Below are 85131 nucleotides of genomic sequence, written 5' to 3' on the forward strand. Positions count from 1 at the left end.
GGTTCAGGCCCTGACAGGTGAGTTGACCAAGCCCGTCGGCCGGTTTTTCGGCGTGGCGCATGAATACCAGGGTTTGCACGCCATCGGCAGGTTGCGCAAAAGCGTCCTCAACATGGGAGGACAGGCTGACGGCGCCTGCGATCAGTAACAGCGGGATCGCGGCCAGTGCGAGGCGAGGTTTCTTCCAGGTGAGTGGGATCATGGGGGGCTTCTGTGTGAATCCGGGCGAGTGCGCTCCTTGCCGTACAAACACCGAAGTGCCCGTCATCCCTGAACAAAGTGTTTATTAGACGCCTGTTTTGAGATTGGTTCGTTTGCCCTTTAGTCGCACACGTAACTGAATGCGTCCATTGGTTTGATCTGTGCACTGGTCAGACTGTACTCAATTGGCCATCATTCAAGTGTATTCACCTTCATGAGGTTCTCCCGATGCTGCCTGTTGCGCGTAGACGTCCGATCAATCCGCTGCATGTGCGCGTGCGTGCCTGGCGCGGGCGGGTAGGGTTGGGGCTGGTCGGGAGCCTGTCGGTGCTGGCGGGCATGACTGATGCCATCGGATTCTTGGCCACTGGCGATTTTGTCTCGTTCATGAGTGGTAACACCACGCGGCTGGCGGTGGCCATCAGTCAGGGCGATCTCAGTTTGATCGTGCGACTGGCCTTTGCGGTACTGGCCTTTATCGTGGGCAATACGTTGGGTATTTTACTGGGACGCTGGGGCAGACGCCGTGCCTTGCCTTTGATGCTGGGCATCGCCGGATTGCTCTGTGGTGCCGCGTTATTGCCCTTTGAGTCGCAAGTACCTGCCTTATTGGCTGCGATATTGGCGATGGGCATGCTTAATGCGGCGGTGGAGCAAGTCAACGGGCTGCCGGTCGGGCTGACCTACGTGACGGGCGCGTTGTCGCGTTTCGGCCGTGGCCTGGGGCGTTGGCTGCTGGGTGAGCGGCGCAGCGGTTGGCGCGTGCAGTTGGTGCCCTGGAGCGGCATGTTGATGGGGGCGGTGATCGGCGCAGTGCTCGAAGCGCATTTCGGGGTCAAAGCCTTGCTGTTCAGTGCAGGTTTTGCCGCGTTGCTCGGCGTTGTCTCGCTGAAAATCCCACGGCGCTGGCAGCGCGATTACATGCCGCGGTAAGGGGTTATCTGTCTTCATCGCTGATGGCGACGCGCATTTCTTGACGCAGAACTTGAGTGGTAATCGTCTGAGCTTAGATCTGTAGCGTGCGCCCGCAAGTAAATGCTTAAGCCTTGTACGGTCGACGATTAACAAGAGTAAATATCCCGCGGAAATAATCTGAGGAATAAACAAGTTGATCAGTCAATTCCTACAAAGGATTTGAGCGCAGTTTGTTAAAGTTCAAAACCCTTAAAGGGGGGGCAGTAAATTCATGCGTGAGGTGTGTCTATCGGTCAGTGGATAGATCAGAGTGAGATCAATATGAATTATGTGTTGGGCTTGTTGGTGGTGTTGTTCTCTCATGCAGTTATTGCGGGGCAGTGTCGAGTTAATGGCGGGCCGTGGTTACATGTTGATAAAAGTAGTATTTCTATAAATGTTCCCATCAAGGCAACACCTGGAGCGGATTCGATCCGGCTGGATGGTTACCACCTTGAATGCCGATATACCCCAGACGGTAATTCGTCCGGGAATGCCACGGACTATTGGCACACCGTCGATAATGCCCTTGTGCCGGGTCATAAGTTTGTGGCGTACAAACCGGGCCTAAGCATTAATGGCAACCGCTACTCTGTGCCCGTCAAACGCGGTATTCACATCGTTTCCCTGAAAAACAATGGCGTGGGTATCGACCTTAAAACGTTTATGTATTTGTCTACTCAAGGGGGGCCAGGCAATCCCATTAGCATCCATAAAGGTGACCTTTTGGGAACCGTGTATTTAAAACAGACCAATAATACCGGTGCACCGTTGCCACCTACATTTAGGGTTTATCTGTATGCCGCGAACAGTTTGATCATCGAACCTTCCACCTGCACAATTAATGCGAACAAAGCGATTGATGTAAATTTCGATAATGTTGATCCGGCGCTCTTGGGGGAAAGCGCAAGCAGTAGCCCTGTGGTTAAAGGGCTGAGATTGAATTACTCGTGCCCGGATTCGGGCGTGAGCATGCCTGTTACCATCACGTTAAAAGGAGCAGGGGCAGTATTCAATTCTGGGCTGCTTGCCATGAGTCATATGCAACTGGGCACGGGGTTATTGCGGGGAGGGGTTTTAATAGGGCCGGGCAGTTCTTTTTTGACTCGCATTACCAATAGTGCAGGCAGCGATGATGTGACATTTGTTTTGGTACGACAGCCGCGCAGCTTCCCGGCGCCGGGGCCATTTACGGGCAGTGGTACTTTGGTGATGGGGGTGCCTTGACGGGCAGAAGATACGTTGGCTCGCCTACGCTTTCATGGATCGGCAGGTTTTTATCAACAACACCAACGCTGGATGTTGGCGAGTTGCTTCTGGATCACCGCCCAAGACTGCAAGGCAAGGGCGGTGAACATATCAAAGAAACGGTTTGCAGCAGAACGCACAAGCAATATTAGCTGTAGCGGTCCACTTTCACGATGTCAGCGTTTGTCTGTGCCTTTTCCCAGTTAAGGGTCAGGGTTTGCAAAACTTCTGTTATGAACGTTTTATCAGCGGCTGCTTTTTTACCCACATAACCTTGACCGCGACGGTACATTTTCAGGTGGGTTCGCAGTGCCGGACGATGCTCTTCAAATGGGGTGTTTTCATGGCAGGCGGTAACAGGTTCAATACGCACTTCACCGGTATCGCTCACCCACAAGATGTGGTCGCTCAGGGTGTCTTTTTGGGCAGCGAACAGTCGAGCCAGCTCATTAATAGTCGGTTGATTATTCAGGTTCATAGCTAACTCCTTGACCACTCGTTGATCTGTCTAATTGATTCGCGCAACTGCGTTTGCAGCGCTACGCAGTGTCCATCTAAAGCAGATCCAGCCTTGAGTACGTCCCATGTAGTAGTTGACGCTGTCTACTACATAAGCGTTTTTAACGATGAAGCTTAGCGTGAACCCCTATGCCTGGGATGCTTACTGCATCAGCCACAAGCCTATTGAGGACGTTTCGCTAGCCTCTGTCGCCTAAAACGCGGACGATCAAGCCAGGTCAGCTTCATCAATTCTGCCTTGTGGGCAGTACCTGTCCCGGAACAGCCCGACGGTTCGTCGAGCGTGCTTACAACGACTTTTTCCAACGCTTCCGGTGGGGAAGACGTCTGCATCATGCAAGGGCGAAAAGCTGTCGTCAATAAATATGTAGTGATTATTTTGAGGCACTACATGCGTGACTTATGAGTCTCTTTTGAGCATGCCGGTCATCCCTCTGGAACCGTTCTTGCTGCGGGTGTGATCGTGCTTTGTATGGCCCGCGGCAAGGTCTAATGCCTGCGGGCTGGCCCGCTCTGCTAGTATCCGGCGCTTTGATATCTATTAAAGGTGCCCTATGAGCGAGCCGATTCGCCTGACGCAGTACAGCCACGGAGCGGGATGTGGCTGTAAAATTTCGCCTCAGGTGCTTGAAGTCATCCTCGCCGGCAGCGGCGCGCAACACCTTGATCCGAATTTGTGGGTCGGTAATGCGTCGCGTGACGATGCGGCGGTGTATGCCCTGGATGACGAACGCGGTGTGGTCTCGACCACCGATTTCTTTATGCCTATCGTCGATGATCCCTATGATTTCGGCCGAATTGCGGCCACCAACGCCATTAGCGACATTTACGCGATGGGGGGCGATCCGCTGATGGCCATTGCCATTTTGGGTTGGCCGGTGAATGTGCTGGCGCCCGAAGTGGCCCGCGAAGTGATACGCGGCGGTCGTGCCGTGTGTGATGAGGCGGGCATCCCGCTGGCCGGTGGGCACTCGATTGACACCCCCGAACCGATTTTTGGTCTGGCAGTGACGGGTGTCGTCAATAAGCGCCAAATGAAGCGCAATGACACGGCAACCGCCGGATGCTTGTTGTACCTGACCAAACCCTTGGGCATCGGCATCCTCACCACCGCCGAAAAGAAAGGCAAATTACGCCCCGAGGATGTTGGCGTAGCGCGTGACTGGATGTGCACGCTGAACAAAGTCGGCAGTCAGTTTGCCAAACTGGAGGGCGTCACCGCGATGACGGATGTCACCGGTTTTGGCCTGCTTGGGCACTTGGTGGAGATGGCCGATGGCAGTGGCCTGAGCGCGAAAATTGAATACGCCAAGGTGCCGCGCCTTGACTCGGTGGAGTACTACCTGGAACAAGGTTGTGTGCCGGGTGGCACGTTGCGCAATTTTGATAGCTACGCGAGCAAGATTTCGCCGGTGCAAGAGCTGCACAAGCGCGTGCTGTGCGACCCGCAAACCAGTGGCGGCCTGTTGGTAGCTGTCAGCGCGGACGGCAACGAAGCCTTCCTGCAAATGGCACGTGACAATGGTTTGAACCTTCAGCCTATCGGCCAGTTGGTTGAGCGACAGACGTACGCGGTTGAGGTTTCATGATGGCTCATGACATAACCGACTTGCGCGATCTGTTCATCAACGATCGGCCGATGATGGACACCCGCGCGCCGATTGAATTTCACAAGGGTGCATTCCCCGGCGTGGTCAATTTGCCGCTCATGACTGACCATGAACGCGAACGCGTGGGTACGTGTTACAAGCAACAAGGCCAGCAAGCGGCGGTGGTACTGGGGCATCAACTGGTTTCGGGTGCGACCAAGGCCGAGCGATTGCAGGCGTGGGCAGATTTTGCGCGGGCCAACCCTGAAGGGTGCCTGTATTGTTTTCGCGGTGGCATGCGTTCGCAAATCGTCCAACAGTGGCTCAAGGACGAGGCCGGGATCAATTACCCGCGCATCACCGGCGGCTATAAAGCGCTGCGTACCTTCTTGATTCAAACCCTCGACGATGCCGTTGCACAGTGCGATCTGCTGGTGTTGGGCGGCATGACTGGCACGGGTAAAACCGATGTGCTGGTGCAACTGGACAATGCGTTGGACCTTGAAGGGCATGCCAACCATCGTGGCTCCAGTTTTGGCAAGCGCGCAACCGGACAACCGTCCAACATTGATTTCGAAAACCGCTTGGCCATTGACGTGCTGAAAAAACGAGACAAAGGACTCGAACGCTTCGTGCTCGAAGACGAAAGCCGAACGGTGGGCAGTTGTGCCTTGCCGCTGGCGCTGTACCAAACCATGCAGACCGCGCCCATGGTGTGGCTGGAAGACAGCGTTCACAGTCGGGTTGAGCGCATCCTGCGCGATTACGTGATTGAGTTGTGTGCCGAATTTACCGCCAAAAATGGCGATCACGGCTTCACATTGTTTTCTCAGCGGTTGCTGGAAAGCCTGGCAAACATTCAAAAACGCCTGGGTGGCGAGCGTTATCAGCGCTTGCACGATGTGATGAACAGTGCGCTGCAAGAGCAGGCGCGTTGCGGATCGGTAGATTTACATCGGGTGTGGATCGAAGGCTTGCTGCGTGAATATTACGATCCGATGTACGCCTTTCAGCGTGAGAAAAAGGCCGGACGCATCGTATTTGCCGGGGATCAAACCGCCGTGCTTGAGTACTTGCGTCAACAAAAAACCAGTTAATACCCCCACGTCTCAGACATATTGCAGTGGTCGGCTTCACGGCCACTTCACCCCGCAGCGCAGCCTGGTGCCCGGGCGGCGCCCATCAGGATTGCGTCAGTCTATTGGCCAAACCAGTCAATCAGCTTGAGCGGTTTGACCATTGTTGCAGAGCCTTGGCAGGGCGATTATCAGCAGGATTTTCGACGGTTCCCATTCCTATAAAAAGACCGAGGGATTGTGCTGATGCGCGACTATCTGACCGCGATGAGTGACTTTGACTATCAACATACGGTAAGCCACGCCCTGGATGGCGATTTGACGGCACTCAATGCCTGTGTCGAATGCTGTGACCGGCACGCGCTACCGGGACGTATTGCGCTGTTCTGGGAGGGACGTAACGCCAGCAGCGCGGCTTACACCTTCACCCAGCTTCAGGATCACGCGGCCCGCTTTGCCAATTTCCTGCTGGCCCAAGGGGTTAAGCGAGGCGACAAAGTCGCCGGTTTACTGCCGCGTAACGTTGAGTTGCTGGTGGTCGTGCTTGCGGCGTGGCGTATTGGCGCGATCTATCAACCACTGTTCACCGCATTTGGACCCAAGGCCATCGAGCATCGGCTTAACAGCTCTGGCGCGGCGCTGGTGGTCACCGATGCAGCCAATCGCGCCAAGCTCAATGACGTCAACCAATGCCCGACGATTGTGACGGTGTCTGGCGCCAAGGGGCAGGGGCTGGTGCGCGGCGATTTCAGTTTTTGGGCCGAGCTGGAGAACCATTCTGCACAGTGTGAGCCGGTGATGTTGAGCGGCGAAGACCCCTTTCTGCTGATGTTCACCTCCGGAACAACCGGCCCGGCCAAACCCTTGTTGGTACCGCTCAAAGCCATTGTGGCGTTTCAGAGTTACACCCGCGACGCCGTAGACCTTCGTCCTGAAGATGCGTTCTGGAACCTGGCCGATCCGGGTTGGGCGTATGGCATTTACTTTGGCATCACCGGGCCATTGTCGCTGGGGCATCCGATCACGCTGTATGACGGGCCGTTCACGGTCGAAAGCACCTGTCGCGTGATCAAGAAATACGGCATCACCAACCTCACGGGTTCACCCACCGCCTATCGCATGCTGATTGCTGCGGGCAAAACGTTCGCCGAGCCGATCAAGGGCCAACTGCGGGCGGTGAGCAGTGCAGGCGAGCCGCTGAACCCGGAGGTCATCCGCTGGTTCGCCGAGCACCTGGACGTCACCATTCATGACCATTACGGTCAAACCGAAGTCGGCATGGTGTTGTGTAATCACCACGGCCTGGATCACCCGGTGCACATGGGCGCGGCTGGCTTTGCCTCACCGGGGCACCGAATTGTGGTGCTGGACGACAACCATCAGGAACTGCCCGTGGGTCAGCCGGGAATTTTGGCGGTCGATCGCAGCCAGTCACCCATGTGCTGGTTTGGCGGCTATCACGGGTTCACCACCAAAGCCTTTGTCGGCGACTATTACTTGAGCGGTGACACAGTTGAGCTGAACCCCGATGGCAGTATCAGTTTCGTCGGGCGCAGTGATGATGTGATTACCACCTCGGGTTATCGCGTGGGGCCATTCGACGTGGAAAGTGCCCTGATCGAACACCCGGCCGTGGTTGAAGCCGCCGTAGTCGGCAAGCCCGATCCCGAGCGCACTGAACTGGTCAAAGCCTTTGTGGTGCTCAGTCCGCACTTTCTGGGCGATGCGCAGTTGGCTGAGACCCTGCGCCTGCATGTGCGACAACGCCTTGCTGCGCATGCCTACCCCCGTGAAATCGAATTTGTCAGCGAGTTGCCAAAAACCCCCAGCGGCAAGTTGCAGCGCTTTATTTTGCGCAATCAGGAAATCGCCAAAGCCGACCTGGCCGCCAACGCCAACGTCAGCGCTTAACCTCAGGAATCATCATGCAGATCGCAGACAACGTTTTTATCGTCACAGGCGCAGCGTCGGGACTCGGCGCAGCCACGGCCCACATGTTGGTCAAGGCGGGTGCCAAAGTGATGTTGGTGGACTTGAACGCCGATGCAGTGGCAGCACAAGCACTCAAGCTGGGCGATCAGGCCCGCAGCGCGGTGGCTGATATCAGCCAGGCTGATGCAGCGCAGGCGGCGGTCGAGGCCGCCGTCGCAACGTTTGGTGGCCTCAATGGCTTGGTCAATTGCGCGGGCATTGTGCGCGGCGAAAAGATCCTCGGCAAAAATGGCCCGCACGCGCTGGAAAGCTTCAGCCAAGTCATTAATGTCAATTTGATTGGCAGTTTCAACATGCTGCGTCTGGCGGCTGCGGCCATCGCTCAAACCACTGCAGATGCTGAAGGTGAGCGCGGTGTGATCATCAATACGGCGTCGGTGGCCGCCTTTGAGGGTCAGATCGGTCAGGCCGCGTATGCCGCATCCAAGGGGGCGATTGCCAGCCTCACATTACCGGCGGCCCGTGAGTTGGCGCGGTTCGGCATTCGTGTGATGACCATCGCCCCCGGTATTTTTGAAACACCGATGATGGTGGGCATGACGCCGCAAGTGCGCGAGTCCCTGGCCGCTGGCGTGCCTTTTCCTGCGCGTTTGGGCAAGCCTGACGAGTATGCGTCGCTGGTTCGGCACATCATTGAAAACAGCATGCTCAACGGCGAAGTGATCCGTCTTGATGGTGCTCTGCGCATGGCTGTGAAATAAGGAGAACGAAATGACGTTAGTGAATGATCCGGTGGTAATTGTCAGCGTTGCCCGCACGCCCATGGGTGGCTTTCAAGGCGACTTCAAGGGCCTCACGGCCCCGCAACTGGGTGCAGCCGCGATTCGTGCAGCCGTGGAGCGGGCGGGTATTGCCAGCGATAGCGTCGAAGAGGTGTTGTTTGGTTGTGTGCTGTCGGCAGGCCTGGGGCAGGCGCCTGCCCGTCAGGCCGCGCTGGGTGCCGGGCTGGACAAAGGCACGCGTTGTACCACGCTGAACAAGATGTGTGGCTCGGGCATGGAAGCAACCATTCTGGCGCACGATCGTTTGCTAGCTGGCGGCGTCGATGTGGTGGTGGCAGGCGGTATGGAAAGCATGTCGAATGCCCCTTATTTGCTGGACCGTGCGCGCAGTGGTTATCGCATGGGGCATGGCCGGGTACTGGATCACATGTTCCTCGATGGCCTGGAAGACGCCTACGAACGAGGTCGTTTGATGGGCACGTTCGCTGAAGACTGCGCGCACGCCCATGGCTTCAGTCGTGAAGCGCAAGATGCGTTTGCCGTAGCGTCATTGACCCGCGCTCAGCAGGCGATCAGTGACGGTAGCTTCAGCGCTGAAATCGTGCCGGTGCAGGTCACAGTGGGTAAAGAACAGCGCCTGATCAGCCATGACGAACAACCGCCAAAAGCCAATTTGGCGAAAATTGCGACGTTGAAGCCTGCCTTTCGCGACGGTGGCACTGTCACGGCGGCCAATTCCAGCTCCATTTCTGACGGGGCGGCTGCATTGGTGCTGATGCGCCGTTCACACGCGCAACAACGTGGCCTCACGCCACTGGCCGTGATCCACGGGCATGCGGCGTTTGCCGATGAGCCAAGTTTGTTCCCGACCGCACCGGTGGGCGCGATCAAGCGTCTGATGAGCAAGACCGGCTGGAGCCTGAATGAAGTCGACCTGTTCGAAATCAACGAGGCCTTTGCGGTGGTGAGTCTGGTGACCATGAGCGAACTGGATCTGCCACACAGCAACGTCAATATTCATGGTGGCGCCTGCGCGCTGGGTCACCCGATCGGGGCCTCGGGTGCGCGGATTCTGGTCACGCTACTCTCGGCGTTGCGCCAACAAAAACTCAAACACGGCGTGGCCGCAATTTGCATCGGCGGCGGCGAAGCCACGGCGATTGCTGTGGAATGCCTGTACTAAGGAATTTTTATGCTCCCCACATCCGAACAGTTACACATTCGTGAAGCGGCCCGCCAGTTCGCCCAAGAGCGTTTGAAGCCCTTTGCAGCTGAGTGGGACAAGCAGCATCGTTTTCCTCGCGAAGCCATCACGCAAATGGCCGAGCTGGGGTTCTTCGGCATGTTGGTCCCTGAACAATGGGGTGGTTGTGATACCGGTTATCAGGCTTACGCGATGGCCCTGGAGGAAATCGCCGCCGGGGACGGTGCATGCTCCACCATCATGAGCGTGCACAACTCGGTGGGTTGTGTGCCAATCCTGAAGTACGGTACCGAGCAGCAAAAAAGCGACTTTCTGATGCCTTTGGCCAGCGGCGCCATGCTCGGGGCGTTTGCACTGACCGAGCCTCAGGCCGGTTCTGACGCCAGTGACCTGAAAACCCGTGCTCGGCGTGAAGTTGACGGCTACGTGCTCAATGGCTGTAAGCAATTTATTACCTCGGGGCAAAACGCAGGGGTGGTGATTGTGTTTGCGGTCACGGACCCCGCCGCCGGCAAGCGCGGCATCAGTGCCTTTATCGTGCCCACCGATACGGTGGGTTACAGCGTGGCCCGCGTCGAAGACAAGCTGGGGCAGCACGCCTCCGACACCTGCCAGATCCTGTTTACGGAGATGAAAATCCCGCTGGGCAATCTTTTGGGTGAAGAAGGGCAGGGCTACAAAATCGCGCTGGGCAACCTCGAAGGCGGTCGCATCGGCATTGCCTCACAAGCGGTGGGGATGGCGCGCGCGGCCTTTGAGGCGGCTCGTGATTACGCTCGCGAGCGTGTCACGTTTGGTCAGCCTTTGGTCCAGCATCAAGCCGTGGCCTTTCGTTTGGCAGACATGTCGACTGAAATTGCGGTGGCCCGCCAGATGGTGCAATACGCCGCCGCGTTACGTGACAGCGGGCAATCGGCCTTGGTCGAGGCTTCGCAGGCGAAGCTGTTTGCGTCGGAAATGGCTGAGCGGGTGTGTTCCAAGGCGTTGCAAACCTTGGGGGGGTATGGCTATTTGAGCGACTTCCCGCTGGAGCGCATCTATCGCGATGTGCGGGTGTGTCAGATTTATGAAGGCACCAGCGATATTCAGCGCATGGTCATTTCGCGCAATCTTTGAATTGAGGACCTTATCCATGAGTTACGAAACCTTGCTGTTGGACATTCACGGGCATGTTGGCCTGATTACCCTGAACCGGCCACAGGCGCTCAATGCCTTGAATGCGCAGCTGGTGAGCGAAGTCAATCAAGCGCTGGATCAGTTGGAGGCGAATAACGAGATCGGTTGCATCGTGCTTACGGGGTCTAAAAAAGCCTTTGCGGCCGGGGCCGATATCAAGGAAATGGCCGATCTGACCTACCCGCAAATTTATCTGGACGACCTGTTTTCAGACAGCGAGCGCGTATCGACCCGCCGCAAACCAATTATTGCGGCAGTGGCCGGGTTTGCCTTGGGCGGTGGTTGTGAGCTGGCCATGATGTGCGACTTCATTTTGGCCGGTGATAACGCCAAATTTGGCCAGCCTGAAATCAACCTCGGCGTGTTGCCGGGTATGGGCGGCACGCAGCGCTTGACCCGCGCTGTGGGCAAGGCGAAAGCCATGGAGATGTGCTTGAGCGGGCGCTTGATCGACGCGGCTGAAGCTGAGCGCTCGGGGCTGGTGTCGCGCGTGGTGCCGGTTGACGAATTGGTTGAAGAGGCGTTGAAAGTGGCGGCTTTGATCGCCAAGAAATCCTTGCCGGTATTGATGTTGACCAAAGAATGCGTCAACCGCGCCTTTGAAGTGACCCTGGCAGAAGGCGTGCGCTTTGAACGTCGGGTGTTCCACTCCCTGTTTGCCACTCACGACCAGAAAGAAGGCATGGCGGCTTTCGTGGGCAAGCGTGAAGCGCAGTTCAAGCATCAGTGACGGGTTGTGCCTGAACACCGCGGGGTCTGGATGGCGTGCAAGCGTGCGTCAGCTAAAAGGCCTTAACCCCTCCAGAACCGCATTTGTGCGCTCCTGGAGGGGGCAGGTTCAGATCAGGTAGTTTTTCAGCTCTCGTGCAATCACCATCCGCTGAATCTCGCTAGAACCTTCGTAGATCTGGGTAATGCGCGCATCGCGGTAGTAACGCTCGACCGGGTAATCCTCCAGGTAGCCATACCCGCCGTGAATCTGAATGGCTTTGGAGCACACGTACTCGGCGATCTCCGAAGCAAACAGTTTGGCTTGCGACGCCTCTGACAGACATGGCTTGCCGGCGCTGCGCAGGCGCGCAGCGTGCAGGATCAGCAGGCGCGCAGCATTGAGGCGGGTTTGCATGTCGGCCAGCATGTTGGCAACGCTTTGGTGCTCGATGATCGCTTTATCAAACTGCACGCGATCACGGGCGTAGGCCAATGCGGCTTCAAATGCTGCACGGGCGATCCCCAGCGCTTGCGCGGCAATACCGATGCGACCGCCTTCAAGATTGGACAGGGCAATCGCCAGGCCCTTGCCGCGTTCACCCAGCAAATTGGCTTGCGGCACGGTGCAGTTGCTCAGCGTGACAGCGCAGGTGTCCGAGGCGCGGATGCCCATTTTGTGTTCTGTGCGATCGACGATAAAGCCCGGCGTATCAGTTGGCACCAAGAACGCAGAAAGGCCCTTTTTACCCAGCTCAGGATCAGTGACGGCAAACACGATGGCGAGTTTGGCGCGCTTGCCGTTGCTGACAAACTGTTTGGCGCCGTTGATCACCCAGTGGCCGTCATGCAGTTCTGCGCGGGTACGCAGGTTGTGGGCTTCGGAGCCGGCCTGCGGTTCAGTCAGGCAAAAACAGCCAATGGTTTGACCGCTGGCAAGTTCTGCCAGCCAGGTTTGCTTTTGCGCTTCGTTGCCGTATTTGAGGATCGGGCCACAGCCTACCGAGTTATGAATGCTCATCAGCGCGCCGGTGGCACCATCGCCGGCCGAAATCTCTTCGACCGCCAGGGCGTAGGCTACGTAATCAACATAGGTGCCACCCCATTCTTCTGGTACTACCATGCCGAGCAAACCCAGCTCGCCCATTTTCGCGACCAGAGCGTCGTCAATCCAGCCTGCTTTTTCCCACGCCTGGGCATGTGGCGCGATTTCGCTACGGGCAAAATCACGGGCCATGTCGCGAATCATTACGTGTTCTTCGCTCAGTTCGATGTCCTGCATGGCTCAGACTCCCGCAGGTTTAAAGTTAATGAAAAAACTCGCGACTTTATCCGCATCCAGGGCGTCTAGCGTCGGTGGATTCCAGTGCGGTGTTTTGTCTTTGTCGATAATCAGCGCGCGTATCCCTTCAATCAAATCGCCACGGTCGAACCATTGACGATCCAGGTGCAGCTCCAGCGCGAAACATTGTTCAAGCGGTAGCGCAAGGCCACGGCGCAGCATTTCGAGGGTGACGGCCATGGCCAGAGGCGAGCGGGTGTGCAGCAGGTCAGCCGTTTCATTAGCCCAGGCTTGGTGCGCCGGGTCAGAGGTCGCACGCAGCCGGGCGACGATGTCAGGGACGGTCTGGGCATTGAAGGTGTTATCAATCAGTGTGCGCAGTTTTTTTAGCGGCGGGTCGGGCAGGGTATCGACGGTCAGCCGCTCAAGCTGGGCCTTGAGATCGTCCAGAGGCGCGGAGCGCCATTTCATCGAGTCGAGTGCACGGTCAAGATCGGGCAAGACGCTGCTGACGATGTACCGGTCTGCAAGCCCGCAATACAGCGCGTCACTGGCGCGAATCTGTACACCGCTGACACCCAGATAGGTGCCCAATTGGCCAGGCGTACGGGTCAAAAAATAGCTGCCGCCCACATCCGGGAAATACCCGATGCCGACTTCCGGCATTGCCAGCTTGCTACGCTCAGTGACGACACGCAGATCAGCGCCCTGAACCAGTCCCATGCCGCCGCCCAAGACTAAACCGTCCATCAGCGCCAGAACGGGTTTGGGGTAGTGGTGCAGGGCCAGATCGAGGGCGTATTCCTCTTCGAAGAACGCGGTATGCAGGGAGTTTTTATGGCGGTAGCTGTCGTACAGCGAGCGGATATCACCGCCTGCGCAGAAGGCTTTGTCACCCGCACCGCGCAGAACCACCGCTTTGACGTTGACGTCTTTGGCCCACGTGTCGAGGTGACGCTGAAGTTCGCGCACCATGTTCAGATTGATGGCATTGAGGCCGCTTGGGCGGTTCAGGGTCAGGTGGCCAATATGGTTGCGCACGTGAGCCAGAATTTCGGATTGAACGACCTCAACATACGGTGCCGGTGTGGAAGAAACCTGAGCAGTCATCACTAACTCCCTGCTTTGTCTTGTTTTTAGGGCTGTCCGCAGGCGAACGATGCTCGATGCTAACAGTGCAAATTTGCCCATTACAACCGGAATAAGTGCAGGGCAAACGTGCATATTTGCATGTTGGGGGGGCGTAAATATGTGCTGTTACTGCGCGAGCCAACCCCCATCGACATTCCAGGCGGCGCCGCGCACTTGGCTGGCTGCTTCGCTGCACAGAAATAACACCAACTCTCCCAGTTGAGGCGGCGTCACAAACTCCAGAGAGGGCTGCTTCTCGGCCAGCAGGTCATGTTGGGCCTGATAGGGGTCGATGCCCTGGCTGATGCGTTGATCAATTTGATTTTGCACCAGTGGGGTGAGCACCCAGCCGGGGCAGATGGCGTTGCAGGTGATGTTGCTGGTGGCGGTTTCCAGTCCTACGACTTTGGTCAGACCGATCACGCCATGTTTGGCAGCTACATAGGCCGATTTGCCCGCCGAGCCAACCAGCCCGTGAACCGATGCGATATTGACGATGCGTCCCCAATTGCGCTTGTGCATGCCGGGCAGGGCGAGGCGGGTGCTATGAAACACCGCTGACAGGTTGATGGCGATGATCGCGTCCCAGCGCTCAACCGGGAATTGTTCGACGCTGGCCACATGCTGGATGCCTGCGTTGTTGACCAGAATATCAATGCCGCCGAATTCACGTTCGCCATAGCTGATCATGTCGGCAATCTGGGTGGGGTCGCTGACGTCGGCAGCATGATGGCCAACCCGACCACCGAATTGTTCAACGTCTGCGATGACTTTGCTGGCATCGCCGAACCCGTTGAGTACTACGTCAGCCCCCGCTTTGGCCAGGCTCATCGCAATGCCCAGACCAATGCCACTGGTGGAGCCGGTTACCAATGCAGTTTTACCCTTAAGGCTCATGATCAATTCCCCCAAGTGAGACACGATTCATTCATGAATGAGGAAACGTAGCACGAGGTTAAGGCTGCGGATACGAAACGGCCCACCAAAGGGCGGGCCGTTATCACACAAAACCGCAGAGTTAGTCCTGACGGCTGGTGACTTCTAGCAGGTGGTAGCCGAACTGGGTTTTAACCGGGCCTTGAACCACGTTAATCGGTGCGCTGAACACTACAGTGTCGAATTCTTTAACCATTTGGCCTGGACCAAAAGAACCCAGATCGCCACCTTGACGGCTTGAAGGGCAAGTAGAGTTGGCTTTGGCGACTTCAGCGAAATCAGCGCCGCCTTCGATTTGTGTTTTCAGTTCATTGCACTTGGCTTCGCTGGCAACAAGGATGTGACGGGCGGTGGCTTTAGCCATGAGAGAGTGCTCCTTTCAATAAAGTGGTGAGACTACCGGATTCAGTCCGTTTTTTCTCGGCAAAAGTTCCTGAGATGAATCGCTCTTGGTGCGTCACAGGCCTTTGGCCTTCAGACGCTGGGCATGCTCGACATATAGCTTCACGGGGTCTACGGCTTTTGGGGGGCGCCTGCCTGCCAAGTGATTAATCGTGTCCATGTGGTCCAGCGCGTAATCCGAACGAATGACATGGCCTAAATGCGAGCTGAAACGCCCCACCATTCCGTCGTTTTGTTTGGTTTCATGGGTGAAGAAACGTGCGAAGACCCGGCAGGCATTGTGCAAGGGGTCCAGGATGTTGATCGACTCGGACAGGAGTGACCCTTTAATGATCCCGCTCCAGGAATAATAGAAAACGCCATTGGCCTGTTCCGGGCCCATGCCGCCCCAGACGCCGGGTAAACCTTGCGGGTATTTGCGGTTGAATTGCGCTACGCCTTTTGTCGTCAGCGCATTTAACGCACTGAGTGCATCCTGCGGATTGTTCGGTTGGCCGCTGATGGCGGACATGAACGAGCCAAATGCTGTGGTCAAGGCCGCGACGACCAGCTCTGGACGTTTGCCCGGGGTAAACGCCTGACGCAAACGGTCGGCCAGTTCTGAGCCGTGGTTGGGGCCGCTGACAGAGGTGACGGACGCCACGGCCTGCGGGGCGATAGCGCCTGCATAACGGGAGGTCAGGGCGCCCTGGCTGTGGCCGATCAGGTTGACCTTGGGTGAACCGTAATGACGACAAATGGCGTGTACTTGCTCAAGTAATTGCTCACCGCGTAACTCATTGCTGTTGGCGGCTGATACTTGCGCTACGTAAACAGTGGCACCAGCGTTATTGAGTGCCTGCTTGATGCCTTTGAAATAGTTGAACGGGCCGATGTGGTCGAAGCCAAAAAGCCCGTGCACCAAAACAATCGGGTACTGCGTATGGGCTGACGTATCCATGTCTATGCGCATCCTCGCAAGATGGTTGATCCATAGACAACACCCTAGATGACAACCTGAGCGTTGTTGTGCTGGGGAGTTGGATAGCCTTAGCGGCTCATAAGCCTGGATTAGAGCCTCATTAGCAGCAATCCTGCCGAGGGGGAGCGCATATCTGGCTGGTTGTGCTGAATTGTCAGACCGCTTGAATTGGCCTGCCTGACAGGTACGCTCCTGTTCTTGCGCAACCGCAGGCATGGCAATGCCGGGTTGCGCAGGGGAGCAAGGCTAGCCGATGACGTTGGTCTTTATCCGTTGTTGGCGCAGTTGGGTAGCGGCATTTCGCAATAAGTGCTCGGTCGCCTCCCAGCCAAGGCAGCCGTCGGTCACAGACACGCCGTAGCGCATGTCGTCACTCAGGGGTTGGCAACCTTCGAAGAGATGGCTTTCGAGCATCATGCCGATCACTGAGTCATCCCCCGCGAGCCGTTGCGCAAGCACATCGTTGAAGACGTCGGGTTGGCGCAGCGGGTCTTTGCCGCTGTTGGCATGGCTGCAATCCACCATCAGGCGTACGGAGATGCCATTTTTCTCAAGCCCGGCACGTGCTTTGGCTACATGTGCGCAGTCGTAGTTCGGGCCGCTGTGACCGCCGCGTAATACCAAGTGGGTATCAGGGTTGCCTGGGGTCAAGACTATGGCCGGATGGCCTCGATCATCCACGCCGAAGTGTCGATGGCTATGTGCCGCGGAACGCATGGCATCGCAGGCAATGGAAACCCCGCCATCGGTGCCGTTTTTGAAGCCTACGGGCAGGTCAAGGCCACTGGCCATTTCCCGGTGTATCTGTGATTCGGTTGTGCGTGCGCCAATCGCCACCCAGCCCAGCAAGTCGTCGAAGTATCCAGCAGCAATGGGTTGCAACAGTTCGGTGGCAACAGGCAGCCCCATGCGCAACATTTCGATCATCAATTCTCGCGACAGTGTGAGGCCGTGGGCCATATCATCGCTGCCGTCCAGATGGGGGTCGTAGGCCAGACCTTTCCATCCCACCGTGGTGCGCGGTTTTTCGATGTAGGCACGCATCACCAACAGCACGTCCTTGCTGATATCGCGGGACAGAGCCGCCAGATGGCTGGCGTATTCAAGGGCTGATTGAGGGTCGTGGATAGAGCAGGGGCCGACCACAATCAACAGTCGGGCGTCTTCACCGTTGAGGATGGCGCGGATGGCTTGGCGTTGTTCGCTGACCTGATTGCACAACAGTGTGCTCAGCGGCAATTGCTGCTTGAGTTGCGCTGCGCTGGGCAGGCGTTGGGTCAAGACGTTTTTGCTTTCTGGGGTAGCGGTGGGTAGTGCGCAGGCGGTTGCGTTCATGATGTGAGCTTCCTGGGCAGGCGGCGGGATTTCCCGCGCGCTCGGCCCTAGTGGGGTGTTCGACGATTGACCGGACAGGTCGTGAGTTCATGCTTGCCACCAATGTGGGTCCGTTCGGAGGCGGCAGACTGTCCCGAACGACGGCTGATAAATCGCCATGCAGTGCAAAGGTCGAAGCGGTAATAAGTGGCGTAGTTCATGGGTTAAATCCTCAAATTAATAAATTGTTAGGGCCTGAAAAAACAAAACCCCCGGTCGGGGAGCCGACCGGGGGTGAGAATTCTCTGGTAGGCGACCCCTGAAACATGGGCGCCGGTTGGGTATCAGGCGCGCCAGTGGCTAAACCAATACCCAAAATAAAATCGTGCAGCGCAGAGCGTGTTGTTCGCGCACACAGCGCCAACCGAGCGCGAAACGCTGGCGATCTGGCAAATGTCTGAGTGGGCGTGGTGCAACATGGCTGCTCTCCGATGAATGGCTCGAAGCTTACTCGAGACAAGTCAACCGATTCAATCAAAAAATGCTATGAGCCGTTGTAGCGGGGGCTATGAGTGGCGAATTCATGAATAGTCAGATCAAGGATTTAGCGTTGAACAGTCCCTGGATCGTGTGCAGCTGACGGCTTTGTCCGCATGGCTCAATTCTAAAGCGGGTGGTATTTGCATTAAGGCGCATACTCAACTGAGGGAATCACTTTTCGCCATAGCCTCTGCTGGAGCAGGAATGATTCCATCCTTCATGCCCAACAGTACCGCCACTTTGTGGGCTTCTCCGCGCTTTCCTTTTTTGCGCCCGGCGAGCACTTGATACGTGGTTGCCGGGTCAACGCCGTGTTCTCGAGCAAACTCTTGAACCGACTTTCCTTGATGCTCCAGCCATGCCTTGGCTTGTGCGGCAGTACGAATTCCGGTCATAGTTCAAAACCGTTCAAAGTTGTTTAATATTTTTTGATTATACCATCCGGGCGGGTGTTTAAAATGGGAACTTACATCCAAATGAGTGGAATTGGTTCGCGGTTGAGGCAAGAGAGAGAGCGACTGGGTATGTCGCAGAAAGCTTTTGGCATAATCGGTGGCGTTGAAGCAAATGCACAGGGCAAATATGAAAATGGCGATCGCGCACCCAAGGCAGATTATTTATCGCGGGTGGCTGAGCGCGGTGTAGATGTACTTTTTGTGTTGACGGGCAGTCCAACGCCGACATTGGTCGATAATCTGAGTCAGGTAGAAGAGAAGGTGCTGGTCAGTTACCGCGTGCTGCAAAAGGAGGATCAGGATGCTATTCGCCGCTTGACGACTACATTGGCCGACTTGACGGTGATCCATTCAGTTAAAAATCGTCATGAGCCGAGTGACGCTTAAACCCATGAACACGGGCGGCTTATAGGCTCATCTTGTTTTTGCGGGGGGTGACGTTGCAGGTAAATAGGTTGGTTCAATTGTTTTTTGCTAAGGTGTCGGCAACCAACGAAGACCAATTTACGAGGTGTCGACTTGATTCGGGTTCTAGTGGTCGATGACCATGATCTTGTGCGTACAGGCATCACACGAATGCTGGCTGATATCGATGGCTTGCAGGTAGTAGGTCAGGCCGAGTCCGGCGAAGAGTCATTGATCAAGGCTCGTGAACTGAAACCGGATGTCGTCCTGATGGATGTCAAAATGCCTGGCATTGGGGGTCTGGAGGCGACACGCAAAATGATGCGTAGCCATCCCGATATCAAAGTAGTTGCGGTGACCGTCTGTGAAGAAGACCCGTTTCCTACGCGCTTGCTGCAAGCAGGCGCTGCTGGCTATATGACCAAAGGTGCTGGCCTGGCTGAGATGGTTCAGGCCATACGCCTGGTGTTCGCGGGCCAGCGCTACATAAGTCCGCAGGTGGCTCAGCAGTTGGCGCTCAAGTCATTTCAGCCTGCCAGCGACTCTCCCTTTGACGCCTTGTCCGAACGTGAAATCCAGATTGCCCTGATGATCGTCGGCTGCCAAAAAGTGCAGGTCATCTCCGATAAGTTATGCCTGTCCCCCAAAACGGTGAATACCTACCGTTATCGGATCTTTGAAAAACTTTCGGTTAAAAGTGATGTTGAACTGGCCTTGTTGGCTGTTCGCCACGGCATGGTAGATGCTGGTTGACGATGACTGACGTGTTTGATTCAAGTGCCTTTCTTTCGACGTGCAGCGGTCGTCCTGGCGTATATCGCATGTTCGATCGCGACGCTCGCCTGCTTTACGTGGGCAAGGCCAAGAACCTGAAAAAGCGTTTGGCCAGCTATTTTCGAAAAGCCGGGCTGGCCCCCAAAACAGCTGCGCTGGTCTCGCGCATCGCTCAGATCGAAACCACGATCACCGCCAACGAAACCGAAGCCTTGTTGCTTGAACAGACGCTGATCAAAGAATGGCGTCCGCCGTACAACATTCTGCTTCGTGACGATAAATCGTATCCCTATGTATTTCTGTCTGATGGTCAATACCCGCGCCTGAGCATTCACCGTGGCGCCAAGAAACCCAAGGGTAAGTATTTTGGGCCATATCCCAGTGCGGGTGCGATTCGAGAAAGTTTGAGCCTTTTGCAAAAGACTTTCCTGGTGCGTCAATGCGATGACAGCTACTTCAAAAATCGAACCCGGCCTTGTCTGCAATATCAGATCAAGCGCTGCAAGGGACCGTGCGTCGGCCTGGTTGAACCGCAGGAATACGCTGAGGACGTGCGTCACTCGGTGATGTTCCTTGAGGGGCGCAGCAGCGCACTGACCGACGAATTGAACAGTGCCATGGAGCAGGCCGCCAGCACTTTGGACTTTGAGCGTGCCGCCCAAATACGCGATCAGATCTCATTGTTGCGCCGTGTCCAGGACCAGCAAAGTATGGAAGGCGGCAATGGCGATGTGGATGTGATCGCCGCATTTGTGAACCCCGGTGGTGCCTGCGTGCACTTGATCAATGTGCGGGGCGGGCGGGTGTTGGGTAGCAAGAACTTCTTTCCACAAGTGGGCATTGAGGAGGAGGTGGCCGAAGTCATGGCGGCCTTTCTTGGGCAGTACTACATCAGCAGCCCTGAGCGTGACTTGCCAGGCGAATTGATCGTGAACGTCGAGCACGAGAGCTTTGAAGCCATCAGCGCGGCCATAGAGGAGCTGCGCGGGCGGGAAATGGCAATCAGCTATCGAGTACGCGGTACGCGTGCGCGCTGGCAACAATTGGCCGTGACCAACGCCGAGCAGGCGTTGAGTGCTCGCTTGGCTAATCGCCAGCATGTAGCGGCGCGTTTTGAAGCGCTGGCCAAGGTGCTCAAGCTGGATGAAATTCCGCAGCGGCTGGAATGCTATGACATCAGCCACTCAAGCGGGGAGGCCACTGTTGCCTCTTGCGTCGTTTTCGGGCCTGAAGGCCCAATCAAGTCAGACTACAGGCGTTTTAACATTGAGGGCGTCACCGCAGGTGATGACTACGCCGCCATGCGTCAGGCCCTGATGCGCCGCTTTAGTCGACTCAAAGAGGGTGAGGGCAAGTTGCCGGATATTCTGCTGGTCGACGGTGGTAAAGGGCAGATGTCCATGGCCCGGGAAGTGCTGAATGAATTGGCGGTTCCCGACCTCATCTTGCTGGGTGTTGCCAAAGGGACAACGCGTAAGGCCGGTTTCGAAACCTTGTACCTGAATGATTCAGCTCACGATTTCACCCTGAAGGGGGATTCTCCGGCTTTGCATTTGATTCAGCAAATACGCGACGAAGCTCACCGTTTTGCCATTACCGGGCACCGCGCTCGTCGCGGAAAAACCCGTAGAACCTCCACGCTGGAAGGCATTGCAGGGGTAGGCCCGACGCGCCGCCGAGATTTATTGAAACATTTTGGTGGATTACAAGAGCTGTCTCGTGCAAGCATCGAGGAGATCGCCAAAGCACCCGGGATCAGTAAAAAGCTCGCTGAGTTGATTTATGCAAATCTGCACAGCGAGTAGAATGCCACCTCACCTCGTAGCCAGTTGTGCCGATGAATATCCCTAATTTGATCACCGTACTACGCGTTCTTCTGATTCCTATCTTCATCCTGTTGTTCTACCTCCCCTACAGCTGGAGCTATGTTGCCTCCAGTTCTGTCTTTGCATTTGCGGCGGCAACGGATTGGCTGGACGGGTATCTGGCCCGGCGATTGGAGCAAAGTACCCCCTTTGGTGCCTTCCTCGACCCGGTGGCAGACAAATTGATGGTGGCTGTTGCCCTGGTGTTGTTGGTGCAAGAGCACCATAACGTCTGGCTGACCTTGCCGGCCGCCGTAATCATTGGTCGTGAGATCGTGATTTCTGCTCTGCGCGAGTGGATGGCCGAGTTGGGCGCGCGAGCACAAGTTGCCGTATCCAACATGGGCAAATGGAAAACCGCCGCACAGATGCTGGCACTCGTGATTTTGCTCGCTAACCCCTCAGATTTCAGCTTTTGGGTGGTTGTCGGATATGGCCTGTTGTTGGTCGCTGCCGGGTTGACGTTGTGGTCGATGCTCCAATATTTGCGGGCTGCCTGGCCACATTTGAAAACCACTTCAGGAAAATAAAATAAAACTTATTGAATCAAGGGGTTGACGCATTCTTTTAAAACTATAGAATGCGCACCACCAAGACGCGGGAATAGCTCAGTTGGTAGAGCACGACCTTGCCAAGGTCGGGGTCGCGAGTTCGAGTCTCGTTTCCCGCTCCATATATCGATCTACAGAGTTCCACGGAAGTCTGTAAGTCATTGAAAATAGACGCTTCGGCGTCTTTTTTCGTTCCAGTGCAATCCATCGAAAACCAGCGTATCCGGACTTTTTTAGTCCAGAAATTAGTCCATGAAATCCGAGTGGTCGCGGTGCGGTTTGTTTCTGGAGAGGAGCGTTTGAGGTAACGAGCATCTATCCCTGAATCCTCTATTCAGGAGCTCGTACTATGGCGTTCTCAGATGCAACGGTTCGCTGGTCACTGTCGTCGAACACCAGTTGGTTATGGCCATTGCCGTCAAAGCCCTGGGTTTTGAACCCGGACAACGCCGCCGCATTGCGATGCAAATTGTCGCCTGCACCGCCACCGTGCCAGGCCGGGCTGTTGCCACCGGCGAGATTGGCTTCGGCGCTGGGGCGCTGGGGCGCTGATCGCTGGCATTTTCATACACTGACAGTTTGCTCTCGCTAGGGGCGCCACCCGGCGTCGGGGGAACACCGCCTTCGCCGCGGCCATTGTATAGCGCCTTGGAAATGATCGGCCGGTCGATGCCGCTGTTGACGAAATGCACCAGGACTTCCTGGCCACTGCGCGGCAGAAATTGAGCGCCGAAGCCTTTGCCAGCGAAGGCTTGGCCGACACGGATCCAGCAAGCACCGCTGTCGTTTTCGGCCTGCCAATGAAAGCGCACCCTGACGCGACCCAATGCATCGCAGTGCACAGGCCCGCTGCTGCCTGGCGTGGTTTCACCTTCGGGGCCAACGACCAAGGCTGTCTGCGGCCCATGAGCGGTCGGGCGTGGATTCAGGCGTTGGCCTGTGCCGTCCACGAGGGTAGGGCGCCAACGTTGGGTGTGCAGTACCGCGCGAAATTGCTGTGCGAAGCCACTGCGGTCTGCTTCACGGAGCACTTCTGCGTCGAACGTTTCCAGGCGCAGCAATGCCGCAGTATCAGCATCCAGCTCAGGAACTCCAAACTCCAGATTATTGATACCGTAGCTGCGTACCTCGGTGAACAGAAAATCCTGCATATCACGCATATGTTCGGCAGCGGCCCAGGGCGTCTCACCGAGATGGAACCGTGTGCCGGTCCGGGCGCTGCGCACGGTACCTCGGCCCTGCCAAGACGCTTGTTCAGTGTGCATCGCTTCGATATGCAATCGGGTGTAATGCTCGGCTTCGCTGAGATTGGCGAAGGCGTAGTTGCCCACCGGGTCATAGCTTTCCAGGTCTTCGCGTTCGGGGCCGATGGGGCGCGAGGCGCTGATGGCCTGGCGACTTTTATAGTCGCAGCTCAATAGCGTGACGCGGTGGTTGCCCAATTGATGGATGCGGCCCATGAACTGAATGGTGTCCTGTTCTTCTGTCGCATCGGCGCGGTGAAAGCGTAAGCCGGTGGCGCCGGAGGAAGTAGGGTCTTCAGGTAGCATGGGGCTGTCACCGAAGATGACCAGGCGGTGTCCGGATGGGCTCAGTTCATCTTCGACGAAGCAGTAGCCCAAGCCTTCCTCGGCCAGCAGGCGCTGCACGAAATCAAAGTCACTTTCGCGGTACTGCACGCAATAGCTGCGGGGGCGCACCGCGCTGAGCAGTTGCACGGCGTCGCTGGTAAAGCGCCAGCTGGCGTAGTCCGTATACGCTGTGAATACCTGGTCGATGATCTCCTGCACGGTCTTGTCTTGAAACACCCTTGAGCGGAAGCTCTGGGTCAGAACCCACAGCCAAGGCACCAGTTGCACATGATAGCGGGTCAGCGCGCCGTCGCTGCCGGTGCGCCGCACCACATTGACCAGCCCGCTGCGCCGGCACTGATGGCCATCCGCCAGGGTGGTCAGCAGTGTGAGCTTTTGGCCGAGGAGGGTGTTGAGCGGCAACATGTGGTCGCTGGTCAAGGCCAGTACATCCCAACGGTAAAGGTCGGACAGCAGTTCATAACCGGACCAACGCTCTACATGAAGTTGGTCTAGTGTTGATTCAAGCGAGTGCAGGCGTGTGTGACTGATAATGATCGGTGCAGTTGTGCTCATCGGCATTGAAATCCATGTCGTACGCTTTCCCCTGCTGCTAAACGAAAGTTTTAGGCGCAGGCTTGTCTGGCGGAAAAAACACAGTGATGATTATCTGGCTTAGTTTCTGACTGGGCGTAGTGTAATCATTTACATCAGAATATTGCATCACTGGCAGGGGGTTTTAGTGTCTGATCTTGAAATTTTGTTGCGCTCTATAAATGGCTTACACGGAAAGGGAAAAGATCTTACATATTCGTCTGAGTTTGATGAAATACAAAAACTCCGGGAGTTTGATGATCCAACATTAGAGCAAGGTGAGTGGGTTGCCGATCTTAAAGTCGCCAATTGGCCGGAAGTAGTTAAACGGTGTTCGAAACTGTTACGAGAGGACAGTAAAGACCTGCGTGTTGCAGGATGGCTGACGGAGGGTTGGGTCTACACCCAGGGATTCTCAGGGTTGGCCCAAGGCTACAGCTTGATTGCAGGGTTGGTTGAGCAGTACTGGGACGACTTGTTTCCCGCCATTGAGGACGGAGACGATGTTGAGCAGCGGGTTGGTTGTTTGGCGTGGGTGCTCAAGCAGAGCTTGCGCTGGGTGTCCTCAATTTCTGTGGTGGATGATGGCGTGCGGCCGTACACGCTCTCTGACTATGCCGTGGCGCATCAGCGATCTGGCGGTGCTCGTCTTGGGGATGCCGAGCATGTAACGCTGGAGCAATTGGAGCGTGCCAGGGCTGCAACGCCGGTAGAGTTTTATCAGCACCAGTGGCTTGCGGTTCAGGAGGCAGTCGTTGCGCTAAGTCGTCTGGAGCATCAGGCAGAGGTGCGTCTAGGCGATCGGACGCCCAGGTTTGCTGCAATCCGAGAGACGTTGGACTCCGCTTGCAGCAGTATTCAGCGGTTTGCCAAAGAAGCGGGTGTGGATGTGCGTGGAGGGGAAGAGTCGAAAGTTCCAGTGCTTGAGCAGCACTCCAGTCACTTGCCTCCTCCTCCCGCTGCGCCGTCAGTAACTGATGCTCAGGTTGTGGTGTCAGGCATTTCTTCGCGCGTGGAGGCGCTGAATCGGCTGCGCGAGGTGGCAAATTACTTTCGTCAGGCTGAGCCCCACAGTCCGGTGGCTTACATGGCAAACCAAGCGGCCGAATGGGGGGAGATGCCCTTGCATGAGTGGCTCAAGGTGGTGCTGAAGGATGACGCCGCACTGGCTCGTCTGGAGCATGTACTGGGTGTGGCCAAGGCTGTCGAAAGTGGCGGCTGACCTCTGGGTTTACTGGTGGTCAAGGCGAGGGGCACAAGCTCACCGAGCCCGAAAGGTCGGCGCAAATACGCTGACGACAGTCAATGCCCGCTTCGGTGTTGGCTGCCGGGCAGGCTTTGATACGTTCTTGCAAGGCTTTGCGAGTAGGTGGGGGGAGCTCGTTGTCCGGGCTTTCGATATAGCTCATCAGAGCAATCAGCACGTCTACATCGCTGGCGCGAGGTGAGGATGCTGTGCTGTTTGCTGAGCGTGAGGCAGGGGTTGTGTAGTAAGGTTTTGCGGCTTGGGTAGGTGGTGTTTTGTTGGGGGGTGGGCTGGCGCGGGTGGTGCTGATGAGGTTCGTGGGCTGCTCCGTAGGGGCTTCGTTAAAAATCTGGGCGGACTCACTGATCATTGGCGGTGGCGTTTGCTCACTCATGGACGGCGAATGGTCGGGGGCATCTGTGCTGCTGACGGTGTAAGCCTCTGCGGGGTTTTCAGCCACTTGAGGCGCCGAATCGAACACCCAGGCCACGCCGGTTGCGAGTGTCAGCGCGATGATGCTCAGCCAAATGTACAGAGTCTTTCTTGAGCGGGTGCTGGACTGGCCTGCATTGTTAATCGGGCGAATATTGGGAGTGCTGCCTTCTTGAGCATCCGCTAGCAAGCTGGGCGCTTTTGAATGTGCGTTACTTGATGTCACGGCGTCGATTCCGGTATTTGGCGGCTGTTTCGCCAGTGAGGTGGTGTGCGCTTATTTGCGGGCTGGCAAGTTTGAGTGGCGCAAAATGTTGCCAGGGATTTAGGCGCAGCTCTATTTAATTTTCAATACTGTCATTTTGATAGTTCGTCATATTGGCGTCGCCGTTTGACGCTGGCTCTATATTTTTATTCGAGGCGGGTTGTATACTTCATGCTATTGCTCGTAGTTTTTTGTTCGACCGCAAGTGCGATTGGCTACTTGTGGTTTTTGTTGTTTCCTGAAAGCGTATCGGCATATTTAAACTCGATAGGTCGACTCCTGAAGTGCTGTAGGAAGTTTCTATTTGCTAGGTTGGAAAGTTCTGCTTCTGTTTCGGGTAGTAGTGTTGTTCGCCTTGGATTTAATTGTAGGCGCTGGTTATTGCCAATAGTTCATTACCAACGGCTCCTTTGGCTAATGCTTCTCTTGCTGCTGTTGCCGCCCGCATTGGTTTTCAACTTGCGTGGGACGGTGGAGCTCGAAGGGTATGGCAGCGATGTTCATCGTGGAGAGGCGCCAAGCTTGATTGCAGAGCTGTTGCGTGGTGAGCGTTTGGTGCCGCCTCGCGCGTTGCCGCCGCAGGTGTTCACCTCCCGAGAGGTAGAGCGAATTCGACCCCGTACCGGCGCGGCAGACAGGTCATGGGACAAGATGGATGCCGACTTCGTCCAGCGACTACTGGTGGTTTACAAGGTGATGTTGGAGCGCCATGGGTACGAAATGGTGTTGCTAGAGGGCTATCGCAGCCCGGAACGGCAAGACGTTCTTGGCCTCTTGCCAGGAACGACCAATGCCAAGGCCTGGCAGAGCTACCACCAATACGGTCTGGCGGCGGACAGTGCGTTTTTGCGAGAGGGGACGTTGGTGATTACCGAGAAAGACCCTTGGGCAATGCGCGGATACGAGTTGTACGGGCAGGTGGCTGAAGAGCTGGGTTTAACCTGGGGAGGCCGCTGGAAACTGATGGATTTCGGGCATGTGGAACTGCGCACTGCCGGCCGTGGGCCGTCGGCCAGATCCACGCCTTAACCCTGAGCTGATGCAGTGCTTGGGCCTACATGGAGAGCCAAGATGACGCGACCTTTGATTGTAAAAGGGGATACGACCAGCCACGGCGGGATGGTGATGGAGGCCAGTGACGATTCGACGATCAACGACAAGGGCATTGCCCGCGTAGGTGATCTGGTGGCTTGTCCTGTCCATGGCCCCACAGTGATTACGACTGGCGACGGCGACTATGAGGTGGATGACAAAGCGTCGGCCCGCGACGGTGATCTCACCACATGTGGCGCCGTCTTGATTGCAGGCCAATCCACGACGTACAGGCCGTAAGTGTATGGCGAGCAGGAATGGAATCTGATGTTTAAACGAGTCCTTGGCTACAAAACGCTGTGGGTAGTATTGGTCTTTGCCGCTAGTTGGGGCTTTACCCTGTGGTCCTGGCGTGACCATTACCGTCTGCCGACGGCGGAAGACATTATCGCCCACTTTTTGGTGATACCCACGGCGCTTTGCCTGGGGTATTGGGGGGTGTACCTGGGAGTTGAGTGGCTGAAGCGCCGCCGACAGCCGGGGCCGGCAGAGTATCTGGCTGATGTTGAGCCGATGCTGGCCGCTGAACACGTCATGCCAGTTCAGATACAGGATTGGAGTCTGTATTTGCCGCTTGGCGATGAGCCTGCCGGGGTTATCGAAGCCTTGAAGGCGCGTGACCGACCGGCTCTTCACCCCACACTGAAAGACACAAACGGGTTCCCACGTCGTATTGCCTGGATTGATGCCTTGAGCACTGAGGATTTCATCGAATCAGGGCAAGACGATCCGTTACCCATCGATGTCCGACGCGCACTACTGTTGGCTTCGGAGGTTCTCGAACCTTTGCTGATGCGCCACCTGGAGCGCGACAGTATCGATGGGAGCGAGCTTCGAAGTCCCTTGCCTGTGCATGTCCTTGTCCCCACTCGCTGGTCGATCAATACTCAAACAACAGCACGCCAATGGTTGGTATCAGCCTTTACGCCGTTCTCTGAGCATGGCCTGGAATGCCCCGTGTTTATTCACGGTGCGAGCGACACTCGCCAGGTGCTGAGTTTTATCGAGCAGTTGCGCCATACCGAGGGTTTGGACGCGAAGTCCCATCTACAGGTCGTGGTCGCCATTGTTTCGTTTACCCAAGACGATGCGCTACTTGAGGCGCTGCCGGAGGTGTCCGGAGAGGGGGCGTGCGCGCTTTTGCTCGCGTGTGGGCTTCCCGCGACCACTGGGCCCGTCTCGGCGATTGTTCATCCTTTTCGCAGCGAGCAACGGGCGCAATCGGCCGACCTGCCCGGAAAGGTGCGAGCCGCGACGCTCCAGCACCTGCTCGAGCAATACAGCATGGACCTTCCACTGGTCAGTGTGGTGATTGCCGATGCGGATCAGCGTACCTCTCGGCAGACCGAACTCTTGGCTGCTTTGCATACAAAGCTTCCCGAGTTGGACCCTATCGATGAATGCCTGAGTTTGCCGGTGTGCTGTGGGGAGATGGGTGCAGTGACAACGCTGGCCTCATTGGCATTAGCCGCGTCAAACAGCCTCGAGACGCAGCAGGAAACCCTGCTGGTGTCGGTTCAGGATCCCTTTTGGCGAGCGGTCTGCCGCATCCAGCCCTCGCCGCCACGGGCTCCAAAGCCTCTTCAAGACTTCGCATGAATTTGCGTATCACGTTAGCCCCGGGAATTGTTCACCATGATTAACCGCCTCTCCGCTTTTTTCTCCAACTCTCGTGTGCTCGCTGTTCTCGGGCTCTTGATCGTTGCAGGCTTGCTCCTTCTTAATGCTGCCACGTTGAAAAAAGTGCTCCTTGCGCTCTTGGTATTGACGCTTGTCGCATTGGCGGCCGCTTGGTTGTGGCGGCGAATAGTGGCCAAGAAGTCGGCTGCGGCGTTGCATCAGATGGTTGCCGGTGGAGAAGGAGAGACTCCAGAGTTGCGCCAACGGCTTGAAGAGGCACTCCGCGCGATCAAATCCTCGCGACTTGGTCGGCGCAGCGGGTCAGAGGCACTGTACGAATTGCCGTGGCTGATGGTGATCGGCAACCCGGCAGCGGGTAAAAGCACAGCGGTCTTGAACTCCGGGTTGACCTTTCCCTTCAATGATCAAAAAGGCTCTGCGCTGCAGGGGATCGGCGGTACGCGCAATTGCGATTGGTACTTCACCACTGAAGGCATCCTGCTGGATACCGCCGGGCGCTATTCGGTGCAGGACGAGGACCGGGGGGAGTGGTTGACGTTCCTGAGCCTGTTGCGTAAACACCGCCCACGCGCGCCGATCAACGGGATTATTATCGCGGCCAGCGTTGCCGAGCTGACCGGAAATTCGCCGGAATTTGCGATCGATTTGGCCAAAAAGCTGCGCCAACGTATTCAGGAGCTAACCGAGCGCCTTGAGGTGGTCGCTCCGGTCTACGTGGTGTTCACCAAGGTCGACTTGATCAATGGTTTTAATGATTTTTTCCAGACGCTGGAACCTCAGGAACGAGAAAAAGTGTGGGGGGCCACCTTCGCTTTCAACTCCCAAACAGGTCTGGAGGCTGTCAGCCAGTTTGACCAGCACTTCGATGAGTTGTGTGACGGCCTCAAAGAGATGAGTCTGGCGCAGATGGCGCTTAACCGTGGGGGTGTCCAGGCACCGGGGCTGTTGACCTTGCCGCTGGAGTTCAAAGGCATCAAGGCCAGCCTGAGCACGTTCTTGATGGCGCTGTTCGAGGAAAATCCTTATCAGTACAGGCCGGTATTTCGAGGTTTTTACTTCACCAGTGCTGTCCAGGAAATTGCCAGCGTTTGCGGCATGTCCAACGAAATTGCGCGGCGTTTTGGTCTGAGCGCGGCGCAACAATCAAATGTGCCTGGTGAAGACCCGCAGTTGTCCCGCCACAGCTACTTCCTCCTGGATCTGTTCCGCAAGGTGGTGTTCGTCGACCGGGAGTTGGTGCGCCAGTATTCCAGTCGTTCACGGACTCGAAAACGTTCTGTAGCGTTCCTCGGTACCGCGTTGTTGCTCGGCGGTAGCTTGGCGGGTTGGACATGGTCCTACACCAACAATCAACAGCTGGTAAGCAACGTCCAGGCCGATTTGCGTAAGGCCCAGGACATTCAGAAGGATCGTATCGACCTGCAGTCGCGCCTTGAAGCATTGCAGGTGATTCAAGACCGGCTGGGCCAGCTACAAAAATACCGTGATGATCATCCGTTGATGCTGGGGCTGGGCCTCTATCAGGGTGCAGCACTGGAAGCCAAATTGCGTCATGAGTATTTCCAGGGGATGCGGCAGGTGATGCTGACTCCGGTGGCCGAGCAGCTGGAATCCTACCTGCGCCAGGTCAGTGCGAACTCTACTGCACTGAAGCCAGCGCAATCGACTGCCGCGGTCAGCGCAAATTCTGTCGGGGTTTACCAGGCCCCATCGCCGAGTAATGTTCAGGATGCTTACAATGCCCTGAAAGCGTATTTGATGCTGGGCACGGCCGAACGCGTAGAACCCGCACACCTGAGTGACCAGCTCACCCGTTTCTGGCGCCTCTGGCTGGAAGACAATCGCGGTGGTATGGACCGCGAAGACATGGCGCGCCGTGCAGAACGCTTAATGAGTTTCTATATCCGCCAATCCAATGCACCCGACTGGCCCGTCCTGGATACCAAGGTCACCTTGACTGATGACTCTCGTCGTACGCTCAGTAGCGTGATGCAAGGGCTGCCGGCGCGAGACAGAGTCTATGCAGAGCTCAAAGCCAGGGCTGCCACACGTTATCCGAGTGTGACAGTTGCGGGATTGCTGGGGGAGGGTGACAAGATCTTTGCTGGGAGTTATGCCATTTCTGGCGCCTTCTCTCGAGAGGCGTGGGAAGGCTATGTGAAACAAGCCATTCGCGACGCTTCTCATAAAGAGCTGACCACCACGGACTGGGTGCTGCAGAGCGCGCGTGCGGATGACCTGACGCTGTCAGGTAGTCCAGAGCATATCCAAAAAGAGCTGGAGCAGTTGTATACCCAGGAATACATCGCAGAGTGGCGAAAATTTCTGCAAGGCATCACGGTTGCCAGCTTTTCCAGCTTCAGTGACGCCAGTGCGGCGATGAACCAGCTGGGTGATCCGCAGAACTCACCTATGCGCAAGCTGATGGAGGCGATCTACCGGCAAACATCGTGGGACAACCCCTCGCTGATCAATGAGGGTCTCAAAACGGCTAAGGGTGGATTTTTGAGTTGGTTCTCCAAGGCCCCTGCCGAAGCGCAGGCGTTGGCGCGCGACAATGCCGGAGAAATTCCGGTCGGGCCTGTGGGTCTTGAGTTCTCCGGGATTGCTCGACTGATGGTGGCTCGCGACAGCGCGCCGTCACTGCTGCAAAGCTACCTGCAAAACCTGTCTGGCATTCGTACGCGTTTGAATGCCATCCAGACCCAGGGTGACCCTGGGCCAGGTGCCCGTGAGTTGATGGTGCAGACGCTGGATGCGAGCCCCACCTCCGAGTTGTCTGCTGGGCTCAGGCTGGTCGATGAGCAATTGCTGTCCAGCATGGAGGATGGCCAGCGTCGCACGTTACGGCCGCTGTTGTTATGGCCGATGATCCAAACCTTCGGCGCACTGATTCCACCGACTCACAACGAGATCAACAAGGTCTGGAAAGCCCAGGTTCATGAGCCTTTCCAACAAACCTTAGCGGGCAAGTACCCCTTTGCCCCTGCAGGGCAAATTGAAGCAGGCACTTCCGAAATTTCCCAGGTGTTTGGTCCACAAGGGTCTATCGCGCAATTTGTTAACGACAGCCTCGGCCCCTTGGTGATCCGTCGCGGAAACAGCCTGGTCAGCAAGCAATGGGCTGATGTCGGGCTGAGCCTCTCGCCGTCCTTGATGACCAATTTTGCGCAATGGGTGGCTCCGTTAGGCCAAACGGCTGAAGGCGGGGCGCTGGTGACGTTCCAGGTATTGCCGGGTTCTGCCGCGGGGTTCAGTGAGTACAGCGTGCTCGTAGGTGATCAACAGCTGCGTTATCGCAACACCCCCGCTCAGTGGAACAACTTTGTCTGGGATAGCAGCAAGCCCAATCAAACCGCCAAAGTCAGTGTGGTGACCTACGACGGAAGGGCGATCGACCTTCAGAGCTTCGTCGGTCAAAACGCGCTAGGCCAATTGATTCAAAGTGCTCAGAGTCGACAAAACGCTGATGGCTCTTACGAGCTTCAGTGGCGTCAAGACGATTGGGTTGTACCTGTCACCATGAAGATCATCAGTAATCCGCGCGCCAATGCCGATGGCAGCCAGCGCAAAGGGTTGGATGGTACTCAACTGCCGCTGGCTGTCGTTGGTCTGGATGCGACCTTGGAGGAGCGGCCATGACCTCGGACGATCTGATGTTACCCATCAGTTACTTTGGTAAATTGCCAGCGCAGGGGGATTTTTTAAGGGCTGCGAACAATCACCGTCCGTTGATTGCCATTCTCGATCGCTGGGCAACTGAGGGGTTGGATTTGCTCGCCCAAGACGTTGCCTGGAAATCTCTCTATGACAGCGCACCTGGGTTTAACTTTGCCTTTATGGGGTCTCGCCATCGGTCGGTGATCGGTGGGCATCTGTTGCCCAGTGTCGACGCGAGCGGCCGGCGATTTCCATTTATGGCCGGTGTTGCCTTTGAAGTGGCAAAACCGTTGGAGTTTCTTGCGCGCAGCCCATTGGCGTTCACCCGAATGTGGTCGCACCTGGGCCGTGAACTGTCGTTGGCGAAGCAGGCAGGTGAGCCGGCACCCATCCTGAATGAACTGAGTGTGTATAAGGCCAACCTTACGGTCAGCTCCGACACGCTACACCATACCTTTGCCGGCTTTCTGCAAGCGCAGACGATGGGCTCGCTACAGCAGATGCTCAACACGGCCGGGCACCAGGTTGATGTTCGGCGTATCTTGCTGGCCCTTGGTTTGCTGCTACGTCCGGTCATGAGCACGGGCGCGCCAAAAATGGGTAAGGGTTTGCGCTTGCCACTCCCATCCGATCCGCTCCACCGGCATCTGGTTTCGGCATTTTGGCTCGATTTGATCGCCGAGTTTTTGGGGCGAGCAGATTTTGAGTTGATGCTGCTGCAACGTGGCGAACATCAACCGACGATGACACTGGGTTTTGGTGGCGCCTCCGCCCGTGGGCTTTACGGTGTCATCGATCCGCGAATTGAAGAGCAAGACACCATCTGGCTTGCAGACCCTCAGTGGGTCGAGCAAGAGGTCAACGCGAGCTACGCATTGAAAAAAATGTCTACCTACACCAGTCAGCCGGAGCTTTCCTTGAGCACCGCCAGACACACCTTTCGCGAAATTTTTTTGGGGTTATGACATGCGTATTGCCTTAGGCTTTTTGCTCTCATTGATGTGCCTGACCGACGCTGCCCAGGCTGTCCAGGACAAGATTGTGGTCAGCGGCACCGTACCTACCGAGGCGATGAGGGCGCAAGTGCTCTCACGTTTGCGTGACCTGTACGGTGCCGAGAAAATTACCGATCAAATGGAAGTGGGGAATGTCGTAGCCCCGGCGAACTGGGATCAGTACGTATTGAAAATGCTTAGCCCAAATCTTCGGAATATTTCCGCCGGGCAGGTGCAAGTGGAAGGCAATCAGATCCGTGTCAGCGGTAATGTGAAGAACGAAGCGTTGCGTCAGGAGGTCACCAGTACGCTGGCCAGTTCCTTCAACCAAACTTATCAGGTGCATAACACGTTACAGGTCAGTTCGGGACAACAAGCACTGGATGAAACGTTGGGCCAACGCACCATTGAGTTTGAAAGCGGCAGTGCGATTCTTACCGCCAAGGGCCGTATCGTGCTGGATGAGATGGCGCAAGTTATACGCGAGCTGAACAATGCCCGGATTGCGATCATTGGCCACACCGACAATGTTGGGTTGCGTGAGAGCAACATCGAACTCAGCTTGGCGCGTGCGGCGGCGGTACGACAGTATTTGATCGGCAAGCGGATCGAGTCCAGCAGCATGTCAGTGACGGGTAGCGGGCCGGATGCGCCGATCGCTGACAACAGTACAGTGGAAGGGCGGAGCAAAAACCGTCGAATTGACTTCAAGATCTTGAATTGAAGGTCAGCACTTCACTGCGAAACTTACCCGCCTGGTGGGTTAAATACTGGTCCAGCGCCAGGAAGCGTTTACGCGTTTCATACTCAAACATCCGGATAGCCAGTCCGCTGACTAAACCGGCAAGCACGGCGGGTCTCAGCTGCAACGTGAATGAGTAACCAACTCCGAAGTGCCGCCGCTCAGGTTGCGGTGGCGCATTGTTGCAGCCCACCACTTAAATGGGCCGCTGGGTTCAACCAAGACCGTCGACGCAAGCTCGGAGGAACGATGTGTCCTCGCTTGATCATTTCTGGAGTAGGTTGATCCGTCTGGGTGCTTATGTCGTAGAAGGGCCCTGTTTAGATCGGCTGAATGCCTCTATCCCTAGCCGTCGTCGGCGTTTGAGCACTGCACCGCTGGTGACCCCGGCCAACTTGGCTATCTCGCTGTCTGGTTGAGTGCCAAGCAGCCCATCAAGACCTTCCCATGGTGATGGGTGTTGACTGCGTTGAGATTTGATTCCAATCTTTGTGCGCCGAAACGTCACGGCTGCTTTTGTAACTCCTGCGAGCTGGGCAACGATCTGGTCGGTCAATACGCCTAACAAGAAATCAAATCTGGTGATACGGCTCTGGGTTTTGCTGTTGTACGAGGCAATGCCCAGCCTAAGGCGGCGCTTGTTGACTGCGCCCTGAGTGACCTTGACCAGTTTGGCGATCTGCGCGTCAGGTTGGGTGCCCAAGAGGGCGTCGAATTTGTACAGATCGCTCTTGTTTTTCATCACCATCTCACCATCTCATCATTGGCTGACGGCGGCTTGTAGCCAAGGCCATTTGCAGAATAACGGGGGAGGGGCGGGTGGCAGGCAATCCTCCAGGACCTTTGCCAAAATCACCAAAACAACACGAGCCCCGAAATGATCAGGTAGTGGCGCGGGAGCAGACGCTCATTGGAGGGCTTTTTCGAGTTGAAGTGAATAGGGCTGTTCATTGGCGAATCTCGCATTGTCCTTTAGTAATTGCTTCATGCTTTGGTCGACTACAGCGTCGGCGCGGATTGATCCGGGCTCCATTGCCAGAAGGTTGTGCCGTAGTCGCTGCCCTCTATCGCCGGAAAGGCGATGCCTTGTTGGATGTAGCGTCGAGAGTTGGCCTTGGCGGGAGTGAACCACCAACCGGATTTCGGGCAGAGTTCGCCGGCAGTCTTGCGCGATATTGCAGAATTATCTGGTTGTGGCCTGCCCGGGGGACTACCAACGCTGCGGGCGTAATCCACCAGATCTTTTGGATAAAAGGGCATGTCGCGGTAGCTACTGTCGTCGATGCCAAGTATGAAGGTCATAGCTCCTGCCTCAAGTGACCAGTAGCCGGGAAAGAACGAACTCTTGTGTCGGTCGTGATAAGGCTCGCGACGACTGGCCAAATACCACTCTTTGAGATATTGAGACATCAGGGTTGGTTGTTCTTCAGGATCAGCCTGGAAAATTTTACGTGTTTTGCGGTAGGGAAGTTGTCGCGTGTAAACAGTCGCTACCGGGCGCCCAAGTAAGTATGGTGCCACTAAGTCTTCCAGTAACGAATCTTGGTCGTCGTTTTCATGAATAAGGAGATCTGCGATTTTTGCGAGTTTATCGCTGTGGCCAAGTAGAATGGCAAAACAGATCAGTTGCAGGGCTTCCCAATATTGACTGCCATAAAGGTCTAAGTGTGGAACTCTATGCCCATCGTTGTCGGTGCTAGATTCAAATTGAATTTGAGGTTCCATTGAGGCTAGCCAGAAATTGACTACCTCAGGGAAGAGATTAGATAACTCAACGATAGGGTGTCCCGCCGAATATCCGTAAATAATTGACTCGAGTCCTGCTTCAGCACGGCGCTTTGCTCCCCGCATAATACCCGCTTTGGGGCTGTCTTTTATTTTTTCGGGATTATTGAGGTTGTCGGTTATAATCTTGATGCTTTTATTGGCTGACTCTATTACGAATTTATAGTCAGCGTATTTTTGAAGTGGTTCGCGATGAGCTGCAATCCATGATTTATTTTCGAGGATTTCCATTTGATCAAGTTTCCAGGATGTGATCTGGGATTGTGACTATAGGAAGCTGGATTTTGTGTCGCGCACCTTTGCTTCTGTCGTGTATTTCATATTGCTTGCCCGTGACCATAAAGATTTCCCTGTTGTAGCAACTGATGCGTGAGAGTGACTCCTCTGCCTCGCGAATAGCTGTCAGTAGTTTCATTTTGTGAGAAGAAGGTATTGTCGTTTCTGAGATCAGTGATTGCTTTATCCAAAGGTGACTCATCTGCCGTCCTTTGTTTTTTGTTGAACTCAATGTTCCTGTCTGCTTGTCTGGGTCTGACAAGGCTTTTTCATTATCAATAGTGGCATAAGTATTACTTGAAGAGTCTTTGCTCATTGCCGTGTCTGGGTTGTATGGCTGTTTGTTATCCAGTACTTTGGCGGTATCGGCGCGGGTGCCTTCAACAGCTTTCCTATCGCCTTCGCTCATTGCCGCCAAGAAGCTGAACTGTGCCCAGATACTGCCTTTGGTTTCGCCAACGGTATAGGGTCTTCCTCTATGCTGGCCAAACCACAAGTGATCCAGTCCCTGACTACTTACGGCTGATTGGCGATGGGGTGTGCCGCCCTTCTTTTTGCTGCTTTCCCATTCTTCAGTCAACCGCCCGTTGTCGTTAATTTTTCGGCATGCTGGACGTGCGCTTTTTACGTAGTATTCGACAATATGCTCCGCCGGTACGCCCGTGGCCCAACGCTTGCGTTTACTCTGGCGAATTTGGTGGACTGTTGGCGTCTGGCTTCGGCTCGCGGGGTTCTTCCCCGTATTGTCAACTGCGGGCGAGGACGGCGTTTTGTTGCTGGCAGTTGCAGGGGAGGACGACGTTCGAGCCGCCGCCGGTGGTGTTGGCAAGCTGCGTTGTACTCCGGAAACCTGTGCGGTGCTCAGGACTTGGGGTTGGGATAGAAGCCCATTCACGGTTTTTTTTAGTTCGCCAATAGCTTTTTTTAGCATTGGCGAAGCTTGATTTTTCAGGTTGGTCAGTCCCTTGATCAATTCATTGGCTTGATTCCGGCCGGCCACCAGTTTTACCAGCCAACCATCGAGTGCGCTGATGAGGTTGTCGAGAATGCTATTGAGCATTTGCAGTGCCTCGCGCTCGACCTTGCTCCAATCCATGCTTTGAATTGCTGCGCGAGGGTTGACGCGCGTATAGGTACGCATGGCATCGAACACGCGATTAGCATTTTGCCCGCTGCGTGCCAGTTTAAAGGCTGCTTTAAAAGCGTCCCCAAAACCAGGAATACAGCCGATCAAGGTAATCAGCAGTTCCACCCAGCTGCTAATGCTGGTGGGCGACGCAGTGAGGGTGATAATGCAACGAATCAAATCGCGCAGATCGAATAGTTGGCCGACTACTGGAACGCAACCGAGTACAGCTGTAACGATGGCATGGGATGGTGTATTGCCCTTGCCGTCAAGCAAACCCAATAACCACTGGCCTGCAGTCTCGTCGGCTTGGCGTACCTGACGTGACAAAGCCGGTGCGGAAGACGGAGCACTCATGGATCAGGCCTCCTGCACTGGGCGAGGTGTGGGGTGGTCTTTTTTATAGTTAGCTACGTTGGGATCTGACTCTTCCGGGAGTTGGTATTCAAGAAACCCCTCGTGCTCTACTGGCATGCTTTCTTCCTGTATCGCTGCTATTTCATCGTCAAAGAAATACTCCTCAAGATGTGCTTGTTCAGTTTTTGAAAACTGCTCCAGCACTGACAGAGTTTCATTCTCGCTGTTGGGGGCTTTACCAAACGCCGGGTTCTTTAATGGAGGAATGAAATCATCGGGCTTTGTGCGATCGGTTTCTCCGTATTTGACTTCAGCCGGGAAGGGTGGTGGATTGTCAATAACTGCGGTGCCTTGTTCGTTTAGTGTTCCCGTCAAGGTTTGCCCATTACTGAAGCGCAGTGTGAAAGGAGCGCCGGTGACTGGAGACTGATCAAGGTAGTGATATGCAAGACTGAGGACTGCGGGCTTTACGCCGTCCGGCAGAATGGGGGGATTGAATAGTCCTTTTGCCCCACCCAGCAATGGATGCTCACTGCCCTTGACACTGAACACCCCCGGACAGGCAAAGGTGATGTCGGCGCCTTGCAACGTAATGCTCGCCGAACCGGCTTGCAGGACGATGCGGGTCTTGGCGATCAGGTCGATCCTCCCTGCCGTCGCGGTGAAGGTTGCCGCTTGGTCGGCCAACACCTCCATACGGTCGGTGTGTGCCTGCAGGCTGACTGCACCTGTCTCAGCCACGACCTTGGCGCCACCTTTGGCGGTATACCAATGCAGGTTGCCACCACTGGCCCCAGCGATGGTGTGAGCGGCGCTCAAATGCAGGTCCTGTTGACTGGTCACCTGTAGCTGCTGCCCGGCAAACACATGGCTGCTGGCGGGGCTGGCGACCGTTAGGTGATCTGGCGTTTCCAGCACTAAATGCGGCGCGCTGAAACGTTCGACTGCTTGTTCCGTGTCGGGTTGAGTGGTGCTTTGCCCATTGACCTGGGCGGGATAGTGCGCGCCCTTGCGTGGGTTCAACTCATCGCCTAACGCTTGTTGCGCAGCGTGAGCGGCCATGATCCCTGCCTGAGCTTGCTGCGCAGCCTGGCTCAAATGTTCGGCAGTGTTCATCGCGCCGTAGAGTTGGTCGAGGGCGTCGCTCATCTGCATCTGGGTGGCGTTTGCGCCAGTCTGGAGGCTGGCGGACAGGAGCAATCCTTCAGCGGCCCGAATCTGCCCCCAGCCTTGTGTGGACTGGCTGAACCCTAACCCCTGATAAGCATTGCGTTTGCTCCCTTCGCTGGCAATCGCATACCCCAGGGTGAGGGTGCTGCGCGCGGTCTGGTTACCTAGCTGCTGGCGCAGTTGGCCTTGGGCGTCATCCAGTTGCCAATGGCTGGCGGGTTGGCCATCCAGGCCAAGTGTTTGCACCCCACTGATCGTACCGGGATGGTTGGCAGGCGCGCCGATACCGGCACTGAAGGGGGCAGTGGCTTCGCCGTTGAACACCTGCGCGATGACCACCGGTTGATCAATGTCGGCATGGGTGTAGCTGATCACCACTTCACTGCCAATGCGCGGTGTGAAGTTCTGACCAAAGTGCGCACCGGCCAGGGCTTCGGCGACACGGATCCACGTGCCCGATGTTTCGTTGCCGGGGGCATGCGCGTTGTTCTGCAGCCCCCCCGCCAGAGGGCTTTCACCCCGTTGCCAAAAAAACTGTACCCGCACTTGGTGGTCACGGTTGCTGGTGATGACGTGCTGTTGCGCTCCGACCACGGTGGCTGTTTGTACACCGGGTGCTTGTGGACGGGGGCGTCGGGTTGGCACGATCGGTACGTTCGGCGCAACGGCGTGGAAGTGATTGGCGTAGGTGCCGCGCTCCAGAGCGGGGTCCCCCAGCCGATTGGCCAAAAGAAGGCCGAGATTATTGCTTGCCACATGCCTGATCTGCCGGCAAACCAGCGGGAGGGCACCCATGACTGGATGTTGCTCCACGGTATAGCGAATGCCCAGTTGCAGAGACCGCGTTGCGCTGTCTCCTTGATATCCATGGCGTGCAAGGCGACGCGAGTTCAACAGATGGTTGGCGGTCTGGCGTGCTTCGTTCGACGTCTCGAAAATGGCCGAAGGATTTGCATCGAACACTTCCAGCTCAGGCAACGCGGGGCCTTCGGCGATGGCGCTGTCAGCGGTCCCACTCAACCCTAGCAACTGCTCAGCGTTCCAGGCGCAGGTTGTGGCCGCATCAATAGTGATTTGGTGCTGCTCTTCCAGGTGGCGAATACCGTCATCCGCCTGCGGTGTATCCTCACGGGAAAAGACCAGCACACCACTGTCAGGCCATTGGTAGTCACGGTCAATAATCACCAGCCTGGCGCTATCCTTCCCGTTGCCCCCGTGTTCAAAATAGAAACTCAACCCCTCTTCGGATAACAGCCGGCAGACGAATTCAAAGTCGGTCTCGCGGTACTGCGTGCATAACGCACGTCTTGGTAGCAGTTGGGTAACCCGTGCATCCCACTGGGCGTGAGGGTAGCCCGCAAAAATTCGCGTGACTATCTCAAGCGCATTCAGATCCTGGAAGATCATTGTATTGCGGCGTCGCTTGAGTAAGCTCAACCAGGTTCCGGCATGCAGTCGATAGCGTGCGATACCACCGTCGCTGCCGTGCTGTTCTGCGCTGACCACGATGCCTTGCCAGCTGCGTTGCTGACCATCCAATTGCGTCAGTTGCAACTGCAGGGCTGTTCCCGGCAATGCAGCCAGATTCAACAAGGCTGAAGGGCTGATGCAGTCGAGCGTGAAGACTGGTTCTTCATTGATCGCTTCGAGGCTTTCCCAGTGCCGCACCACCAAAGCGTCGGGCAGAACCGTTTGCACGTGCAGCAGGCGGTTGTGCTGCGAGAGCAACGACCAGTCGGTGGCATCCATGTCAGCCGGTGTGAGCATGTGTAGCTCCTTCAGGGGAGGGTGATGGTCAGGCTGGCCGTGCGGGTCGGAAGCTGAATCACGTTGTCGAGTAAGGCCATTTGCGCTTGAGTGTCGGTTGAAAGCGTCAGGCTGAAGGCGGTAAAACTGATTGCCCCAACCACCCCCAAGACTAATGCGGGCGTCCATAACGGCACCTGACGACGCAGGAGGTGGGCGACACGGTCTGGTGAGGCCCAATGGGGGGCGAAAGCGGTTCGTTTGCCTTTGAGAAATACCAGCTCCTCGCCCAGGCGCGCCGTCAGATAGCCCAGCTGTTCCGAACCCTCCAGACGATATTTGCCCTGAAAGCCGATCAGCAGGCAAAGGTGGTAGACCTCCAGCGCCTGCAAGCGAACCGCACCTTTACTGCGCAGATCTTCCAGATAGGTGAAGAACTTGTCCCCCGCCAACTGATCACCGAACATCACCAACTGCATCGGATTGAGCTCCCACTGATCGCGGAAGGGGCAATCGGATGCGGAGAGAATCAGCTCGTCGATGGTTGCGCAAAACGCATACTTGGCTGCGTAGATGTCTTCGCTCGCGATACCCGCAGTAGCGGCAGCGTTCTCTATGCGGGTAAAAAACTGTTTGATCGCTGCGCTGAACGCTTGGTGGTGTTCTGGAGCTTGGCGGCGTTGAATCATCAGCAGCAGATAAAAGCCATCGGACATCAGGTCGATCAGACGCTGTGGAGCGTTGCCTGTGTGGCTGAGAAGTTCTGCCGGGGCAGGCATGTGAGGGGCGCTGGTATAGGTCATGGCATCAGGGCTAGCAATTCAAGTTTCAATTCGGAGAGGCCGTTGGGGATGTACACCGTAACGGTCTGGCTTTTAAGCATGTGTTCGTAAAGTGACCCGCGCGGCTCAAGGGCGAAATACAACATGCCTGGCCGCACAGGGATCGCGGACGGTGGCACGGGGGTGTAGGTCAATGTCACACCGGGCATAGAGGAGGTGACCAGTTTTTCAACCGCGTCTGGCGAGCCAATTTTTACTGTGCGCGGTACGATTTCTGCGAGCTCTGCGCCAGCCTTTTCCGCACTGACACCCAGGTAGAGGGTGCAATTGCCATCAATGCGCTCATTGTCCAGGCGCCCTTGGTGGTACGCCGGTTTCACTTGGGCGAGCGCAATGCTGAAGTAACGAGCAGAAATAACGGTGTCTACCAGCGTGTGAATAATGGCGAACAGGGTGTTGAAGCCAGGTGCTGGGTGGTTATGGTCGTAAGGTGGTAGATCCGCAAGGCGATGTGTCTTGGAAAACGTCAGCAGGGCGCCTGCCAAGCGAAGCAGTTCTTGATGAACGCGTTCGGGATGCAATCCCGGATGCTGGAAGAGGTGAGAAAGGCTGGCGCACGCGGTATTACTGGTGTGCAACAACCAGAATGACGCGATATCTCCGGCGCGGAACTCAACGACATTCTGAGAGGGCTCGCGGTGAGCTTCCTGCATGACCTGGACCTTGGCGTCGAGGGCTTCAAGCAGCTGTCGCAACTTGATCAGCAGGCTGGGCATGGCGGCCAAATTCACGGCGGGCGCCATGTACTGTTCGTCGACCTCAAAGCCTCCGGTGCTGCTGCGTTTCAAGCGCGCTATCGGGATGACTTCAAATGCATCATGCGCCTGGTCTTCCGTCAGCAAGCGAACGGCGGGGGCAAGGAATGCCACTTCGCTTTCTTCTGCTTCGGTGAACATATCCGCAGTTTGTTCGTTGTTCTGTGCATAGCGGCCAGCGTTTGCACCTGAGTCGCTGACGGCCAGATTGCGGCCGTGAGGGTTCAGTCGCGGCAGTGCCAGATACGTTGTGATTTCAGACACGCTGAGGGGGAGATCCTGAAGCCCAATGGCCGATGGCAGCGTGGCGCCTTCTGGCGCAGAGTACAGTTCACCGCCCGGAAACACGGCGGACACCTCCAGAACGCGTAACGTGCCTTGGGCCAGGCTCGCTTTGTCGAGTTTCAGGCGTTGAATGCCCCAGGCATAAGGCTGCAGCAACTGGCTCATCTGACTCAGCCTTGCCTCGTGATAGCGGTCCTGCTGTTGAAAAAGTTGCGGGCGCAGAAACAGCCCTTCACCCCACAGTATTTTGGCGTTATGACTCAATGGTGGGACTCCTGTCGGGCGCGGCGGGTGGAAGCACCGTGCTCATCTTTTGCTCTGGCATTTGACCGTCGCCAGTGTGTCGGTGGCGCCTGCGGCTGTGTTGATCAGTGCTCCTTGGGTGGAGGTGAGGGCGCAGGCATGAACCCCCAGGGTGATCCCCGTCAGAGCCGAAGCGTTGGCTTCATACGCAAAACGCCAACGCCGCTCGGCCGGTTCCCGGAAAAACGCAACAATGCCAATGTAGGCGGCACCGTTTTCCAGCTTTTCGTTGAGTTCGTAATGCTGCTCCGGCAGCAACAACATTTCCCTTACGCTGACCAAGTCTGAGCCTAGTGCTCTGAGTTCCTGCGCATCGTCTAGGAAGCTGTCGAAAGGTGTCTGTTCAAAGCGTTCGGTAGCGCGCAAGTGATAAATTTTAATGACTTGTGCCAGCGGTTTTTTATGGGTTCCCTGATTCATATTGGCGGCGGCATGGATGCGTAGGGGGACCTGGGTGTTCTTATCCTTCGGTGTTTCATTGCTTGAGCAGCCAATCAAAAAAAATATTCCAACCAGAGGCAGGTGCTTCATTTTACTTCCAAGTGCAGTTATAAAAGCGATGAGGTGATGAAGAGAGGGCTTTTTTTGTGTTTGCATCGGTAAGTGGCTCTAGAGCATATAAAGAAGTGGTGTGGCAGTTGAGTTCTAGCTCTAAGTTGGTCCGGAGGCCATTGGCCTCTCAGAAATTGCTTGCGCGCAGATGCACTGTTATCGCCGCGTGTGCGCTTGTTTATAAGAATTCATAGCGCTCAATTTGAGAGGTTTATCTACTTTGGTCAAGTGCGAGTAGGGGGTTTGGCTGTTTTAGTTTCTGTAAAGAGGTTGTTGTTCTTTGGTTCTGTAAGATGTTTTTATTTGTGTTGTGGGAAATGTTACTGGCTAATAGATTCCCTGAAAATTCTATAGAATTTGTTTGCAAGCCTTTTTCGGTTGCTATACGGTTCGGTTTCTTGCCAGTGCCGGTAGTTGTTTGCCGGATCACTGGATAACTCTAACGTTATACACGGATCTTTTAGTCAGGGAGGGATTGCTGTGCGTGCCATTCTTATTGTGATTGGTTTTCTAATAGTGTCAGGGTGCGCAATGCAATCTGCACAAGAGCCAGTCCCAACGTTTGAACACTTAATGTTTAAAGCAGATGAACGTATTCAAGCGCGCAACTTCGAAGCGGGTAGGAAGTTGCTGTCAGAAGCTGCATCCATGGAGCCCACTCGAAAAGAGCCTTGGTTGCGTCGAGCTGAGCTGGAGTTCAAAGCTGAGAATTATGGTGCCGCGATTCTGGCCGCGCAGGAAGTGTTGCAGCGCGATGCAGCTAATACCCGTGCTGACGCCATTCTGACCGTCTCGGGCTTGCGAGTCGCGGTGCAGTCGTTGGGAAGGCTACGCGATGAAAAAGACGTCAACGGCCCAGTGCATCAAGAGGCGCAAAAACTTGCTGCGAGACTGCGCGAAACCCTGGGAGCCAAGGCTTTGCTGCCCAAGGCCAAAACTGCGCCACGTAAGTCGGTGCCTGCACCCGCCAAAGCCACGCCAGCGGCATCGAGCTCCAATCCGTTCTCCAGCCTGCCGGGCATGAATTGAGCGTGAACCTTAAGTAAGTATTTGATCGAGGCGGTACCTGCTATGGCTAAGAAGGAAAGTGTGCAAAAACGCCTGCAAAAGGTGCGGGCGCCGAGGATTCAGCTGACCTACGACGTTGAGATTGGCGATGCCATCGAGCAGAAAGAGTTGCCCTTTGTGGTCGGTGTATTGGGTGATTTTTCCGGGAATCCGGAAACACCTCTGGCTCGTCCCAAGGATCGCAAATTCGTGTCGCTTGATCGGGATAATTTTGACGAGGTCATGGCGGCGATGACGCCACGTGCCACGTATCGGGTGGCCAACGCACTGACCGGGGAGGGGGAGTTCGGCGTGACCTTGAACTTTCAATCACTGGAAGATTTTGGACCAGAGGCACTCATTCGCTAGGTGCCAGCACTGCATAAGCTACATGAGGCCCGTAGCAAACTGGCAGACATGCGCAACAAGATCTCGACCAACGAGACCCTTGAGGATGTGCTCAGCGACGTGCTGACGAACACCGAGCAGATGGCCACGATTCGACGTGAATCTCAGGGGGATGTATGAGCACCGCAAACGCTTCTGGTGATATGAGTGCTCCACTGTTAAATGAAGGGGCCAGCTTGCTTGATCAGGTGGTCGAGCAAAGCAAGATTGCCAAATCCGAGTCGGAGCACCTTCGAGCGCGTGACCTGATCGCCGAGTTGGTTGCTGAGGTCATGCAGGGTACGGTCGTGGTCTCGGAGAACCTCGCTCGTAGCCTGGATGCGCGTATTGCAGAGCTGGATCGTATGCTCTCGGAACAGCTGTCGCTGGTCATGCACGCCGCAGAATTTCAGAAGCTCGAATCCAGTTGGCGCGGCTTGCACCATTTGGTGACTGAGTCGACTACCGGGGCCATGATCAAAATCAAGGTTTTCAACGCCTCGAAAAAAGAGCTGATGCGCGACTTCAAGGCCGCATTGGAGTTCGACCAAAGCTCGCTATTCAAGAAGATCTACGAGGAAGAGTTTGGCACCTTTGGTGGTGCGCCGTTTGGTGCATTGATTGGTGACTATGCGATCACCCGTCAGCCAGAAGACCTGTACTTCCTTGAGCAAATGTCCCATGTCGCGGCTGCCGCCCATGCGCCATTCATAACGGCGCCTGCGCCGGAGCTGCTTGGCCTGGAGAGCTTTGCCGACCTGGGCCGCCCGCGCGATATGGCCAAGGTATTTGATACGGTTGAATACGCCAAGTGGAAATCCTTGCGCGAATCTGAAGATGCGCGCTATGTGGGCTTGGCGTTGCCGCGCTTCCTGGGGCGCCTACCGTACAACCCTATTGATGGCATCACCATTGATAGCTTCCCATTCGTAGAGGATGTAGACGGTCGCGACCACTCTCGATACCTGTGGTGTAACGCTGCTTACGCCCATGGCGCGCGTCTTACGCAAGCGTTTGAGAACTTCGGATGGTGTGCCGCCATTAGAGGCGTTGAGGGTGGTGGTCTGGTGGAAGGGCTGCCGACTCATACCTTCAACACCGATGATGGTGAAGTGGCGCTCAAGTGCCCGACTGAAGTGGCCATCACTGACCGCCGGGAAAAAGAACTCAGCGATCTTGGCTTTATTTCCCTGGTGCATTGCAGGAACACCGATTACGCGGCTTTTTTTGGCGCGCAGTCGTTGCAAAAGCCGCGTAAGTACAACACCGACGCGGCCAACGCCAACGCGCTGCTGTCCTCGCAACTGCAGTACATCTTCGCTGTGTCGCGGATTGCTCACTACCTCAAGTCGATGATGCGCGACAAGATTGGCAGCTTCGCTTCGGTGTCCAGCGTTTCAACCTTTCTGAACACCTGGATCAGCCAATACGTGCTGCTCAATGACAACGCGAGTCAGGAGGCTAAAGCCCAATATCCCTTGCGTGAAGCGTCTATTCAGGTCTCCGAAGTGCCCGGTCGTCCTGGCGTATTCCGCGCCGTGGCGTTCCTACGCCCCCATTACCAACTTGACGAACTGTCGGTGTCTTTGCGCCTGGTCGCGGAGCTGCCCGCGGGCGTGAAGGCATAAAGTCACTGTTGCACCAACCCTCCCTAAAAAAGGACGAAGTAATGAAAGACATCTACCTCAAAATTGGACAGCCGGATGTTAAGGGTGAGTCGCTGGATAAGGACCACGCGGACTGGTTGGAAATCGACTCCTGGGTGCATGAAATCCGCCAGCCGAAATCGTCAACGGCGTCTGCGACCGGCGGCAACACGGCCGAGCGTTGCGAGCACGATGCGATGGAGTTCACCAAGGCGATGGACGTGACAAGCCCTCAGTTGTATGAGGCAGCGTCCAGCGGTACCACCTTCAAAGAAATCACCATCGAGTTCTTTAAACGAGACGGCGAAGGCAATCGCGTGAAGTACTTGGCGATTGATTTGAAAAACGCCGTGGTGGCCAGCATTTCGCCCAAAGTCGTGGCGGGGCAGGAGCCTATGGAAACCTTCAAGTTGAAGTACGCCGCCGTGCAATGGCGTTACACCCAGAAAGCCAGTGGTGGCGGTCAGCAGGGCAACACCCAAGGCGCTTGGAGCTTGACCAAGAACGACAAGTCGTTCGCGGTCTGATTGATGCGTTAAGTCGGGCCATGACGTGGTCATGGCCTCGAACTATTTTTCCAAACATTTTCTGCATGGCTCTGGGTGAAAACCTCTCGGACCAAAGGACTACTTCTGCGTGAAAGGATACGAACCTAGCCTGCTGGAAAAGCTCTTTGATGAGGCGCCGCACAGCGTTGCTCAGGGTAAATTTACCCGGCACACCCTGGAGCAGTTCAAGGAGTCCGTAGCGCTGGATGTTGAGGCTTTGCTCAACAGTCGGTTGGTCATGGAGGAGCACGTTTTAAAAGAATTCCCGCATTGCCAGGCGTCATTGATGACCTACGGCTTGCGCGATGTTTCAAGCCGCAGCTTGGCCAGCTCGGTGGACCGTGCGTTTATCTGCACGGCATTGGAAAAGGCCATCACCTTGCACGAAACCCGCTTGAAAGATATCCGGGTATCTCTGGATGAGCACCGGCGCGCGTCGGGGGGGTTACGCTTCTCGATCAGCGCCATGCTGATTGTTCATCCGGCACGTGAACCCGTCAGTTTCGATGCGTTGTTGCAGCCCAGCACGTTGCAGTACCGCGTCAGTAAAACCCGACGCTTGGCGGTGAGTGAATAAATGTCCATGGATGATCTCCTGCCGTTTTACGAACGCGAGCTGGCTTTTCTGCGCAGCTACTCTCGTCAGTTTTCTGAACGCTACCCGAAAATTGCCGGACGGCTGCTGCTGGCTGGCGACGTCAGTGAAGATCCCCACGTCGAGCGGATGATCCAGTCGTTTGCCCTGATGGGCGCACGTATTTCGAAAAAGATTGAAGACGATTACCCCGAATTTACCGAAGCACTGCTGCAAGTGCTGTACCCGCACTACTTGCGACCCTTTCCTACTTGTTCGATTACCGAATTCGATCTCGGTGATGGTGCCGGGCAACTCTCCGAATGCGTGACATTGCCGCGCGGAACGGAGTTGCTGTCCCGTCCGGTGCGGGGTGTGGAGTGCCGGTTTCGTACGGTCTACGACGTGACCTTGGCGCCATTGCGTATTGCTTCGGCGCGTTTTAGCCCATTGGTGCAAGCGCCCCGTGCCGTACAACTGCCGCTCAAGGCCAGCGCCCAGCTTTCAATTACCTTTGAGCTCCTGTCCACTCATGGCTCCATGCGGGAGCTGGGTCTGGATCATGTTCGACTGTTTATCGACGGTGAGCCGTCGTTTTGTGCAGTGCTGCGTGATGTGCTCGCGCTGAACGTCGCAAAGGCCTATCTCGAGTCGAGCGACAGCGGACAATGGCAGGCACTCTCCGCGTCACCGATGAAAAGTGTCGGTTTTGCCGAAAATGAGGCGCTGATTGACTGGCCGGCGCGGGCTCATCCGGCGTATCGGTTGTTGACAGAATTTTTCGCGTTCCCAGAGAAATTTGGTTTCTATGACTGCGATTTGAGCGGCGCTCAAGGCCGGCGTTTCACGCTGCATCTATTGCTCAGCGATGTGCTGTCTGGTTCGACTGCTTCGCGCCTGTTGGAAGGGTTATCCGCCGCTAATGTGCGCTTGCACTGTACGCCAGTTGTGAACCTGTTTCGACAGCATGCACGTCCTATTTTGGTGTCGCACCAGGCCGTGTCTTACAACGTTGTCGGAGACCAACAAGCGGCGTCTGCGTTTGAAGTGCATGCCATTGAATCGGTCACCCGGACCACCGAAACAGCGGATGGAGAATCCCAGAGTGAGATCCGGCCATTTTATTCGTTGCACCACGGCGAATGCCAGGAACGTAACGGCCTTTACTGGGTAGCGCACCGGGATGAAAATCTGGCGCGTAGAAGCCCAGGTCATGAATTGCAATTGACCATCGTCGATCCTGACATGGATCCCATTTCTCCAGGTAATTCATCGTTAAGCCTGGAGCTGACTTGTAGCAATCGCAATCTACCTGAGCAGCTTGCCTACGGCGTGCCGAGTGGCGATTTACGCATGCCTGGTGGCTCCCTGGCACAGCGTATTTCGCTGTTGCGCAAACCTACGGCCGCCGTGCGTTTTGCCTGTGATCGTGGTGCGCAATGGCGCTTGATTTCGCATTTGTCGCTCAACCATTTGTCGCTGGTCGAGGGTGGGGCTGTTGCGTTTCGCGAAATGCTCAAGCTGTACGACTTGCAACGCTCAGCCACGACGGCCCGGCAAATTGAAGGCATACACGCGTTGAGTCACCGCCCGGTCACCGCCTGGCTGCCCGGCAAATACTTCGCCAGCGTGGCGCGTGGGACTGAAATACGGTTGGTGATCGATGAGGACAGCTTTGTCGGTATCGGCTTGCACATCTTTGCCCAGGTGGTGGATCACTTCTTTGGGCTTTACGTTCATGCCAACAGCTTCACGCAGTTGGTGCTGATATCCAAACACAGCGGTGAGGAGGTCCTTCGATGCCAACCCCGAAGCGGCGACTCGATATTGGTGTGATCGCTCGGATGGTCGAGCAGCCTTATCGCTATGAATTTTTCCAGGCGGTTCGGGTGCTTGAGCATCTGTTTGTTGGACAAGGCGACCGCCCAGGCGATGTGGTGGGTAAGCGTCTGCAATTTCACAACACCCTAACCCTGGGTTTTCCCGCCAGTGAGCTTGAGCGGATGGAGGTGTTGGCAAACACCCCCGAACAGGGGTTGGAACGTGTTGAGCGATGGCAGGCGCATTTTCAGGGCCATCTTGATTCGGTGGCACTGACCCCGGCGTTCTTTGGCCTGCTGGGAGGGCAGGGGGCGTTACCACTGTCCTACACCGAGCGACTGGGAGAGCGGGAGGTGGTCCACCGTGATCGGGCCGCGCGAGCGTTTCTGGACATCTTCAGCAACCGCGCCACGGCGCTGTTCTACGGCGCCTGGAAGAAGTACCGACTCGCCTTGCAGTATGAGCTGGATCGCCAGGGGCGTTTTCTGCCGTTGACCCAAGCCTTAACTGGGTTGACGCAACGCTTTCTTTCCAACGACCCCGAGTCGGGTGGTGTATCCGACCAAGCCCTTGCGTTCTACAGCGGGGCCATCGGTCATCGGCCGTTGTCGGCGGCGTATTTGCAACGCGTGCTCAGCGAATATTTCCAGGTGCCCGTACGAATTGAGCAGTTTGTTGGCGGTTGGCATTCGGTACCGACGGATCAACGCTCCCACCTTGGCGCCCCCGGCTTGACGTTGGGACGCAATGCCTTGGTCGGTGGCCGTGTCTGGCAGTGCGATTTGCGCATGCGCTTATGGATAGGTCCGCTGTTGCGCGAAACGTTTGATGACTTCTTGCCCGGTGCGAACGCTGCCAAGGCGCTGGCAACATGGCTGATCTTGATGGTCGGTAGCAGCCTGGAGTTTGAGGTGTGCCTGGTCTTGCAAGCCGATCAGGTGGCCGGGGTAACCCTGTCACCAACGGGCAGCAGGCGGCTGGGCAGGGATGCGTTTTTGGTCACCCAGGCCCAACAAGTGGATCGCACCGACGCCCGTTACCAGATCGCCACATTGCATTGAACACCTGGGTCAACGCTGACGGCTTGACCCCGACATTTATCAAGGACGCACGATGAGCACTTCACTGAAAACCCTGATCGCCAAACTCAACACCACCTGCCGTCAAGCCGCCGAACAAGCTGTCTGCCGTTGCCGGGCGCGTGGGCACTTTGAGGTGGAGGTTGAACATCTGTTGTTGGCCTTGTTGGAGCAGCGCCACAGTGATGTGTCCGTCATCGTCAAACGAAGCGGCTTGAGCCTGGAAAAACTGGAAGCGGAACTCAGTCAGGAACTGGACACGTTACGTGACGGTAACACCCGCACCCCGGTGTTCTCCACGCAACTGCCGGTGTGGCTCGAAAGTGCCTGGCTGATTGCCTCCCTTGAAGCACAGGACGGCGCTATTCGCAGCGGTCATTTACTGCTGGCGTTACTGACCCAGCCGGCGCTGGTGCAAAGGGCGACCCGTAGCTCAACGGTGCTGGCGCAATTGTCGGTTGAAGACCTTAGGGGGCATTTTGACCGGTTCACCGAAGGCTCTCAGGAGCAGGATCATGTTAGCGATACTGCGCCTGAGGCAGAGGCCAGTGAGGGGGCGGCTGTACGGGTGAAAACACCGGCGCTGGATCAGTTCACCACCAGCCTGACCCAGCGCGCCCGCGACGGACACCTGGACCCGGTTATTGGCCGTGAGGTGGAAATTCGCCAAGTGATCGACATCCTCATGCGCCGCCGGCAAAACAACCCGATCCTTACCGGTGAAGCCGGTGTGGGCAAAACGGCGGTGGCCGAAGGCTTGGCGCACGCCATCGCCGTCGGCGATGTGCCCAGTGCGTTGCTGGGTGTTGAATTGCTGGCGTTGGACATGGGGTTGTTGCAGGCCGGGGCCAGCGTCAAAGGTGAGTTTGAACTGCGCCTTAAAAACGTGATTGAAGAGGTCAAGAAACACCCGGTTCCCATCATTCTGTTTATCGACGAAGCCCACACGTTGATCGGTGCAGGGGGCACGGCCGGGCAAAATGATGCTGCCAACTTGCTCAAACCGGCCTTGGCGCGTGGGGAACTGCGCACCTTGGCGGCCACTACGTGGTCCGAGTACAAAAAGTACTTTGAAAAAGACGCCGCTCTGACCCGACGCTTCCAGATGGTCAAGGTCGATGAACCGTCCGAGCCGGTAGCCGCCGCGATGTTGCGCGCGTTGGTGCCGTTGATGGAACAGCATTTCAACGTCCGTGTGCTGGATGAGGCGGTCACTGAAGCGGTGCGCTTGTCGCATCGCTATATAAGTGCCCGGCAACTGCCGGACAAGGCCGTCAGCGTATTGGACACGGCCTGTTCAAGAGTCGCCTTGAGCCAAGGTGTTCGGCCTGCGGTGATCGCGGTTCTTCAGAAACAACTTGAGCAACTTGAGGTCCAGCGCCAGGCGTTGAATCGTGAACTCGCTAGCGGCGGTCAGCACGAAAAGCGACTCAGTGAACTGCAAGCTCAATCCGCGACGCTGAAGCAACAGCTGGACGACGCCAATGCGCTTTGGCAGCAAGAAGCGCAGCTGGTCCAACGTATCGCTGAGCTACGTGGTGAGTTGGAGGAGGGTATGCCCTCTGTCAATTCGTTGACGACGGGGCGTAAAAAAGCGCCCGTGTCACCTCAACGCTTGGAACTGGCCCGGGCGATGGAAGCCTTGGCCAACGTGCAAGGGGAAAACCCCTTACTGCCGTTGCAAGTTGACGCTAATGTCATTGCCCAGGTGGTGTGCGCGTGGACCGGCATTCCTTTGGGCAAGATGGTCAAGGACGAGATTCGCACGGTGCGCACCTTGGGTGATGTGTTGGAAGCGCGGGTGATCGGTCAGTCCCATGCTTTGGCTGCTATCGCACAGCGGGTGCGCACCGCTCGCGCTTATCTTGAAGACCCCAATAAACCCAAGGGTGTGTTTCTGTTCGTCGGACCTTCCGGCGTAGGCAAGACTGAGACCGCCCTGGCCTTGGCCGATGCGCTGTATGGCGGCGAACGCAAGCTGATCACCTTCAATATGAGCGAATACCAGGAGGCCCACAGCGTCTCAGGACTCAAAGGCTCACCGCCCGGCTACGTCGGTTACGGAGAAGGCGGGCAACTGACCGAAGCCGTTCGGCGCAACCCGTACAGCGTGGTGCTGCTCGACGAAGTGGAAAAGGCCCACCCGGACGTGCTCGAACTGTTTTACCAGGTGTTTGACAAAGGCGTGTTGGACGACGCCGAAGGTCGTGAGATCGACTTTCGTAACACACTGATCATCCTCACCAGCAATACCGCCTCGTCGTTGATCATGCAGGCATGTCTCAACAAAACGTCTGATGAACTGCCGGATGTCAAACAGCTGTCGGAACTGATCCGCCCCACGCTGTACAAGACCTTCAAGCCTGCCTTTCTGGGCCGGATGGATGTCGTGCCTTACTACCCGATCAACGATGATGCGTTGGCCGCGATTATCCGCTTGAAACTGGATCGCGTCGGTCGCCGTGTCGAGGCCAATCACCAGGCCGAGTTCCACTACGACGATGCTTTGGTCGAGTCACTGCTGATGCGTTGCACCGAAGTCGACATCGGTGCCCGTGCCGTTGACCAGATCATCAATGGCAGCCTGCTTCCGGAAATCGCCGATGCCGTGTTGGCACGCATGGCCGACGGGCAGGCCCTCTCTAGAATCAAAGTCGGCGCCAATAAGCGCGGCTTTACCTACCAGATCAAGTGAACTCCATCAGGAAGGATGACCTGTGACGGCCTCTACCGCATTGACGCAACAGCAGCGCCTTTTGCAATTGCACACCCCCTTGGGCGCAGACACGCTGGTCGCCGAGTACCTCGACGGCTGGGAGGCACTGGACCAGCAAGGGTACTGCTTGCAACTGAGTGCCTTGTCCGCGGACGGGCGCTTGCCTATTGAACAACTGGTCGGTGCCCCGGTGTTGTTGCAGATGCAATGTGCTGACTCGCGTACTGACTTGCGCGCCTTTCATGGGCATGTCAGCCAATGCACGCGCGTCGGCAGCAATGGCGGATTGGCCCGTTATCAGTTACGGATCGAGCCCTGGTTGAGCCTGTTGCGACACCGGCAGGACAGCTACGCCTTTCATGACCTGACCGTGATGGAGATTTGCGAGAAAATTTTCGGCTTCTATAGCAAGGGCGTGATTGAACCGCAGTGGCGTTGGGCCCTGGAGGATCCGGGCGTGTACCGCAAACGTAGCCTGACGACTCAATACCAGGAAAGTGACCTGGCGTTTGTGCAGCGGCTGCTGGCGGAGGAGGGCATTGCCTATCACTTTGAGCATCTGGGCGATGCCCAGGCCCCGAACTTGGGCAGCCACACCCTGGTACTGACCGACAGCAACCGCAAATTGGCGCCGAATGCACCGGTATCCGTACGCTTTCATCGCAGCGACGTCACCGAGGCAGAGGACAGTGTGCAGCAATGGGCGGAAGAGCACCGCTGGATGGTCGGACAGGTACAGCGCCAAAGCTGGGACTATCGCAGCCATTCATTGTTGTCAGGACACGCTCAGGGCGACACCGGCATCAGCGGCTGTGTGGACCAGGACACGGTCGGGCCTTATGCCTGGACGGACCCTGCCCAGGGTGAGCAGCGTGCACGTCAGCACCTGAATGCTCAGCAGGTTGTGCGTCGCCAAGTACACAGCCTGGGGACATGGCGACGTTTAGCACCGGGCACGCAGCTCTGTTTAAGCGGGCATGACAGTGTTCAGGGAGATGAACCCATGCTGTGCATACGGGTGCGCCATCAGGCCCGCAATAACCTGGATGCTCAGCTGCAGGCGGCGGTACTGGCAGGGCTGGGGCCTGTACCTGACCAGGTGGAGGCTGTCTATTGCAACCACTTCACACTCATCCCCGGCAGTCACCCTTATAGCCCGCAAACCCAAGACGGTCATGGACGTCGCTTGCATCCCATCCCTACCGTCCACGGTGCACAGAGCGCCATTGTGATCGGCGACGGCGGCCCCGTGATGACTGATCGCGACCAACGCATCAAGGTGCAATTCCACTGGCAGCGCGGCGAACGCTCATCCAGCCATCACCCCCATCCTCGGGGTACCGACAATGCGCCGGCAGACACCAGTGTTGGCACTTGGGTGCGTGTGGCCGCGATCCAGGCCGGTGGCAATTGGGGGAGTGCCTGGGTGCCCCGGGTCGGGCAGGAGGTGCTGGTGGAGTTTCTTGAAGGGCATATCGATCGCCCCGTGGTCATCGGCTCGTTGTACAACGGCCGGGGCCAGGCCGAAGCGGCACATAACCAGATTGCGGGCGGCGCCTCCGGCAGTACCGGCAACGCACCGGCGTGGTTCCCTGGTAACCAGCACGCCGGGGTACTCAGTGGCTGGAAAACCCAAGACCTGTCCACCAGCGCCACCGGCAACGGCGGCTATCGACACCTGCAGTTCGACGACACCCCAGGGCAAAGCCGCGTCCAGCTCTACACCACCGATCAAGACAGTGGCCTGACGTTAGGGCACCTCAAGCAGAACAAAGACAACAAACGCTTGGCTGACCGAGGCTACGGCGTCGAACTGCACACCCAGGCCCAAGGTGCATTGCGAGCTGGTACCGGGCTGTTGGTGACGACGGAATCGGCTGACCAGCAAATGCAGGCCAAGGGGCTGTTAGCCGAGCTGGAAAAAGCCCAAGACCAAGTGGATCAATTGGCCGACAGCGCCAGACAGCAAAAGGCCGGGCTGGCCCGCGACGCTAAGGCGTTGCCCACCAGCGAAGCCCTGCAGAACAGCCAGGAAAGTCTGAAGGCGACGCAGCAGGGCACTGCGTCAGGCGCGGGCATCGGTGGTGGTGAAGGGCAAGTAGCGGGGTGGAGCAAACCGCTTCTCGCGCTCTATGGTCGGGCCGGCGTGCTCAGTCTGACGCCCAAGCACCAGGTCTGGGCGACGGGCACCCAATGCCTGCTCAACGCCGGTGCGGACATCAACCTCACCGCCCAAGGCCATACCGCCTTTCTCGCGGCGCAAGGCCTAGTGCTGTTTACCCGTGGCGCAGAGGGCGACAGTCGCTCCATTGCGAACACCGGCATTGCCCTGCACGCCGCCACCGGAGCGGTGAGCGTACAAGCGCAAAGCGACAAAATCAGCGTGGCTGCACAGCAAAATATTCGCATGGTCAGCACCCAGAGCAATGCTCATGTGCAGGGCAAAGAGCACGTGTTGTTGAACGTGCAAGGGGCGAGCGTTCGGCTGGTGGGGGGCAACATTGAGATTCATGCGCCGGGGGCGGTGACGTTCAAGGCGCAGCGTCATCAGTTGACTAAGCCTAAAAGCGACACAGGCGTTAATGCAGTCATGGGCAAAGGCGAACTCAAGCTATGCGACTTTAAAATGGCAGGCGCCAACATTGGCAATGATGCTCTGGTCTCGGTGGAGGGGTGATATGAGTGTTGTTCGGGAGCATCGCCTTATAACGGATTGCCCCTTTGCGCTGGTCAACCCTTTTGACGTTGATCGCGACCTTTGGGTTGACCTGCCTCATCACCCCTTAAGCGCTCCACGGCTGAGTGCTTTGCCTGGTCAGCTACCTGTACTGGTCGACCTGCTTAAGCTGTCGTTCACATCCCGTTTGGAATTAGTACAGCGTGCCTGGGATTGGAAGCGCGCGAACGAACGACCATTGTTCTGCGGGTTTATTAAAAGCACTGAACCCGTCGAAAGGATGGTCCGCCACTTGGGACGTCGTTTGCTGATAAAAAACACCTCGGATGAGCAACTGTTTTTGCGTTTTTACGATCCTCGGGTCTTTGAGCACTTGTGTTGGATATTCACGCCTGCGCAGTTGGCGTCCTTGATGGGACCGGCTGAGGCTTGGTACTGGCCGACGCGTTGCGGTGAATGGCAGAAAACCGTTCGCCCTGAGCTGAAAACTTATTCGTTGATTCTGGAGCCGCAACAACTCTTATCGTTAGGGCGCATAAGCATCCTAAATCGAATATTGAAAAACCTGCACCGGCGAGAGCCAAGCAACGCTTTGGACATCACATCGGTTCGACAAATCGAATCATGCTTGCGACGTGCGCTTGACGACGGGCTAAGCGAGGCAGCCGACCTGCAACTGTATGTCTTTCAGGCGTTGCAGTTTGGTGCAGGCATTCATCGGCACCCAACACTAGCGAATGCTCTACAAACGGTACGTATGGGGCATTCCACCTACGTCGGTGCGTGCTTGAAGATCAATGACGAAGAACTGCATCATTCAAAGGAGGCCCAATGAGCCAATGCGACCCCTCAAAAGCCTGCGCGGTCTGCGATCAACAGGGCCTGGCACTGATGCCGCTGCGTTATGCCGTCGCACAACCGGCCACTAAGAGTGCGCCAGCGATCCAGGCGCCGTTTGGTGAGGGCCTGGAGGCGGTGCCGTTGCCCACCGATAACGCCCACTACACCGTGCGTCACTTGCGCGGCGGTTACCTGTACGTGTTCAACGAAGTGCGTGGTGAGTGGAAAGCTTATGTAGTCAACGAAGATGCCTATCTGGTCGAGTACGACATTCACGATAAGACACCTCCCAATCTCTCAGGCGCCCGCCCTTGTTCGCGCATGGCGAAGTCGGCGGCGTCGCGTTGCGTGATGATCCCGGATGCCATTCGTGCCGGTGCTGTGTGGTTGGGCTTCAGCGATGTGGCCTGGACTGACAGGGTGCTGGAGCGACATCGGCAAGCGGCGTATCGCGACAAGCATATGCGGCGCATCGACCTGGGTGCTTGGGCCAAGAGCCAGACCGTGCAGCCCCACCTGACCGGTCTGAGCAAGGCGCGGGAGGTGGTCGCCGAATACCACCTGCCTGCTCAATCGGCGGCGGCTTCTCAGACTGCGGCCCCACACCTGCCCGGCATCCGCTTACAAAGCGTCAATGTTCACGGCTACAAGGCTTTTATGCATTCCCCACAGGACTTCCAGAATTGCCACGCTGAACTGGAAGCGTTCTTGGTCAGTGCACAAACGTCAGGTCGCGGTGTGCCGCCTGCCATGGTCGCGCTGGCCGACCCGCTGGGCATCACGTTGGAGCTCAATGCCCTGACCCTCGGCCGGGTCGAGCGGTTTGAGCAGGAGGATGATCGCGACTGGAAAAAGACCACCTCGACCGCGATCCAGGGCCTGCGCCAGATGCTGGAAGAGGACGCCGTGGCCACGGCACTGGCGCGTCATCAAGGCGAACGCTATGCCACCTTCGAAGGCATGCCGCTGTACCCGGAATGGGATGAGGCAGCACGTGAGCGCAATGAGCTGATCTTTTCTTCCCTACCTGCCGCGAAGGAAGCAAAAGCGCGCACCGACGCCTGGGCGCGCTACATCGACAACTACCGTGAAGCTGATCGCATTGCGTTTGAAGAGCAACTCCAGGTAGATCTTGAGCAGTTTATGCAGACCACCGTCACACCGCTGGTGAAAGCGTTGGCAGGCTGGTACTGGGGTGAGCCATTACGGCAAAGCATGCTGTGCAACCACGACGCAGAAGAATGGGACAGTGGCTTGTGCTTTACCACCCTGGTGACCGCCAGTTTGACCGGACTGACCGGGCACCCGTTGATCATCGACAAACTAGTGGAGGATCTGCGTGGGCGTTACAGCGACCCCAACAACCTGACGATGCGGGCGTTGGTGTTGAACAACGATCGGATTGCTGAACGCCTGGACGAAGCCGCCACACCAGAGTTGGTACTGGGCAACCCATTTGCGTGGCGCAATGTGTTGAATGCGTTTGGTCATGTGCTGGACGAATACGACAAAGGCCTGGTCAGCGGCGGTCTGGCCAGGGCTGCCGGGCTGGCGCACCAGATCTCCGGAGCGCTGGTGCGCAGCTTGGGCAATCCGTTGAAAGCCGGGGCCTCGGGGGCACTGGACTTGAGTGTTCGCTATCGCATGCTCGGGCTGCTGGGGGCGTTGTCGGGCAAGCAGATCCTGTCGTTGTCGACCACGGCGTCCGAGGCACAGATGGCGCACATCATCAGTGAAAAAGTTGCGCTGCTGCAGCCGGGGATTGATCGCAAGGCCTTGCAGGACAAGGTCACGCGGGAACTTCGGCAGCTGGAAAAACAAGCTGGGGTGCGTGAACCCACGGGGGCGAGAAATGCGCGGCAGAAAAAGGTATTCAGCTGGACCCTGATGTACGACGCAGATGTAGGCAAAGCCTTGAGTGTCGACAGTCGCGGCAAACTGAACAGCAACACACCGTTGCTGATGAGCCAGGACGAATTACGCCGGGTGATCGCGCAGCGTCATGCCACCTTGCCTAAGTTGGCACAAATAGATGTTGGCGTAGGGGTAGTGGGCGGGATACTGGATGGGTGGAATGCGTATATGGCGGTGCAGTTGGTGGATAAGGAAGGCGTTACGGCTAAGACGGGTATCAACTTGACGGCGGCGGCTTTTAGTTTGACCGGGGCAGGAGTTGATTTGATGGATCGGATTTTGAGGAAAGTTCCTGTAGAGCAATTGCGGCTTGCTAGGCCATTTAAATCAATAAATGGCCGATGGCTCGCACGTTTAGGAGGACTGGGATCTATCGCCAAGTGGCTAGGAGCCTTGGGAGGTTTTTTGACCTCGCTGGTAGATGTCATGAGTGCCTTCGAGGCAAAAGATAGACGAGATCAACCAGTTTTTTTACTGCGCTTCTCGGTTGCTGTAATAGGTGTGATTGCAGCATCCTCAGTGCTGCTTGGTTTCATGACCGCAGGTGTAGGTTTTGTCGTATTCTTGATTCTTGCAGGGCTGTCACTACTTGGAGAGTGGGTTATTAATTTAGTTCGCGATGATGGCATTGAAGTATGGTTGGGTAGAACTCCATTTGGTGTTGGACAAGTGCTGTCGTTTGAGTCACTGTCGGCACAAGACGACGCATGGAGTGAGTTGATTGGTGTAGATGTAAGGGGGGAGCAATGAGCAAGGAGTCGCGTATATTTGATGGATGGTTAACTCGTTATAAGATTAATCGAGGCCTGAGTCTTTATGAGCTTGAGTCCGTACTTGAGGTTGATAGGCCGATAAATATCCCATTGATGGATAAAGGTTTGATAAGGGTGAATAGCGTTTTTGTGGAGTTTATTGATCGATTCTTTTTCTTGAGAGGTTGGGCGACAATGGGGTTCCTCCCATTCGCTATTGCCTGGAGTTATTTTGCTTTTTTGTTTGGGTCAACCATATATGTTCCTCCTAGCGATGGGGCGGGGTTGTCGTTTGAGCATATTTTATCTGGTTGGATCGCAACTATAATCATTGTTGTTTTTTTGGTCGTGATGTGCGTTTTTGGATTGTGTCGCGATTTTTTTTGTTACACATATTATCCAATTCGTTTCAATCGAGAAAATCGTAAAGTTTATGTTTTTCGGCACAACAAGAAAAATGGTGTATTGACTCTGGAATGGAATAAAGTCTTCTGGTTCATCGGACGCTCTCGTGACGGCTCCCGGTATATTTATGACTTACGTGGCCATGTCTTGGATGACGAAAAAATCGTGCGGTACACCTTTGCTGTCGGTCAATACGGTGAAACTCAAGCGGAAATTTTGCAGCACTGGGAAACAATTCGACTATATATGGAAGAGTCTCCCGCAGCACTGCCTTATCCACCGCTGGCCTTATCACTCTCGACCCAGCCGACCTTACGAAACTGTCTTCTTATTCAAATGGGCTGGTTGGTTTCCGGTCGATCACCAGTCGTACTTCTGTTCGGCGTGGTCTGGGGCTTTTTCCGCTGGCTGGCACTCAAGACCTGTCGTCAACCTCGCTGGCCCGCTGATATCGAAGCCGCGTGTCAAATCCCGGCCAATGATCCCTATCGGCAGACTGAGCCGTTGAGGGCTGGCGAATTTCCCGATTTTGGCGAAGCAGAGGAACTTCGGCAATCTGAATATATACGGGAGGCTCGGGCTGCGGCCGAGGCATATGAACAGGCTCGTTCCAAGGCAAACGCCAGCTGATGCATGAATGTAATCCTTCAGCAATCTGCGCGATCTGCGATCAAAAGGGCCTGGCACTGCTGCCACTGCGCTACGCCGTCGCACAATCTCTCAGGCGCCCGCCCTTGTTCGCGCATGGCGAAGTCGGCGGCGTCGCGTTGCGTGATGATCCCTGACGCCATTCGTGCCGGTGCTGTGTGGTTGGGCTTCAGCGATGTGGCCTGGACTGACACGGGGGCGAGAAATGCGCGGCAGAAAAAGGTATTCAGCTGGCCCCTGATGTACGCCGCAGATGTAGGCAAAGCCTTGAGTGTCGACAGTCGCGGCAAACTGAACAGCAACACACCGTTGCTGATGAGCCAGGACGAATTACGCAGGGTGATCGCGCAACGGCATGCGAACTTGCCGAGGTTGGCCAAGATGGATGTCGGTGTAGGCGTGGTGGGCGGGATACTGGATGGATGGAATGCGTATATGGCGGTGCAGTTGGTGGATAAGTAGGGATATACAGCTAAATCCAGTGTCAACTTGACGGCGGCGGCGTTTGGTTTAGTGGGGGCAGGTGCGGAGCTAGTGGGTAATATTTGGGCCAAGTATCCATCCGGCCAGTTACGGTTGGCGCGAACATGGAATCTTATGGGTGAAAAAATATCGGCACGATTCGCTATTTTAAAATTTGTTGGGAAAATGTTTAGTGTTGTAGGAAGTATGCTTACTGCAATAGTGGATTTAATGGCAGCTGCTGAGGCCTATGAGAAAAATGATATGCCAATTTTTTACTTGCGTGCTTTTACCGGTGTGGTTGGTGGTGTCGTTGCATTGGCTTTGCTGTTGGGTGTTATGTCTGCAGGGGTTGGGTTTATAGTTATTTTGGTTTTGGCTGGGGTTTCATTGCTTGGTGAGTGGCTAATTAGCTTGTTGCATGATAATAAAATAGAAAAGTGGCGAGATAGAGCACGCTTTGGCCATGCAAGTCATGGTAGTTTTTTGTCTCTTGAGGCGCAAGAAATTGAGTGGAATGCAATGTTGGGTATTGAGGTTGGAGTAAAATAATATGAGGGAGTGTTCTCGGGTATTTGATGGTTGGTTGACACGATATAAAAAAAATTGTCTGTTAAGGGAGTATGAAATAAGGTCGCGTCTCAGTCGGAAAGTTGTTATTGAAGCCCTTCCCCCTATAGATAAAGGGCTGCTTCGGATGAATGGTGTGTTTGTGGAGTATGTCGATCGTTATTTTTACTTGCGTGGTTGGGCGGCTATGGGAGGTGTTCCTATTGCATGTGTTTTTTTAGGGTTTTCTTTGTTTTTTGGTTTTGATTTATATGGATTTTCAAATGTTAGGGCTGAGTCGCAGGTAGTGGCGGCTTGGGTGGCAGTGAGTGTGTTGGGCGGATTTAGCATGGCTGTTTTTTATTTTGCTCTTTTGAGGGATTTTTTCTGTTATACCCATTATCCGATCCGCTTCAACCGAATAAATCGCAAGGTTTACGTATTCCGTCACAATGGTGAAGGCGGCGTATTAGACCTAGACTGGGATAAGGTTTATTGGTTTGTTGGCCGCTCGCGAGATGGCTCAGATATAAGCTTCGACCTGCGTTGCCATGTTTTGGACGCTGATGGCATCGTGCGTGACACTTTCGCCGTTGGGCATTTTGCATCAACACGAGCGGAGATACTTCAGCATTGGGAAATGATCCGTCGTTATATGGAAGAGTCTCCCGCAGCCTTGCCATTTCCACCGTTGGCATTGGTTATTTCAACGGAGCCTACCTGGCGAAACTGCATAACTATTCAGGTCGGGGGAGCAAGCGGGCACTCACCTCTATTTATGTTGCTGACAGTGCCTTGGGCATTCTTCCGCTGGATTTCCCAAATCACATGCCGCCGCCCGCGTTGGCCTGATGAAGTGGAGGCGGAGTGCCAGATTCCAATAGACGATCCGTATCGTCTAGCTGAGCCGGCTTCATCCGGTGAAGTGGTAGGCCTGGATGAAGTTGCGGAAGCGGCATTGTTTGAATATCGTCAGAAGGCAGAGGCCGCAGCCCTTGCTTATGAGGCTGCCTATTCGAAGCAGGCAGCGAATTAAGCTTCAGGGTGTGAGAAATTTTGCTCGTATGACAGTTGAGGGGAGTTGCGGCGTCTGTAAGTTTGTTTGAGCCACGCGTGGCACTAAATTGCTTCTCTGTTTGTAGGAGGTGACTGATAGATAAGGCATATTTTTATTTGCTTTTTATTTGATCCGATTCAGGAGCGGGTGATGGAGTCGGTTAAATCGTTGCACTATTCCGCGCATGCACTGGAGCAATTCAAGCAGTCGGCCCTTACGATCAGGAAGGACATGCCGGGGATCCACAGTGCTTTCATGACCGTCGTGTCACTGCTGCAAGAAAGTGTGAAGTTTATTCTGCCAAACCATGCTGATCTGATTGATATGAACGACTTGCGCCAAGTCCATATCAATATGGCGCGCTTGCCGTTCCCGGTCGTCGCGTTGGAGGCGCCGTGGATCCACCCTGATGGCGGTGGTGGAGATAAGTCTGGGGGTGTGCGTTCATCTAAACGCATCGCGCTCTGCATGATCTTTACCGTGGAACTGGCTGAACGAATCCCCGAGCTTGTTGTTTTTTTGAAGGAAGAGCATGGCGGCGCAGTCGTCATTCCCCTGTGGTGGGACGACGGTGGCAGCAAATGGACCATGCGTGCCTTAGCAGAATGAAGTGAGTGCCTATGTGTCCGGAGAGGCAAGTGTTGGCACGCGGCTGCGTACAAGCTACGGCAGTTCCGGGTGGCCGCCTTTGTGCTGCTGCCGGAGATGTTTGAATACATGGTGAGCCAGAGATCTCATGCCGAGGTGTATACGCAGATTGCATCTGATGCGCAGGACGTAATCTCCATGCTGTTTCAAACCGGGATGATGCTTAATTGCGCCAATGTGACGATCCCTGGGGGCTGATTCATGATCGACATGCCGGTGTTCCTCTTCAGCTTCAACGGTGAGACAGGTGTGCACCTGTATGCGCGCATGCCTGAGCCGAACGCGCCGGTACTGGTCACTAGATAACGCATTTGACCGACCGTCGCCTGGCCTTTCTCGCCCTTCGCGTGCTTTTCAGAAGCCACTGTCGGCGATGCCGCACGGAGATCTCGGACATGGCTGACACCCGGGACAGAAGTGGCTCCGATGGGGTAGGGCCGCTCAGTAGGACGGGGGGCATGCGTTGCGTGCGATCATTGACCTGCAGTGGCGCCAGATCGTGGCGATAGGTAATCAATGAGGGTGGATGGTTCGTGGGCGGGTTCGATTGCGGAACCTTGTTGGCGCTCTGAAGCAGCGCGTGGAACAATGTTCTCACCGCGGGGTTGCTATGCCCAAAGAAGTAGTCCTTATTCTTATCCATCGAAAGCGACGAGCCCACTAAAACTTCAACGTTTTCAAAGGGATAGATGGATAGCAAGCGTCTCGTTTCCCGCTCCAAATTGTTGACCTACCGAGTTCCAAGGAAGTCTGTAGGTCATTGAAAATAGACGCTTCGGCGTCTTCTTTCGTTCCAGTACTATCCACTGAAAACCAACAACAGCCACGAAATTTAAGTACATTTTCAAGTACATGGATTGGGGGTAAAAAGCACTGCGGTTTGTTGGTGGAGCCCCACGGGCTGGAATCGGTACCTATCTCCTCATTGTGTCAGCACCCTCAAGAGCATCGTCGAGAACACGCTCGACAACGCCCTCACGGGCATGGGTTACCAGGGGCTACAGACCGGTCACGGTATTCGGGGACGTTGTCTACCGCATTGAATGATCAGCAGATACGGCATGAACGGCGTAGCGGCCCCGGCACAGTTGTAGCCGAGCTGGCTGGTCAAACGACTGAAGGGCAATGCACCTGCATGACCGATCACATTGGCGATCTTGAAGCTGATCAGGGCGTTTTCGTGCACTTGATTGCTAGTGCGGTCACCCCCCCGCCTTGTGCGGCTGGATTGGCAGGGCTTAGCAACGCATCCAGGACGTAGTGCCGAACCTTGATCGAGGCTCTGACCTTGCAACCGTAAGGCGTGCAACGCAGCCAGTAGCGGACTATTGCCACGCGGTAGGCCAAGCAGGCCGGATGAGCGTTGCGCTATCGATGGCCGAGGTGCTGCCGGTCAGGGTCAGCAGAGTCGAGCTTACTTCGTGCAAGTTAGCCTTGAGTACTTCGGCGGTTCCAGAAGGATGCCCGGTGTCATGAAGGTTGAGCAGTTGAACACGCGTCCCTTGGCTGTGGTGGCCTTGAAGGTCAGTTCGGCACCGCCGAGGAAGTCCTCCTTGCCTTTGGTCACGGGTCCCATGGTCAACTCATCGGTAGAGGCAAGCCCGATCGTTTCGGCGGTAACTTTGTGGAGTTGCAATACGTTGGGGTTACTGGCACACGCTGCCAAAGCGCTGGTGAGTAGTAGCAGAAAAGCGACTCGGGAGATCGTTGTCATGAGAGTGATTCCTTGGACGTGAGCGGTTGCAGCCTCTTTTCTCTTAGAGAGACTGAACGATTCGTTTTGGAGTGTGGTTTTTGCCCTTCGGCGAGCGGAGTCTAGGAACGTCAATCTGCCCTCACAATGGGTCGGCAGAAATCAGGAGCGGGATGACCGCTTGCGGCGTTAATGTCTGACAGTTGCGTCCTACAAATTTGACGTCGGTCTTGGTCTTAACGCAATAACCAATCCAGGTTTGTCACAGCCAGTGGGTTCCAGCGATGGGCTGGAATCCACCGACCGTGTAGCAAGGATGGTCAGGTGCTTCAGAGTGCAAGGTGGTTGAAGTAATCCTGGCGGAGTTCGCGCCGTTGCGGTTTTCAGGGGATTGGTCGGGACAACTTCAATGTTTGGGTGAAAGTGCCATTGCCGTTGGGTTGCGAGCTCATTTCACCCGTAAACCCGGCATATTTCCCGGTGCTGCCGATGACCGCCACCACTGATGTGCCGACCTCGTGCTCTTGTCCGGCCACCACTAGAGTGCCTTCGACGTTGCCTGTTGCGTCATGGAACAGCAGTGTCCACTGACACTGGCTGTGAACGCTAGGTTGTGTATTAACGCAGTAACCACTGTTGCTGCCGATATCCTGTTGATCTTCATTCATCAGGGGCTGGTCAAACACAAACAGATCGCCCTGTGTGGAACCAGTCCCCCCTAAATCCACCGTATTCTTGGTGCCCCGGTTGCCGTCCGCAAGGGTAACCAGAGTCAAGGATTCGGGCTCATGGGCCTGAGCGCCGAGGGGAAGTGTCATCAACAACAGGCAGAGCAGGCGAAAATAAGTGTTCATGGGGACTCGATTGTCGGAGAGAACGTTGCACGGCGCTGCAGGCCGTGCTGTCGTGATAAAGCGTAGCAATCGCTGACGGGATACGAGGGAAGAAGTATGTGAGTTTTTATGAGAGGTTCAGTGGGTCGGCAGGATCGGCGGCCAGTTTTGCGCCTCATGCAACACGCGCAGGATCCGCACACGGTCATCGTATATCCGGTAGGCCGTGAGATGGGGCGTGCGATCAATTACCCGTTCGCGTGTGCCGAAGGGGAATCGGCGCTCTGGTTTTCGACACTCACCGAGGCCGAAGCGCTTGACGTCTATCCCCGGCTTCAAGGCGAACACGCTGATTAGGCATTCAAGCCTGACTTCAACGCGTTTCACCGCTTTACCCTGTAAGCCTCTCCACGCATCATGCCGCCCACTGATAAATGCCCGAGGTATCGGGCAGTCGTGGTCAAAAGGAAGCATCGTTTGAATGAACACACATTGTCCGTGCGCCTGGAGCGTGTGGCGGCGCACGTCCCGGCGGGCGGGCGTTTGGGGGACATAGGTTCCGATCACGCGTATCTGCCTGTGGCCTTGATGCGGCGCGGCGCCATCGTGGCAGCCGTAGCAGGCGAGGTGGCGCTGACGCCGTTCCATGCGGCCACCCGCACCGTGCGTGAAAATGGCCTGAGTGAACACATCACTGTGCGCCTGGCCAATGGTCTGGCAGCGATCGAAGCCCAAGACGCCATCACTGTCGTCACTGTCTGCGGAATGGGGGGCGAGACGATCCGCGATATCCTCGAACACGGCAAGGCAATACTCAGCGGTGAGGAGCGTTTGATCTTGCAGCCCAATGGCGGTGAACAGCCTCTGCGCCAATGGCTGATGGAAAACGGCTACCGCATCCTCTGCGAGGAGCTGCTGCGCGAGAACCGTTTTTTTTACGAGATAATCGTCGCCGAGCGCAGCGGGCCGGTGACTTACTCTGCTGAGGAGTTGTACTTCGGGCCGTTGCTCATGCAAGCGCGCAGCCCGCTGTTTCTGGCCAAGTGGCAGCGCATGCAACAACAAAAACACAAGACCCTGACCAGCTTGAGCCTGGCGCGCGAGGCAGTCCCCCGTGAAAAAATCCAGGAAACAGAGCAATACATGCGGTGGATCACTGACTTGCTCAAGTGAACCTAAAGCGTAATAACAGCACGCTGTTCATTCACATGACACAGCGTGCGTGGCTCTCGGGTTCGCCTCACATCACTCTTCGATGCGCGGATGCTGCTGTGCCAGGTTTTTGCGCTTGGCTTCCAGATCGGCGATTTCCGCGTCGATGTCTTCGATTTTCTGCTCGATGTTGTCGTGATGCTCCTGGAGCAACTCGCGTGCTTCCTCAATATCAGAGGCTGCTGGCGCGGCGCCGCGTAGCGGTTTGTTAGCGGTTTCTTTCATGGTGATGCCCGTTACCAGGCCGACCACGGCGATCACCATCAGGTAATAAGCAGGCATGTACAGATCGTTGGTGCTTTCTACCAGCCAAGCCACGGCAGTCGGGGTCAAGCCTGCGATCAGCACCGAGATGTTGAAGGCGCTGGCCAGTGCGCTGTAGCGAATGTGCGTGGGGAACATCGCAGGCAGTGTGGAGGCCATTACGCCGATAAAGAAGTTGAGCAGCACGGCCAGCATCAGTAACCCGGCGAAGATCAATCCCAGCTTGCCACTGTTGATCAGGATGAACGCGGGTACAGCCAGGAAAAACAGCCCCACGCTGCCACTGATGATGAACGGGCGACGACCAATCTTGTCACTCACAAAGCCGATCAGGGGCTGCACGAACAGCATGCCGACCATAATCGCAATGATGATCAGCACACCGTGGTTTTCACTGTAGTGCAGGTTGTGTGACAAGTAGCTCGGCATGTAGGTCAGCAGCATGTAGTAGGTCACGTTGGTTACGGCGACCACGCCGACACACGTCATCAAACTACGCCAGTGCTTGGTGGCCACCTCTTTGAACGACACCTTGGGGCCTGCGGCCAGCCCTTCACGGTCACCTTGCTCCAGTTTTTCGAGATGCTGCTGGAAGGCCGGTGTTTCTTCCAGGGCGTGACGTAAATACAGGCCGATCATGCCCAATGGCAACGCTAGGAAAAACGGCACGCGCCAGCCCCACTCAAGGAACTTTTCTTCCCCCAGCACGGTGGAAATCAGCACCACCACGCCTGCGCCGAACACGAAGCCTGCGATGGAGCCGAAGTCCAGCCAACTGCCGAGAAAGCCGCGTTTACGGTCGGGGGCATATTCGGCCACGAAGATTGAAGCACCGGTGTATTCACCGCCCACAGAAAAGCCTTGGGCCATCTTCGCCAGCAACAGCAGGATCGGCGCCCAGATGCCAATCGAGTTGTAAGAGGGGATCAAGCCAATGGCGAAGGTGCTGAGCGACATGATGACGATGGTCGCGGCCAGGACTTTTTGCCGACCGTACTTATCGCCCAGTACGCCGAAGAACAGTCCGCCCAAAGGCCGGATCAAGAAGGGCACCGAGAAGGTCGCCAATGCGGCGATCATTTGTACGCTGGGGGACGCAGTGGGAAAGAAGACTTTGCCCAAGACATAGGCGACAAAACCGTAGACGCCGAAGTCAAACCACTCCATTGCGTTGCCCAATGCCGCAGCGGTGATTGCCTTGCGCATCTTGGTGTCGTCGACAATGGTGATGTCTTTCAACCCGATGGGCTTGGCCTTTTTCTTGCGAGATATCATGCGTGTCCCTCTTCTATCTGTTCTGTCCGTTCCAAACCGCTGACCCAGTCGTATGAAGGGTAGACCCGTTTTGCGCGCGCTGAATGCCATCGCAGTGATGGCACTCGCTCTTGGGGATCAGATACATGGAGACACGAAAAAATTCACTGCTGGGCGTTTTTTCTTTCCTGACCTTAAATGTCCTCGGCTTGATGAGGCATCTGCTATCAGAGCGGCCAGAAAGCCATGCCCGTGCGCTGAGTTACACCATCAGCCTTTGGCGGCCATTGCGGTCACTTCAACGCGCATGCCTGCGACTGCCAGGGAGGCCACGCCCACCGCTGCGCGAACGGGCCAAGGTTGGCTGAAGAAACGCTTGTACACCTCATTGAAAGCAGCCCGGTCAGCCATATCGGTAAGGTAAATGGTCAGGTGCATGACGCGCTCCATTGAACTGCCTGCACGCTCCAGTGCAACTTTTAGCGCCTGTAGCGTGCATTCGCTCTGTTCGGTGATACCGCCCAGTTCGAGGCTGCCATCGGCATGTGTCGGGATCTGGGTAGACACCAGTACGCCCGCAAAACAGGCGACATCAGACGAAATGGAAGCGGGGTCAGGATCAGGGATAAAGGTCAGATCAGGGGTAGTCATGGGGAACTCTTTTCCGGGGGAGGTGGGCCAGTGTACAGACGTCTGAATGCCCTAAAAACCCGATGAGGCGCTGCTGCAACTGTCTGCGACGGTTATTGGCGGGTACTTCAAGTGGCCTGATTGATACCAGGCGCTGAAAAGTCCGGTAGCGTCTGCGGGTGGAGTGTCGGACTATACCGAGCTTTCCACGGGCTGTTCTTCATCTCCCTGCGCATAAGGCCTCAACTTTTCATGGACAAGCTGGATAAGGCAATTCTGCAAATCTTGCAAACTGACTGCACGCGTGCGGTAGGTGATATCGCCGAAAAAATCGGGCTGGGTACCACGGCCTGCTGGCGCCGGATCCAGAAACTCGAAGAGGCGGGCATTATTCGTGGCCGCGTTGCGTTGTTGGACGGTAAAAAACTGAACGTGGGGGTGATCGTGTTCGTGTCAATCAAGACCACCCAGCACAACCCGGACTGGCTTGACAGTTTTCATGCCTCGGTGTCTGCGATCGAAGAAGTGCTGGAGGTGTACCGCATGGCCGGTGATACCGACTACCTGTTGCGCGTGGCAGTGCCTGATGTCGCCGCCTATGACGCGGTCTACAAACAGTTGATTCGTATACCGGGCCTGTCGGACATCAGCTCGAGTTTCTCGATGGAGCAGATCAAGTACTCGACGAGCCTGCCACTGCGCTATGCCCCCTGACGGTTCCATCGATCAGCCTCAGGCGACTGCCACACAGGGCTTGTTGAGCGCGATGTCCAGCGCACGATGGAAGTCGTGCTGCAAATCATTGATGTGCTCCAGCCCCGCATGCACACGGATCAGATAGCCCTGCGCCGGGGTGCAATGATTGCGCTGAGGCTGCCCTACGGGCACGACCAGGCTTTCAAAGCCGCCCCATGAAAGCCCGATGCCAAACAGTTTTAAGTTATCGAACAAGCGGGCCAATACCACCGGGTCTTGTGTATTGACCTCAATGCCGAACAGCCCACTGGCACCCAGAAAGTCGCGCTTCCACAGGTCATAGCCGGGGTCGCCAGGCAGCGCGGGGTGCATGATGCGGGTGATCAACGGATGGTGTGCCAGGCTGCTGGCCAATTCGACGCCGTTGCTCCAATGCCGTTGCAACCGTACGGGCAGGGTACGCAGGCCTCTCAGCGCCAGAAACAGGTCATCCGGGCTGGCGGTTTGGCCAAAGTCATGGGCGCCGGCTTTTAACAGGGACCATGCCCGTTCGTTGGCCGTAGCGACTCCTAGCAAGGCATCCGAATGACCGACGATGTATTTGGTTGCAGCCTGTATCGACACATCTACGCCGTGTTCGAACGGTTTGAAATAGAGCGGCGAGGCCCACGTATTGTCGAGCAGCACAAAGGCGCCCACGCTGTGGGCCGCCTGGCAAATAGCCGGCAGGTCGCACACCTCAAACGTCAGCGAACCAGGCGATTCGGTGAATACCACGCGGGTATTGGCTCGCAGTTGCCGCGCAATGTTCGCACCTGCGCTGGGCGCAAAGAACTCCACCGCTACGCCAAGGCGCGTCAGTACCGTGCTGACAAAGTTACGTGTCGGGCCGTAAATATTATCGGTGATCAGCACATGATCACCGGCACTCACGAAGGCGAGCAGGGCATGTACGCAAGCGGCCAGGCCTGAGGGGAATACCAGGCTTGAGTGGCCACCTTCCAGTTCGGCGATGGCGTCTTCGAAGGCGCGGGTTGTCGGTGTGCCGAAGCGGCCGTAGTGGGCGTATGGGTTGCCATCTTTTTTGCTGGCCTCCCAACTGCTGAAATCTTTGGCCAGTATGGTTGAGCCCCTAAACACGGGGGTATTGATCAAACCGCTGTAGGCTTGGGAGTCTCTGCCGCAATGGAGATAGTGAGTGGTGGCATCGTGCATGGTCGTCAGTCTTGGCTGAGAGTGTCGAAAAATGATACCGATGCATAGCGTGTTTGTTTTTGCTTTTTATTCGATATTTGGATTGCTAATTAGAATGAAATTCTAGTTGGATGAGGTTTTAGGTTGATAATTCGCCAGGACGGCCGGATGGAAGCCGTCAAGGGTGCAAGCGCAAAGCGCGGTTACCCGCTTGCTGGCCTAGGCAGCGAGCGGGCAGCGCAGTGATCGGCAATGTTGCGTATCAACTCTCTTCATCAGCCCGATAGTGCAGCAGGTCACCCGGCTGGCAGTCCAGTGCTGCACAAATGGCCTCCAGTGTCGCCAGCCTTATACCTTTGACCTTTCCTTGTTTGAGGAGCGAGAGGTTTTGTTCGGTGATGCCGATGATCTGTGCCAAGTCTTTGGACTTTACCTTGCGCATGGCCAGCATCACGTCCAGCTTGATTTCGATGGGCATGCTTACCTCTTAAACAAACTGCTGATTTTCACGCGCCAACACACATGCGCGGTGCAAGCTGCGGGCAACGATCATGACACTGGCTGCCAGGAACAAGGCAACCAGATCCGAGGGGCCAAAGCTTATGGTAAACAAGCGCTCCCCTTGCGGACGCATAAAGGTGATCCAGACGCTTAATACGGGGCCCAGCACGAAGCTGATCAGTACCCACAGCCCGACACTTTTCCCGACTTTACCCAGTAATTGCGCAGATTCTGGTGCGAAGTATTCACCCTCGGCGTAGAGCTTGAACAAAGCACTCAGGGCAACCAGGCCCTTGGCCAGAATCAGCAACGGAATACTGGACAATATGATTCCACCTGCAACTTGCCACCATGGCATGTATTGAGTCTTTGCATCGAGGCTGTCTGTCAGGGCCGTCAGGTTAAAGCCCGGACCATAAACGTTCATGACCTGGGGAAACAGCCAATAGGCGATATTGGAGAGCAGCATTAAGGCAATCAATATCAAGGTCGCAGTAGCCAGCATGTTGCTGTATTTCGCCAAGCGGTCGGTATTCATTCAAAAATCCTTCTGTGTGGGTAAGGGCTCTGCGCATGACGTGTGTGAGGTCACAGGCTGCGTATGGTACGAAGGATAAAACAGCAATAAATGATTGTAAAACGATAATTTAATATCGTTTTATGTTCATACTCCCCGAATGACTGCACCGCTAAGCCCGGCAGGTCATGACACTTGGTACCGCGCCTCTCGTCGAAATTTCCTACAGATAAATTGACCTGCAACGCTTGCCGAAGTTTACTGTATGTCTATACAGTTATCAGATAAGGCGTGCGTCATGGGTTTCACGGTGTTGGGTCCTCTGGCTGAAGGTGGTGTTCGCCGACCGTTGTGTTCGTTCAAGGTGCCTGCCGGTTTTCCGTCACCGGCAGCGGACCATATCGAGAAGCACATCTCCCTCGATCAAGCGCTCAATCTCCGCGCGGCCCATGTCTATCTCGTCACCATTGAGGGCGACAGCATGCAGGATGCGGGGATTTTTTCAGGTGACCTGGCCGTGGTCGACCGCGCGATTGAGGCGGGCCACGGGCATGTGGTGGTGGCGCTGCTCAATAACGACCCGATCTGCAAACGGCTGTCGAAGAAGGGCAACACGCTCATCCTGATCTCTGAAAACCCTAAATACCCCAACCGCTACATCATGGAGGGCGATGAGCTTTCGATTTGGGGTGTGATCACCCATACGGTGCGCACTCATGGTCACTGACCCCAAGCCGGTGTTCGCCCTGATCGACTGCAACAGCTTCTATGCCAGTTGCGAGCGCGTGTTTCGCCCGGACTTGGCCAAGGTCCCGATTGTGGTGTTGAGCAATAACGATGGCTGTGTGATTGCCCGTAGCTATGACGCCAAACCGTTTATCAAAATGGGCGCGCCCTATTTTCAGATCAAACAGTGCCTGGAGCAGCACGGTATCCGGGCGTTCTCCTCGAACTATGCGTTGTACGGCGACATGAGTGAGCGGGTGATGAGCCTGATCGAGGCTCAAGTGCCTGCCGTCGAGGTGTACAGCATTGATGAGGCGTTCGCGGACATGACCGGTATTACAGATGTCACCGAGGTAAGTCGGCAATTGCGAGCACGTATCTTGCAATGCACCGGTATCCCGGTCGGTGTCGGTATCGCGGCGACCAAAACGTTGGCCAAGCTGGCCAACCACACAGCTAAACGTTTGCAGGAGCAAACGGGTGGGGTGGTCAATCTGTGCCCGGATATTTCGCGTGACTGGGCGTTGCGCAATACACCCGTTTCGGATGTTTGGGGGATTGGGCGGCGCATGAGCGTGCATCTGGAAGGCATGGGCATTACCAAGGCCATGCATTTGGCGAAAGCCGACCCCTGGATGCTGCGTAAAAAATTCAGCGTGGTGATCGAAAAAACCGCCCGTGAATTGGCGGGCACGCCGTGCCTGGAGCTGGATCAACCCGACCCGCCGAAACAGGAAATCTGTTGCAGCCGAATGTTTGGCAAACGTTTGAGCGACATAGCGCCGATCAAAGAAGCGGTCGCGACGTACATGATGCGTGCTTCGCAAAAGCTGCGGGAACAGAAGTCTTATTGCCGTAAGGTTCGCGTCAGCATTCGTACCGGGATGTTCAACCCCGACGAGGCCAAATACGCCAAAGGGGTGGTGGTGACGTTGCCATACCCGACCGATGACGTGCGCCTGCTCACTAAAACCGCCGTCGAGGCGGTGGAGCATGTTTTTCAGCCCGGGTTCAAATACAGCAAGGCCGAAGTCATGCTGCTCGACTTGCGCCAACCGGGCGAGTTTTCCGATGACCTGTTTGCCCTTAACCAGCCCGCCGAAGCCAGCAAGGTGATGGCCGTCCTTGACCAGATCAACAACCGCTGGGGCAGGGGGACGCTGCGGGCGGCCAGTGTGCCGAGTCATCCAGACTGGGGCATGCGCCGAGACCTGATGAGTCAGAGTTACACCACTCGGCTGGACCAGTTGTGGAAAGTGTCCTGCCACTAAACCAGCAGCCAGCCCGCCACATATAAGCCAAGGCCAAAGGTCAGGTGCGTGAGCAGGCTTTTTTGGCGTGCCAGGCGCGGATTGGGAGTGTTTGCAGCCGCGATGCCCATGCCAAACGCGGGCTGCATAATCACCCACGGCAGCGCAACGCTAAGCAAGCCTGCAAGCACGGCGGGAACCAACGTGGGCTGATAGAGCCAATCTTTACCGACGGCCGCCACCAGCAACCCCGCAAAGACAACGCCGGTCAGGTAATGAAAGCCCCAGCCAATCAGGCGCTCATGCCGCGTGGGGCGGGCGCTGTTAATTGAGGGATGGCTGAACGTGCCCGAAACCATATGGCCTAACCATCGGCCTAGGAGTGCGTAATCGAGTGATTGCACATTAAAAAGACGCTTGCGCAGCCAGGCCACGAGGTCCATAAACAGGGTGGCCCCCAAGCCAATCCCTACTATCCTGGCGATCATTTCAGCACTGCTCATGTCAGGTTCCCCTTGTCGGGCAGACGTTTGGGTTAATTGAAAGGCGAGTGTGCAGGTTCAAGTCGACTTGAGGTCAAGCATGAAAGAGTTGGGCATTGGTGAAGTCGTAAAGCGCAGCGGGGTGCCCGCATCGACCTTGCGCTACTACGAAGAAAAAGGATTGATCCGTTCAATAGGCCGACGCGGCTTGAGTCGCGTGTTCAACGCAGACGTGCTGGACCGTCTCGCAGTGATCACACTCGCGCAATCGCTGACGTTCTCAGTGGATGAAATTGCTCCCATGCTGGGAGAAAATGGCCGGGTGACATTAGACCGGCAACAGCTCACCCGCAAGGCTGATGAGCTGGACCGGTTATTAGATAAAGTCAGCGTGGTGCGTGATCAGCTGCGTCGTGCTGCCGCGTGCCCATCGGCCAGCCATGACCAATGTCCAAGCTTTCAGCAACGCCTCACAGAGGCGTCGCGCGAGGATACTCTTGCGAGCGCCTTATGCTTTCAAGGCCGCAATGCCCCCTTGTCATCACGAGCGTAGGGCTATCACGCAGGCGTCGGGTTCAAGGCCGGTAACTCGCGCCAAGGCATGCCTGCCCATGCGAATTGATTCAACCGCGTTTGTGCGTCACAGCAACGCCGCCATTGCGCAGCAAGCAAGGGCGGCTTGATGGTTACCTGGTTATTGGGTGTCAGCCGCCTCGTCATCTTCTGGCTCGCCGCAGAAATTTTCCGGGTCGGTGGGCCACACTACTTTGCCGCTGCCGTCAATCACTTGCTGCACATCGCAGCCAACCGTGCGGGTCTGAAAACTTGGCGTACCGTTGAGGCTATACAAGGCTCGCAGGCTGCGGGTTTCATCGTTTGGCGTACCTTCCAGCGCGTAAGCGAATAGCGCGCCGCGCGCTTCATCTATAACCACTTCTTGCCACTGCGCTGGCACCAGGAGCTTGCCCTTCAGGTCGTAGAGCGCAGTGTTTGTTTGGCGGGTTGATTCGGTCATGGCGCGGATAAAACGGCCACTTTTGTCCAGCGTAATGTTCAGATACTGGCCGGGTTCAATCAGCACCTTGCCGCTGGCATTCATCACGCCCAGCGTGGGCTGTTGATTGGCGGAGCCCAGAAACGTGACGGTTTTGGTAGGCGAATCGGGCTTTGCAAACACAAACAGATCAGGCGTCAAAACCCCTACCTGCACGTATTCGGGCTTGAGCAGTTCAATACCCTTGTCGGTGTCAAAAATGCCGTAATAAGCCACGAACATATTTTGCAGCGTACCGGTCTGGGTATAGCCAGGGGCATTCTTGAACATGCCCATCGGGGCATGCACTGCAGGTCCGGCCCAGTCGAACGTCGGCTCAGTCAGTGCTTGCCCGGTGCGTGCGATAAAACTGAATTTACCCCTGTCGCCGTCAGCAGTCATGGGCTTAACCATTGCGCCTTTCTGACCAAAAACCTCACATTCTGCATAGGCCGGAGCAATGGCGACCTTGCCCTGAAAATCCAGATAGCCACAGGGGCTGTCGTAGTTTTCCTTGAACGCAACCAAACCATTGCCAGGTACGCCCATCCAGTAATATTTGAGATCGGTCAACAGCTTCTTTGACGCGTCTGCCAAGCCCTTCTTGCTACCGAGCGAGACCACGAAATGGTCGTTGGCATATTCAACGAACTTATCGAAGCCGACCTGTTTGGTTTCCCCCGTCTGGAGGTTAATCACCCAATTCTGAGCGTCACGTTCGGCAAGAATCCAGCCGCCGGCCAGCGCGATGTCTTTGTCTGTTGTTAGAGAGTCGAAGAGCGGCTCAGTGACAACATGCCCATCAGCGCTAAGCAGGCCGAACTTTTCGTCGATCCCGTAGACGATGTACTGACCCATGCCAGGCGGCAGGTCACCTCCTGAATAGATTTCATCATAAGCAGGCGCTTGAACTTCATTACCTTGCTGATCCATCACGCCAAACTTGCCATCACGTTCGAAACCGAAATAACCCGGTGTCAGCAAACGCAGGCCATCCGTGAAGTTGGGTTTAATGATCTGAGAGCCATTGGCATTGGCGAGATTCCATTGACCATCTTCGGCAAAGATAAACGTGTTAGTCAGCGGTATGGACAATGTCACGGCATACGTATTATCGCCGTTGACCAACATCGTACCGTTTTGATCCAGTACCAGACATTCATCATTGACACAGACTGGAATGACCATCGAGGCGAGAGCAGCAGGCTGGGCTGTATCAGTTTTGGGGGCGGTATCTTCATTACATCCCGCCAGAAATAAGGCTGATAACGAAAACGCCAAAGGTGCCAGGCGGGCACTGAATATTCTTTCCATGACAAAAAATCCTTACAGGGGTAAGCCAATGCCCACTCACATATCAATAAGTGAATGGGCACTTGTAATGCGTTATATCCGGATGATCATTACCGAGTCCGACAGCCCTCAGCATTCATGGGCTATCGAAACGAAGCATCCTGTACAAACGTCTTAATGAGCGCTCGTACTGTTTATGGCTGCATGGATTTCAAACCTTGGCGCATGCCTTCATCGGCGCCTTTGCACCAGGTTTCAAGGCCTTGCGGGGCATCCTTGATATTCACAAGTGTGCCATCATTGCCCTGGATCATGCCCTGGCGGCCGGTTTTTTCCATCGCGTCCCCCGCGCTTTTATCGAACGTAGCCGGCATGTTAGTGACGTAATCCACCATTTTTCCGGCGTCAGCCTGGCTTTCTTTTTTCAATACACCTTGCTCGACACAGTACGAAATCAAGCCCGACATCGAGCGGCTGGTGTCATAGATTTGCTTCAGGGTTGCAGCATCGGGCATGCCCGCAGCAGGTGCGGGAGCCGCGTGAACGACAGAACACAAAGAAACGGAAGCTGCCAGCAACAGGGTTGAAAACTTGAGGTTCATGTTTAATCCATTAAAGTTGATGCAAGTTTGAACTTGCAGGACGAATCCTGACCGGTTCCGGGAGTGCCCGGGCAGGTGAAAGCACACCTGCATTAAACGGATTTAAGGCAGGTGTACAGAGCTCTTTCTGGTGTGAAGCGAAGGCACAATCAACTGCTAACAGCGCCTTTAGGGCCACTGGCTATTAGCGCCGCGCCACAAGCCGTCTTCATACCATCGAGTGCAACGGCAATGCCGTCAACGGAGTAAGTCGCGCTGCCCTCGGCAATGGGAAAAACCCCTTTGCATAACGGGCAACTGACGTTATGACCCACACCGGCAATCGGTTTACCGTTGAGGTCAGTCCGGGAAAAAGCTTCAAGCACGACACCCCCATGGGTGGTGGAGTCGCCTAGGCGGATGATGTCTTTCATTATCTACGCGCTCTATATCAGAGTTAATTTATAAATCATCATCAACCAGTTCTCCTGTGATTGCATATTCAATAGCTGAGGTAAATGACGGAGCTATTTGTTTTATTTCTTCTGGATCTAGGTCTCCAAAGTTTACGCTCGACAATTTGGGTTTTTTTCCTAGTCGGTAGTCCAAAAGAAAACAAATTGGTCCACCATCCGATCCTATGCCTAGCACGTGATCTCCGAGATATTGATTGATCTGATAATTACTATTTAAAAGCACTAGGTCCTCTGCTGGCCAAAGTGATAATTGAATGGCGGGGAAGACACCCTCTCCACCATTTGACCAACACATGAATTCCTTGTAGTCAGAAGGAAGCTGCAACTGTATCTGTGGCTCAATTTTATTAAAGACATCAGCTGATACCCCTTGACATCCATGCCAAGTGGACGAAATTAACGATATGCATTGTGCAATATTCATTTAGTCACCATGAAAATATTTGTATGCCTGCTTGATTGCTTTGCGCCTACATTTCTCGCTGACACCAGCAGCCCCAAGATCTCGATAGGAGTTGTTGAACTCCTCGTTCATTGAGCTACCCCATTTAGGCTCTTCATTTCTGACCCTTGCATCCCTTCGTGCGTTTTGTAAAACGGTAACTGTTGAGTGTTCAGGAGATCGTGGCAGTAGAATTGCTGGCGCACTTCCCCGTGAATAGCCAGACACGTTAGCCTTAGCCCATGCGTCTTGAATAATATGGTGGGATTCGAGCCCTGTAGGTCTAGGCGAGGGCTGGTTAGAGTGAGTTGTTATACCGCATGGGTCGCAGCACTTCGCCAACCCTAACGGATCAACCCACCCAACCGGATTAGGCGCATACGCATACAGATTCAACCCACCCGCATAACTGATCGGGTCCTTGCTGATAAACCGCCCAACCCGGGGATCATAGTACCGATAACGGTTGTAATGCAGCCCTGTTTCATGATCGTGGTACTGGCCCTGAAATCTGATCGGGTTGGTCAGCCCCTCACGCTGCGCCCATTCCGAACGCTGTTCCCGCACTTCACCCCACGCTTTGTACTGCGCACTCCAGGCGAGTTGGCCGTTGGGGTCGGTCAGTTCTTGCGGCGTGCCCAAGTGGTCGCACTGGTACCAGGCCAACACGTCTATCGGCAGCGCTTGCGGGGTGTGCGTCCACAGCGGATCTTGGTCTATATCGTAGGCGCCTTCGTAGTTCGGCTGCGCCAACAGGCGGATCGGTTGATGACGCATGGCCTGAGCCACGGGCACGAAGGTGCCGGGTTCGTAGAGGTAGTGGACCGTGCGTCCCGCCGCGCCATCGGTCTGGGCCGGGCTGCTTTCCCAGGCCAGGGTGTCGCCGTCCCAACCGAAGAGGGTGAAGCCGCAACCCAGTTCACGTTGTTTGCGCGCCTGTTCGTTTTGGTTCCAGTGCGAGCCGGCTTCCGGGCGATGCTTGTGGTGGGCGTTGGAGTATTTATGGATGCGCCGCCCCAGCGGGTCGTAGGCGTAGTCGACGCTGAGTGTGTTGTCTTCAAAGCGCACCAGTCGGTCGAACAAGTCCCAGCGCATTTGGCCTTATTGGCCGTTTTGCCAACAGTAAATATCAATCCATACCGGCTCAGTTTTTAAAGAACGGTGTTGCGGTTCAACGGTTGACTGCGCCTTTAGGGCCGCTGGCAATCAGTGCGGCACCACACGCTGTTTTCATTCCATCGAGTGCAACGGCAATGCCGTCAACGGAGTAAGCCGCACTGCCCTCGGCAATGGGAAAAACCCCTTTGCACAACGGGCAACTGACGTTATGACCAACACCGGCAATCGGTTTACCGTTGAGGTCAGTCCGGGAAAAAGCTTCAAGCACGACACCCCCGTGGGTGGTGGAGTCGCCTAGGCGGATGATGTCTTTCATTGAGAGTAAATACTCTGAAGCTATATAAGTCCCTTATGAATTTATTTGCATGCCTAACTTTTAGTTGTTGGTCGAGGATGACAGTCTGGCTCTTGATTCAACTACTGCATTCCTTAACGCATCCCTATCCTTAATGGGCACTTTGAACTTGCTCATCATATCTATAGTTTTTTCAATGGCGTCTAATATAAGAGATATTTGACCTTTCTCGTCAGCATTCAAAAAGTCCTCGAATGGTATGGCGATACGAAATTCTAATACTTTCGTTTTTTTATGAAATTTTGCCACTTCGGGATAATCTGCTGAGAACTCTTTAGGCATTATGATGGAGATGTAGCTCCATCGCTCTAAGTCAAACTCAAGTTGTAATCCTTCAAGCGCTTTGTCAAGGGCTGGTTTTATTTTGTTTCTCGCAATATGTTCGGCAGTTCCAATTGCAGCTTCTTTTTCAGCAGACATAGAAAGTTTCATAATTCACCACTAATAGTCATTTTTGTTTAATGGGGGGCGCTTCCCTTCATGATTAGCTTTGTATTCTAATATCCGCTCGTGTTGCCAAACGTGCATTTCGCGCTTTGTACCACTTGCTTCCTGGGTAAAGTCAACTTTGTTTTTGTCGATGTACGATTCAGGGTAACGTTTTTTTCCTTTTGTGGTTTCGCCATACTTCATGACCTCATTTGTTTTCTGATCCCTCAGCGTGTACCCAATAGCCGGCGCATCACTGTCCAAACTATTGCCATGCACCTTTTTGGTCGGGTCAGCGACAGGAGGGCACGGTTTTTCAGGATTTGCACCTTTACTGAAGGTCCCGTTGGTATTTCTTGGCTGCCCTTTCCATAGGCCTAACGGATCTACCCACCCCGTAGGATTAGGCGCATACGCATAAAGATTCAACCCACCCGCATAGCTGATCGGGTCTTTGCTGATAAACCGCCCAACCCGGGGATCATAGTACCGATAGCGGTTGTAGTGCAGCCCTGTTTCGCGATCGTGGTACTGGCCCTGAAATCTGATCGGGTTAGTCAGCCCCTCACGATGTGCCCATTCCGAACACTGTTCTTTTATTTCACCCCACGCTTTGTACTGCGCGCTCCAGGCGAGTTGGCCGTTGGGGTCGGTCAGTTCTTGCGGTGTGCCCAAGTGGTCGCATTGGTACCAGGCCAACACGTCTATCGGCAGCGCTTGCGGGGTGTGCGTCCACAGCGGATCTTGGTCGATGTCGTAGGCGCCTTCGTAGTTCGGCTGCGCCAACAGGCGGATCGGTTGATGCCGCATGGCCTGCGCCACAGGCACGAAGGTGCCGGGTTCGTAGAGGTAGTGGACTGTTTTACTCGCCGTGCCATCGGCCTGGGCCGGGCTGCTTTCCCAGGCCAGGGTGTCGCCGTCCCAGCCAAACAGGGTGAAGCCGCAACCCAGTTCGCGTTGTTTACGCGCCTGTTCGTTTTGGTTCCAGTGCGAGCCGGCTTCCGGTCGATGCTTGTGGTGGGCGTTGGAGTATTTATGGATGCGCCGCCCCAGCGGGTCGTAGGCGTAGTCAACGCTGAGTGTGCTGTCTTCAAAGCGCACCAGACGGTCGAACAAGTCCCAGCGCATTTGGCTTTGTTGGCTGTTTTGCCAACAGTGAATATCAATCTATACCGGCTCAGTTTTTAAAGAACGGTTTTGCGGTTCAACGGTTGACTGCACCTTTAGGGTCACTGGCTATTAGCGCCGCGCCACAAGCCGTCTTCATTCCGTCGAGTGCAACGGCAATGCCGTCAACGGAGTAAGTCGCGCTGCCCTCGGCAATGGGAAAACCCCCTTTGCACAACGGGCAACTGACGTTATGACCAACACCGGCAATCGGTTTACCGTTGAGGTCAGTCCGGGAAAAAGCTTCAAGCACGACACCCCCGTGGGTGGTGGAGTCGCCTAGGCGGATGATGTTTTTCATTGTGGGGGCACGACGTCAGTGGAAAAAAGTTAAGAATGTTCATGTTGTTTAAAATCTAACTTGTTTGAATCAAGAATTTCCCCGCGTCGATATCTTGGCAAGGGATATTTTTTTTAAGCATCAAATAACCTATGCCGCCGACGAGTATGCCTTTGTGGTAGGGGGCTGCTTTATTTAAGCGTGAGCTGTTTATTTGGAGAGCGTAATCCAGGGTTTTTAAGTTCTCATCATCTTGAATCCATGCTGGAATTCCTCCTATTTTAGCAATGCCATTCTCATTGCTATCTTCATTGGGATTTTCAAAGACTGTTATTTTTTTTGAAGGGGTAATAGGGTCTGCATAGGCACCCATTTGTAGCACGGAAGGCTTATAAGCAATCACTTTGCCTCCTTCGGTCATGATGGTTTCAATGTAGGCGTCAGAAGTTTTTGAGTAAGGCGTAAAAATTGAAATGACCAACTGTGAGTCTAGATTGAAGTTTGTATATTTGTTGATGAACGCTGCTGGAAAGGTGGCAAGGTGTAGTAATGGCCCACCTTCTGAGCCTTTAGGCCAAGCTATAGCAGTTGGCAGATAAGGGTCGCCTCCAAGGTAGGGTTCAGAGCTACTTGGAGTTCCATCGATAAAAACTAATTCATTAAACATCTTCTGCACTCCGTTATTTGCAGGGGCATGGGCAAGAAGTAAGGAAATTTTCAGCTTCTTTGCGTAGTTCTCTAGCACGTGATGCGGGTAAGCCTGAGGTCCTTAGTGCACCTTGCCATACGTCCATTTGACGTTTGGAGGTAGTCCATTTGGTCCAAATTGGAACTCGTCGCGGCCAACATTGAGATGCAAAGCTGCCAAAGCATTTTCATTTCGGTGGCCATCTGTATGCATACCGCGAGGGATAGCAATTGATGGGTTAGATTTATTGCGAACCCCTTCGGGTGTCAACCCCATTTGCTCCAGTGCTTCATTGCGCACAAATTCATGAGCATCCAGGGCATCACCGGTATTCGTCTTTCCCGTAAGACTCCCGTAGGTGCCTAATTGGCATTTTCGTGCCAAGCCTAAAGGATCAATCCAGCCTGTGCTGTTTGAGGCGTATTGGAAGAGGTTCACACCACCAGCATATCCAATTGGGTCTTTGCTGATAAACCGCCCAACCCGGGGATCATAGTGCCGATAGCGGTTGTAGTGCAGCCTTGTTTCGTGATCGTGGTACTGGCCCTGAAATCTGATCGGATTTTTCAGCCCTTCGCGCTGCGCCCATTCCGAACTTTTCTCCCGCACTTTCCACACAGTTTTACACTGTAGGTGCCATACATTATTTTTTGATTGGTCAGCTCCTGTGGGGAGAAGCATAGATTAGTATAAAGCTAAGACGTCAAGCGACTTAGCCTGCAATCCTTTTGCAATGCCGCAAGATTTCTGCGCGCGCATGCTAGCAAGTTATGGGGCTATTAAAATGACTAAAGTTTAATGCTTTCATGACATGAGAAATCCAAACTGAATTCAAAGGCGCTGATCTCAGTGAGCCCTTGGTCTGTTATTAAATTTTTCGCATCATGTTACAACTTAGCTTCCAGATTAATATGATTATCCTTCAATCTCGAATTTAACTTGAGCGCCATCTGGTAGGTTTTTAATTTGATGGGCGATATCAGCCCTAATCTTCATCCCCCTTACGGAGTCGGACAGATATAGATTACTTAGCGAGTATTCTCCACCGAGTACGAATGGTACCTTCGGCAACAAACGTTTACCCACTGGAATCTGTCCATTATTCTTTTGCCATTGATGTGCCAATACCAAACCCGTAAGAATCTCGTAATCACTAAGGAGTATTCGTGCCCAGCCCTCAATATCATTAGCCAAATATTCTAGCTCGCCTGTTTCCGGGTCAAAGGTAAAAACACTATTGTCTTTAATGCAAAACTGCCCACCAAAAGCGTCTTCTGCAAAAAACAAACATTCATCTGCCAATCCTTTATAGGCGCTGCGCCATAGTGCATTATCATTCCAGTCAGAAATGCCAATTTCCAACTGGTCTGAATGTGTTGGAAATACATGCAAGGAACTTTCAAATGCATAAAAACCATTGCATTTGAGTAGCATCCCTAAAAGCTCGCCTGCTAATTTGCCTGCTAACTTGCGTGTCTGCCCAAATATTTCAGGAGTATGCTCGCACAATGGCAAACTTGAGATCAATAGTAATCTGTCTAAGCTGGTCATATTCTAATCCACCACGTCTATTCGAACATTCGTTCCGTTTGGAAGCACTCTACATTGAGCGCCAATACAAGCACCGGCACCACGGTTGTCGCTGGGATTGATATGTCTCACAGAGGAGCCTTTTCCTCCTTCTTTGAACATTGCAGGTGGGTACTCATCACGATCAAAGCCTGACTTGGTTTCAATACCGCGCAAAGAGTCACGCCTACGGGATGCCGCGTTCGCACGATCAATGGTCAGAGTCCCTGTCTTACCTGCACCAACAGCATCCTCGATGTGTTGTGCCGACTCAGGAAAGCGGCTTTTGCTGATTGTAACAATTTTTTCAGCATTGCTCTCAGTGCCTCCTTCACCTTTAGCCCCAATTTTGCATGGGCAACTAGATAATCCAAGCGGATCAACCCACCCCGTAGGATTCGGCGCATACGCATACAGATTCAACCCACCCGCATAGCTGATCGGGTCTTTGCTGATAAACCGCCCAACCCGGGGATCATAGTACCGATAGCGATTGTAGTGCAGCCCTGTTTCGTGATCGTGGTACTGGCCCTGAAATCTGATCGGGTTGGTCAGCCCCTCACGCTGTGCCCATTCCGAACACTGTTCTTTTATTTCACCCCAGGCTTTGTACTGCGCACTCCAGGCGATTTGGCCGTTGGGGTCGGTCAGTTCTTGCGGCGTGCCCAAGTGGTCGCACTGGTACCAGGTCAACACGTCAATCGGCAGCGCTTGGGCCGTGTGCGTCCACAGCGGGTCCTGGTCGATGTCGTAGGCGGCTTCGTAGTTCGGCTGCGCCAACAGGCGGATCGGTTGATGACGCATGGCCTGCGCCACGGGCACGAAGGTGCCGGGTTCGTAGAGGTAGTGGACTGTTTTACCCGCCGTGCCATCGGCCTGGGCCGGGCTGCTTTCCCAGGCCAGGGTGTCTCCGTCCCAACCGAACAGGGTGAAGCCGCAGCCCAGTTCACGTTGTTTGCGCGCCTGTTCGTTTTGGTTCCAGTGCGAGCCGGCTTCCGGGCGATGCTTGTGGTGGGCGTTGGAGTATTTATGGGTGCGCCGCCCCAGCGGGTCGTAGGCGTAGTCGACGCTGAGTGTGCTGTCTTCAAAGCGCACCAGACGGTCGAACAGGTCCCAGCGCATTTGGCTTTGTTGGCCGTTGTGCCAGCGGCGGATCTGGTTGCCGCGCTCGTCGTATTCGTAGTGGGTGCCGGTGTATTCGCGCAGCAGGTTGTCCATCAGTTTGTTGCGCTTGGCG

80 protein-coding genes, 1 tRNA gene and 2 pseudogenes (1 of these 83 running past the window's edge) are annotated in these 85131 nt (G+C 55.4%); 42 read left to right on the forward strand and 41 right to left on the reverse strand.

What is annotated here, in order from left to right; all coding sequences use genetic code 11:
* On the reverse strand, nt 1-202 hold the 5' portion of the coding sequence (locus TU86_RS16955) for a histidine phosphatase family protein (protein WP_048365474.1). 464 nt of this gene lie to the left of the window's left edge; 202 of the gene's 666 nt are visible here — the first part of the coding sequence; it begins with the start codon at nt 200-202; its stop codon lies beyond the left edge, outside the window.
* Between the two features lie 227 nt (nt 203-429).
* Between TU86_RS16955 and TU86_RS16960 the strand changes: the two genes are divergently transcribed.
* Together TU86_RS16960 and TU86_RS16965 are read left to right on the forward strand one after the other, a co-directional pair.
* Nucleotides 430-1134 carry a YoaK family protein gene (locus TU86_RS16960; RefSeq protein ID WP_048365475.1) on the forward strand — a complete coding sequence of 235 codons (705 nt, stop codon included), beginning with the start codon at nt 430-432 and terminating at the stop codon, nt 1132-1134.
* A 303-nt stretch (nt 1135-1437) separates the two neighbouring features.
* On the forward strand, nt 1438-2382 hold the full coding sequence (locus tag TU86_RS16965) for a fimbrial protein (RefSeq protein ID WP_048365551.1): 945 nt from the start codon (nt 1438-1440) through the stop codon (nt 2380-2382).
* Between the two features lie 169 nt (nt 2383-2551).
* On the opposite strand, the gene TU86_RS16970 is transcribed toward TU86_RS16965, so the two are convergent.
* Nucleotides 2552-2881, reverse strand: coding sequence for a hypothetical protein (locus TU86_RS16970; protein ID WP_048365476.1), 330 nt, complete (start codon nt 2879-2881; stop codon nt 2552-2554).
* Between the two features lie 595 nt (nt 2882-3476).
* On the opposite strand from TU86_RS16970, the gene selD reads away from it, so the two are divergent.
* The 7 genes from selD (at nt 3477) to TU86_RS17005 (ending at nt 11411) form a co-directional block, all read left to right on the forward strand.
* Complete coding sequence (gene selD, locus TU86_RS16975) at nt 3477-4511, forward strand: selenide, water dikinase SelD (RefSeq protein WP_048365477.1); 1035 nt, start codon at nt 3477-3479, stop codon at nt 4509-4511.
* Nucleotides 4511-5608, forward strand: coding sequence for a tRNA 2-selenouridine(34) synthase MnmH (mnmH, locus tag TU86_RS16980; RefSeq protein ID WP_048365552.1), 1098 nt, complete (start codon nt 4511-4513; stop codon nt 5606-5608). The genes selD and mnmH overlap by 1 nt, the downstream gene beginning before the upstream one ends.
* Before the next feature lie 225 nt (nt 5609-5833).
* Nucleotides 5834-7498, forward strand: a complete 1665-nt coding sequence (locus TU86_RS16985; protein WP_048365478.1) for an AMP-binding protein — start codon at nt 5834-5836, stop codon at nt 7496-7498.
* A gap of 14 nt (nt 7499-7512) precedes the next feature.
* The gene (locus TU86_RS16990; protein ID WP_048365479.1) at nt 7513-8280 is read left to right on the forward strand and encodes an SDR family NAD(P)-dependent oxidoreductase; all 768 of its coding nucleotides are present in this window, start codon (nt 7513-7515) and stop codon (nt 8278-8280) included.
* 10 nt (nt 8281-8290) lie between these two features.
* The gene (locus TU86_RS16995) at nt 8291-9484 is read left to right on the forward strand and encodes an acetyl-CoA C-acyltransferase (RefSeq protein ID WP_048365480.1); all 1194 of its coding nucleotides are present in this window, start codon (nt 8291-8293) and stop codon (nt 9482-9484) included.
* 9 nt (nt 9485-9493) lie between these two features.
* Entirely contained in the window at nt 9494-10621 is a 1128-nt protein-coding gene (locus tag TU86_RS17000; protein WP_048365481.1) for an acyl-CoA dehydrogenase, read from the forward strand.
* Between the two features lie 16 nt (nt 10622-10637).
* Nucleotides 10638-11411, forward strand: a complete 774-nt coding sequence (locus tag TU86_RS17005) for an enoyl-CoA hydratase (protein ID WP_048365482.1) — start codon at nt 10638-10640, stop codon at nt 11409-11411.
* Between the two features lie 108 nt (nt 11412-11519).
* Here the strand turns inward: TU86_RS17005 and TU86_RS17010 are convergent, their stop codons facing one another.
* From TU86_RS17010 to TU86_RS17040, 7 genes are all read right to left on the reverse strand, one after another.
* A complete protein-coding gene (locus TU86_RS17010; RefSeq protein WP_048365483.1) occupies nt 11520-12671 on the reverse strand; it encodes an acyl-CoA dehydrogenase family protein in 1152 nt (383 codons plus the stop codon).
* Nucleotides 12672-12674: 3 nt separating this feature from the next.
* Nucleotides 12675-13781 (reverse strand): enoyl-CoA hydratase/isomerase family protein, encoded by a 1107-nt coding sequence (locus tag TU86_RS17015; RefSeq protein WP_048365484.1) that lies wholly within the window; start codon nt 13779-13781, stop codon nt 12675-12677.
* 147 nt (nt 13782-13928) lie between these two features.
* Nucleotides 13929-14699, reverse strand: coding sequence for a 3-hydroxybutyrate dehydrogenase (locus TU86_RS17020; RefSeq protein WP_082152912.1), 771 nt, complete (start codon nt 14697-14699; stop codon nt 13929-13931).
* A 121-nt stretch (nt 14700-14820) separates the two neighbouring features.
* Nucleotides 14821-15102: a peptidylprolyl isomerase gene (locus TU86_RS17025; protein ID WP_048365485.1), complete on the reverse strand. Its 282-nt coding sequence runs from the start codon at nt 15100-15102 to the stop codon at nt 14821-14823.
* Between the two features lie 93 nt (nt 15103-15195).
* Nucleotides 15196-16080: a lipase family alpha/beta hydrolase gene (locus TU86_RS17030; RefSeq protein WP_048365486.1), complete on the reverse strand. Its 885-nt coding sequence runs from the start codon at nt 16078-16080 to the stop codon at nt 15196-15198.
* Between the two features lie 267 nt (nt 16081-16347).
* On the reverse strand, nt 16348-17436 hold the full coding sequence (locus tag TU86_RS17035; RefSeq protein ID WP_048365487.1) for a 3-deoxy-7-phosphoheptulonate synthase: 1089 nt from the start codon (nt 17434-17436) through the stop codon (nt 16348-16350).
* 677 nt (nt 17437-18113) lie between these two features.
* Nucleotides 18114-18350, reverse strand: a complete 237-nt coding sequence (locus TU86_RS17040; RefSeq protein ID WP_048365488.1) for a DNA-binding protein — start codon at nt 18348-18350, stop codon at nt 18114-18116.
* 81 nt (nt 18351-18431) lie between these two features.
* Between TU86_RS17040 and TU86_RS17045 the strand changes: the two genes are divergently transcribed.
* From TU86_RS17045 to TU86_RS17065, 5 genes are all read left to right on the forward strand, one after another.
* The gene (locus TU86_RS17045) at nt 18432-18797 is read left to right on the forward strand and encodes a helix-turn-helix domain-containing protein (protein ID WP_048365554.1); all 366 of its coding nucleotides are present in this window, start codon (nt 18432-18434) and stop codon (nt 18795-18797) included.
* A gap of 132 nt (nt 18798-18929) precedes the next feature.
* Nucleotides 18930-19568 carry a response regulator transcription factor GacA gene (gene gacA / locus TU86_RS17050; RefSeq protein ID WP_047273603.1) on the forward strand — a complete coding sequence of 213 codons (639 nt, stop codon included), beginning with the start codon at nt 18930-18932 and terminating at the stop codon, nt 19566-19568.
* 2 nt (nt 19569-19570) lie between these two features.
* Nucleotides 19571-21394 carry an excinuclease ABC subunit UvrC gene (gene uvrC / locus TU86_RS17055; RefSeq protein WP_048365489.1) on the forward strand — a complete coding sequence of 608 codons (1824 nt, stop codon included), beginning with the start codon at nt 19571-19573 and terminating at the stop codon, nt 21392-21394.
* A 32-nt stretch (nt 21395-21426) separates the two neighbouring features.
* Nucleotides 21427-21984 carry a CDP-diacylglycerol--glycerol-3-phosphate 3-phosphatidyltransferase gene (gene pgsA, locus TU86_RS17060; RefSeq protein ID WP_048365490.1) on the forward strand — a complete coding sequence of 186 codons (558 nt, stop codon included), beginning with the start codon at nt 21427-21429 and terminating at the stop codon, nt 21982-21984.
* A gap of 67 nt (nt 21985-22051) precedes the next feature.
* Nucleotides 22052-22127: transfer RNA gene (locus TU86_RS17065), tRNA-Gly, on the forward strand.
* Between the two features lie 225 nt (nt 22128-22352).
* On the opposite strand, the gene TU86_RS17070 is transcribed toward TU86_RS17065, so the two are convergent.
* On the reverse strand, nt 22353-24152 hold the full coding sequence (locus tag TU86_RS17070; RefSeq protein WP_053076046.1) for a type VI secretion system Vgr family protein: 1800 nt from the start codon (nt 24150-24152) through the stop codon (nt 22353-22355).
* Nucleotides 24153-24318: 166 nt separating this feature from the next.
* On the opposite strand from TU86_RS17070, the gene tssA reads away from it, so the two are divergent.
* Entirely contained in the window at nt 24319-25392 is a 1074-nt protein-coding gene (tssA, locus tag TU86_RS17075; protein WP_048365491.1) for a type VI secretion system protein TssA, read from the forward strand.
* Nucleotides 25393-25411: 19 nt separating this feature from the next.
* Here the strand turns inward: tssA and TU86_RS17080 are convergent, their stop codons facing one another.
* The gene (locus tag TU86_RS17080) at nt 25412-26074 is read right to left on the reverse strand and encodes a hypothetical protein (RefSeq protein ID WP_157395916.1); all 663 of its coding nucleotides are present in this window, start codon (nt 26072-26074) and stop codon (nt 25412-25414) included.
* A 456-nt stretch (nt 26075-26530) separates the two neighbouring features.
* Here TU86_RS17080 and TU86_RS17085 point away from each other — a divergent pair, with 456 nt between their 5' ends.
* From TU86_RS17085 to TU86_RS17110, 6 genes are read left to right on the forward strand one after another with little or no spacing between them, the layout of a single operon-like run.
* Entirely contained in the window at nt 26531-27142 is a 612-nt protein-coding gene (locus TU86_RS17085; RefSeq protein ID WP_088500072.1) for a M15 family metallopeptidase, read from the forward strand.
* 42 nt (nt 27143-27184) lie between these two features.
* Nucleotides 27185-27445, forward strand: coding sequence for a PAAR domain-containing protein (locus TU86_RS17090; protein WP_048365494.1), 261 nt, complete (start codon nt 27185-27187; stop codon nt 27443-27445).
* A 27-nt stretch (nt 27446-27472) separates the two neighbouring features.
* Nucleotides 27473-28804, forward strand: coding sequence for a hypothetical protein (locus TU86_RS17095; protein ID WP_048365495.1), 1332 nt, complete (start codon nt 27473-27475; stop codon nt 28802-28804).
* Between the two features lie 36 nt (nt 28805-28840).
* On the forward strand, nt 28841-32488 hold the full coding sequence (gene tssM, locus TU86_RS17100) for a type VI secretion system membrane subunit TssM (RefSeq protein ID WP_048365496.1): 3648 nt from the start codon (nt 28841-28843) through the stop codon (nt 32486-32488).
* Nucleotides 32485-33471 (forward strand): type VI secretion system-associated protein TagF, encoded by a 987-nt coding sequence (gene tagF / locus TU86_RS17105; RefSeq protein ID WP_048365497.1) that lies wholly within the window; start codon nt 32485-32487, stop codon nt 33469-33471. The genes tssM and tagF overlap by 4 nt, the downstream gene beginning before the upstream one ends.
* Nucleotide 33472: 1 nt before the next feature.
* Nucleotides 33473-34225 carry an OmpA family protein gene (locus TU86_RS17110; protein WP_053076047.1) on the forward strand — a complete coding sequence of 251 codons (753 nt, stop codon included), beginning with the start codon at nt 33473-33475 and terminating at the stop codon, nt 34223-34225.
* Between the two features lie 316 nt (nt 34226-34541).
* Here the strand turns inward: TU86_RS17110 and TU86_RS17115 are convergent, their stop codons facing one another.
* The 7 genes from TU86_RS17115 to tssJ form a co-directional block, all read right to left on the reverse strand.
* Nucleotides 34542-34985 (reverse strand): hypothetical protein, encoded by a 444-nt coding sequence (locus tag TU86_RS17115; RefSeq protein ID WP_157395917.1) that lies wholly within the window; start codon nt 34983-34985, stop codon nt 34542-34544.
* A 257-nt stretch (nt 34986-35242) separates the two neighbouring features.
* Entirely contained in the window at nt 35243-36259 is a 1017-nt protein-coding gene (locus tag TU86_RS17120; RefSeq protein WP_048365499.1) for a PoNe immunity protein domain-containing protein, read from the reverse strand.
* A 4-nt stretch (nt 36260-36263) separates the two neighbouring features.
* On the reverse strand, nt 36264-37787 hold the full coding sequence (locus TU86_RS17125) for a hypothetical protein (RefSeq protein WP_048365500.1): 1524 nt from the start codon (nt 37785-37787) through the stop codon (nt 36264-36266).
* A 3-nt stretch (nt 37788-37790) separates the two neighbouring features.
* Complete coding sequence (locus TU86_RS17130) at nt 37791-40724, reverse strand: type VI secretion system Vgr family protein (protein ID WP_053076048.1); 2934 nt, start codon at nt 40722-40724, stop codon at nt 37791-37793.
* Between the two features lie 11 nt (nt 40725-40735).
* Nucleotides 40736-41506: a type IVB secretion system protein IcmH/DotU gene (gene icmH / locus TU86_RS17135; RefSeq protein WP_048365501.1), complete on the reverse strand. Its 771-nt coding sequence runs from the start codon at nt 41504-41506 to the stop codon at nt 40736-40738.
* Nucleotides 41503-42849, reverse strand: coding sequence for a type VI secretion system baseplate subunit TssK (gene tssK / locus TU86_RS17140; protein WP_048365502.1), 1347 nt, complete (start codon nt 42847-42849; stop codon nt 41503-41505). Before tssK ends, icmH begins: the two co-directional genes overlap by 4 nt.
* 42 nt (nt 42850-42891) lie before the next feature.
* The gene (tssJ, locus tag TU86_RS17145) at nt 42892-43419 is read right to left on the reverse strand and encodes a type VI secretion system lipoprotein TssJ (RefSeq protein ID WP_053076049.1); all 528 of its coding nucleotides are present in this window, start codon (nt 43417-43419) and stop codon (nt 42892-42894) included.
* A gap of 669 nt (nt 43420-44088) precedes the next feature.
* Here tssJ and TU86_RS17150 point away from each other — a divergent pair.
* The 16 genes and pseudogenes from TU86_RS17150 to TU86_RS17225 all read left to right on the forward strand — a co-directional run bounded on the left by TU86_RS17150 (nt 44089) and on the right by TU86_RS17225 (nt 63171).
* Complete coding sequence (locus TU86_RS17150) at nt 44089-44469, forward strand: tetratricopeptide repeat protein (RefSeq protein ID WP_157395918.1); 381 nt, start codon at nt 44089-44091, stop codon at nt 44467-44469.
* 42 nt (nt 44470-44511) lie between these two features.
* A pseudogene (gene tssB / locus TU86_RS17155) lies at nt 44512-45015 on the forward strand (type VI secretion system contractile sheath small subunit).
* Nucleotides 45012-46502 carry a type VI secretion system contractile sheath large subunit gene (gene tssC, locus TU86_RS17160; protein ID WP_048365503.1) on the forward strand — a complete coding sequence of 497 codons (1491 nt, stop codon included), beginning with the start codon at nt 45012-45014 and terminating at the stop codon, nt 46500-46502. The pseudogene tssB and the gene tssC overlap by 4 nt, the downstream one beginning before the upstream one ends.
* A gap of 41 nt (nt 46503-46543) precedes the next feature.
* Nucleotides 46544-47047: an Hcp family type VI secretion system effector gene (locus TU86_RS17165; protein ID WP_048365504.1), complete on the forward strand. Its 504-nt coding sequence runs from the start codon at nt 46544-46546 to the stop codon at nt 47045-47047.
* Between the two features lie 109 nt (nt 47048-47156).
* Nucleotides 47157-47645, forward strand: coding sequence for a type VI secretion system baseplate subunit TssE (tssE, locus tag TU86_RS17170; protein WP_048365505.1), 489 nt, complete (start codon nt 47157-47159; stop codon nt 47643-47645).
* A gap of 6 nt (nt 47646-47651) precedes the next feature.
* A complete protein-coding gene (gene tssF / locus TU86_RS17175) occupies nt 47652-49478 on the forward strand; it encodes a type VI secretion system baseplate subunit TssF (protein WP_048365559.1) in 1827 nt (608 codons plus the stop codon).
* Nucleotides 49442-50524, forward strand: a complete 1083-nt coding sequence (tssG, locus tag TU86_RS17180) for a type VI secretion system baseplate subunit TssG (protein ID WP_048365506.1) — start codon at nt 49442-49444, stop codon at nt 50522-50524. Before tssF ends, tssG begins: the two co-directional genes overlap by 37 nt.
* 52 nt (nt 50525-50576) lie before the next feature.
* Complete coding sequence (gene tssH / locus TU86_RS17185; protein WP_048365507.1) at nt 50577-53237, forward strand: type VI secretion system ATPase TssH; 2661 nt, start codon at nt 50577-50579, stop codon at nt 53235-53237.
* A 22-nt stretch (nt 53238-53259) separates the two neighbouring features.
* Nucleotides 53260-55935, forward strand: a complete 2676-nt coding sequence (locus TU86_RS17190; protein WP_048365508.1) for a type VI secretion system Vgr family protein — start codon at nt 53260-53262, stop codon at nt 55933-55935.
* Between the two features lies 1 nt (nt 55936).
* Nucleotides 55937-56770 carry a DUF4123 domain-containing protein gene (locus TU86_RS17195; protein WP_048365509.1) on the forward strand — a complete coding sequence of 278 codons (834 nt, stop codon included), beginning with the start codon at nt 55937-55939 and terminating at the stop codon, nt 56768-56770.
* Entirely contained in the window at nt 56767-59439 is a 2673-nt protein-coding gene (locus TU86_RS17200; RefSeq protein ID WP_048365510.1) for a T6SS effector BTH_I2691 family protein, read from the forward strand. The genes TU86_RS17195 and TU86_RS17200 overlap by 4 nt, the downstream gene beginning before the upstream one ends.
* A complete protein-coding gene (locus TU86_RS17205; RefSeq protein WP_048365511.1) occupies nt 59436-60476 on the forward strand; it encodes a DUF6708 domain-containing protein in 1041 nt (346 codons plus the stop codon). The genes TU86_RS17200 and TU86_RS17205 overlap by 4 nt, the downstream gene beginning before the upstream one ends.
* A 114-nt stretch (nt 60477-60590) precedes the next feature.
* Nucleotides 60591-60956, forward strand: a complete 366-nt coding sequence (locus TU86_RS17210) for a hypothetical protein (protein ID WP_157395919.1) — start codon at nt 60591-60593, stop codon at nt 60954-60956.
* 72 nt (nt 60957-61028) lie between these two features.
* The gene (locus TU86_RS17215) at nt 61029-61508 is read left to right on the forward strand and encodes a hypothetical protein (protein ID WP_157395920.1); all 480 of its coding nucleotides are present in this window, start codon (nt 61029-61031) and stop codon (nt 61506-61508) included.
* 145 nt (nt 61509-61653) lie between these two features.
* Entirely contained in the window at nt 61654-62541 is an 888-nt protein-coding gene (locus TU86_RS17220; RefSeq protein ID WP_157395921.1) for a DUF6708 domain-containing protein, read from the forward strand.
* Between the two features lie 171 nt (nt 62542-62712).
* Nucleotides 62713-63171: a hypothetical protein gene (locus tag TU86_RS17225; RefSeq protein ID WP_053076052.1), complete on the forward strand. Its 459-nt coding sequence runs from the start codon at nt 62713-62715 to the stop codon at nt 63169-63171.
* Between the two features lie 1048 nt (nt 63172-64219).
* On the opposite strand, the gene TU86_RS22940 is transcribed toward TU86_RS17225, so the two are convergent.
* From TU86_RS22940 to TU86_RS22945, 4 genes are all read right to left on the reverse strand, one after another.
* The gene (locus TU86_RS22940) at nt 64220-64396 is read right to left on the reverse strand and encodes a hypothetical protein (protein WP_157395922.1); all 177 of its coding nucleotides are present in this window, start codon (nt 64394-64396) and stop codon (nt 64220-64222) included.
* A gap of 228 nt (nt 64397-64624) precedes the next feature.
* The gene (locus TU86_RS17235) at nt 64625-64924 is read right to left on the reverse strand and encodes a hypothetical protein (protein WP_048365514.1); all 300 of its coding nucleotides are present in this window, start codon (nt 64922-64924) and stop codon (nt 64625-64627) included.
* Between the two features lie 362 nt (nt 64925-65286).
* A complete protein-coding gene (locus TU86_RS17240; RefSeq protein ID WP_048365515.1) occupies nt 65287-65757 on the reverse strand; it encodes a hypothetical protein in 471 nt (156 codons plus the stop codon).
* 117 nt (nt 65758-65874) lie between these two features.
* Entirely contained in the window at nt 65875-66123 is a 249-nt protein-coding gene (locus tag TU86_RS22945) for a type II toxin-antitoxin system RelE/ParE family toxin (protein ID WP_193387786.1), read from the reverse strand.
* 90 nt (nt 66124-66213) lie between these two features.
* Here TU86_RS22945 and TU86_RS17250 point away from each other — a divergent pair, with 90 nt between their 5' ends.
* The gene (locus TU86_RS17250) at nt 66214-66909 is read left to right on the forward strand and encodes a tRNA (adenine(22)-N(1))-methyltransferase (RefSeq protein ID WP_048365517.1); all 696 of its coding nucleotides are present in this window, start codon (nt 66214-66216) and stop codon (nt 66907-66909) included.
* Between the two features lie 72 nt (nt 66910-66981).
* On the opposite strand, the gene proP is transcribed toward TU86_RS17250, so the two are convergent.
* Both proP and TU86_RS17260 read right to left on the reverse strand, forming a co-directional pair.
* Nucleotides 66982-68487 carry a glycine betaine/L-proline transporter ProP gene (proP, locus tag TU86_RS17255; protein ID WP_048365518.1) on the reverse strand — a complete coding sequence of 502 codons (1506 nt, stop codon included), beginning with the start codon at nt 68485-68487 and terminating at the stop codon, nt 66982-66984.
* Nucleotides 68488-68736: 249 nt separating this feature from the next.
* Entirely contained in the window at nt 68737-69117 is a 381-nt protein-coding gene (locus tag TU86_RS17260; protein ID WP_048365519.1) for a RidA family protein, read from the reverse strand.
* A 231-nt stretch (nt 69118-69348) separates the two neighbouring features.
* On the opposite strand from TU86_RS17260, the gene TU86_RS17265 reads away from it, so the two are divergent.
* Nucleotides 69349-69810, forward strand: coding sequence for an Lrp/AsnC family transcriptional regulator (locus tag TU86_RS17265; protein ID WP_048365520.1), 462 nt, complete (start codon nt 69349-69351; stop codon nt 69808-69810).
* An 18-nt stretch (nt 69811-69828) separates the two neighbouring features.
* Here the strand turns inward: TU86_RS17265 and metC are convergent, their stop codons facing one another.
* The 3 genes from metC to TU86_RS17280 form a co-directional block, all read right to left on the reverse strand.
* Nucleotides 69829-71007 (reverse strand): cystathionine beta-lyase, encoded by a 1179-nt coding sequence (metC, locus tag TU86_RS17270; protein WP_048365521.1) that lies wholly within the window; start codon nt 71005-71007, stop codon nt 69829-69831.
* A 241-nt stretch (nt 71008-71248) separates the two neighbouring features.
* Nucleotides 71249-71464, reverse strand: a complete 216-nt coding sequence (locus tag TU86_RS17275; protein ID WP_048365522.1) for a helix-turn-helix domain-containing protein — start codon at nt 71462-71464, stop codon at nt 71249-71251.
* A gap of 9 nt (nt 71465-71473) precedes the next feature.
* Entirely contained in the window at nt 71474-72025 is a 552-nt protein-coding gene (locus TU86_RS17280; RefSeq protein WP_048365523.1) for a DUF2975 domain-containing protein, read from the reverse strand.
* A gap of 277 nt (nt 72026-72302) precedes the next feature.
* Between TU86_RS17280 and TU86_RS17285 the strand changes: the two genes are divergently transcribed.
* Together TU86_RS17285 and umuC are read left to right on the forward strand one after the other, a co-directional pair.
* Nucleotides 72303-72731, forward strand: a complete 429-nt coding sequence (locus tag TU86_RS17285) for a LexA family protein (RefSeq protein ID WP_048365524.1) — start codon at nt 72303-72305, stop codon at nt 72729-72731.
* Nucleotides 72721-74001: a translesion error-prone DNA polymerase V subunit UmuC gene (umuC, locus tag TU86_RS17290; RefSeq protein WP_048365525.1), complete on the forward strand. Its 1281-nt coding sequence runs from the start codon at nt 72721-72723 to the stop codon at nt 73999-74001. Before TU86_RS17285 ends, umuC begins: the two co-directional genes overlap by 11 nt.
* Here umuC and TU86_RS17295 read toward each other — a convergent pair.
* Nucleotides 73998-74483, reverse strand: coding sequence for a DUF2938 domain-containing protein (locus tag TU86_RS17295; RefSeq protein ID WP_048365526.1), 486 nt, complete (start codon nt 74481-74483; stop codon nt 73998-74000). The two genes, umuC and TU86_RS17295, sit on opposite strands and share 4 nt — an antisense overlap.
* Nucleotides 74484-74562: 79 nt before the next feature.
* Between TU86_RS17295 and TU86_RS17300 the strand changes: the two genes are divergently transcribed.
* Entirely contained in the window at nt 74563-75015 is a 453-nt protein-coding gene (locus TU86_RS17300) for a helix-turn-helix domain-containing protein (RefSeq protein ID WP_048365527.1), read from the forward strand.
* 141 nt (nt 75016-75156) lie between these two features.
* Here the strand turns inward: TU86_RS17300 and TU86_RS17305 are convergent, their stop codons facing one another.
* The 13 genes and pseudogenes from TU86_RS17305 to TU86_RS17355 all read right to left on the reverse strand — a co-directional run.
* The gene (locus tag TU86_RS17305; RefSeq protein ID WP_048365528.1) at nt 75157-76809 is read right to left on the reverse strand and encodes a WG repeat-containing protein; all 1653 of its coding nucleotides are present in this window, start codon (nt 76807-76809) and stop codon (nt 75157-75159) included.
* A gap of 173 nt (nt 76810-76982) precedes the next feature.
* On the reverse strand, nt 76983-77390 hold the full coding sequence (locus tag TU86_RS17310) for a hypothetical protein (protein ID WP_048365529.1): 408 nt from the start codon (nt 77388-77390) through the stop codon (nt 76983-76985).
* A gap of 149 nt (nt 77391-77539) precedes the next feature.
* Nucleotides 77540-77803, reverse strand: coding sequence for a PAAR domain-containing protein (locus tag TU86_RS17315; protein WP_048365530.1), 264 nt, complete (start codon nt 77801-77803; stop codon nt 77540-77542).
* A gap of 28 nt (nt 77804-77831) precedes the next feature.
* Entirely contained in the window at nt 77832-78269 is a 438-nt protein-coding gene (locus tag TU86_RS22575) for an SMI1/KNR4 family protein (protein WP_082152910.1), read from the reverse strand.
* Entirely contained in the window at nt 78270-79382 is a 1113-nt protein-coding gene (locus TU86_RS17320; protein ID WP_048365531.1) for an RHS repeat-associated core domain-containing protein, read from the reverse strand.
* A 76-nt stretch (nt 79383-79458) separates the two neighbouring features.
* The gene (locus TU86_RS17325) at nt 79459-79722 is read right to left on the reverse strand and encodes a PAAR domain-containing protein (RefSeq protein WP_048365532.1); all 264 of its coding nucleotides are present in this window, start codon (nt 79720-79722) and stop codon (nt 79459-79461) included.
* Nucleotides 79723-79782: 60 nt separating this feature from the next.
* On the reverse strand, nt 79783-80181 hold the full coding sequence (locus TU86_RS17330; protein ID WP_053076053.1) for an Imm44 family immunity protein: 399 nt from the start codon (nt 80179-80181) through the stop codon (nt 79783-79785).
* A 21-nt stretch (nt 80182-80202) separates the two neighbouring features.
* Nucleotides 80203-81318, reverse strand: coding sequence for an RHS repeat domain-containing protein (locus TU86_RS17335; protein WP_048365533.1), 1116 nt, complete (start codon nt 81316-81318; stop codon nt 80203-80205).
* Nucleotides 81319-81394: 76 nt separating this feature from the next.
* The gene (locus tag TU86_RS17340; protein ID WP_048365534.1) at nt 81395-81658 is read right to left on the reverse strand and encodes a PAAR domain-containing protein; all 264 of its coding nucleotides are present in this window, start codon (nt 81656-81658) and stop codon (nt 81395-81397) included.
* Between the two features lie 55 nt (nt 81659-81713).
* Complete coding sequence (locus tag TU86_RS23170; protein ID WP_193387787.1) at nt 81714-82304, reverse strand: DUF1963 domain-containing protein; 591 nt, start codon at nt 82302-82304, stop codon at nt 81714-81716.
* A 399-nt stretch (nt 82305-82703) separates the two neighbouring features.
* Nucleotides 82704-82895: pseudogene (locus TU86_RS23350) on the reverse strand (RHS repeat-associated core domain-containing protein); the annotation flags it as partial.
* 345 nt (nt 82896-83240) lie between these two features.
* Complete coding sequence (locus tag TU86_RS17350) at nt 83241-83876, reverse strand: SMI1/KNR4 family protein (protein WP_048365535.1); 636 nt, start codon at nt 83874-83876, stop codon at nt 83241-83243.
* Nucleotides 83877-83879: 3 nt separating this feature from the next.
* A partial coding sequence (locus TU86_RS17355; protein WP_048365536.1) for an RHS repeat-associated core domain-containing protein occupies nt 83880-85131 on the reverse strand: 1252 nt, incomplete at its 5' end.

The sequence above is a fragment of the Pseudomonas weihenstephanensis genome (assembly GCF_001043055.1).
GTDB classification, from domain to species: Bacteria; Pseudomonadota; Gammaproteobacteria; order Pseudomonadales; family Pseudomonadaceae; genus Aquipseudomonas; species Aquipseudomonas weihenstephanensis.

Coding starts and splice junctions, on each gene's coding strand:
- TU86_RS16960 (WP_048365475.1), top strand. CDS start 430: ATGCTGCCTGTTGCGCGTAGACGTCCGATCAATCCGCTGCATGTGCGC.
- TU86_RS16965 (WP_048365551.1), top strand. CDS start 1,438: ATGAATTATGTGTTGGGCTTGTTGGTGGTGTTGTTCTCTCATGCAGTT.
- TU86_RS16970 (WP_048365476.1), bottom strand. CDS start 2,881: ATGAACCTGAATAATCAACCGACTATTAATGAGCTGGCTCGACTGTTC.
- selD (WP_048365477.1), top strand. CDS start 3,477: ATGAGCGAGCCGATTCGCCTGACGCAGTACAGCCACGGAGCGGGATGT.
- mnmH (WP_048365552.1), top strand. CDS start 4,511: ATGGCTCATGACATAACCGACTTGCGCGATCTGTTCATCAACGATCGG.
- TU86_RS16985 (WP_048365478.1), top strand. CDS start 5,834: ATGCGCGACTATCTGACCGCGATGAGTGACTTTGACTATCAACATACG.
- TU86_RS16990 (WP_048365479.1), top strand. CDS start 7,513: ATGCAGATCGCAGACAACGTTTTTATCGTCACAGGCGCAGCGTCGGGA.
- TU86_RS16995 (WP_048365480.1), top strand. CDS start 8,291: ATGACGTTAGTGAATGATCCGGTGGTAATTGTCAGCGTTGCCCGCACG.
- TU86_RS17000 (WP_048365481.1), top strand. CDS start 9,494: ATGCTCCCCACATCCGAACAGTTACACATTCGTGAAGCGGCCCGCCAG.
- TU86_RS17005 (WP_048365482.1), top strand. CDS start 10,638: ATGAGTTACGAAACCTTGCTGTTGGACATTCACGGGCATGTTGGCCTG.
- TU86_RS17010 (WP_048365483.1), bottom strand. CDS start 12,671: ATGCAGGACATCGAACTGAGCGAAGAACACGTAATGATTCGCGACATG.
- TU86_RS17015 (WP_048365484.1), bottom strand. CDS start 13,781: ATGACTGCTCAGGTTTCTTCCACACCGGCACCGTATGTTGAGGTCGTT.
- TU86_RS17020 (WP_082152912.1), bottom strand. CDS start 14,699: ATGAGCCTTAAGGGTAAAACTGCATTGGTAACCGGCTCCACCAGTGGC.
- TU86_RS17025 (WP_048365485.1), bottom strand. CDS start 15,102: ATGGCTAAAGCCACCGCCCGTCACATCCTTGTTGCCAGCGAAGCCAAG.
- TU86_RS17030 (WP_048365486.1), bottom strand. CDS start 16,080: ATGGATACGTCAGCCCATACGCAGTACCCGATTGTTTTGGTGCACGGG.
- TU86_RS17035 (WP_048365487.1), bottom strand. CDS start 17,436: ATGAACGCAACCGCCTGCGCACTACCCACCGCTACCCCAGAAAGCAAA.
- TU86_RS17040 (WP_048365488.1), bottom strand. CDS start 18,350: ATGACCGGAATTCGTACTGCCGCACAAGCCAAGGCATGGCTGGAGCAT.
- TU86_RS17045 (WP_048365554.1), top strand. CDS start 18,432: ATGAGTGGAATTGGTTCGCGGTTGAGGCAAGAGAGAGAGCGACTGGGT.
- uvrC (WP_048365489.1), top strand. CDS start 19,571: ATGACTGACGTGTTTGATTCAAGTGCCTTTCTTTCGACGTGCAGCGGT.
- pgsA (WP_048365490.1), top strand. CDS start 21,427: ATGAATATCCCTAATTTGATCACCGTACTACGCGTTCTTCTGATTCCT.
- TU86_RS17070 (WP_053076046.1), bottom strand. CDS start 24,152: ATGAGCACAACTGCACCGATCATTATCAGTCACACACGCCTGCACTCG.
- TU86_RS17085 (WP_088500072.1), top strand. CDS start 26,531: ATGCTTCTCTTGCTGCTGTTGCCGCCCGCATTGGTTTTCAACTTGCGT.
- TU86_RS17090 (WP_048365494.1), top strand. CDS start 27,185: ATGACGCGACCTTTGATTGTAAAAGGGGATACGACCAGCCACGGCGGG.
- TU86_RS17095 (WP_048365495.1), top strand. CDS start 27,473: ATGTTTAAACGAGTCCTTGGCTACAAAACGCTGTGGGTAGTATTGGTC.
- tssM (WP_048365496.1), top strand. CDS start 28,841: ATGATTAACCGCCTCTCCGCTTTTTTCTCCAACTCTCGTGTGCTCGCT.
- tagF (WP_048365497.1), top strand. CDS start 32,485: ATGACCTCGGACGATCTGATGTTACCCATCAGTTACTTTGGTAAATTG.
- TU86_RS17110 (WP_053076047.1), top strand. CDS start 33,473: ATGCGTATTGCCTTAGGCTTTTTGCTCTCATTGATGTGCCTGACCGAC.
- TU86_RS17115 (WP_157395917.1), bottom strand. CDS start 34,985: ATGAAAAACAAGAGCGATCTGTACAAATTCGACGCCCTCTTGGGCACC.
- TU86_RS17120 (WP_048365499.1), bottom strand. CDS start 36,259: ATGGAAATCCTCGAAAATAAATCATGGATTGCAGCTCATCGCGAACCA.
- TU86_RS17125 (WP_048365500.1), bottom strand. CDS start 37,787: ATGAGTGCTCCGTCTTCCGCACCGGCTTTGTCACGTCAGGTACGCCAA.
- TU86_RS17130 (WP_053076048.1), bottom strand. CDS start 40,724: ATGCTCACACCGGCTGACATGGATGCCACCGACTGGTCGTTGCTCTCG.
- icmH (WP_048365501.1), bottom strand. CDS start 41,506: ATGACCTATACCAGCGCCCCTCACATGCCTGCCCCGGCAGAACTTCTC.
- tssJ (WP_053076049.1), bottom strand. CDS start 43,419: ATGAAGCACCTGCCTCTGGTTGGAATATTTTTTTTGATTGGCTGCTCA.
- TU86_RS17150 (WP_157395918.1), top strand. CDS start 44,089: ATGGAGCCCACTCGAAAAGAGCCTTGGTTGCGTCGAGCTGAGCTGGAG.
- tssC (WP_048365503.1), top strand. CDS start 45,012: ATGAGCACCGCAAACGCTTCTGGTGATATGAGTGCTCCACTGTTAAAT.
- TU86_RS17165 (WP_048365504.1), top strand. CDS start 46,544: ATGAAAGACATCTACCTCAAAATTGGACAGCCGGATGTTAAGGGTGAG.
- tssF (WP_048365559.1), top strand. CDS start 47,652: ATGGATGATCTCCTGCCGTTTTACGAACGCGAGCTGGCTTTTCTGCGC.
- tssG (WP_048365506.1), top strand. CDS start 49,442: ATGCCAACCCCGAAGCGGCGACTCGATATTGGTGTGATCGCTCGGATG.
- tssH (WP_048365507.1), top strand. CDS start 50,577: ATGAGCACTTCACTGAAAACCCTGATCGCCAAACTCAACACCACCTGC.
- TU86_RS17195 (WP_048365509.1), top strand. CDS start 55,937: ATGAGTGTTGTTCGGGAGCATCGCCTTATAACGGATTGCCCCTTTGCG.
- TU86_RS17200 (WP_048365510.1), top strand. CDS start 56,767: ATGAGCCAATGCGACCCCTCAAAAGCCTGCGCGGTCTGCGATCAACAG.
- TU86_RS17205 (WP_048365511.1), top strand. CDS start 59,436: ATGAGCAAGGAGTCGCGTATATTTGATGGATGGTTAACTCGTTATAAG.
- TU86_RS17210 (WP_157395919.1), top strand. CDS start 60,591: ATGGCGAAGTCGGCGGCGTCGCGTTGCGTGATGATCCCTGACGCCATT.
- TU86_RS17220 (WP_157395921.1), top strand. CDS start 61,654: ATGAATGGTGTGTTTGTGGAGTATGTCGATCGTTATTTTTACTTGCGT.
- TU86_RS17225 (WP_053076052.1), top strand. CDS start 62,713: ATGGAGTCGGTTAAATCGTTGCACTATTCCGCGCATGCACTGGAGCAA.
- TU86_RS17235 (WP_048365514.1), bottom strand. CDS start 64,924: ATGACAACGATCTCCCGAGTCGCTTTTCTGCTACTACTCACCAGCGCT.
- TU86_RS17240 (WP_048365515.1), bottom strand. CDS start 65,757: ATGAACACTTATTTTCGCCTGCTCTGCCTGTTGTTGATGACACTTCCC.
- proP (WP_048365518.1), bottom strand. CDS start 68,487: ATGATATCTCGCAAGAAAAAGGCCAAGCCCATCGGGTTGAAAGACATC.
- TU86_RS17260 (WP_048365519.1), bottom strand. CDS start 69,117: ATGACTACCCCTGATCTGACCTTTATCCCTGATCCTGACCCCGCTTCC.
- TU86_RS17265 (WP_048365520.1), top strand. CDS start 69,349: ATGGACAAGCTGGATAAGGCAATTCTGCAAATCTTGCAAACTGACTGC.
- metC (WP_048365521.1), bottom strand. CDS start 71,007: ATGCACGATGCCACCACTCACTATCTCCATTGCGGCAGAGACTCCCAA.
- TU86_RS17275 (WP_048365522.1), bottom strand. CDS start 71,464: ATGCCCATCGAAATCAAGCTGGACGTGATGCTGGCCATGCGCAAGGTA.
- TU86_RS17280 (WP_048365523.1), bottom strand. CDS start 72,025: ATGAATACCGACCGCTTGGCGAAATACAGCAACATGCTGGCTACTGCG.
- TU86_RS17285 (WP_048365524.1), top strand. CDS start 72,303: ATGGGTTTCACGGTGTTGGGTCCTCTGGCTGAAGGTGGTGTTCGCCGA.
- umuC (WP_048365525.1), top strand. CDS start 72,721: ATGGTCACTGACCCCAAGCCGGTGTTCGCCCTGATCGACTGCAACAGC.
- TU86_RS17295 (WP_048365526.1), bottom strand. CDS start 74,483: ATGAGCAGTGCTGAAATGATCGCCAGGATAGTAGGGATTGGCTTGGGG.
- TU86_RS17300 (WP_048365527.1), top strand. CDS start 74,563: ATGAAAGAGTTGGGCATTGGTGAAGTCGTAAAGCGCAGCGGGGTGCCC.
- TU86_RS17305 (WP_048365528.1), bottom strand. CDS start 76,809: ATGGAAAGAATATTCAGTGCCCGCCTGGCACCTTTGGCGTTTTCGTTA.
- TU86_RS17310 (WP_048365529.1), bottom strand. CDS start 77,390: ATGAACCTCAAGTTTTCAACCCTGTTGCTGGCAGCTTCCGTTTCTTTG.
- TU86_RS17315 (WP_048365530.1), bottom strand. CDS start 77,803: ATGAAAGACATCATCCGCCTAGGCGACTCCACCACCCATGGGGGTGTC.
- TU86_RS22575 (WP_082152910.1), bottom strand. CDS start 78,269: ATGAATATTGCACAATGCATATCGTTAATTTCGTCCACTTGGCATGGA.
- TU86_RS17320 (WP_048365531.1), bottom strand. CDS start 79,382: ATGCGCTGGGACTTGTTCGACCGACTGGTGCGCTTTGAAGACAACACA.
- TU86_RS17325 (WP_048365532.1), bottom strand. CDS start 79,722: ATGAAAGACATCATCCGCCTAGGCGACTCCACCACCCACGGGGGTGTC.
- TU86_RS17330 (WP_053076053.1), bottom strand. CDS start 80,181: ATGTCTGCTGAAAAAGAAGCTGCAATTGGAACTGCCGAACATATTGCG.
- TU86_RS17335 (WP_048365533.1), bottom strand. CDS start 81,318: ATGCGCTGGGACTTGTTCGACCGTCTGGTGCGCTTTGAAGACAGCACA.
- TU86_RS17340 (WP_048365534.1), bottom strand. CDS start 81,658: ATGAAAAACATCATCCGCCTAGGCGACTCCACCACCCACGGGGGTGTC.
- TU86_RS23170 (WP_193387787.1), bottom strand. CDS start 82,304: ATGTTTAATGAATTAGTTTTTATCGATGGAACTCCAAGTAGCTCTGAA.
- TU86_RS17350 (WP_048365535.1), bottom strand. CDS start 83,876: ATGACCAGCTTAGACAGATTACTATTGATCTCAAGTTTGCCATTGTGC.